Genomic DNA, 113,917 nt, shown 5'->3' on the forward strand with positions numbered 1-113,917 from the left:
ACCACCCTTTTGCGTACAGGTCGCTGTTGCGCAACGTCACGGAGTCGCTACGGCTCGTGGTGCCGCCCCCTCTCCGGATTAGACTTTGCGAGGCCTGCCAATGGTCCGAGTGGGTTAGGTTGGCTTAATGAATGAAAGCCAAGTGAGTGATGTATCAACTGTCTGTTTCCGTGCGCACCACGCTGCGCACCGCTTTGTTGCGCACCAGCCGTAGACCACGGCAATCACCAATCTGTCGGTAGGCCTTAAAAGATAATCGCTGCAGTTGGGAGGATGGTTTACCCAGAAGGGTGCGCTGTAGTGCGAGCGCATGTTCGAGGGGCGGGGAGAGTTTATTGTTGTAGTGCCGGTACCGTGCCTCATTCCCTTTCTGCTGTAGCGATAACCCGCCTCGCTAACGCCCTGCTACTCGATTGGCAAGCGACACTTCGTCCAAGGTGAGCTGACACATCGGCTACGACATGCCGATCAATACAGCGACTGGTCGGCCTGCATTAAGATGGGAATATTTGGTCGGCATGGGCTTGTCGTTTCGTAAAGGCATAGACAGAGGAGGTCGTGACGGCGCTGGCCGAGACTTAGGCCGACACGGATGAGCTGGATGAAGCGACATAGCTCGAGAGCGATTGTTTTGCGGAGGAGTGACGGTCACGTTAGTTGCCAGTTATCTCCTAGCTGCAGAAATCGACAGTCCACTCATCTACTGTTTGCTCTTGCGGCGGTTTACGTAGGAGGGGGGCTGGGCTAGGTTCCGTATCATCGCTCTTCCTGATTACCGCTTTACCGTAGTAAGGATCACCCGTAGTTGATTTTCGCTGGGAAGCCCCGTAGCTCATGGCCTGTAGCCGAATCCCTATCCGGAATTATTATCGGGCAGTTATCCGGTTCATATCCGGCTGTTGTCCGAGAGTTATCCGGCAAAAATGCTTCCTTCACCAGATCAGCAGAGACGAACAACGGCTTTATTGAACCTTTAACCATTCGGCCGCCGTCACGGTCTTCAGTGAGAATTGCTGTGTACAGCATGCCTTTAAGTTTGCCCATGTAGTCGTGAAACGATGTGAGGCTTTTGGGGATGGCGAGTGCTGTAGATTTCCAAAACTTATAGAATTCACCCCGTTCGGTAACAATGAAGTGCCCCTTCGGTAGTGGTGAACCTGCCTTTCCGCTGTTAGTGGTGCGAATGCGAGTAAGGCCAATGTTGAAAATGGTGTAAGTGCTTTCGTCCGCTATGACCGAGGTGAATTGCAGGGATATCCCTGCATGCTTTGACTTACCGTAATGACCTGTTTTGTAGCTGTGGTATTCGTATGCCTCTATCTCTAGCGCGGTTAGAATCTCGCGCCGGAGAATCAGCGAGTATTTTTTCAGAAAGTCCTGGCACACTTCTTCCCCGTTGGGCTGGCGTACAACGAGCCGGCCAAGCTCGATACTGACTTCGGCTTTGCGGCTAAGCAGCCGGCTAACACGAGAGGTCATAGTTATTCAGGCTCTGATCTGTAGACGCAACGCGGATTACTCCGCATCACGTTCCTTGATCTTGTCAGCGAGCCAGGCGTTCAGCTCGGCGATCACATAGTAGGCGGCAGCCTGACGGGTATCGCTGAATTTGATGGGTTTCGGGAAAGTCGGGTCTTTTTTGCGCAGCTTGTCCAGCCCGGAGCGGGTCTGGCCGATGACCTTGCAGACTTCAGGCTGGGGAATGAGAGCTTGGTCAATCGTGGGGTGGGTAGGGTGCATCTGAGCGCCTCCGTATGGGTTACGGGGCGTACTTTCGGATGACTGACTAGACCCGAATCTACTAGACCGCCAGACCTAATTTCTGGGTCTAGCGCGAAATCCTTTCTTTGCGAAATAGGTTCCACGCACTGATGAATACTTTGGTCTTGTCACTATTCTTCTGCAGAGCACCATGAAAGATTTGACCTGGGGTGGTCATGCCCAACTGCTTAAGCCACTGCCAGCACGCATCTCTAGCTCCAGGTAAACCCGTTTTTTGCTCTGATAACCGACCAGTTGTGTGCTCTTGCTGCTCTCTAAACCACTGACGAATAAATACCAGGCGGTCTTCGGATATAGAGCTTCTCGGCGCAGAAATTTTTTCTGTCTGAACCAGGCTTTGAGCTGCTTTTCCGCCCTGGTCAGGCTTGAGGAACGATGCCAATCTTTTTATATCGCCTGGCCTGAAAAGGAATGGTCTGCCCTCTTGGTTCGTTAGTGTCCAGGAGTGAACGTGTGATTGCTCTAATTCATCTCGTTTCGAAAGTAAGACAGCCATCCCTGTCACGTCGATCCCGCCGCTTCTATGGGGTTCAAAGGCCTCGAAGGCACAGACAGGGGAGTCGACTTGGCAATGCTCTATGCCAATGACCTGCTGCATAACGAATCTAGTTCCAATTCTCGGCGCGATGACGCCTTCGAGCGTAGCGCAGTCGATGTAAACAGGTGTCGAATAACGCTCGCACAACTCCATAAGTGCGCTGCCGGGCAGAGGAATCGGAGCCTCGGTCAGCTGGCATATCCACTGGCATGCCATACCGAGATCTATGTACTCCATGGAGTTGAAAAACCTTTCCATATCTTTGCTCTTCGGGTCTACCTGCTCTGAATACGTTGGCGGACAGGAGTGGGCTGCTTTAAGACACGGCCTAGACCAGCCGCTGAAACGTTACGCTCGCTTGAGCTCCACTACGTTGCCACTAGCTAGCTTGTCCATATGATCGGCATACCATTGCATCATCACCTTGCGCTGTTCCAGATAGGTGCTCTTGTCATAGACGCCGCGGACACCTTCCTTCACGTGGGAGAGCTGGGCCTCGATGTGCTGGGAGTCGAAGCCGTTTTCGTTGAGGATGGTGCTAGCCAGATGGCGAAAGCCATGACCGGTCTGGCGGCCTTCGTAGCCTAGGCGACGTAAAGCCATCAGGAACACGGTATTGCTGCGTGGCTTGGTTGTGTTGCCTCGGCCTGGAAACAGCAGCGAATAGTTGCCGGTGATGTTTTGCAGTTCGCGTAAGAGGGCGACCGCCTGAGTAGGCAGTGGCACTAGATGGTCGCGGCGGCGTTTCATGCGCTCGGCAGGGATCAGCCAGAGGCCCGAGTCAAGGTTGAGTTCCTCCCAGCGCGCCTCACGCAACTCGGATGGTCGGCAGGCGAGCATCGTCAACAATTGCAGGCCTATGCGCACATCGGGTGCATGGGGGTAGGAACGGATGGCCCTGAGCAGGGCGGGCAGTTCCTCAAGGGATACATGGGCAAAGTTCTCCACCGGTTTGGTCAGGAGGAATTTATGCAGCCCTTCGAGCGGGTTGTGTGTCGCTCTGCCAGTGACGCGAGCCAGGTCGTATATCTCCCGGCACATGCCGCGTACACGACTAGTCTGTTCAACGATCCCGCTTTGCTCCATGCCTCGCAGGAACTCCATCCACTCCATTGGCAGGATGCCGGTGTAGGGGCGTTTGCCGAACACGGGGAAGACATGTTTTTCCAAGGCACCGATGGTGCGAACTGCCGTGCCCTCCGTCCAAGTCTTGCACTTGACGGCATACCACTCGCGAGCCAGATGCTCGAAGGTATTGTTGGCCGCTTCGAGCTCAGCTGCCTTTTTGGCACGCTTGGTGGCCATGATGCTGCCATCCTTCGCAGTGTCATCGCGGAGTTCGCGGGCTTTTCGACGAGCCTGTTCACCAGTCAGCTGGTGATCTCCAGTACCGTAGCCACCTAGCCCCAGCCATGACCACTTGCCGTCGGCCTTCTTGTAGCGCAGCTGCCACGATTTCGAGCCGTCCGGCTTTACGCGGAAATACAGCCCGTCGCCATCCAGCTCCCGGTATTCCTTTGCGTCCGGTTCCAGGCTCGCCAGTACGGTATCAGCCAGGGGGCGGCGCTTGATCTGACTACGCTTCATTCCTTGTATCCCCTCGGTTCACTTTCTTGGTGAGGATACACAGAGGGATACACGGCAAGCAAGGTATATGGGAACGCTAGGGAGCGTGCAGAAACAAGAAAGCCCGCACAGGGCGGGCTTTTCAGGGGTGCTTCCAGTCATGTGGGAACATGTGGAAACTTGCATTTGGTGGAGCCGGGGGGATTTGAACCCCCGTCCGCCAGTTCTCCACTGTCGGTACTACATGCTTAGCCGTGTCTATTAAGTTAATCCGCAGCCGCCCGACGGGCAGGGTGCTTTGGACGAGTTGTGTAGGTTTTAGCCGCTTCGTCCACAACGTACTACGCGGCGATCCTGTTCTACGTGACAATCACTTTGGGTTTACAGGCATCCCCTAGTGACCGCTGGAGCCGAAGCTACCAGAAGGACTAGTCGCGCCGCTTACGCAGCGAGAGCGTAGCCCTCGTAGTTTTCGTCATTGGCAACTATAGAAAGTTGCAACAGTGGATTTACGAGTTCTGTTACCAACTCGGCATGCACCTAGAGCTTTGTTACCGGCGTCGAATCCTAATCGGCCCCATGAAGCGTGAAGCAGCCTCATGTGTTGCGCAGTGTACGCCACGGCATCGGCTGCGTCGAATGCTTGATCTGCTAGATAGGGGCAATCCGTCGGGTTTCAAGGGCGAATTGCAAGGCCGACTACTGAACGGCCTTGCCCTGGGGCTGTTAGTTACCGGTGCCCGAGCCTGAACCTGCCGTCCCGCCTGCACCCGAGCTGCCTGGACCTTTCAGTTCCTGCAGGGCTTTGGTGGAGTGGGCGATGCACTCTTCGGTGTTGCCGGCTTGCTGGGCCTGACGAGCCTGGTTGACCAGCTCTTCGATTTCGCTGCGAGCGGGCTCGCCGAGCGTGGCCTGGTTGGTGGTCATGTTGTCATCGATCTCTTGCATGTTGAGCTGGCAAAGATCTTTGTCTGCGGCAAATGCAGCGGGACTGGCAATCAGTGCGGCTGCAGCAAGTAGGGCAAATTTTTTCATGAGATCCTCCAGGGAGTTAACTTCCCGGCGGGCCTGCCTGTTCTGCTATTGCGCGGCGGCGCCGAGGCGAGTCGAGCCCCTCTTTACATTAGTGGGCTCATTACGTCGGACTGCGGCTGCGCTCGAGCGTTTCATCTTTTCTGGGTGGCCGCTTCGCTGCGCTTGCTCAGGCGGGAGCGGCGAGTGCTCTAGCTCGGCTGTTCCGGTTCACCAGATAGATCAGGCCGTGATAGTCGATACCGCCATGCTGTGAGAGGCCAATTTCGCAGGTGCGGCTGGTGGAGATCCCTTCCTCGCATGTCTGGACGGCGTCTTTCAGGCTGCGCAGCGAATGAGCGTTGAGCTCTGGCGTGGTAAAGCCCTTGTCGCCAGCGAACCCGCAGCAATGGATGCCCTCGGGGACCACCACGTTCGTCGCGCTGCGGCGGGCGATGTCGATCAACGCCTGGGCTTCACCGAGGTGCTGGGTGCTGCAGGTCACGTGGACGGCAATCGGCGCGAGCTGCGGCACGAAGTCCAGCTTGTCCAGCAAATGGGTGCGGATGAAGCGCACCGGATCGAATACCTGCAGACGATCATCGGCGAGGTCCTGTACCAGTCTCAAGGTGCAGGGGCTGGTGTCGCAGTAGATGGGGTCGAGTCCGCCGCGGCTGGCTTTTAGCAGGGCGTCGAGTGTTTCCTGACGCTTGCGCTCGGCCTGTTCAGCGTAGCCTTTGGAGGCGAACGGTTGGCCGCAACAGAGGTTGTTCAGGTTGTCCGGGAAGACCACTTGGTAGCCGGCTTTTTCCAACAGCGCACGCGTGGCATCCAGCAACGGTTCTTGTTCCTGATCGCGTGCTGCCGGGCCCATCGCGCGGGAGACACAGGCGGCCAGATAGACCACTCGAGGCTTGTCATTCTCGGCAACGGGTTTAGGTAGGTGCAGGCGCTGCAACGGTTGTGGCATGGCGGACGTCCACTGTGGCACGCGCCCCTTGCTCGCCTTGCTGAAGGCCGCTGAGGCCTTGCTCAGCAAGCGCGTGCCCATCATCAGATGCGCGCCATTGGCCACGTGCAACATGAAGCGCGTGCCCTGCACGGCGGTGCTGAAATGCTCAGTCAGCCAGTTAGCCGCACGGGTATTGTCAGCGTGACGGCCGCGCAGCTTGCGCACCAGGTCGCCGGTGTTGATCCCCACGGGACAGCGCTGGGCACAGAGACCGGTTGCGGCGCACGTCTCGACGCCGTGGTAATCGTAAAGGCGCTCCAGCTCGGCTGTGTCGACGCCTGCGCGCTTTTTTGCCTGGATATCACGCCAGACCACAATGCGCTGGCGTGGTGTCAGTGTCAGCCCATTGGACGGGCAGACCGGCTCGCAAAAACCGCATTCAATGCACTTGTCGACAATCTCATCGGCGGCCGGCATCGGCTTGAGGTGCTTCAGGTGGATCTGCGGATCTTCGCTGAGCACGACGTCCGGATTGAGGATGCCTTGCGGGTCGAGCAGTCGCTTGATCTGCCACATCAGCTGGTAGGCGTCGTGGCCCCACTCGAGCTCGACGAAAGGCGCCATGTTGCGACCGGTGCCGTGCTCGGCCTTCAACGCACCACCGAACTCCACGGCAACCAGCTGGGTGACGTCCTGCATGAAAGCTTCATAGCGGGCGATTTGCTGCGGGTCGTCAAATCCTTGGGTAAAGACAAAGTGCAGGTTGCCTTCCAGTGCATGGCCGAACAGGATCGCCTCGTTGTAGGCGTGCTTTTCGAAGAGCTGGATGAGGCGATTCACGCCGTCGGCGAGCCGTTCAATCGGGAAGGTCACGTCCTCGATGATGACGGTGGTGCCGGTCTGCCGCACTGCGCCTACGGCGGGGAAGGTGTCTTTGCGGATCTTCCACAGCTGGTTGTAGATCACCGGGTCTTCGCTGAAATCGACCTGTTTCTCCACCGGGAAGTGGGCGATGGCCGTCACGATCAGGTTGATCTGCTCATGCAGTAACGACTGGCTGGCCGCACGGGACTCGATCAGCAATGCGCAGGCGTTGGCGGACAGTGCTTTGACCCACTCCGGCATACCCGCTTTATTCTCCACCGAGCGCAGGCTGCGGCGGTCAAGCAGCTCGACGGCGGATACCGGTTGTTGCTTGAGCACCGGGACGGCGAGGCAGCAGGTTTCCACATCCGGAAACACGACGAGCGCGCTGGCCTTGTGCGGGTGGTCCGGCACGGTGTCGTAGGTGACTGCGCTGATGAACCCGAGCGCGCCCTCTGAACCGACCATGAGGTGATTGAGGATGTCGAGCGGTTCGTCGTAATCGACCAGGGCGTTGAGCGAGAACCCGGTGGTGTTCTTCAGGCGATACTTGTGGCGGATCTTGGTAGCCAGCTCGGTGTTTGCGCGAGTCGTTCGGCCGAGTTCGGCTAGCTGCTCCAGCATCGGCCCATGGCTCTGGCGGAAGGCATCGAGACTGGCTGCATCTTCACTGTCAACGACGGTGCCATCGGCCAGCACCAGACGCATCCCAGCAAGCGTCTTGTAACTGTTCTGAGCGGTGCCGCAGCACATACCGCTGGAGTTGTTGGCGACGATGCCGCCGATCTTCGCCGCGTTGATCGACGCCGGGTCCGGGCCGATCTTGCGCTGGAAGGGTGCCAGTACGGCGTTAGCGTTGGCGCCAATGACGCCGGGCTGCAGTCGGATCTGTTCGCCGCCGTTGCGAATCTCACGGCCGTTCCAGTTATCGCCGAGCACGATCAAGACCGAATCGGAGATCGCCTGGCCGGAGAGACTGGTGCCGGCTGCGCGGAAAGTCACTGGGACACGCTGTGCATGGGCCAGTTGCAGCAGTCCCACCACTTCAGTCTCCGACTCGACGCGCACGACCAGTTTGGGAATGAGCCGATAGAAGCTGGCATCGGTGCCAAACGCCAGCGTGGACAGCGGATCGTCGAAGCGACGGCCTGCCGGTATCAACCGTTCGACGGCAGTGAGAAAGTCGTTCGGTAGGGCGGCAGACGCATTCATACGGAGCTCCGAAAAGGAAGCGGGCCGCGTCGGGATGCGCGCGGCCGCGTGAGGCTTACTCGACGTGTTTGGTGGTCTGGTACTGGCCCAGCTCGCGAACCAGCGAGTCGGTGGTGATTTCGCTGATGGACTTGGCACCGGTCAGCACCATCGCCACGCGCATTTCCTTTTCGATGAGGTCGAGCAGGTTGGCGACGCCTGCTTCTCCATCTGCCGCCAGTGCGTAGGCGAAGGCGCGACCAAGCATCACGGTGTCGGCGCCCAGGGCGATCATGCGGACCACGTCCAGTCCGCTGCGAATGCCGGAGTCGGCGAGGATCTTCAGGTCGCCCTTGACCGCGTCGGCAATGGCCGGCATGGCGCGGGCGCTGGACAGCACGCCGTCGAGCTGGCGACCGCCATGGTTGGACACAATGATGCCGTCGGCACCAAAGGTGACGGCGTCACGCGCGTCTTCGGCATCGAGAATGCCCTTGATCACCATCGGGCCGTCCCAGAACTCGCGAATCCACTCCAAATCCTTCCACGAAATCGAAGGGTCGAAGTTAGCTGCGAGCCAGCCGATGTAGTCCTCGAGTCCCGTGGGATTTCCGCGGTACTTGGAGATATTGCCGAGATCGTGCGGCTTACCGTGCAGGCCAACATCCCAGGCCCAGAACGGGTGGGTCATGGCTTGCAGCATGCGGCGCATGTTGGCATTCGGGCCGCTCATGCCCGAATGGGCGTCACGGTAGCGGGCGCCGGGCGTGGGCATGTCGACGGTGAAGACCAGCGTCGTAACACCAGCGGCCTTGGCACGCTCCAAGGCGTTCTTCATGAAGCCGCGGTCTTTCAGCACATAAAGCTGGAACCACATCGGCCGCTTGATTGCAGGCGCGACTTCTTCGATCGGGCAGACCGATACGGTGGACAGCGTGAACGGGATGCCCTTCTTGTCGGCGGCGCGAGCAGCCTGGACTTCACCGCGACGGGCGAGCATGCCGGTCAGGCCGACCGGGGCTAGCGCGACCGGCATCGACAGGGTTTCGCCGAACAGCTGGGTTTCCAGGCTGAGTTCCGACATGTTGCGTAGCACGCGCTGGCGCAGGGCGATGCTGGCGAGGTCGTCAACGTTGCGCCGCAGCGTGTATTCAGCGTAGGCGCCGCCATCAACATAGTGGAACAGGAACGGCGGCAGCTTGCGTTTTGCGGCAGCGCGGTAATCCGTGGAGGCAGAGATAATCATCGTTGTTCTCACCGGTTGAACGAGGTAAGTCTCGGGATGCTTGGTTATCGGTCTGGCTTTGCCCAGCTCCGGCGTTGAAGGTAATGCCTGATGCCCGACGTATTTCCTAACGACCGTGCCCCGAGATCATCGGGGCACGGGTGGTGCAGTGTCAGACGCCGACCAGTGGGTCCGTCACGCCCAGCACGTAGATGGCGACCATGCCGATCACGCCGGTGAACAGCACGTAGTACAGAGTAGGCCAAACGGTCTTGCGCAGGGTGACGCCTTCGCGACCCAGCAGCCCAACCGTTGCGGAGGCGGCGACGACGTTGTGTATCGCGACCATGTTGCCCGCTGCGGCGCCGACAGCCTGAACCGCGACGATCATCGCGCCCGAGATGCCAAGCGACTGGGCAACGCCGAACTGGAACTGGCTGAACATCATGTTGCTGACAGTATTCGAGCCGGCGAGAAACGCGCCTAGCGCGCCGACCGAAGGGGCCAGCAGCGGATAGATGCCGCCAACGCTATCGGCGACATAGCGCGCCATGGCAATCGGCATGCTCGGCAGATCAGCGGCGTTGACGCCGGAGTTGATCAGGATGCGCACCATCGGCACGGTAAACAGCAGCACGAAGCCGGCGCTGAGCAGCACGCTGGAGGATTCCTTCACGGCCGCTTTAAGCTCGGCGGCACGCATTCCATGCAAGAAGAAGGTAAGCAGCACGACAGCGACGAGAATGCCACCAGGCAGGTACAGCGGCTCGACGCTGGCGCTGACGCCGGTCTCACCAAGGATGTTGGCGAATGCGATGGACACTGACTTCAGGGCAGCAGTAACCGGCGGAAAGACGCGGCTGATGACCAGGATTGCACCCACCAGTACATAGGGCATCCAGGCGCGAAATGCGCTCATTGGGCGTGCGGCAAGATCGTCGAGCTTCATCTCGATGGTGCCAATCCACTCGGCTGGCCAATCTTTCGCGTCGGCAAAATCCCAATGTGTTTTCGGTACCAGAAAGTTAAAGCGAGCGGCCGTTGTCACGATAGCCAGACCGACCAGACCTCCCAGCAGCGACGGGAACTCAGGGCCGAGAAACACGCCGGTGGCAACGTAGGGCAGGGTGAACGCGAGGCCGGCGAAGAGGGCGAATGGCAGCACTTCGAAACCCGCTTTCCAGCTTTTCTCCTTGCCGAAGAAACGCGTCAGCATCATCGCCATGATCAGCGGCATCACTGTGCCGACGATTGCATGGGTGATCGCAACGCTGCTGGTGATCTGTTGCAGGAACAGTTCCCAGCTCGAACCCTGCGCCGCCAGCTGTGCGCCGAGCGTTGCGGTGTCCAGACCGCTGTTCACGCCAACCACGATGGGAGTGCCGACCGCGCCGAACGACACCGGTGTGCTCTGTACCAGCATGCCCATCAGGACGGCGGCCATCGCGGGAAATCCGACCGCAACCAGCAGCGGGGCGGCGATAGCGGCGGGAGTGCCGAAGCCAGACGCACCCTCAATGAAGCAACCGAACAGCCAGGCGATGATGATCGCCTGAATGCGACGGTCGGGGCTGATGGTGGTGAAGCCGGCCCGGATGGCGGTGATGCCGCCGGAGTGTTTCAGGGTGTTCAGCAGCAGGATCGCGCCGAAGATAATCCACAGCAATCCAATCGTGATGACCAGACCTTGTAACGTCGAGGCGAGAATTCGGGTGACGCTCATGTCCCAAATGAACAGGCCGATGGCGGCTGTGAACAGAAATACGACCGGCATGGCGCGGCTGGCGGGCCAACGCAGGCCAATCAGCAGGACGGCAGCAAGCAGGATCGGGGTGAAGGCGAATAGAGCGAGCAGTCCGTTAGACATTTCGGGCTCCCAGGATCATTGGGTTCGGATGAGGGCCCGGCTGGACCTGTGACTGGCAGAACGCTGGAGACCGCATTAAGTAGTCCTCTTCTTGTTTGAGCTCAGGCTTTGTAAATTGGTAATACCAATTAAAGCTAGAGTCCGGCCAGCGTAAGAGGTCGTTCGCCGCTGCGTCAATTAGCTAGCTATAGACTTTCGTCGCAACGGCGTTAGTTGCGATGCGTCGGAGGCGTGGCTACGCTGACCGGCGTTCAGTGGTCAAACCAGTCGAGGCGGCTTATGGAAGTGGGTGTCGTGCGTCAGCGAAGGCTGGCCGATAACATCGTTGAGCAGCTCGAGACCATGATCCTTGAAGGGACGCTCAGGGCCGGCGAGCGCTTACCGGCGGAGCGGGTGTTGGCCGAGCAGTTCGGTGTGTCCCGCCCTTCGTTGCGAGAGGCGATCCAAAAGCTCGCTGCGAAGGGACTGCTGGTCAGTCGTCATGGTGGGGGCAATTTCGTGGCTGAATCCCTTGGCTCGACGTTCAGTGATCCGCTGTTGCACTTGCTGGAAAACAACGCCGATGCGCAGCGTGATCTTCTGGAGTTTCGCCATACGCTGGAAGGAAGCTGCGCCTATTACGCTGCACTGCGGGCGACTGATGTCGATCAGCAGCGGCTCGGTGAGGCCTTCGCAGATCTGCAGGACTGCTATCGGCGTGAGGGGGTTGTGACACGGGCCGAGGAGGGCGCCGCGGATGCGCGCTTCCATCTCGCCATCGCCGAAGCCAGCCACAACGCAGTGTTACTCCACACGATTCGTGGCCTGTTCGATCTGCTCAAGCGCAACGTCGTGACCAATATTGGTGGCATGTATGCGCTACGCGATGAGACCCGCAATATGCTCATGCGCCAGCATCAGGAGCTGTATGACGCGATCATTGCCCGCCGGGCCGATGACGCACGGGACGTGATCCATCGCCATATCAGCTATGTGCAGGAAGTGCTCGCCGAGGGGCAGCAAGAGGCGCAACGGCTGGCACGCGCGCAGCGGCGGCAGGGCAAGGCGGAAAAGTCAGCAGACGCGTGATTGGCGACGGGTCGGGGGTGGCGAGCGGGCCGGGTAGTGCGTCCGGCGCGCTCATGCGAAGGCAGGATCAGTCTTCCTTGCCTTTGGTGCGCATGGCGCGCTGGATTTCACGATCGGAGTCGCGCTCCTTCTCGGTGTGACGCTTGTCGAACTCTTTCTTGCCCTTGCCCAGCGCGATGTCGCACTTGATCAAATGCTTCTTCCAGTAAATCGACAGTGCGACGCAAGCGTATCCTTTCTGCTGCACGGCCCCGAACAGTTTGCCCAGCTCTCGCTTGTTCAGCAGCAGCTTGCGGGTCCGGGTCGGGTCGGCAATGACGTGGGTGCTGGCCGTAGTCAAAGGCGTGATATGACACCCCATCAACCAGGCTTCTCCGTCCTTGAGCAAAACGTAGCTGTCGACCAGTTGTGCCTTGCCGGCGCGCAGGCTTTTCACTTCCCAGCCGGCCAGAACGAGGCCGGCCTCGAATTTCTGTTCGATGAAGTAGTCGTGTAGCGCTTTCTTATTTAGCGCGATGGTCCCAGGGGACTGTTTCTTCTGTTTGGCCATAGGCTGCGCATTATAGGGAGTCGCGTTGCGGCTGGCGATAACCAGCACGCTGCGACAGTGCGAAACTTGAGAGGGCTGCGCTTATCCCCGACAATGTGCCATCTTGACGTCAGTTCAAGCCCGTGGCTCGCGTCACTGCTGAACTGGCTTTATTCCGCGTGCTCTCGGTGGCCTCCCGGCTGCGGTTGTGGTCTGCCGATTGTCGAATGACGAAGTAGAAGGACTGAATGACGACCCATATCCAACGCTCGGCACTGCTGCCCTATCCGGCGAAAGCGCTGTTTGACATGGTCAATGACGTGGCCAGCTATCCGCAGTTTCTGCCTTGGTGTTCGGCAACCGAAGTCCTGTCCAGCAGCGACACCCAGATGCAGGCGAGTATGACGGTGGCCAAAGCCGGCATGAGCCAACGCTTTCTTACGCGCAACGAGCTGCAGGACGGCAAGCGTATCGAGATGACGCTGGAGGAGGGCCCTTTCAGCCATTTGCACGGGGTCTGGGAGTTCAAGGCGCTGGGCGAAAAAGCCTGCAAGATCAGCCTCGATCTGACGTTCGACTACGCAGGGCCAATAGTCCGCGCCACCCTTGGACCTCTGTTCAACCAGGCCGCTAACACGCTGGTCGACGCGTTCTGCGACCGGGCCAAGCAGCTATATGGATAAGCCGGTTATCGCGGTGGAGGTCGTTTACGCCTTGGCCGACAAGCAGAAATTGTTGCGCCTGACGGTGCCGCAAGGCACGACCGTACGCGAGGCGGCGCTGCGTTCGGGAATGGATAATTTCTTTCCGGGGCTGAACCTCGGCACTTCGCCGCTTGGCATCTTCGGCAAGGCGATCCCCAAGCCGGACGAGCGCGTGCTGGAGGAGGGCGAACGCGTGGAGATCTACCGACCACTCATCGCAGATCCAAAGGAAGTGCGTAAGCAGCGTGCGGCCCGGGCGGCGCAAAACAAGGTAGGCGGATCGTCTGCTTAGTTAGTACAGAGTCAAAAAAAGCCCGGCATGCCGGGCTTTTGCTTGTCTGCGCGTACCTAGTTTGTTTCCAGGCGATCAGGCGTTGGGACCGGAACTGGCTCGGCGGCGTCGACGTCGCGCTGAATCTGCTCAAGCAACGAGCCGGGTTCAGGCGTCTCTGGCTCGGTACGGACAGGCGCTTCGGTCGTATGAGCCTCGGTGCCGAGAATGGCCTCGTCGCGGCTGACGCCGGGCTTGAAGTCGCCTGCCAGGCCTGCCAATTGGTCGTCGGCGTTAAAGATCAGGCTGACTCGTTCCTGCTGGCGCTGGCTCCCACCTGGCTGAATGCTGTACAGGTAATCCCAGCGATTTGCATGAAAGGTATCGGTGATCAGCGGGCTGCCCATGATAAACCTCACTTGCGAACGGGTCATTCCCGGGCGCAACTGGTCTATCATGTCCTGCGTAACGACATTGCCCTGTTGAATGTCGACCTTGTAAACCCCGGGGAATGAACAACCGGCGAGTGCGAACAGGCCCACAAGTGTGAGACTGGACAGCATGAGCTTGGTGTTTTGCATCGGTAGGTGACTTCCACTATCTTGGCTGGGCAAAGCCCGGATCATACCCGTATTGAAGGAGGCTGCGAAACAGCAGCAGCGAGAAAGCCAACCATGGTTGAAAATAGCGAACTACGCAAAGCTGGCCTCAAAGTTACCCTGCCTCGGGTCAAGATCCTGCAAATGCTGGATACAACCGACCAGCGTCACATGAGCGCTGAAGATGTCTACAAGGCGCTGATGGAAGCCGGCGAGGACGTCGGTCTGGCAACCGTGTATCGAGTGCTGACTCAGTTCGAGGCGGCCGGTCTCGTGGTCCGGCATAATTTCGATGGCGGCCATGCCGTATTCGAGCTGGCTGACGGCGGCCATCACGACCACATGGTCTGTGTCGACAGTGGTGATGTGATCGAGTTTTTCGATTCCGAGATCGAGAAGCTGCAGAAAGAGATCGTCAAGCGCCACGGTTACGAGCTGGTTGATCACAATCTAGTGCTGTATGTGCGCAAAAAGGCCGACTGATTGTCGATGCCGAAAAATGGAAGAGGCGACCTTGGGGTCGCCTTTTTTGTGCCGATCAGGCCTGCGCTGAACCGATCATCTGCCGCGCGTGGGCGAGCGCCTGCTCGGTCAGATCCACTCCGCCAAGCATTCGGGCGATTTCTTCAACGCGTTCGCTTCCTTCCAGGGCTGCCACCGCCGTGTGGGTCTCGTCACGTCCGCGAGCTTTGTGTACGAACAGATGATGGTGCCCCTGCGCTGCTACCTGAGGTAGGTGGGTCACGGTAAGCACCTGGCCACGTTCACCGAGCCGGCGTAGCAGCTGACCCACCACTTCGGCTGTCGGGCCGCCGATCCCGACATCCACTTCGTCGAATACCAGTGTCGGGGTGCGCGACGTCTGCGCCGTGATCACTTGGATCGCCAAGCTGATGCGCGACAGCTCGCCGCCAGATGCCACCTTTGCCAATGGCCGCAATGGCTGCCCCGGGTTGGCGCTGACGAGGAATTCCACTTGCTCCAGCCCGTGCGGCATCAGGTCACCTGCTGTCGTGGGTTTAAGTACAACGCTGAATCTGCCGCCAGGCATGCCCAGCCGTTGTATCTCGGTTTCAACGGCAACCGCCAGCGACTCGGCTGCCTGCTGTCGGGCACCGCTCAGTGCCTCGGCTTTTTCTTGATAATGATGAGCGTAAGCGGCGAGTTCTTCGCCTAACTGCTCCAGCGCGTCATCGTCAGCATTCAGGCCTTCCAGCTCTTCGAACAGGCTCTGTTGCAAGGCAGGAAGCTCCTGCGGCTGTACCCGATGCTTGCGTGCGAGGGTGTAGATGCTGTCGAGGCGTTCTTCCAGAGCCTGTTGGCGCTGCGGATCGGAGTCGAAGTGGTCGAGGAATCGATTCAGTTCGCCGACGGCTTCTTCCACCTGAATCTGTGCGCTGGACAGCAGGTTGACCGCCTCGCCGAGTGCGCCGGGCTGGTTCTGAAATCCCGTGAGCCGCTGCAAGCTTGAGGTCAGCGCGGACAGGACGTTACCGGCATCGCTCTCACTGCATAAGTCGATGACCTGGCGACAGGCGCCGAGCAGATGCTCAGCGTTAGCAAGGTTCTTATGCTCATGCTCCAGCTGTTCCAGCTCGTTTTCACCCAGCGCCAACGTTTCCAGTTCTTCGAGCTGGTAGCTGAGAAGCTGATGGCGGGCTCGCTGTTCATCGCTAGTGTTGCTCAGGCGCTCCAGCGTCTGTCGCGTTTGCCGCCAGCGCTGCGCTGCCAATTGCACCTGGCGGGCCAGATCCTGACTGCCGCCGTATTCATCTAGCAGGCGGCGGTGGGTGTCGAGTTTGAGCAACGATTGATGTTCATGCTGGCTGTGGATGTCGATCAATAGCTCGCCAAGCGCCTTCAGATCGCCTTGCGGACAGGGCGTGCCGTTGATGTAACCACGTGAGCGACCTTCCGCTGTGATCACGCGTCGCAGGATGCATGGCCCCTCGTTGTCCAGATCCCGCTCGGCCAGCCAGGCACGTGCATCCGGAATATCATCCAGATCGAAGCTGGCGAGAATATCCGCCTTATCCGCCCCGATGCGGACCACGCTACTGTCGGCGCGATCGCCAAGCGTTAATCCAAGAGCATCGAGCATGATTGATTTGCCGGCCCCTGTTTCGCCGCTGATTACGCTCATGCCGCGTTTCAGCTCCAAGTCGAGATGCTCAACGATGGCGTAGTTGTGAACGGACAGATGGATCAGCATGGCAGGGCTCCTACTCGGCGACTGGGTATTTATACAGTGCTTTCGCCTGGCGTCACAAGCGGCTCTATATGGCCGGTATGTAAACAAAGCGCGCTGCCCAATTAATGGCCTTCGAAAGGAATGCTGTTGTCGCGGTCACCCTTGAAGCCTGGATTGTCGCCCCCATATAGCCGCACAAGCGCGGGATGACTGCCCGCTGAAGTATTGACGAGGAGGATCGCATGGCCGACGAGCAGAACCTGGACACCCAGACCCCGGAAGAGAACGACAGCGCGCAAGCCGACGTTGCGGAAGATCTGGCCGCCCGTGTGCAATCGCTGGAAGAGCAGCTCGCGGCTGCGCAGGACCAGTCCCTGAGAGTGGCGGCGGAGTTGCAAAACATTCGTCGCCGTGCGGAGCAGGATGTTGAAAAGGCACACAAGTTTGCGTTGGAAAAGTTTGCGGGTGACCTGCTCGCAGTCGCTGACAGCCTGGAGCGCGGTCTGGAACTGTCCAGCGCTGATGACGAGGCCGTCAAGCCGATGCGTGACGGTGTTGAGCTGACGCTCAAACTGCTGCTCGACACGCTAGCGCGCCATCAGCTGACGCCGATCGACCCGCACGGCGAGCCGTTCAATCCCGAGCATCATCAGGCGATGGCCATGGAAGAAAGTACCCATGCCGAGCCCGGCAGCGTGCTCAAGGTGTTTCAGAAGGGCTATTTGCTCAACGGTCGTTTGCTGCGGCCGGCGATGGTGGTTGTCAGCAAGGCACCTGCAGAAACTCCGCCTTCGATTGATGAGAAGGCTTGAATTTCGGCTTCTGGCCCCCATCTGGTAGCCAAGCGTTTTTGTGTTACCCGCAGCCGGTAAACAGGCGCGGACCAATCAAAAGTTCGGAGAGAAATATATGGGCAAGATTATTGGTATCGACCTGGGAACGACCAACTCCTGTGTCTCCATCCTGGAAAACGGCAAGGCCAAGGTGATCGAGAACGCCGAAGGCGGCCGCACCACACCGTCGATCATCGCCTACGCGAATGATGGCGAAATCCTGGTCGGTCAGTCCGCCAAGCGTCAGGCGGTCACCAATCCGCACAACACCCTGTACGCGGTCAAACGACTCATCGGTCGTCGTTTCGATGAAGAAGTCGTGCAGAAAGACATCCAGATGGTCCCGTACAAGATCGTCAAGGCGGATAACAACGACGCTTGGGTGGAAGTCAGCGGTCAGAAGATGGCCCCGCCGCAGATCTCTGCCGAAATCTTGAAGAAGATGAAGAAGACTGCTGAAGACTATCTCGGCGAGCCAGTGACCGAGGCGGTTATTACCGTTCCTGCCTACTTCAACGACAGTCAGCGTCAGGCGACCAAGGACGCTGGCCGTATCGCCGGTCTGGACGTCAAGCGCATCATTAACGAGCCGACTGCGGCTGCGCTGGCCTATGGCATGGACAAGGCCCGGGGCGACCACACCGTCATCGTTTATGACCTGGGCGGCGGTACCTTCGACGTGTCGGTTATCGAAATTGCCGAAGTTGATGGTGAGCACCAGTTTGAAGTGTTAGCCACTAACGGTGACACTTTCCTCGGTGGTGAGGACTTCGACATCCGCTTGATCGACTACCTCGTCGACGAGTTCAAGAAAGAAACCGGCATGAATCTCAAGGGTGACCCGCTGGCGATGCAGCGCCTGAAGGAAGCTGCCGAGAAGGCGAAGATCGAGCTGTCCTCCAGCCAGCAGACCGACGTCAACCTGCCGTACATCACTGCCGACTCGACCGGTCCGAAGCACCTGAACGTGAAGATTTCACGCGCCAAGCTCGAAGCCCTGGTTGAGGATCTGGTGCAGCGCACCATCGAGCCGTGCCGCATGGCAATGAAGGATGCCGGTATCGATGTGTCGAAGATCGACGACGTCATCCTGGTGGGCGGCCAGACTCGTATGCCGCTGGTGCAGCAGAAGGTCGCCGAGTTCTTCGGCAAGGAAGCGCGCAAGGACGTGAACCCGGACGAAGCCGTTGCCATGGGCGCTGCCATCCAGGGCGCCGTTCTGGCTGGTGACGTCAAGGACGTGCTGTTGCTCGACGTCTCCCCGCTGACCCTGGGTATCGAAACCATGGGCGGTGTGATGACGGCGCTGATTGAGAAGAACACCACGATTCCGACCAAGAAGTCGCAGGTCTTCTCGACCGCTGATGACAACCAGGGCGCCGTGACCATTCACGTTCTGCAGGGTGAGCGCAAGCAGGCTGCGCAGAACAAGTCGCTGGGTCGTTTCGATCTGGCCGAGATTCCGCCGGCTCCACGCGGCGTGCCACAGATCGAAGTGACCTTCGACATCGACGCCAACGGCATCCTGCACGTATCAGCTAAGGACAAGGCCACCGGCAAGCATCAGTCCATCGTGATCAAGGCCAACTCCGGTCTGTCCGAGGAAGAAATCGAGCAAATGGTGCGTGACGCCGAGGCCAATGCGGACGAAGACCGCAAGTTCGAGGAGCTGGTTACGGCGCGTAACCAAGGCGATCAGCTGGTCCATGCGACCCGCAAGATGCTGACCGAAGCTGGCGACAAGGCTACCGAGGAAGACAAAACCAGCATCGAGAAAGCTATCGGCGAGTTGGAGGTCGCTATCAAGGGTGACGACAAGGCCGAGATCGAAGCCAAGATCGCTGCGGTATCCCAGGCCTCTACGCCGCTGGCGCAGAAGATGTACGCCGAGCAGCCTCAGGGCGGTGCGGGCGAGCAAGCTGCTGAGAACGGCCAGGCCGGCGACGACGTTGTCGATGCCGAGTTCGAAGAGGTCAAGGACAACAAGTAAGCTGCGGCTTATGCGCCCTAAGACCAGGGGGGAGGGAGCGGCCGCACGGCGGTGGCTCCCTTCGCTCCCACCCGCCGCGGCATTGCCGCAACGGGCTTGATCGCCGCGCGGGGGCTTGCTCCCGCGTTGGCGTGTCTGGAGGGTACGAATTTGAAGGTTCAGGAAAACTATGGCCAAACGTGACTATTACGAAGTGCTGGGTGTCGAACGCGGCGCCAGCGAGGCGGAGCTGAAGAAGGCTTATCGCCGCCTTGCGATGAAGCACCATCCGGACCGTAATCCCGGAGATAAAGCTGCAGAAGACGCGTTCAAGGAAGCCAACGAGGCTTACGAAGTGTTGTCCGACGCCGGTAAGCGTCAAGCCTATGACCAATACGGTCATGCTGGCGTCGACCCGCAGATGGGCGCGGGTGCAGGTGGTGCCTATGGCGGTGCCAACTTCTCCGACATCTTTGGCGACGTCTTCAGCGATTTCTTCGCCGGTGGGCGCGGCAGTTCCCGTGGTGGCGCTCAGCGCGGCAGTGATTTGCGATACACCCTTGAGCTGGATCTGGAAGAGGCCGTGCGCGGCACGACGGTGACGATCCGTGTGCCGACGCTGGCTGAGTGTAAGACCTGTGATGGCTCGGGCGCGAAAAAGGGCACCAGCCCTGTCACCTGTACCACCTGTGGCGGCATCGGCCAGGTGCGCATGCAGCAGGGGTTCTTCTCGGTACAGCAAACCTGCCCGCGCTGTCATGGCAGCGGCAAGATGATTTCGGACCCCTGTGGCAGCTGCCATGGGCAGGGTCGCGTCGAAGAGCAGAAAACGCTCTCGGTCAAGGTGCCGCCAGGTGTCGATTCCGGCGACCGCATTCGCCTGACCGGCGAGGGCGAGGCGGGTGCGCAGGGCGGTCCGGCGGGCGATCTCTATGTTGTGGTCAACGTACGCGAGCATCCGATCTTCCAGCGCGACGGCAAGCATTTGTACTGTGAAGTGCCGATCAGCTTCGCTGACGCAGCATTGGGCGGTGAGCTTGAAGTGCCCACGCTCGATGGTCGCGTAAAGCTGAAGATTCCCGAAGGAACCCAGACGGGCAAACAGTTCCGTCTACGCGGTAAGGGTGTGGCCCCTGTTCGCGGCGGTGCGGCAGGCGATCTGTTGTGTCGGGTTGCGGTCGAGACGCCGGTCAATCTCGGCAAGCGTCAGCGCGAGCTGCTCGACGAGTTCCGAAAGACGCTGCAGAGCGACAGCTCCCACTCGCCAAAGGCCAGCGGCTGGTTCGAGGGCATGAAGCGCTTTTTCGGCGATCTTTAACTCAGCAGCAGGCGCAGGCGGTTGGCTACCCGAAGCCGGCCGCTGCAGCTTGAGGCTTGCAGCGTGGAGCTGTTCGTATGCGACGTATAGCAGTGATGGGCGCCGCCGGGCGCATGGGTAAAACGTTAGTCGAAGCCGTCCAGCAGACAGGCGGTGCCGCCGGGCTTACTGCCGCGATTGATCGCCCCGACAGCACCTTGGTCGGGGCGGACGCGGGTGAGTTGGCAGGCATTGGAAGGCTTGGTGTTCCGCTGATCGGCGACGCGGCGAAAGTCGCGGAGGAGTTCGATGTACTGATCGACTTTACCCACCCCTCCGTGACGTTGAAGAATCTTGACGTCTGCCGTCGCGCGGGCAAAGCGATGGTGATCGGCACGACCGGCTTCACGGTTGAGGAGAAGGAAAAACTCGCTGCGGCGGCGAGGGATATCCCGATCGTCTTTGCCGCCAATTTCAGCGTCGGTGTGAACTTGTGTCTGAAGCTGCTCGACACCGCCGCGCGGGTTTTAGGTGACGAGGTCGATATCGAGATAGTCGAAGCGCACCACCGGCACAAAGTCGATGCGCCCTCGGGCACAGCGTTGCGCATGGGTGAAGTGGTCGCCGAAGCGCTCGGTCGGGATTTGCAGAAAGTAGCTGTCTACGGTCGCGAAGGCCAAACTGGCGCGCGTGCGCGCGATACGATCGGGTTTGCGACCATTCGTGCGGGTGACGTGGTCGGGGATCATACGGTGCTGTTTGCTGCCGAGGGCGAGCGGGTCGAGATCACGCACAAGGCTTCCAGTCGCATGACCTTCGCCAAAGGCGCCGTGCGCGCCGCGTTATGGTTGGAGCAGCAGCCGGCGGGTCTTTACGACATGCAGGACGTGCTCGGGTTGCGCTAACAGGCCACGGTGTTGCGTTCGGGCCGATTTCGGCTGGACCTCAAAAGGCGTTTTCTGTAAGCTTCCCGTTTTAGTGTGTCCACTAAAAGTTGCGCAGAATGACTCAAACAAAAAGCGGGATGACTTCACACGTCATCCCGCTTTTTTACAATCTGCGCCTGCTTCAGCCTTGATCTTTGGGAGGTCTCTTGACTAAGCCAGCCCTTACGCCAGCCATTTTGGCCCTTGCCGATGGCAGTATCTTTCACGGCGACTCCATCGGCGCCGATGGGCAAACCGTTGGTGAGGTGGTGTTCAATACCGCCATGACCGGCTATCAGGAAATCCTCACCGATCCTTCCTACGCCAAGCAAATCGTCACGCTCACGTATCCGCATGTCGGCAACACCGGCACCACGCCGGAAGATGCTGAATCGTGGAAGGTCTGGGCTGCAGGCTTGGTTATCCGCGACCTGCCGCTTACCTCGAGCAACTGGCGCGAAAAGCAATCCCTTCCTGACTACCTCAAAGCCAACGGTACCGTTGCCATCGCCGGTATCGATACCCGTCGATTGACCCGAATTCTTCGAGAAAAGGGCGCTCAGGACGGTTGTATTCTGGCGGGGGCAGACGCCACCGAAGAAAAGGCGCTGGAGCTGGCGCGGAGCTTTCCTGGGCTCAAGGGCATGGATCTGGCCAAGGAAGTCAGCGTCAAGGAGCGTTACGAGTGGCGCTCCAGCGTCTGGTGCCTGAAGGACGACACGCATGCCGAAATTCCGGCCAGCGAGCTGCCTTACCATGTCGTCGCTTTTGACTACGGCGTGAAGTACAACATCTTGCGCATGCTGGTCGCCCGCGGTTGCCGCGTCACGGTGCTCCCGGCGCAGTCAACTGCAAGCGAAGCGCTGGCGTTGAATCCGGATGGAATATTCCTGGCCAATGGTCCAGGGGACCCTGAGCCTTGCGACTACGCAATCAATGCGATCCAGGAAGTGCTTGAGACCGATATTCCGGTATTCGGTATCTGCCTTGGGCATCAACTGCTGGCACTGGCTTCAGGTGCCAAAACGGTGAAAATGCCGAACGGCCATCATGGTGCTAACCATCCGGTACAAGATCTGGATACCGGTGTGGTGATGATCACCAGCCAGAACCACGGCTTCGCTGTGGACGAAGCCACCCTCCCGAGCAATCTTCGCGCGACGCACAAGTCGCTGTTCGATGGCACGCTGCAGGGAATCGAGCGCACAGACAAAGTCGCTTTCAGCTTCCAGGGTCATCCTGAAGCGAGCCCCGGCCCGCACGATGTGGCGCCGTTGTTCGATCGCTTCATCGATGCTATGGCCAAGCGCCGCTAAGTTCGCCGAGCACAGAATTCGAGAGAGACCATGCCAAAACGTACAGACATCAAAAGCATCCTGATCCTCGGCGCTGGCCCGATCGTCATCGGCCAGGCGTGCGAGTTCGATTACTCCGGCGCTCAGGCGTGCAAGGCACTGCGCGAGGAAGGGTTCCGCGTCATTCTGGTCAACTCCAACCCGGCCACGATCATGACCGATCCGGCCATGGCTGACGCGACTTACATCGAGCCGATCAAGTGGGCCACCGTGGCCAAGATCATCGAGAAGGAGCGCCCTGACGCGCTGCTGCCGACCATGGGCGGACAGACCGCACTGAACTGTGCGTTGGATCTGGAAAAGCACGGCATTCTGGAAAAGTTTGGCGTCGAGATGATCGGTGCCAACGCCGACACGATCGACAAGGCTGAGGACCGTTCGCGCTTCGACAAGGCGATGAAAAACATTGGGCTGGCCTGCCCGGTATCCGGCATCGCCCATAATATGGACGAAGCCTACGGTGTGCTCGAGAAGGTCGGCTTCCCCTGCATCATTCGTCCCTCGTTCACCATGGGGGGCACCGGTGGCGGCATTGCTTACAACCGCGAAGAGTTCGAAGAGATCTGCGCTCGCGGCCTCGATCTGTCGCCGACCAGCGAGCTGCTGATCGACGAATCGCTGATCGGCTGGAAGGAATACGAGATGGAGGTGGTCCGTGACAAGAAGGACAACTGCATCATCGTCTGCGCCATCGAAAACTTCGACCCGATGGGCGTGCACACCGGTGACTCCATCACCGTAGCGCCGGCGCAAACCCTGACCGACAAGGAATACCAGATCCTGCGCAACGCCTCCCTGGCGGTACTGCGTGAGATCGGCGTTGAAACCGGCGGTTCCAACGTGCAATTTGGTATCTGTCCGGACACCGGCCGCATGGTCGTGATCGAGATGAACCCGCGCGTATCGCGTTCGTCGGCGCTGGCTTCCAAGGCCACCGGCTTTCCGATCGCCAAGATCGCCGCAAAACTTGCTGTGGGTTACACCCTCGACGAGCTGCAGAACGACATCACGGGTGGCCGCACTCCAGCATCCTTCGAGCCGGCAATCGACTATGTCGTCACCAAGATCCCGCGTTTTGCTTTCGAGAAATTCCCCAAGGCCGACGCGCGCCTGACAACGCAGATGAAGTCGGTCGGTGAAGTCATGGCGATCGGGCGTACCTTCCAGGAGTCGATGCAGAAAGCGCTGCGCGGGCTCGAAGTGGGTGTCTCCGGCTTCGATCCGAAGCTCGACCTGGCTGATCCGGAAAGCGAGAGCACGCTCAAGCGTGAACTCACTGTCCCCGGTGCGGACCGTATCTGGTATCTCGCTGATGCGTTCCGTGCAGGCAAGTCGGTCGAAGAAGTGTTCGAGCTGACGCGCATCGATGAGTGGTTTCTGGTTCAGATCGAAGACCTGATCAAGGAAGAAGAGCGGATCAAGACCATGGGTCTATCCAGCATTGATCGCGACGTCATGTACAAGCTCAAGCGCAAAGGCTTTTCCGATGCCCGGCTTGCCAAACTGCTCGGCGTTACTGAAAAGAACTTGCGGGCTCATCGTCACAAGCTCAAGGTCCTGCCGGTCTACAAGCGCGTCGATACCTGTGCTGCCGAATTTGCCACGGATACGGCGTACATGTACTCGACCTATGAGGAAGAGTGCGAGGCCAATCCGTCCAGCCGCGACAAGATCATGATTCTCGGCGGTGGTCCCAACCGAATCGGTCAAGGCATCGAGTTTGATTACTGCTGCGTACATGCTGCGTTGGCGATGCGTGCTGACGGTTATGAAACCATCATGGTCAACTGCAACCCTGAAACCGTCTCGACCGACTACGACACCTCGGATCGTCTGTATTTCGAGCCGGTCACGCTGGAGGACGTGCTGGAAATTGTGCGTGTCGAACAGCCCAAGGGCGTGATCGTCCAGTACGGTGGCCAGACGCCCCTGAAACTGGCGCGTGCGTTGGAAGAAGCTGGCGTGCCGATCATCGGTACCAGCCCGGACTCCATTGATCGTGCTGAGGACCGTGAACGCTTCCAGCAGATGGTCGAGCGGCTGAACCTGCGTCAGCCCCCGAACGCAACGGCGCGAAGCGAGGAAGAGGCGCTGGCTGCATCCAAGGTTATTGGATATCCGCTGGTGGTACGTCCGTCTTACGTGTTGGGCGGCCGGGCGATGGAAATCGTCTACCAGGAAGAAGAATTGCGCCGCTACATGCGTGAGGCGGTCAAAGTCTCGAATGACAGTCCTGTACTGCTTGATCACTTCCTCAACTGCGCCATCGAAGTCGATATCGACGCGGTGTGCGACGGCGAGCATGTGGTGATTGGCGCGATCATGCAGCACATTGAGCAGGCGGGCGTGCATTCCGGCGACTCCGCTTGTTCGCTGCCCCCGTACTCGCTCCCAGCGCATATCCAGGACGAGATTCGTGACCAGGTCAAGAAAATGGCCCTGGAGCTCGGCGTTGTCGGTTTGATGAACGTGCAGATGGCGGTGCAAGGCGAGGATATCTTCGTCATCGAAGTGAACCCGCGCGCTTCGCGTACCGTTCCATTCGTCTCCAAGTGCATTGGTGTGTCGCTGGCGATGATTGCTGCGCGAGTCATGGCGGGCAAGACGCTGGCCGAAGTCGGTTTGACCGAAGAAATCATCCCGAACTTCTACAGCGTGAAAGAAGCGGTCTTCCCGTTCGCCAAGTTCCCAGGCGTTGACCCAATCCTCGGTCCAGAGATGAAGTCGACCGGTGAAGTGATGGGTGTCGGTGACAGCTTCGCTGAAGCCTTTGCCAAGGCGCAGTTGGGCGCCAGTGAAATTCTGCCTAACAGCGGCTGTGCATTCATCAGCGTGCGTGACGATGACAAGCCTCACGTCGCTCAGGTCGCGCGTGATCTCATCGAACTCGGTTTCGAAGTGGTGGGCACTGCTGGCACCGCCAAGATCATCGAGGCAGCAGGCCTGCCAGTGCGCCGGGTGAACAAGGTTACCGAAGGTCGTCCGCACGTTGTTGACATGATCAAGAACGATGAAGTTACCCTGATCATCAACACCACCGAGGGGCGTCAGTCGATCGCTGATTCCTACTCGATCCGTCGTAACGCTCTGCAGCACAAGATTTGCTGCACCACCACGCTGGCGGGTGGGCAGGCCATCTGTGAGGCGCTGAAATTCGGTCCTGAGAAAACCGTGCGTCGTTTGCAGGATCTCCATGCAGGAATCAAGGCATGACTAAATACCCAATGACAGTCCAGGGTGCCCGCGCTCTGGAAGAAGAGCTCCATCACTTGACCAAGGTGCTTCGCCCAAAGCTCAGTCACGACATCGGCGTAGCGCGTGAATTGGGCGACTTGAAGGAAAATGCCGAGTATCACGCTGCGCGTGAACAGCAGGGCATGGTCGAGGCGCGGATTCGTGACATTGAAGGGCGTTTGCAGAACGCCCAGGTCATCGATGTCAGCAGCATCCCGCACACCGGCAAAGTGATATTCGGCACGACTGTTGAGATCGCCAACGTCGAGACCGATGAGCGTGTCACCTATCAGATCGTTGGTGAAGACGAAGCAGAGATCAAGCTAGGCAAGATTTCGGTAGGCTCGCCTATTGCACGCGCTCTAATTGGCAAGGAGGAGGGTGATGTCGCGGTGGTGAAGACCCCGGGTGGGCTGGTCGAATTTGAGATCGTCGAGGTTCGCCATCTCTGAACGTCAGCCGTTGCGTGCCGGAACCATAAGCTGGCAGCTGGCCCAGACGTTCTGGGTTGGCGGTCTTTGGCTGCTTCAGTTTGTCATGCTTCCGGCGCTCGCTAAAATCGGCCTTGCGCCGATGCTTATCGAGGAAATTGGGAGCAGCCTTCGTCCGCTATTGGTGGGCTTCGCTGCCTTCTGTGTCGTCCTTCAGGCCGTCGTGCTGATCCAGCTAGGCGGTTTGCGAAGCTTGTGGAAAGACTTTCGAGGTCAGCTTTTGCTCACCATATTGTTGCTCGCGACGAGTTTTTTTGCGGTGCGGGCAGGTGTCGTCCAGTCTCCGTACTGGCTGGTATTCAGCTATCTGGTTATCGGTATGTGCGGGCTGATTTTGGTGCTGCAGGCCGCTCCCGGACGGGAGCGGCTATGATTCGCGATGCTTGCGTCAGGCTTAGGCCTGAAAGCGATGTACGTTGGAGAGCTGCTTGTTGACCTTCGGATTCTTGCGATAGATCAGCGCCATCTTGCCGATGGCTTGGACCAGCTCGCAGCCTCCGATCTTGCACAACTCTTCCATTAACGCGCGTCGATCGTCACGCTCGGTGATCCGAAGCTGTACCTTGATCAGTTCATGATCAGTCAAGGCTCGCTCCAGTTCGGCCTGCACACCTTCGGTCAAGCCGTTCTCCGACACGATCAGCACCGGCTTCAAATGATGGCCGATGGATTTGTACTGTTTCTTCTGCTCGTTAGTGAGCGGCATAATTCGACCCTTGCGTCAGAACTTTTAGAACGGCGGCTAGTGTAACTGACACACCCTGAGCCGCACAGATGAGGTATCAGCTTGGCACGCTCCAAGACCAGCCCGCGTTGGCTGAAAGAACATTTCGACGATCCGTACGTGAAGATGGCGCAGCGCGACGGCTATCGATCCCGGGCTAGCTACAAGCTGCTCGAAATACAGGAAAAGGATCGAATCTTGCGCCCCGGCATGACCGTGGTTGATCTCGGGGCCGCTCCGGGCGGTTGGTCGCAGGTTACCAGTCGCGTCATTGGAGGTCGTGGGCGGCTGATTGCGTCGGATATCCTGCCCATGGACAGTATCGCGGATGTGACCTTCGTGCTCGGAGACTTCACCGAAGACCAAGTGTTCTCCGAGATCCTTCAGGCAATCGGCGACACCCAGGTGGACCTTGTGATTTCCGATATGGCCCCCAATATGAGTGGGGTAAAGGTAGCGGACCAAGCGCGCGCAATGTTTCTCTGCGAGCTGGCGCTGGATTTGGCCATGCGGGTACTGCGACCGGGCGGTGATTTTCTGATCAAGGTATTCCAGGGCGACGGATTCGACGCCTACCTCAAGGACGTGCGGCAGAACTTTGAGAAGGTACAGATGCGCAAGCCCTTGTCGTCACGGGACCGTTCACGCGAGCAATATCTTTTGGCGCGCGGCTATCGTGGCGATGGCAACGAGATAGATGGGCCGCGGTCGTAGTTGTAATGACCATTAGGATCGGCGGCACCCGCCGGGGTGATTGCGGTTAGATGTTTCATATGGGGTTACAGACCGAGCTGCCCGTTCAGCGGTGTTGTGTAGTAAGTTAGGCCGAGAGCGAACCATCGGCCGTCATGCAGGCTCCGGACAACGCGCCTGCTCTAGAGGGTAGTGAAATTGAATGACATGGCGAAAAACCTGATTCTGTGGTTGATCATTGCCGCTGTCCTGGTGACGGTGATGAACAACTTTTCCAGCCCGACCGAGCCGCAGACGCTCAACTACTCCGATTTTATCGAGCAGGTGAAAGAAGGTCGTGTCGAACGAGTAACCGTAGACGGCTTTGTCATCACGGGTAAGCGCAGTGACGGAGAAACCTTCAAGACGATACGGCCTGCGATTCAGGATAACGGTCTGATCGGCGACCTCATCAACAACGATGTCGTGATCGAGGGCAAGCAACCTGAACAGCAGAGCATCTGGACGCAGTTGCTTGTCGCGAGTTTCCCGATACTGGTGATCATCGCGGTCTTCATGTTTTTCATGCGCCAGATGCAGGGTGGCGCAGGCGGCAAAGGTGGACCGATGAGCTTTGGCAAAAGCAAGGCACGCTTGCTTTCCGAAGATCAGGTCAAAACCACGTTCGCCGATGTAGCTGGGTGTGATGAGGCAAAGGAAGAAGTAACCGAACTGGTCGAGTTCCTTCGCGACCCTGGTAAGTTTCAGCGCCTGGGTGGCCGCATCCCGCGCGGCGTGCTGATGGTCGGCTCGCCAGGTACCGGTAAGACACTGTTGGCGAAGGCCGTAGCTGGCGAGGCCAAGGTTCCCTTCTTCACTATTTCCGGTTCCGACTTCGTAGAAATGTTCGTGGGTGTCGGTGCGAGCCGCGTCCGCGACATGTTCGAACAGGCCAAGAAGCACGCGCCGTGCATTATCTTCATCGATGAAATCGACGCGGTCGGTCGTCATCGTGGCGCAGGCCTCGGCGGCGGTCATGATGAGCGTGAGCAGACCCTCAACCAGTTGCTGGTGGAGATGGATGGTTTCGAGATGAATGACGGGATTATCGTCATTGCGGCCACAAACCGGCCGGACGTGCTTGACCCCGCGCTGCTGCGTCCCGGGCGTTTCGACCGTCAGGTGGTGGTCGGATTGCCGGACATCCGCGGTCGCGAACAGATCCTAAAAGTCCACATGCGCAAGGTGCCGCTGGGAGACAGTGTCGAACCGGCACTCATCGCTCGTGGCACGCCTGGTTTCTCAGGCGCGGACTTGGCTAACCTGGTGAATGAAGCGTCCTTGTTCGCTGCGCGCGCTGGCAAGCGTGTGGTAGAGATGAAGGAGTTCGAACTGGCGAAAGACAAGATCATGATGGGCGCTGAGCGCAAATCGATGGTTATGTCGGAGAAAGAGCGCCTCAACACCGCCTATCACGAAGCGGGCCATGCCATTGTTGGTCGCGTCGTGCCGGAGCATGATCCCGTCTATAAGGTTTCGATCATCCCACGCGGTAGAGCGCTGGGCGTCACGATGTTCCTTCCCGAGGAAGATCGCTACAGCCTTTCCAAGCGTGCCCTGATTAGCCAGATTTGTTCATTGTTCGGTGGTCGAATCGCCGAGGAAATGACCTTGGGTTTCGAAGGGGTTACTACTGGCGCCTCGAACGACATCATGCGGGCCACTCAGCTGGCGCGAAACATGGTCACCAAATGGGGGCTCTCTGAAAAGCTTGGTCCACTGATGTACGCCGAAGAAGAGGGTGAGGTATTCCTCGGGCGTAGCGCGGGCAGTCAGCACACTAATGTGTCTGGTGACACGGCGAAGCTGATCGATCAAGAAGTTCGCAGCATCATTGATCAATGCTACGGCACCGCCAAACAAATTTTGGCCGACAACCGTGACAAGCTCGATCTGATGGCCGAGACGTTGATGAGGTACGAAACCATCGATGCGGATCAAATTGACGACATTATGGCCGGCCGCACGCCGCGGGAGCCTCGCGACTGGCAGGATGGGTCGGGACCGACCGGAACGCCCGTACAGCCAGAAGGCGGCCGCCCGCAGACGCCGATCGGTGGGCCTGCTGGCGAGCACTAAGCTAAGGCTTTTTTAATGATTGAAGCGTCACATCAAACCCGGCTGTCATGTGGCAGCCGGGTTCTTGATTTCTCCCGCCCACATGTCATGGGCATTCTGAATGTCACTCCTGACTCGTTCTCCGATGGTGGTCAGCATGTCGGTGTTGACGCAGCGCTGCGTCACGCGGAGGCGATGGTTACGGCGGGCGCGACGCTAGTCGATGTTGGAGGAGAGTCGACTCGCCCAGGTGCGCGCGTAGTGTCGCCGCTCGAGGAATTGGAGCGCGTTGCGCCAGTGGTCGAGGCGATTGCGCGTGAGCTCGACGTGGTTATCTCAGTCGATACATCGACACCTGCCGTGATTCGGGAAACCGCGCGCCTCGGTGCCGGCTTGATCAATGACGTACGATCGCTCACTCGGGATGGCGCACTTGACGCCGCGGCTGATACAGGCCTGCCGGTGTGTCTGATGCATATGCGGGGTGAGCCTGCTGACATGCAGAACGATCCGCGATATGACGATGTGACCGCTGAAGTGCTGATTTTCCTCAGGGGGCGCATGGATGCATGTGTTGCTGCGGGCATCCGTGCCGAGCGTATTGTGCTCGATCCGGGATTTGGCTTCGCGAAGACCCTTTCACATAACCTCAGTCTGTTCAAACATATGGAGCGCCTCCATGTGTTGGGGCGCCCTCTGCTGGTTGGGGTGTCGCGAAAAAGCATGATCGGTCAGGCGCTCGAGCGTGACGTGGGTCAGCGTTTGTATGGCGGGCTCGGGCTTGCTGCGCTAGCGGTTGTTCAGGGGGCTAAAATCCTCCGTGTACATGACGTGGCAGAGACGGTCGATGTGGTACGAATGATTGCCGCGGTACAAGCGGCGGAATAAGGATTTTTTTCATGGGTAGAAAGTATTTTGGCACCGACGGCATACGTGGGCATGTTGGGCAGTTTCCGATCACGCCGGACTTCATGCTCAAGCTTGGCTGGGCGGCCGGAATGGCTTTTCGCAAGCATGGTAAATGCCGCATTCTAATCGGCAAGGACACCCGAATATCGGGCTATATGTTTGAGTCTGCGCTACAGGCCGGTCTCTCTGCAGCGGGTGCAGATGTACTGCTGCTTGGGCCTATGCCTACCCCGGCTGTTGCTTATCTGACCCGTACCTTCCATGCGGAAGCTGGCATAGTGATCAGTGCGTCGCACAATCCGCATCACGACAATGGCATTAAGTTCTTTTCCGGGCGGGGCACAAAACTGCCAGACGAAGTCGAGTTAATGATCGAGGAATTGCTCGATACGCCAATGACTGTTGTCGAATCGGCGCAGCTCGGTAAGGCATCGCGGATCAACGACGCCGCCGGCCGTTATATCGAATTTTGTAAGAGCAGTGTGCCGACCAGTACGGACTTCTCTGGTATGAAGATTGTGCTGGACTGCGCCCATGGCGCTACGTACAAGGTTGCGCCCAGCGTCTTTCGTGAGCTCGGCGCTGACGTGACGGTCATCGCGGCTCAGCCAGACGGACTCAATATCAACGCGGGCGTCGGGTCTACTCATGTCGCACAGCTTCAAAAGGCCGTGGTGGAACAGGGTGCTGACCTGGGTATCGCGTTCGACGGGGATGGTGACCGCGTAATGATGGTCGACCATACGGGAGCTCAGGTAGACGGTGATGAGTTGCTCTACATTATCGCAACCGATCTTCAGGATCGTGATCGCCTGGCGGGTGGTGTGGTCGGCACGCTTATGAGTAACCTGGGGCTTGAGCTGGCGCTGAAGGCGCGAGACATTCCTTTCGTTCGGGCAAAAGTTGGCGACCGGTATGTGATGGCAGAGATGCTCGAGCGTGACTGGGTGCTTGGCGGGGAAAATTCAGGACACATTGTCTGCGCTCAGCACGTTTCCACCGGCGACGCCATCATTGCGGCGCTCCAAGTGGTGCTGGCCTTGAGGCGCCGCGGTCAGAATCTCGCACAAGAGCGTTTAGCCTGGAGCAAATGTCCTCAAGTTTTGATCAATGTGCGTTTCACTGGTGACAGGGATCCGATCTCCCACCCTCAGGTTCAGGCGGTCTGTGACAGTGTCACGGAGCGCATGGGGGGGCGAGGTCGGGTGCTGCTTCGCAAGTCTGGAACAGAGCCGCTAGTGCGCGTCATGGTTGAAGGTGACGACGAAAAACAGGTGAGAGGTTACGCCGAAGAGCTGGCGCACGCGGTTACGGAAGTTTGTGCATGATTGCCGCTTGCAAGAGGTGTTTTCGTTGAGTACCATCTGCGCCCACTTTGACCGACGAGGTAAAGCATGCGTCGCCCATTGGTAGCTGGTAACTGGAAGATGAACGGTACCCGCGCCAGCGTCGCAGAGCTGATCGAAGCGCTTTGCCAGCAGGAGTTGTCTCCAGGGGTCGAAGTTGTAGTTTTTCCATCCAGTCTTCATCTGACTCAGGTCGTTGAGGAATTGGAAGGTCGGAGTATCGCTGTCGGTGCTCAAGACTGCTCTTCGGAAGTTGGCTTTGGTGCCTTGACTGGAGAAGAATCAGCCTCTCAGCTGGTTGATGCTGGTTGTAAATGGGTATTGGTGGGCCACTCGGAGCGACGCTTGATTCTGGGTGAAAGCGACGATGTGGTTAGTAAGAAGTTTGTAGCGGCATTGGAGTGCGGAATGGCTCCAGTGCTCTGCCTAGGTGAGACGCTTGAACAGCGCCAGTCTGGGCAAACGCTGGAAGTGGTTGGGCGTCAGTTGGCTCGCGTCATAGCTGAGGCTGGAATAGCTGCTTTCAAAAAGGCGGTTGTGGCGTATGAGCCGGTCTGGGCCATTGGTTCCGGGCTTACGGCTACGCCGCAGCAGGCCCAGCAAGTACATGCGGCTATTCGCGAGCAACTCGCACGTGAGGATCAGCGTATCGCCGAGGGCGTACGAGTTCTTTATGGTGGCAGCGTCAAGGCGGAAAACGCCTCTGAGCTGTTCGGGATGTCGGATATCGATGGGGGGCTTATCGGTGGGGCCTCTCTGAAAGCGAATGATTTCGGTGCGATTTGTCGTGCCGCAGGGAACTGATCAGATGTTGCAGACTGTTGTGATTGTGGTGCATCTGCTGGTTGCTATTGGTGTGGTTGTGCTGGTGTTGCTGCAGCAGGGTAAGGGAGCGGATGCGGGTGCGTCTTTCGGCTCGGGTGCTTCGGCAACTGTTTTCGGAAGCCAAGGTTCTTCTACCTTTCTCAGTCGTTTTACTGCTATACTGGCGGGCGTTTTTTTCGTGACTAGTCTGGGGTTGGCGTTTTTTGCGACTCAGCAGGCTGATCAGATGTCACAGGCAGGCTTGCCGGACCCCGCAGTGTTGGAGGTTCCGGTTAGCAAGCCGGCTGTTGAAGATGTGCCTGTTTTGGAGTCCGCTCCGTCCGCGCCTACTGCAGACGATGTTCCACAGGTTCAGGATCAGCAGTAAAAAAGTTTTTGCCGAGGTGGTGGAATTGGTAGACACGCTACCTTGAGGTGGTAGTGGCCATAGGCTGTAGGGGTTCGAGTCCCCTCCTCGGTACCAAACAAGTAGGCCCGCAGATGCGGGCTTTCTTGTTTCTGCGTTTTGGTTGACCAATGTTTGATGCGGTCGTATAATTCGTGCCCAGTTTGACGCGGGGTGGAGCAGTCTGGTAGCTCGTCGGGCTCATAACCCGAAGGTCGTTGGTTCAAATCCAGCCCCCGCAACCAGTTGATGAAGAGCCCCTATCGAGGGGCTTTTTATTAGCTTCAAGCCAGGTCGCCGGCATCTACAGGCGATCATCAGGGATGGGCGTTTCGCCCATTTTTCATTTTCACGGCATGCACGAGGGACTTCGATGTCGAGCAAGCTAGAACAGTTGCAGGCCTTGTTGGCCCCTGTGGTCGAGGCGCTGGGCTATCAATGCTGGGGTGTCGAATTTATTTCGCAGGGTCGACATTCTTTGCTGAGGATCTATATCGATCATCCCAACGGGATTTTGGTTGATGACTGTGAAAAGGTCAGCCGTCAGCTCAGCGGAGTGCTAGATGTCGAGGATCCGATCAGCTCTGATTACACGCTTGAAGTGTCCTCGCCGGGTATGGATCGACCACTGTTCACTCTTGAACAGTACGCGGCGCACGTGGGCGAGCAAGTCAAAATAAAGCTGCGCTCGCCCTTCGACGGGCGGCGCAATTTCCAGGGTCTTCTCCGCGGGATCGAGGAACAGGATGTAGTGGTGCTGGTTGACGACCACGAGTATCTGTTGCCGATCGACATGATCGACAAGACCAACATAATTCCCCGTTTTGAGTGAATCGCGGATCCCGCGGACCCCAATGGATTGCGATAGGCGAGGCGTACGATGAGCAAAGAAGTACTGCTGGTTGTGGAGTCGGTATCCAATGAAAAAGGCGTACCGGCCGGTGTGATATTCGAGGCATTGGAGCTGGCGCTGGCCACCGCTACCAAAAAGCGCTTTGAGGATGAAGTGGACCTGAGGGTCGAGATCAATCGGCAGAATGGTAGCTACGAGACCTTCCGCCGCTGGACTGTTGTTGAAGAAGAGGATTTCGACGACCCGGCGCACCAGCTGACTACTGACATGAAGCAGGCTCAAGAAGCCAATGCCAAAGTCGGTGATGTCCTGGAAGAGAAGATCGAGTCGATTGAGTTTGGCCGTATTGCCGCGCAAACGGCTAAACAGGTCATTGTGCAGAAGGTCCGTGAGGCTGAGCGTGCGCAGGTGGTCGAGGCCTACCGTGACCGCCTGGGTGAAATCATCTCCGGAACGGTCAAGAAAGTAACCCGTGACAGCGTTATCGTCGACTTGGGTAACAACGCGGAGGCACTGCTTGCTCGCGAAGACATTATTGCTCGCGAGACATTTCGTGTCGGCGCGCGAGTACGCGCGCTTCTTAAGGATATCCGCACTGAAAACCGCGGGCCTCAGTTGATCCTGTCGCGCACTGCGCCGGAGATGCTGATTGAGCTGTTCCGCATCGAGGTGCCGGAAATTGCTGAAGGGCTGATTGAGGTGATGGGTGCTTCTCGTGACCCGGGCTCGCGCGCCAAGATTGCTGTTCGCTCGAAGGACAAGCGTATCGATCCACAGGGTGCATGCATCGGAATGCGTGGTTCGCGCGTCCAGGCGGTATCCGGAGAGATCGGCGGCGAGCGTGTCGATATCGTGTTATGGGATGAGAATCCAGCTCAGTTCGTCATCAACGCGATGGCACCTGCTGAAGTGGCCGCAATCATCGTTGATGAAGACGCTCATGCCATGGATATTGCGGTTGGTGAAGACAACCTGGCGCAAGCTATCGGTCGTGGCGGCCAGAACGTGCGTCTTGCCAGTCAACTGACTGGATGGACGCTGAACGTAATGACCGAGGCGGATATCCAGAGCAAGCAACAGGAAGAAACCGGCGACATCCTGCGCAATTTCATCGAAGAGCTGGACGTCGATGAGGAACTGGCACAAGTACTGGTCGAGGAAGGTTTTACCTCGCTCGAAGAGATCGCGTACGTCCCAATGGAGGAAATGCTCGGCATTGAAGGCTTCGACGAAGACATCGTCAATGAGCTGAGAACCCGCGCTAAAGATCGTTTACTGACTAAAGCGATCGCAACGGAAGAAAAACTGGCAGACGCCCAGCCAGCCGAGGATTTGCTCGCGCTGGAAGGCATGGACAAGGAACTGGCGGTCGAGTTGGCAATGCGAGGTGTCATCACCCGCGAAGACCTGGCCGAGCAGTCGATTGACGACCTGCTCGACATAGACGGCATTGATCAAGAGCGTGCCGGCAAGCTGATCATGGCCGCCCGAGCCCATTGGTTCGAGTAAGTAATTAGCGGCCTGAGGAGAGAGATGCATGACGCAAGTCACGGTGAAAGAACTGGCCCAGGTGGTCGACACACCGGTCGAGCGACTGCTGCAGCAGATGCGTGAGGCAGGACTGTCGCACACCAGCGCCGAGCAAGTAGTGACCGATAACGAAAAGCAGGCCCTGTTGGCGCACCTCAAGAGCAGCCACGGTGCCAAGGTGGATGAGCCGCGCAAGATTACCTTGCAGCGCAAGACCACCACCAAGCTGAAGGTCGGTGGCAGCAAGACCATCAGCGTGGAAGTACGCAAGAAGAAAACATTCGTTAAGCGTAGCCCTGACGAAATCGAAGCTGAGAAGCAACGCGAACTCGAAGAGCAACGCGCAGCAGAAGAAGCAGCGCGGCTGAAAGCGGCCGAAGAAGCGCGCGTGCGTGCCGAAGAAGAGGCTCGCCGTCAGGCTGAAGCGGCAGCCACTCAAACTGCAGTATCTGATGAGCCTAAAGAGCCGGTCGCAGCCGTTGCTGCGGAACCTGTTCCCGTTGCGCCTGCCGCTCCGGTCGAGGATCGCAAGAAGGACGAACCGCGTCGCCCTGATAAGGCCCGTAGTGACGACGACGAGCGACGTGATCGTAAGCAGGCGCAGCATCGTCCTTCGCTGAAGGCCAAAGCTCCGCTGTCGCGCACTGTTCGTAGTGGCGATGACGATGCTGATGGGTTCCGTCGCGGCGGACGTGGTAAGTCAAAGCTGAAGAAGCGTAATGCGCATGGCTTTCAGAGCCCGAGCGGTCCGATCGTTCGCGAAGTCGCTATTGGTGAGACGATCACCGTCGGCGATCTGGCGCAGCAGATGTCGGTCAAGGCAGCCGAAGTCATCAAGTTCATGTTCAAGATGGGCACTCCGGTGACCATCAACCAGGTACTTGATCAGGAAACCGCTCAGCTGATCGCCGAAGAGCTGGGCCACAAGGTCAAGCTGGTCAGCGACAACGCGCTTGAAGAGCAGCTGGCTGAGCTGTTGAAGTTCGAAGGCGAGGCGATTACACGTGCTCCAGTTGTGACTGTAATGGGTCACGTCGACCACGGTAAGACTTCGCTGCTCGACTACATTCGACGTGCCAAGGTGGCCGCAGGTGAAGCGGGTGGTATCACCCAGCACATCGGCGCCTACCATGTGGAAACAGATCGCGGCATGGTCACCTTCCTCGACACCCCTGGCCACGCCGCGTTTACCGCCATGCGTGCCCGTGGTGCGCAGGCGACTGATATCGTGATCCTTGTGGTAGCAGCCGATGACGGCGTGATGCCGCAGACCATCGAGGCGATTCAGCATGCTAAGGCTGCTGGCGTACCGCTGGTGGTTGCGGTGAACAAGATCGACAAGCCTGGCGCCGATCTCGATCGGATTCGTAGCGAGTTGTCTGTTCACGAAGTGACGTCGGAAGAATGGGGCGGTGATACGCCGTTCGTGTCGGTGTCCGCGAAGATGGGTACCGGTGTCGACGATTTGCTTGAGGCGGTGTTGCTTCAGGCCGAGATCCTTGAACTCACCGCAACGCCGTCGGCTCCCGGCCGTGGTGTTGTAGTCGAATCGCGTTTGGATAAAGGTCGCGGCCCGGTCGCTACCGTGCTGGTGCAGGATGGCACGTTGCGTCAGGGTGACATGGCACTGGTTGGCTCCAACTACGGCCGTATCCGCGCGATGCTCGACGAGAACGGCAAACCGATCAAGGAAGCTGGACCTTCGATTCCGGTCGAGATTCTTGGCCTCGACGGTACACCGGATGCAGGTGACGAGCTCAGCGTTCTGGCTGACGAGAAGAAGGCGCGTGAAGTGGCCTTGTTCCGTCAGGGCAAGTTCCGCGAAGTGAAGCTGGCCCGTGCACATGCCGGCAAGCTGGAAAATATCTTCGAGAACATGGGGCAGGAAGAGAAGAAGACGCTGAACATCGTCCTCAAATCCGACGTCCGCGGTTCGCTGGAAGCGCTACAGGGCTCGCTCAGTGGTTTGGGTAACGATGAGGTGCAAGTACGCGTCATCGGCGGCGGTGTCGGTGGTATCACCGAGAGCGATGCCAACCTCGCACTGGCATCCAACGCGGTGTTGTTTGGCTTCAACGTTCGTGCCGATGCTGGCGCACGTAAGATCGTCGAGCAGGAAGGTCTGGATTTGCGTTACTACAACGTGATCTACGACATCATCGAAGACGTCAAAAAGGCCCTGACCGGCATGTTGGGCAGCGATGTCCGGGAAAACATTCTCGGTATTGCGGAAGTGCGTGATGTGTTCCGCTCGCCGAAGTTCGGTGCCGTGGCCGGTTGCATGGTGCTAGAGGGCATGGTGCACCGCAATCGTCCGATTCGTGTTCTGCGCGATGACGTGGTCATCTTCGAAGGCGAGCTGGAGTCGCTCCGTCGCTTCAAGGACGACGTCGCGGAAGTGCGTGCCGGCATGGAGTGCGGTATCGCGGTGAAGAGTTACAACGACGTCAAAGCTGGCGACAAGATCGAAGTGTTCGAGAAAGTCGAAGTGGCGCGTTCGCTCTAACAGCAGCTGTTAGGCAAACCGGCGGCAAGCTTTCAGGAGAGATCCTGGAAGCTTGCCGTTTGCCTTTGCAGCACGACGTTTTTTCAGGTTTAGCAGCTTGCTGCTCAAGGCAGATTTTATGGCCAAAGAATTCAGCCGTACCCAACGTATTGGCGATCAGATGCAGCGCGAGTTGGCGCAGCTCATTCAACGTGAAGTGAAAGATCCCCGTTTGGGTCTGATCACCATCACGGCAGTCGAGGTCAGTCGCGATCTGTCCCATGCCAAGATCTTCATTACGGTCATGGGCAAGGATGATGACGAAGATGCGGTCAAGGGCAATCTTCGGATCCTCAACGATGCCAGCGGTTTCCTGCGGATGCAGCTGGGCAAAGCGATGAAGTTACGTACCGTGCCACAACTGCATTTCAACTATGACGCCAGTGTGCGTCGCGGGGTCGAGCTGACGTCGCTCATCGAGCGTGCGGTTGCTGAAGACCGCAAGCACAGCGACGATCTTGGAGAGTAAGGTTTGGCCCAGGTAAAACGCGTACGCCGTGCCGTCAGCGGCATCATTCTTCTCGACAAACCTCGCGGTTTCACTTCCAACGCCGCCTTGCAGAAAGTTCGCTGGTTGCTCAACGCCGAGAAGGCGGGCCACACCGGTAGCCTCGATCCGCTGGCAACTGGCGTGCTGCCGTTGTGTTTTGGGGAGGCGACCAAGTTTTCGCAGTATCTGCTTGATGCTGACAAGGGTTATGAAACCGTTGCCCAGCTTGGCGTCACGACAACTACGGCCGATGCCGAGGGCGAGGTGATCGAGCGAAAGGACGTCACCGTAACCCAGGCGCAGCTAGAGTCGCTATTGCCGCAGTTTCGGGGTGACCTGCAGCAGGTGCCGCCGATGTACTCGGCGCTCAAGCGTGACGGCCAGCCGTTATACAAGCTCGCGCGCGCAGGAGAGGTAGTGGAGCGTGAGCCTCGTTCTGTTACCATTGCCCGCCTGGATTTGCTGTCGTTCGAAGCGGACCGGGCGCGTCTGGCTGTCGCCTGTACCAAGGGCACCTATATCCGGACCTTGGTCGAAGACATAGGTCACGCTTTAGGCTGTGGGGCTCATGTGGCCGAGCTGAGGCGAACTCAGGCCGGGCCTTTCGACTTGACCCAGACCGTCAGTCTTGAAGAGCTGGAACGGGTACACGCCGAAGGCGGGGCAGAGGCGGTGGACGCTTTCCTCAAGCCGGTCGATAGCGGACTTGAGCACTGGCCACTTCTGCAGCTTTCTGAGCACAGCTCGTTCTATTGGCTGCATGGACAGCCGGTGCGTGCGCCGGAGGCACCGAAGTTCGGCATGCTGCGAGTGCAGGATCATAATGGTCGCTTCATTGGTATCGGTGAAGTGAGCGAAGACGGGCGCATCGCGCCGCGTCGACTGATTCGGTCGGAATGACCGATTCGTGATGCGCCCTAGGGTGTGTCGCGTTACGAGGTTGGCTGTTGGCAGGCACGGTCACACCTCTTTTAAAACACGGGACATGTCCCGGCCTGTTCATAGAAGGAGCCCATCATGGCACTTAGCGTTGAAGAAAAAGCTCAGATCGTTAGCGAGTACCAGCAAGCTGAAGGTGATACCGGTTCCCCGGAAGTGCAGGTTGCCCTGCTGACCACCAACATCAACAAGCTGCAAGGTCACTTCAAGGCCAACGGCAAAGATCACCACTCCCGTCGTGGTCTGATCCGTATGGTTAACCAGCGTCGTAAGCTGCTGGATTACCTGAAGGGCAAGGACACCACTCGCTACAGCACCCTGATCGGTCGTCTGGGTCTGCGTCGCTAAGCGATGCTGGTCCGAAGCTGAATGCTAAAGCTGGAAGTAGGGCTCGCCCTGCTTCCAGCTTTTGCCTTTCAGAGGTACACCTCTGGACAGCGTTCGGGTTCGATACCCTGGACTGCCCAAGAATTCGAATAAAGCGTTTCGCGCGTGGCATGGCCCGCGAGGCGTGAGAGACGTTTCCCCCAAGGCAACATAGAGAAGGAACCACCGTGAACCCGGTAATCAAGAAATTTCAATTCGGTCAGTCGACCGTAACCCTCGAAACGGGCCGTATCGCCCGTCAAGCCAGTGGCGCCGTGCTGGTCACCGTTGATGACGACGTGACCGTTCTGGTCGCTGTCACCGGTGCCAAAACTGCTGATCCGAGCAAGGGCTTCTTCCCGCTCTCGGTCCACTATCAGGAAAAAACCTACGCTGCCGGTAAGATTCCAGGCGGCTTTTTCAAGCGTGAAGCGCGTCCTTCCGAAAAGGAAACCCTGACCTCGCGCCTGATCGATCGTCCAATCCGTCCGCTGTTCCCGGAAGGCTTCCAGAACGAAGTCCAGGTGATCTGCACCGTCGTATCGACGAGCAAGAAGACCGATCCGGACATTGCGGCGATGATCGGTACTTCGGCTGCGCTGGCGATTTCCGGCATTCCGTTCAACGGTCCGATCGGCGCTGCTCGCGTCGCTTTCCACCCGGAAACCGGCTATCTGTTGAACCCGACCTACGAGCAGCTCAAGGCGTCGAGCCTGGACATGGTCGTCGCCGGTACCAAGGATGCCGTACTGATGGTCGAGTCGGAAGCCAAAGAGCTGACCGAAGACCAGATGTTGGGCGCGGTGCTCTTCGCTCACGACGAATTCCAGGCCGTGGTGCAGGCCGTTACCGAGTTGGCAGCCGAAGCGGGCAAGCCGACCTGGGACTGGCAGCCAAAGGCTGAAAACACCCAGCTGCTCAGCTCAATTCGTAGCGAATTCGGCGAGGCCATCTCTCAGGCGTACACCATCACCATCAAGCAGGACCGATATGCACGCCTGGGTGAGTTGAAAGACCAGGTTGTCGCCAAGTTCTCCGGTGAAGAAGGTCAGCCCTCTGCCGGTGAAGTCAAAGAAGCCTTCGGCGAAATCGAATACCGCACCGTTCGCGAGAACATCGTCAATGGCAAGCCGCGTATCGACGGTCGCGACACTCGCACTGTTCGTGGTCTGAACATCGAAGTCGGCGTACTCGACAAGACCCACGGCTCGGCGCTGTTCACCCGTGGCGAAACCCAGGCCCTGGTCGTTGCCACTCTCGGCACTGCCCGTGACGCGCAGCTGCTCGACACCCTGGAAGGCGAGAAGAAAGATCCCTTCATGCTGCACTACAACTTCCCGCCGTATTCGGTCGGCGAGTGTGGCCGCATGGGCGCTACCGGTCGCCGCGAAATCGGTCACGGCCGTCTGGCCCGTCGTTCGGTTGCTGCCATGCTGCCGAGCGCTGACGAATTTCCCTACACAATTCGAGTGGTTTCGGAAATCACCGAATCCAACGGTTCCAGCTCCATGGCCTCTGTCTGTGGTGCTTCGCTCGCGCTGATGGACGCGGGTGTGCCGATGAAGGCGCCGGTAGCCGGTATTGCCATGGGCCTGGTCAAGGAAGGCGAAAAGTTCGCTGTACTGACCGACATCCTGGGTGACGAAGATCACCTGGGTGACATGGACTTCAAGGTGGCCGGCACCTCCAAGGGCGTGACCGCGCTGCAGATGGATATCAAGATCCAGGGCATCACCGAAGAGATCATGGAGATCGCCCTGGGCCAGGCCCTGGAAGCTCGCCAGAATATCCTCGGCCAGATGAACCAGGTGATCGCACAGTCGCGTACCGAATTGTCGGCCAACGCGCCGACGATGATCGCGATGAAGATCGACCAGGACAAGATCCGTGACGTGATCGGCAAGGGCGGCGCCACCATCCGCAGCATCTGCGAAGAGACCAAGGCCTCGATTGATATCGAAGATGACGGCTCGATCAAGATCTTCGGTGAGACCAAGGAAGCTGCAGAAGCGGCGAAGCAGCGCGTTCTGGGCATTACCGCTGAGGCAGAGATCGGCAAGATCTACGTCGGCAAGGTTGAGCGTATCGTCGACTTCGGTGCCTTCGTTAACATCCTTCCGGGCAAGGACGGTCTTGTGCACATCTCCATGCTGAGCGATCAGCGCGTGGAGAAAGTGACCGACGTACTGAAGGAAGGCCAGGAAGTAAAAGTTCTGGTGTTGGACGTGGATAACCGCGGCCGCATCAAGCTTTCCATCAAAGACGTTGCAGCTGCAGAAGCGTCTGGCGCTTAAGCGTCAGAGTCAAAAGAAAAAGGACCCTTACGGGTCCTTTTTTCGTTTCTGTGCACGGGTTTGGGGTGGCACGACGACTTAGCGCTCTCGGGCATCGTTGAATTGATTGCAAGTTGCACGCCTCCCGAAGGCAAAACATGCACTGTGCACGTGGCTGTAAGCCACTATGCTATCGCAACTGATTGATCTGTAAGGATATTTATGTCGTCTGAAAGTGGCATGCCGCTTGCGATGTTATCTGTGCATCCGCGGTGGAAGAAATGCCGCGGAATCTATAGAAAACAGGAGTGCCATTATGAACACGATCCAGAATTCTTTGACCGCTGCTGCTGTCGCCGTTGCACTGAGCCTGCCGATGGCTAGCGCTGCTTTTGCCGACGCCACGCCAGCACTGGATAAGGTTGATACCGTCATGCTGGCCGCCAACGACACCATGAAAGAAGCTGGCGATGCTACCTCCGACACCTGGATCACTACCAAAGTGAAGTCTTCTCTGCTGGCTGAAGATGCTACTCCGGGTATGGATATCGAAGTTGAAACCAATGACGGCGTTGTTTCGCTGTCCGGCACCGTAGCGACTGAGGCCGAGCGTGAAGCGGCGATCAACAAGGCCAAGGCCATCGAGGGTGTTCGTGACGTATCTGCTGACGGTCTGAAAGCGGTCGATTAACTGATCGCTATTGTCGCCATCGCGGCATAGAAAAAACCCCGCCTTCGCGCGGGGTTTTTTGTAGTTCAACGACCACGCTGGCTTTCGATACGTCGCAGGCGATTCCCTTCAAAGCGCAGGAAGTGGTACATCCCATTCGTTGGGCCATAGGTCCATTCCTCCACAATGACCTCATGTCGGAAGCCATAGTCATCCAGAATCTCCTTATAACCCAACGGCAAAGCGTCAACGGGCTCTCCGCACTTGCTCCGGACTTCGCTGGTGAATGCATCGAGACTGACCAGTGCGCTGCCGCAGCGGTGGGTAGAAGAGGCATGGGCGCCGCCGCTAGCCAGCAGCAGGCTCAGCAGTACCAGTGATGATGCGAGAGTCGACATAACAGTCCTTATCAGTCAGCGATCGCGGCGGGACTCAATGCGTATCAGTCGATTGCCTTCGAATGTGAGGATGCTGAGCATCCCGTTGTTTGGCCCGTAGAGCCATTCTTCGAGTAGGAGCTCTTGTCTCGCGTGACGGCCCAGCGTGTAGCCAATCAGATCTCGTTGGATCGGGGTGCCACATTTGCGTTCAACTTCGAACGTCCTGTCACCGGTGCTGACTAACTGACTGCCACAGCGAAGCGTGTCAGCCTGCGACAGTGGGGCAGTGAACGTCAGCATCAGCAGCAAGACGCTTCGAGCGACGGTTGGCATGTCACTCGGTCCCCAAGTGCAGAGATGTCGGAATTCGGCCTTCTCCTGCGGTTTGCGTGATGCCGGTATCCAGCAGGTAAACGCGTGAGTCCTTCAGGCCCGCCTGGTCGACCAGATAGTCCTTGATGGAAGCGGCGCGGGCCCGGCTGAGCCGGCGCAGTAACGCGGTGCTGTCCGCTCGGTTGCTGATCACAGCGTCACGCATACGCTTGCTGCGTTCCTGCTCGTCGAGACTCTCCCACTCACTTGGGGGTTGTTGCCCAAGCCGACTGCGGTATATGCCTTCCAGCATGGCGGTTTTCTCCTCCTCACCGATTTCCAGCTGCGCGGCATCCGCAGGAACCTTGTCACCACGACGTTGTAGCACCTTGTACCAAGTTTCCTGATATTCGCGTTGTAGCCACTGCTCGGCTAATAGCGGGCCGTCTGCTTGCGGAGAACTCTGACCTTCAACTTCCAGGCGCAACACGGGACGCTCCTGCAGTGCGCGCGCCAGGGCATCGAGATTGCTGCGCGCCTGTTGTTCGAGTTCACTGCTGCCGGGTGCGAACAATATCTGGCTGAGGTCGGCTTGATCACCACCGGCCAAGCCCGCCAGGAATTTGAACGGCGCCTTTACTGCCCGTGTTATCAGATTTCGCAACGTTTGCCAGACGATGGGCATGACGTCGAATTGAGGGTTGTTGAGGTTGCCTTGAACCGGCAGTTCGAGCGAGATGGTTCCCTGGCTGTCTTTCAGCAGTGCGACGGCCAATCGTACCGGCAAGTCGACAGCTTCGGGGCTGTCCACCTTCTCGCCTAGCTGCAGTTGCTGCAGGACGACTTTGTTTTCTGCATTCAGCTGACCCTGCTGGATGCGGTAATGAAGATCGAGGTCGAGACGGCCTTTACGAATGCGATACCCGGCGAACTTGCCGGAATAGGGCGAGAGCGTGGTCAGCTCGACCTGCCTGAAGCGGGTGGTGATATCCAGGCTCTGCAGTGGATCGAACGGTGTGAGGCTGCCCTCTATGGTCACCGGTGCGTAGCGATCAACCTTACCTTCCACGTCGACCGTGGCGGGTCGTTGCGCGCGGTTGTCGATCGTGCCGATCTGGCCGTCTAGTTCCTGCACTGCGGTGATAAAGGGCGGTCGCAAGCTGAGGTCCGAGAAATTCGCCGAGCCGTCTTCAATGTCGATGCCTCCAATGCGGATGGCCAGCGGTTCCGCCTCCGCCGTTTCGCTAACAACGTCGTTCGAGGCCGTCTTGTCGACCAACAGATCATTGATGTTGGTGGTCAGATCCGGATTGATGATGAAACGCGCGTACGGCTGACTGAGCTCGATGCGCTCGATCTGAAGCAGCTCAGGGTGCCGGTATTCAAGCCCGCCGAGCTTCAGGCGTTGCCATTTGACGAAGTCGCGGTTGTTGATGGTGTCTAGCGTGTGCAGCTGGGTGACTTCCGCTGCCCCGCCGACAGTGAACGCCAGCGGCTCAGTGCCGGTCAGCTCAACCTCCAGCTCGCTGGCTAGCATGCCGCTGCGCAGTTCGAGGTGAACGAAGGGCGTCAGATAGGCCTGCGCGATGCGCAGGTCGATATCCTCAGTGGAAATGTCGAACTGCCCCGTCGGCGGTGCCAATTGCAGCTGCCCCGCTGCGCGCAGGTGGCCCTGATTGCCGACGCGGGTGTCCAGTTCCAGCTTGAAAGGGGTAGTGCCTCGACTGTCGAAATCGGCGATGTCCAGGTTCAGTGGGCCAAGCTCCAGTGCGACATCCTCTTCTGGCACACGGTCATACACGTGCAGGCGGTAGTCCCTAAGCTGTGCGTCCCGCAGTACGACCTGCCAGGCGCTTTCGCGCTCCGCCGCGCTGTCGGTTGTCGTCGAGTCAGGGGGCGACGCCGCGCTTGCCCGGCTAGGATCCTGCTGCTTCCCGGTCGGCGTGGAGGGGGTCAGCAATGTCTGCCAGTTCAGCGCGCCATCGCCCTCCCGGGTGACCCAGGTTTCCAGCGCATGACTGCGCAACTTGCCGATCACCACGCGCTGCTTGAGTAGATCCAGGGAGGTCTCGCTGATTTCAAGGGTCTCCAGGCGAACCAGTGGTTCGCCATCACGCGTATCGAGCTTCAGGGGTGCCAGTTGTGCGTTCAGGTTACTGAGCTGCAATTCGGTGCTGTCAGCAAGGTTGAGCTGATAGTCGGACGCGAAATTTAGGCGGCCTTCCTGCAAGCGCAGCGGTACGGCGTCTTGCGCATAGGCCCAGAAATCCTTCAATACGAGGTTGCTGACCTTAAGCTGACCGGACGAGCTCACTGGCGTCAGGTTCAATTGCCCTTTCCAGTCCACTCGTGCACCGCTTGGGCCGGTTGCGACGAGTACCGCATCGGCGGCGTCGTTCGAGCGGGTGGCGAAGTTGAGCAGTTCGAAATTGAGTGAGTCGAGGAGGAAATCGATGGGTTCCTCGGGGCGTTGATCGGCGAAACGCACGGACCCTTCAACCAGCTGTAGTCGCGCAATGCTTAGGGCAAAGGGTTCTGGCTCCGTCTCTTTCGGCTGCTCTTCGGACGGCGGGACGTCAAACAGTTGGGTCAGGTTGAGGTTGCCATCTTTGTCGACCACCACGTCGGTGTGCAGCTGAATCAGCTCGATGTCCTCAATCTGCAGAGCACGGCGCCAGAGGCTGCTCCATTGCAGGTCGAGGTACAGGCGCTCGAAGCCCAGTTGCGGCTGATCGGCTTCACCGAGGTGCAGGTTGAACAGCGTCAGTTCTAGGCTGAAGGGATTAAATTCAATTCGCTCGAGGCGTGCCGGAACCGTGGCGTACTGGACCAGCTGCTGATTGACGACCCGCTGAGCGACACCGGGCAGGATTAAAAAGCCGAGGAGGCCGTAGCAGACCAATGCGGTCATCAGGCCGATGAACGTGCGCTTCATTCCGTTGGGCATGCGGATCTACATTCCGGGCGGTGAACTGCCTTGGAGTATGGCATGACAGGCAGGTTCCTCTCAGGTCATGGTGCGGGCCCGCCTTCACAATTGCAGTGTGAGAATCTTCAGCGGCGCCCGGCCATCCGTTGTGGGAAAGTCCGATGCCGGGGACAGCACCTGGCAGTCGCGCACCGGCCGCCCGGCCTTGATCGCGCAGCGCAGAACCTGTTCGCGCCAATCATCCAGGCTGACTTTCGCGAGATTGTTGCAGCAGACGAGGACACCATTGTCCGCAGTCGCGAGCAGGGCGGGCTTGAGTAGGCTTTGGTAGTCGCGAAGCAGGTCGACCGTGCCGAATGCACTTTTCGACCACGCCGGCGGATCGAGCAGTACCAGGTCGAACTGTTTTGGTTCCAAGCGGGGGTAATCAGGGAGCGCTCGACCGCGCCGCTGCGAAACCGGTAAACCCGCCAGCTGACGGATAGCGGGAAAGTAGTCCGATTGGATGAACTGCATCGGCGGTAATTCTGGATTGAGCGCATTGTTTTCGCGCCCGACAGCAAGATTGCTCTCGGCGAAGTCCAGATTGCAGACCTCGCGTGCGCCACCGGCGGCTGCACATAGGCCTACGCCGCAGGTGTATGCGAACAGGTTGAGCACGGACTTGTTGGCACTGTGGCCCTTGACCCAGCCGCGCGCATTTCGCAGATCAAGAAACAGCAGCGGATCCTGTCCACTGTGTCGCGCGCGGACGCGGTAGTTAAGCCCCCATTCGCGGCCAATCTGATCCCCCCGAGCCGCTTCATCGGCACGGTACACCGGATCGGTGCGATCAATACGCGAGTTCGTCTGTGAGCGATCGTTGTAGACCAGCAACAGGGGCTTGCCAAGGCTCGCACAAAGCTGTGCATGCATTGTTAGCAGCGTGTCGCGCTCGAGTGGCTGATGGAAGCTTTGGACCAGTAACAGCGGACCATAACGATCGGCCGTCAGGCCTGGGGCGCCTTCCTGACTGCCATGAAACAGGCGGTAGCAGTCGGTGCCCTGGTCGTGCAGTTGGCTTAGCAGCGTTTCGCGGTGGCGGTACGCGGCGCGCAGCGCCTGTTCGAGAGATGACATGCGCGGCGACTCGGGACGTTGGCCGCGCAGTTTATCGGAAAAACCTGGCGCTGGGCCGGCGTGATACCGGCTCGCTAGCGTTCGATCGCCAGTGCCACACCTTGGCCGCCGCCAATACACAACGTGGCCAACCCTTTATGGGCGTCGCGGCGGAGCATTTCGTGCAGAAGGGTCACGAGGATGCGGCAACCCGACGCGCCGATCGGATGACCGATCGCAATGGCGCCACCGTTTACGTTGACCTTCTCCGCGTCCCAGCCGAGCTCCTTACCCACCGACAACGCCTGCGCGGCGAAAGCCTCGTTGGCTTCGATCAGGTCGACCGCCTCGAGCGTCCATCCAGCTTTCTCCAGACAACGACGGCTGGCGGATACCGGGCCGATGCCCATGATTGCCGGGTCGACCCCTGCATTGGCGTAGCTGGCGATGCGCGCCAGTACGGGCAGGCCTAACGTTTTTGCCTTGTCAGCGCTCATCAGCAGCACTGCGGCCGCCCCGTCATTGAGGCTGGAAGCGTTGCCGGCGGTGACGCTGCCATCGCTCTTGAATGCTGGTTTGAGTTTCGCCAGGCTTTCGGCCGTGGTGCCGGCGCGTGGCTGTTCATCGGTATCGAATAGCAGAGGTTCGCCCCTTCGCTGAGGGATCTCGATGGGTGTGATCTCATCGCGAAAACGTCCGGCCTCGATAGCGGCTACGGCCTTTTGCTGCGAAGCGGCGGCGAAGGCATCCTGATCCTCGCGGGAGATGCCGTACCTAGCGACGAGGTTTTCCGCTGTGATGCCCATGTGGTAATCATTGAAGGCGTCCCACAGGCCATCCTGAATCATGCTGTCGACCAGTTTGCCGTGACCCATGCGCAGGCCGGTGCGCGCGGCGGGCATGACGTAGGGCGCCTGGCTCATGTTCTCCATTCCTCCGGCGATGACTACGTCAGCATCGCCACAGCGAATTGCCTGAGCCGCGAGGTGTACGGCCTTCAGGCCGGAGCCGCAAACCTTGTTGAGCGTCATTGCCGGCACGGCATGAGGCAGCCCGGCCTTGATGGCCGCCTGGCGTGCCGGGTTCTGCCCGGCCCCGGCGGTAAGAACCTGGCCGAGGATGACTTCATCGACATCAGCGGCATCGATACCAGATTGCTGAAGCAAACGCCGAATGACCGTGGCGCCCAGCTCGACGGCCGGAATGTTAGCCAGCGCGCCTTGAAAACTGCCGACAGGGGTGCGAGTGGCGGCAACAATGACGACTTCTTGCATGGGCTTGAACCTTAATGAATTGCGGGCTCCCGCGGTGCGCTCATGGTGGCACAGGCTTCAGTACCGCTCCACTTGCGAAACCCGCCGGTCACGCTAGCGGATAGGGAGGCCCATCCGCCGGCGCGCGCGGTGCACCGAACCGCTGCGTACCGCCCAGCGCAGTATGGGTGCAGTACGCCTGACGCCGAGCTGGATCAGCTGGCGTTGACGTAGGGTCTGCCGCAAATCAAGCATGTCGCTCGCCCAATCCGGCAGCAATTCGACCCCGGCTTGCATCATCAACGCACCGAACGGACGAGCCAACGCGCTGGGTGCCGGTGCGTTAAAGAGCACGTGCATGATCTCCCGCGAGCGGTCGTCGCATCGCAATTGCGGCCGTATGCCCTGCAGATAGTCGGCTATCTGCGCTCGGGAGCGCGGTACGCCATGCGCACCGAGCGACTCGGCGATCAAGGCCACCTCCGCGTAGTAGCGATCCTGATCGCTGCTGCTGAGGGCCGGATTGAGATAGCGCAAATGCGCCTTGAGAAAGCTGCTGACCTCGGCGACGTGTACCCAGGTCAGCAGATCCGGATCGTAGGCAGCGTAAGGCCGACCGTCAGCGGCATGGCCCGTGACGTTCAAGTGAATCGCCCGGACACGCTCGATCAGGCGCTGGGCATCAGCCTGGCTGCCGAACGTTGTCCCGGAAATAAACTGTCCGGTGCGGCGGAGCCGGCCGAGCAGATCTTGACGAAAATTCGAATGATCCCATACCCCGGCGAGCGCAAGCGGATGCAGCGCCTGGAGCAGCAGCGCGGAGATGCCGCCGACCATCATTGAGGTGAAATCGCCGTGGACGCGCCAGCACACCGAGTCCGGCCCGAACAGGCCCGGATCGCCCGGCGGGTTTTCGTAGTCGACACCGCCTATTGCCAGTCCGGTAAGGCTCAGCACCTGCGATTCGATATGGTGTCGAATAATTTCCATGGGTAACGTCTTGGTGTGCCAGAAAGAGAATCTTACTCGCAGCGCGCGCTACCCCAGCTAGGCGGCCGCGAAGTGGCCGTGGGTGAGGACGAGGAGGGTGGGGATAAGCCGAACAGCGACGAGGTGCTGTCCGGCTTGAGTGGCGGATCAGCCGCGGTGACGACCCCGGAAGAAATCGATCAGTCCCTGCGTCGAGGCGTCTTCGGCGGGCGGCGCATCGAAGCTGGTCATCTGACCGTAGACTGCCTTGCCCAGGTCCTTGCCAAGCTCCACGCCCCACTGGTCAAACGAGTTGATTCCCCAGATCACACCCTGCACAAACACCTTGTGCTCGTAGAGTGCGATCAGTGCGCCCAAGCGGCCCGGGCTAATGGTTTCCATGACTACCGTGTTGCTTGGACGGTTGCCTGGAATGACCTTATGCGGCGCGAGACGCGCGATTTCCGCGTCGTTCAGGCCCTTTGAGCGCAGCTCTGCTTCTGCTTCTCCACGGGTCTTGCCGAGCATCAATGCCTGGCTCTGCGACAGGCAGTTGGCATACAACCACTCATGGTGATCCGCCACGGGGTTGTGGCTGACCACTGGCACGATAAAGTCGGCCGGAATCAGTGGCGTACCTTGGTGAAGCAGCTGGTGATACGCATGTTGACCGTTGGCACCAACTCCTCCCCAGATCACAGGTCCGGTGGTACAGGACACCGGCGTACCGTCTTGACGGACACTCTTGCCGTTGGACTCCATGTCCATCTGCTGAAGGTGTTTAACGAAGTTGCGCAGATAATGGTCGTACGGCAGGAAGGCATAGCTCTGCGCGCCCCAGAAGTTGTGGTACCAGACGCCGAGCATTGCCAGCAGCACTGGCATATTGCTTTCGAACGGCTCGTTCAGGAAATGCTGGTCCATGCTGTAGGCACCGGACAGCAGATCCTTGAAGTTGGACATGCCAATGGCCAATGCGATAGGCAAACCAATTGCCGACCATAGTGAATAGCGGCCCCCCACCCAGTCCCACATCGGGAAGATATTTTTTTCACGTATCCCGAACTCGACCGCTGCCTTTTTGTTGCTCGTAACGGCGATGAAGTGGCGGTAGAGCTTCTCTTCGGTGCCGCCTTTACCCAGGTACCAGGTCCGCGCGGCTTGGGCGTTCTTCAACGTCTCGAGGGTGCCGAAGGTCTTGCTGGAAATGATGAACAGTGTGGTTTCGACGTTCAGCTTGGCGGTCACTTCACGGAATTCACTGCCATCGATGTTGGCGAGGTAGTGGGTGCGTACGCCATGCTGGGTAAATGGCAGCAGTGCTTCGGAAACGAGCTGTGGCCCAAGGAACGAGCCACCGATGCCGATGTTCACCACGTCGGTGATGGTCTTATCGCTGAAACCGCGCCAGAGGTTGTTGTGAATGCGGGTGACGATGTCCGTCATCTGTGCGAGAGCCGTGTGCACGTCGCGCATGATGTTCTGTCCGTCCACCATGACCGAATCGCCCATTGGGCGGCGCAGTGCAGTGTGGAGCACGGGGCGGTTTTCAGAAGCATTGATCCGCTCGCCCTCAAACATCGCACGAGCGGCCTGCTCAACGCCGGCCTCCCGAGCGAGGTTCACCAGCAGCGTACGGGTTTCCGGGGTAATGAGGTTCTTCGAATAATCGAGAAAAAGGCCACAGCAGGAAACCGACAGGTCATTGAAGCGTGTCGGGTCGGCCTTGAACGCCTCGCGCATGCTGAAATGCTGCATGGACAGACGGTGTTCTTCCAAGGCCTTCCAGGACGACAGGCCAGTAGCATCGAGAGGGTGCTGATAGTAGCTCATGGTAGTGCGGCTTCCTTTGCTTGGCGGACTGTCTGCTCGGCTGAGCAACTCCATGCCAGGGATGGATCGGCTGCAGTGGTTGGACAGTCATTCGATCATGCTGACGCGCAGGCATTCATCCTGAATGCGCCGGGCGCGTACCGCTCCGGTTCGAGAAGCGGTGGCGGCGCATCCTGCACTGCCGAGACAGTCTGACTTGGAAAAACGCCCGGCGTTCCGAATACATGCTGCGGCAGTTTCAGTAGCCGCCCGGCGCACCAAGACGATTGCAGATTCGCGAGAGCGGGGAAAGCTCCAAGGCACAAAAAAACCTGCAGCGCCGGAGGCGTTGCAGGCTTTTTTGACAACCACTTCAGTATCAGGCGACCTGAACCGGTATGGCATTACTGGTATGGCTGAGGTTGCCATCGGCGCCCATGTAGAGCACGTGTGGCTTGAAGCTCGCCAGTTCGGCTTCGCTGTAATGGGCGTAAGCGCAAATGATCAGGCGATGCCCTACGCCGGCCTTGTGGGCGGCTGCGCCGTTAACCGAGATAATCTTCGAGCCTTCTTCACCACGGATAGCGTACGTCGTGAAGCGCTCGCCGTTATCGACGTTATAAATCTGGATCTGCTCGTATTCGCGGATTCCGGCCAGATCCAGCCAGTCGCCGTCGATGGCGCATGATCCTTCATAGTCCAGCACCGAGTGGGTCACCTGGGCGCGGTGCAGTTTGGCCTTGAGCATGATGGCGTGCATGGCGGGTTCCTCCGGGTGCGCAAGCGGCGCAGAGTGTGCCCGAACCCTCAGGTCGGATCAAGACCGAGGGGCGGGGATAACGATAGTCGACGGTTACAGCGGCGAGGGCTGGGTGGCATCCACGATCAGGTTGTCGATCAGGCGTGTCTTGCCGAGGAAAGCAGCGACAAGAATGACCAGCTCGTTGGTATCCGAGGCGGCAGGCTGGAGGTCCACAGCATTGCGGATCTCCAGATAATCGGGTCGTAGACCGGCAGTCAGCAATGCCTGATGGCCGTGCGCCAGCAGCGCTGGGAAATTGCGATCCCCATTGCGAATCGCCTCGGCCATTTCGCCCAAGATGCGATACAGCATCGGTGCAAGGGCGCGTTCCTCGGTGCTGAGGTAACCGTTGCGCGATGACAACGCCAAGCCGTCTTCGGCACGTACGATTGGCTCGCCGATGATCTGTACGGGCATGTTCAGGTCGCGGACCATGGTGCGGATCACAGCCAACTGCTGAAAGTCCTTCTGGCCAAACACTGCGAGATCGGGAAGCACCATGTTGAATAGCTTGGTCACGACCGTTGAGACCCCGTCGAAATGCCCCGGCCGGCTTCCGCCGCACAGGCCCTCGGATACGCCTGGCACCCGGACAATGGTCTGCATGGCCTGACCGTGGGGATACATCTCCTCGACGCTGGGCGCGAACAATAGATGGCAGCCAGCCTCGAAGAGCTTGTCCTGATCGGCGGTGAGCGTACGTGGGTAGTTGGCAAGGTCTTCGTTGGGGCCGAACTGCAGAGGATTCACAAAAATGCTGGCAACCACGAAGTCGGCGCGCTGGCCTGCCTTTTTCACCAGCGCGATATGGCCAGCGTGGAGATTGCCCATGGTCGGCACGAAGCCGATACGCTTGCCATCGTTACGCGCACGGGTCACCGCGGCGCGCAAGTCAGCTACGGTTCTAACCACGTTCATGCGGAAAACCCATGTTCGGCTGCGGGGAATTCAACTGCTTTCACCGCCCGGGCATAGGCGGCAATCGCAGTCGGGATATCGCCATGTTCGTGCATGAAGTTTTTGACGAACTTCGGTGCGCGGCCACTCAGCGATAAACCGAGCATGTCGTGCAGTACAAGCACCTGCCCATCTGTGGCATTGCCGGCGCCGATGCCGATGACGGGCACCGCTACGGCCTCGGTGATCCGAGCGGCCAGTTCGCTGGGGACGCACTCGAGCAGCAGCATCGCGGCCCCGGCCGCCTCCAGCGCCTTGGCGTCCGCAATCATCTGTTGCGCCTGTCCTACCTGGCGCCCCTGAACCTTGTAGCCGCCGAAAACGTTCACCGCCTGTGGGGTCAGGCCCATGTGGGCACAGACCGGAATGCCGCGTTCGGTCAGTAAACGAATGGAGTCAGCCAGCCATGCCGCGCCCTCGACCTTGACCATGTGCGCGCCGGCTTTCATCAGCGTTGCGGAGTTGTTCAGCGTCTGCTCAAGCGTCGCGTTGGCCATGAACGGTAGGTCCGCAACAATCATTGCGCCGCGGTTGCCACGTTTGACGCAGGCGGTGTGGTAGGCCATTTCTTCAATGGTCACCGGTAGGGTGCTGTCGTGCCCCTGCAGGACCATACCTAGCGAGTCGCCGATCAGTAGCATCTCGACCCCGGCTTCGCAGGCGGTTTTGGCGAAGGTCGCGTCATAGCAGGTGAGCATGACGATCTTTTCGCCTTTCTGCTTGAGGCCTTGCAGGGTGGTCAGAGTTACGTCTGGCATGAATGCCGTCCTCCTAGAGCCTCTGAGGGTTGCAGTGGAGCGTCATCATGGGGAACGGCCCCAAATCGATGCGTGCCGGTAGCGGGCGCTTATAGTCACGAGGGTGGCGTACTAAGTCAATCCGGTGTGTTACCCGTGTGTAACAACTGTTACCGATTGGTTACAGGGCGTGATCCGCGCGCTCAAGGCCGGTATAGGGACAGGCCGCGAGCAGATCGGCCAGGCGGCGTCCATCGGCCAGCTGCAAGCTTTCCGGCGCCACTTCTGCTAATGGATAAAGGACGAAGGCCCGGGCGTGGAGGTGGTAGTGAGGTACCGTCAGGCGGGGCTCGTCGAGTAGACGGTCGCCGTAAAGCAGAATATCCAGATCCAACGTCCGCGGGCCCCAGCGCTCAGCCTTGCGTGCCCGGCCGTGCGCCTGCTCGATCGCCTGCAGTGCATCGAGCAACTCCAGAGGGGGCAACGACGTATCCAGCGCGGCGACCGCATTGTTGTAGCGGGGCTGGTCAGGAGGGCCGAGCGGGTCACTGATATACAACGACGACACAGCGATCAGCTGCGATGAAGGAATGGCTGTCAACGCCTTGAGCGCGCCGCGCAGCTGCTCGCGTGGCTCGGCCAAGTTGCTGCCCAGACCAATGTAAACCCGTTCCATTTACTCGGCGGGAACCGGTGCGCTGTCGTTCGGGCCGCGCTTGCGACGTCCGCTGCGGCGACGTTTGCGGGGGGCGCCGCCATCATCCTTGGTACTAAGGCCGCGAATCATAGTGCGACGCTCGCTGTCGCTGGCTTCCTGATACTCGGTCCACCAGTCACCAAGGCCTTCGGTCTCCTCGCCGGCGCTTTCGCGAAGAAGGAGAAAGTCATACCCCGCGCGGAAACGCGGATTGTCCAGTAGCTGGTCGGCGCGACGGCCTTGGCGGCGTGGCAAGCGCTCCTGCATATCCCATATTTCGCGCATGGGCATCGTGAAACGCTTCGGTATTGCGGTGCGCTGGCATTGTTCCCAGATTAAATCGTGTGCGGCTTCCTGCATCGCCGGAATAGGCGGCAGCCCTCGCGCCTGGGCTTCGGCGACACGCGCCGGCAATGCCGGCCAGAGCAACGCCGCGAACAGGAACGCCGGCGTCACAGGTTTGCCTTGGGCAATGCGCTGGTCGGTATTGGCCAAGGCGTTGCGAATCAGTGTTTCGGTGTATTCCGGATTGTCGTCCAGGGCTTCGGCACTCGCCGGGAACAGCGGGGCGAACAGATCGTATTCCAGCAGCAGCTCGAAGGTTCGCTCGGCCTTGCCACTCAGGAACAGCTTGATGATTTCGTCGAACAGTCGCGCGGCAGGGACGTCATTCAGGAGGTCTGCGAGATCGGCGATGGGCTCAGCGCTGTGCTGTTCGATCTCGAAGTCAAGCTTCGCGGCGAAGCGGACTGCGCGAAGCATACGCACGGGGTCTTCCTGGTAGCGCTGCTCGGGATCGCCAATCAGGCGGATCAGCCGGTTGCGAATGTCACGAACGCCATGGGTATGGTCGAGGATGCGCTCGCTCGACGGATCGTAATACAGCGCGTTAATGGTGAAATCGCGGCGCTGAGCGTCGTCTTCCAGTGTGCCGTAGACGTTGTCACGCAATATTCGCCCGCTCTCGTTGCGGGACGCCAGGTGGCTGTCTTCGTCATCGTCCGCCTCCGGATGGTTCGCACGGAAAGTGGCCACTTCGATGATTTCGCGGCCGAAATGCACGTGGACCAGCTTGAAGCGTCGGCCGATCACGCGCGCATTGCGGAACTCGGCCCGGACCTGCTCGGGCGTCGCGCTGGTGGCGACGTCGTAATCTTTGGGGTCCAGGTCCAGCAACAGGTCGCGTACGCAGCCGCCTACTACATAGGCCTCGTAACCGGCGTGTTGGAGTCGCTCGACTACGCTGACGGCGTGTCGGCTCAGGTCATTGCGATGCAGCGAATGCTGCCGGCTGGACAGTATTTCGGGTGTGCGACGAGGATGCGGGAAGCGGCGCAAGGGAGAACGAAAAGACTGGAACAGCTTTTTCAGCATGAGAGGCACTGTGTGGCGGAATGACAAGGTGGCAAAAGGAATAGCCACGAAACGAGCGTGGATTCTAGCACCGGGAGCAAAGGATGGTGAACGAAGCGCGGGGAGGTGTCAAAACATCGGCCCGGAGCCGGAAAGCACAAGGGGAGCCGAAGCTCCCCTTTAAATGATGTCGCGTGCTTTGTTGTTATTAGTAATTCGGGCGTGTTGTTTTTGTTGGATCACCCGTTCCCTTCCGCTATCGCTTCCGGGAAGTGCTCCTACATTGGGAGCAAAGAGCAAACGGATTTCTTTGGTCGCTGACTTGCCATCGATCTCATTGATCCAACCAGTTCAGGCTCTGCTTGTGCAGTTTTTGTTGTTCTCAGCCTGGTTGCGGGGTCTAAACCCCATTTGGCACTTCCTCTCCAAAAGAATCAGTTAGCTACGCCTCCGCCTTCTTGTATTTATTCTGCTAGAGCCGGTACGTCTTGTTCTTATTGTGGGTCTGCTTGTTATTGTTGTTGTGCCAGATAGAAAGCATTTGCCGTGCCAGCTTTTATAAACCCTTTAAAATCAATCGTTTATGTTTTTTGGTGTTAGATTCAGGCTGAAAACTGAAGGGCGTCCGTTACCGTTGAACCCGCATTTTGTTACGTCTTCGTAGTGCCGGTAACACGTCACTACCCAGCTGCGGTCGATTTGCGCCGCGGGATGCCAAGCCGTTGACGGCGTTCCCACAAGCACTTGCGGCTGATACCCAGCTTGCGTGCGAGTTCGGTCTCGGTCATGTGATCCTGATGCTCGAGCACGAAGTGCTGGAAATAGTCCTCCAGTGACAGATCCTCGGTGGGCTCATTGCTGGTCGAGACGCCCGAACTCAACGGCGTGCAGGGCTCATCGAAATCATCATCGAGGCTATCGAGCTCGATATCGATACCCAGCAGTTCCGCGCTGATCTCCTCGCTCTCGCTGAGAATCGCGGCCCGTTCAATGGCATTCTCCAGTTCGCGCACGTTCCCCGGCCAGGTGTACAGCCGTACCGCCTGCTCGGCCTCCCGAGAGAAGTGCAACTCCTCTGCGCCCATGCGTTCACCTTGCCGTGCCAGGAAGGCCTTGGCGATTTCCAGCACGTCTGAGCCGCGATCACGCAAGGGCGGCAGCTTCAGCGCGATCACATGCAATCGGTAGTAGAGGTCTTCTCGAAACTGTCCGTTTTTGGCCAGGGTTTTCAGGTCACGGTGAGTTGCGGCGATCAAGCGAACGTCGACCTTCTGCGACTGGGTAGAGCCGACACGCCGGATTTCGCCTTCCTGTAACACACGTAACAGCCGCGCCTGGGCTTCCAGTGGCAATTCGCCGATCTCATCCAGGAACAAGGTGCCGCCATCCGCCGCCTCAACCAGGCCGGCGCGGCCGGCGCTGGCGCCGGTGAACGCGCCTTTCTCGTGGCCAAAGAGCTCAGACTCAATCAGGGTTTCTGGAATGGCGGCGCAGTTGACCGAGATCATCGGTGCTTTGGCGCGGCGGGAGAGATTGTGCAGGGCGCGAGCGACGAGCTCCTTGCCGGTGCCCGACTCACCCTGAATCAACACATTGGAATCGGTGGGTGCAACCTTGCGGATCTTGGTGAACAGATCCTGCATCGGGCCGCAGCGTCCAATAATGCCAATCTCGCCGTTCGCGGAATCGTTATCACCCGCCGCGGCCGGAGCCGAGGTGTTACGGGACGTGGTAGCGGGAGCCGTGGTGGCATGCTGCCGGTCGTGGAGAATGCGGGCGACGGTCTGCAGCATTTCATCGTGATCGAAGGGTTTGGCGATGTAGTCGACCGCGCCCATTTTCATCGAGTCCACGGCGGAGCGCAGGCTCGCGTAGCTGGTCATGATCAGCACCGGGGTGCCCTCGGCAAGCTTGATCAACTCGGTGCCGGGCGCGCCGGGCAGGCGCAGATCACTGACGATCAGATCGAAACCCGGAATGCTGAAGCGCTCTTGAGCTTCCTGAACCGAACCGGCTTCGCTGACCTCGTACTGGTTGCGTTCGAGAAGTCGGCGCAAGGCGGAGCGGATGATGGTTTCGTCTTCGACGATCAGAATATGTGACATCAGTACTCTCTCGACGGTCTTAAGGCGGCTACGGGCCTATGTGAAGGACGGCGCATGACGCACTTCAATGGCCCGTGCAAGCTGTCGCGATGCGGCGCGGGTTATTCCGCTCAGGGCTGCAGTGCCACGTTGACGCAAGCCCCGGCGTGATCCGTTGCACGCGGTGTTGCTTCCGGCCAATACGAGGCGAACTCCCCCGATCGCCTCGTCAGTCAATGGCATCTGTCGCCTCGACATGTCGCGGCAGGGTGATGCGGAAACGGGTGCCGCGTTGGGTTTCTGGGTCTGCCGGACTGTCGATATTGATCTGCCCATAATGCTCTTCAACGATCGAATAGACCAGCGCAAGCCCCAGCCCGGTCCCTTCGCCTGGGTCTTTGGTGGTGAAGAAGGGCTCGAACAGCCGGTCCTTAATCGATTGCGGAATCCCGCTGCCTTCGTCTTCGACGATGAGGTAAACAGTCTGCTCTGACTGCTCGCTGCGCACCCGTATCGCGCCGCCGGACTCCGACGCATCACGGGCATTGGAGAGCAGGTTGATCAGAACTTGAGCGAGACGCTGCGGATCGCCTTCGGCCAGATGGCTGGGGTCACAGAGGTTGAAAAAGTGCACATCGGTGCCGCTTCGGTTGAGCGAGAGGAGGGCGATCGCATCCTGCGCGACCTCTGCCAGGCTCACCGGGTACAGGTCTTGTTGCCGCCCGCCCGCGTGAGCGAAGCTCATCAGCGACTGGACGATGCGCGAAACCCGCTTGGTCTGTTCGACGATCTGGTTGCTGATTTCGATGATTTCGCCATCCGCTTCGCGCTCCTCGCGCAGGTTTTGCGCCAGGCAGGCGATGCCGGTGATTGGGTTGCCAATCTCGTGGGCGACACCGGCGGCCAGTCGTCCGATGCTGGCCAGCCGTTCGGAGTGCACCAGCCGGTCTTCCAGCTGCTGGGTTTCGGTGAGGTCTTCGATCAGCAGTACCAGGCCGCTGTTGCCGGGCGCCAGCGGCTCGGCGATTGCGGCCTTGTGCAGGTTCAGGCAGCGGCTGTGCCCGTCCAGTTGCAAGCGTTGTTTGTGCAGGTGTTCGTCGCGCTGCTGAATGAAGTCAGCGAGTAGGCTCTGCCAGGGTTCGGCAATGGTCGACAGGCGCGACCCCACCACTTGCAGCGCCGGGATTTCGGTGAGCTCCTCCAGCGCGCGATTCCACATCAGAATCTCCTGATCCTTGGCCAGCGAGCAGACGCCCATAGGCAATTCCTGCAGGGTCTGCCGATGGTAACGGCGCAGCGCATCGAGCTCCGCGGCCAGGCCGGTGAGGCGCGAGTGATAGTCCTCCAGGCGGCTCTCAATGAAATGGATATCTTCGGTGATGTAGCCCTCAGCCCCGTTCTTGTAGGAGAGAAAGTTCTCGACGATATCCTGCGCAACGCTCGGGCCCATCAAGCCTGACAAGTTCGCCTCGATGCGGTCGCGCAGCCGGCGCAAGGCATAGGGACGATGTTCGTCGAACGGCAGCTGCAGATCCCGCAGCGCCTGTTCCACCTCGCGCTGCGCGGTCTTGGCGCCCAGCGGCTTGGCCAGCTGGGTGGCGAATTCTTGCGGCGAGGCGGCTGCCAGCTCACGGCGCTGTGGTCGACGGACATTCTCCACGGCGCAGGCTTCGGCCGCGGCCTGTTCCTCTGCGCTGGTTTCGGTGAACAGCGAGAACAGCGAGAACGCCAACACGTTCACCGCCAGAGACGCGATCGCTGCCAGGTGCCAGCTGGTGTCGTCAAGCACGTAGACGACGTTGAACAACGGGATGTAGAAGCCATCGAGGTTGCCCACCAGCGGCAACAGCATGGTGACGACCCAGACCGCAATGCCAGCCAGCAGGCCGACGATGTAACCGCGACGGTTGGCGGTCGGCCAGTAGAGCACCGAGAGCACGCCGGGCAGGAACTGCAGCGTCGCGACGAAGGCGACAATGCCCAGATTCGATAGATCCTGTTCGGCACCTAGCATTAAATAGAAGCCGTAGCCGGCCATGATGATCGCCAGGATCAGGCTGCGGCGCGTCCATTTCAGCCATCGATAGATGTTGCCCTCGGTCGGCGGCTGGTAAAGCGGCAGTACCAAGTGGTTGAGGGCCATTCCCGACAGGGCCAGGGTGCTGACAATGATCAGGCCGCTCGAGGCCGATAGCCCACCCACAAAGGCCAACAGCGTGAGCGCCTCGCTCTGTGCCGTGATGCCCAGGCCAAGGGTGAAGTATTCCGGATTGGTGCTAACGCCGAGTTTCAGTCCGGCCCAGAGGATCAGCGGCACGGCGAGGCTCATCAACAGCAGATACAGCGGCAGACCCCAGCTCGCACTGACCAGGGCGCGTGGGTTGAGATTCTCAGTAAAGGTCATGTGGTACATGTGGGGCATGACAATGGCCGACGCAAAGAACACCAACAGCAGGGTCCGCCAGGGGCCTTCCTGGAGCGGCGTATGCAAGGCCTGCAAGGCTGACTGGTTTTGCAGCAACCAGATTTCCAGTTGATGTGGGCCGCCGAACACCACGAAAAGCGCGTAGAGGCCGATGGCGCCGAACGTCAGCAGCTTGACCACCGATTCGAAGGCGATGGCGAACACCAGGCCTTCGTGTTTCTCCCGTGTTGCGATATGGCGGGCGCCGAACAAAATGGTGAACAGCATGATCATCACGCAGTAGCCCAGCGCCACTCGCTCCTGCAGGGGCTCGAGCGTGAGGATGCCGATGGCATCGGCTACCGCCTGGATCTGCAAAGCCAGCAGCGGCAGCATGCCAATCAGCATGACGATCGTGGTCAGCGCGCCGCTCCAGGTGCTGCGGAAGCGGAAGGCAAACAGATCCGCCAGCGAGGCCAGCTGATAGGTTCGGGTGATGCGCAGGATTGGGTAGAGCAGCACCGGCGCAAGCAAGAAGGCGCCGCAGACACCCAGGTATGTCGCGAGGAAGCCGTAGCCATACTGATAGGCCAGGCCAACGGTTCCATAAAACGCCCAGGCACTGGCGTAGACGCCCAGAGACAGGGTGTAGGTCAAGGGGTGGCGAATGACCCAGCGTGGTATCAGGCCGCGCTCGCTGACCCAGGCCACTCCGAACAGCACCAGCAGGTAAGCGACGCTGATCAGAATCAGTTGGCTAAGGCTAAAGCTCGTCTGCATCGCGCTGACTCTGAAGAATGAAGGTCACCACGATAAGAATCAGCCACAACAGGTAAGGCCTGTACCAGGCACCGTTAGGGTCGATCCACCAGTCCATGATCGCGGGGGAAAACAGGTAGATCCCCACCACCAGGAGCAGCACCAGTCGGTAGATGTACATGCTGGAACTCGTGTCGGAAGTGCGGGGGATGGTAAAGCAGCAGCACGCTGCAGGCCACATACGTCAGTTGTCGAGCGGAGCGCTGGCACGAGCCACGGCGCTCTAGTGACTGCGTGCTGCGTCAGCGCAACTGCGCCTCGGCCAGGCTGCGGCAGCGCGGGACACGTGTGGCATCCCAGTGCGTGATCGCCCAAGCCAGTATCTCGCACGGCAGTGCGTCGTCCAGCGCGCTTTCGGTTGGCTGGCCGAGGGCACGCAGCGCGCGGAGTAACAGTGGGGTCGCCTCCTCTGGCTGCAGCGGCGGGGAGCGGTAGCGTTTGCCGAGCTTATGGCCGTCCGGCTGAATGATCAGGGGGACGTGAAGGTACCGCGGCTGCGGGAGACCGAGCAGCGCCTGCAGGTAAAGCTGACGCGGTGTGGAGTCGAGCAAGTCGGCCCCGCGGACGATATCGGTTACCCCTTGCCAGGCATCGTCAAGCACTACAGCGAGCTGGTATGCGATCAGTCCGTCGCGACGGCGAATGACGAAATCACCGACGTCCCGGGCGAGGTGCTGGCGGAACTCACCCTGCAGCCGATCTGTGAAGCCGTACTCGCCGTCAGGCACGCGCAGGCGGACGGCGGCATTCTCCATCTCCCGGCCGGCATCGCGGCAGAACCCCGGATAGTGGCCGCCGAAGGGCTCAAGTTGCTTGCGCGAGCAATTGCAGGCGTAGGCATGGCCGTCCTGTCTAAGACGATCAACCACGGCGTTGTAACTGTCCAGGCGTTCGCTCTGGCGCACCATCTGCCCATCCCACTCGAACCCGTAGGCTTCCAGTGCCTGAAGGATGGCGTGCTGTGCGCCGGTCATCTCCCGTGGCGGATCGATGTCTTCCATGCGCAGCAGCCAGCGGCCCCCGGCGGCGCGGGCGTCGAGATAAGAGGCGAGGGCAGCGGTCAGCGAGCCGAAATGCAGGTAGCCGCTAGGTGTCGGGGCGAAGCGACCGACATAGGCTGAAGAGGGCGTAACGGTTGGGGGCATGGCGGGCCGGCTCGGGTGAAGAATCAGCGAGGCGGGGTGCGGCGGGAGAAGATGCCTGAAATGAAGCGGGGCGCCGAAGCGCCCCGTTCGGGATCAGGAACCGATCTGCTTTTCCTTGATCTCCGCCAGCGTCTTGCAGTCGATGCACAGCGTGGCGGTGGGACGGGCTTCCAGACGGCGAATGCCGATCTCAACGCCGCAGGAATCGCACCAGCCGTATTCGTTGTCTTCGATCAGCTGCAGCGTCTCGTCGATCTTTTTGATCAGCTTGCGCTCGCGATCGCGGGCACGCAGCTCCAGACTGAACTCTTCTTCCTGGCTGGCGCGGTCCGCCGGGTCAGGGAAATTGGCCGCTTCGTCCTGCATGTGATGCACAGTGCGATCGACTTCTTCCATCAGCTCCAGCTTCCACTTGTTGAGGATGCCGGTGAAATGAGCGCGCATCTTGTCGCTCATGTACTCCTCGCCCTTGGACTCTTTGTAGGGCACGAAGGCGCGAATCAGTTGGTTGCTATTTGTCGTTTTGGTAATGGGCATGGATGAACGCCTCTCGCTATGTCCATTGCGCAGGATAGTGTAATCCCTCTGCCGGCCCGTGCCGGCCCTGCGGCTGCAAGCGGGCGAACTTACCAGATCGTATCGGGGTGCGCTACTCCCGAATATCACGGTGGCTGTGGTGTGAGAGGGACCTTCGGTAGAATTCACGTTTTGTACTCATCGGGACGGTCAAATGACCTCGTCATATAGCGCGCGTAGTCGTGCAATCGAACCCTTTCATGTCATGGCATTGCTGGCGCGTGCCAACGAACTTCAGGCATCGGGACGTGATGTGATTCACCTTGAAATCGGTGAGCCGGACTTCACTACTGCCGCGCCAATCGTCGCGGCCGGCCAGGCTGCCCTTGCAGCGGGTCACACCCGCTACACCGCAGCCCGCGGCCTGCCGCAACTCCGTGAAGCGATTGCCGGTTTCTACGCCACGCGATACCAACTGTCTATTGACCCCGAACGGGTGCTGATTACTCCCGGCGGATCCGGTGCGCTTCTTCTTACGAGCAGCTTGCTGGTCGACCCCGGCAAGCACTGGCTCCTGGCGGACCCTGGTTACCCGTGCAATCGGCACTTTCTGCGCCTGATCGAAGGCGCCGCGCAGCTGGTCCCGGTGGGCGCCGACGTTCGCTACCAATTGACGCCCGATCTGGTGGAGCGGTATTGGGACAAGGACAGCGTCGGTGCGCTGGTCGCTTCGCCGGCCAATCCCACGGGGACGTTGCTGTCACGGGATGAACTGGCGGCCCTGTCCGCGGCATTGAAAGGGCGCGGCGGCCATCTGGTGGTGGATGAGATTTACCATGGCCTCACCTACGGCACCGATGCGGCCAGCGTGCTGGAAGTGGACGATGCCGCCTTCGTACTGAACAGCTTCTCGAAGTATTTCGGCATGACGGGTTGGCGTCTCGGCTGGCTAGTCGCACCGCCGGAGGCTGTGAGCGAGCTGGAGAAGCTCGCGCAGAATCTCTACATCAGTGCACCGACCATGGCCCAGCATGCCGCGCTGGCCTGTTTCGAGCCGGCCACGCTGGAAATCTTGGAAGCGCGCCGGGCCGAGTTCGCGCGCCGTCGGGACTTCCTGTTGCCTGCCTTGCGCGAATTGGGGTTTGGAATTGCCGTGGAGCCTGAAGGTGCTTTCTATCTGTACGCCGATATCAGTGCGTTCGGGGGCGACGCCTATTCCTTTTGCCAGCACATGCTGGAAACCCAGTTCGTGGCGATTACCCCGGGGCTCGATTTCGGACGCCATCAGGCTGGGCACCATGTCCGGTTCGCCTATACCCAGGATCTGCCGAAGTTGCAGCAGGCCGTTGAGCGTATTGCTCATGGTCTGCGGAGCTGGAAAGGCTGATGCGGTTTACCACGCCGCTCGAGCAGGGCCGGCTCGTCCGGCGTTACAAGCGCTTTCTCGCCGACGTGGTCACAGATGCTGGCGAGCACCTGTGTATCCATTGTCCGAATACCGGCTCGATGCTCAACTGCATGGGGGAGGGCGCGCGGGTCTGGTTTCAGCGCAATAACGATCCCAAACGCAAGCTGCCCGGTACCTGGGAGATAGTGGAAACACCGCAGGGGCGCCTGGCGTGCGTCAATACGGCCCGCGCCAACCGATTGGTCGAGGAGGCATTGCTCGCCGGGGTGATCACGGAGCTGGCCGGTTTCACCGCGCTGAAGCGTGAGGTGGCGTATGGCGTTGAAAATAGCCGGGTGGATTTCCGTCTGGACTACCCCACTGGGCCGGCGTTCGTTGAAGTGAAAAGCGTGACGTTGGGCTTTGGTCATACCGCCGTTGCCGCCTTTCCGGATGCGGTAACCACCCGCGGCGCGCGTCACCTGCGCGAACTGGCGGCGCTGGCGCGGGACGGCGTGCGCGCGGTGCAGCTGTACTGTGTGAACCTGACCGGCGTCGAGGCGGTACGCCCAGCAAGTGAGATCGACCCGCAGTATGCCGCTGCGTTGCACGACGCACAGGCCTCGGGCGTCGAGGTGCTGGCGTATGGCGTTGTGCTGTCGCCGGACGAAATCCGGCTCGCGCACCCATTGCCTGTGGTGATGCGGGAGTGAGCGGTGGCGGGTCGTTTCGGCGGGTTAGCCGCGATGCGATCAGCTCAAGCTCACACGTCCATCAACGGCCGATGGGCGTCACTCGCCAGATGGTGTTCCCCACATCGTCGGCCACCAGAATTGCGCCGGTGCGGTCGATGGCAACGCCCACGGGGCGGCCCATGGCTTCTTCATCACTGCTGACGAAGCCGGTGAGTATGTCCTCGGCCTCGCCGCTCGGCTGGCCGGCCCGGAAGGGGACGAACACGACCTTGTAGCCGCTGCGGGGTTTGCGGTTCCAGGAGCCGTGCTGGCCAATGAATGCGCCGTTGCGATAGCGTTCGGGTAGCCGCGATCCCTCATAAAACGCCAGGCCAAGCGAAGCGGTATGGGCGCCCAGCGCGTAATCCGGTACCAACGCCTTCGCCACCAGATCCGGTCGCGGTGGCTCCACCCGCTCGTCGACATGTTGACCAAAATAGCTGTAAGGCCAGCCATAGAAGCCGCCATCCTGCACCGAGGTCATGTAGTCCGGCACCAGATCGCTGCCGATCAGGTCGCGTTCGTTTACCGTCGTCCAGAGTTCGCCGCTGTCTGGCTGCCACGCCAGCCCGTTGGGGTTGCGCAGCCCTGAGGCGAATAAGCGCAGCGTCTCCTGTTCGGGATCGATCTCCAATATTGCGGCTCGATTCACCTCCGCTTCCATGCCGTTCTCGGCGACGTTGCTGTTCGAGCCGCTGGTGACATACAGGCGCGTCCCGTCCTTGTTGGCGATTACGTTCTTGGTCCAGTGGTGATTGATCGGGCCGGCCGGCAGGTCGACGACCTTTTCACCTACGGCTTCGATGCGAGTGGTGCCCTCTTTATAGGGAAAGCGCAGCAGCGTATCGGTATTGGCGACATAGAACTGATCGCCAACCAGCGCCATGCCGAAGGGTGAATTCAGCCCTTCGAGGAAAACCGTCCGCTGTTCCGGTGTCCCGTCGCCGTCCTTGTCGCGTAGAAGGGTGATGCGGTTGGCGCTTTTGCCGCCCGAGCCGGCGCGAGCCATGACCTTTTTCATGATCCAGCCGCGAATACCGCCACTCTCAGGCTTGGGTGGCGCATCGCTTTCGGCCACCAGCACGTCGCCATTGGGCAGCACGTACAACCAGCGCGGGTGATCGAGGGCAGTCGCGAAGGCTTCGACACGAAAGCCCGGCGCTGCGTGTGGCTTCGCGCCCTCCGTCCAGCCGGTAGCCTTGGCGATATTGACGGTGGGTAGCAGTGTTTGGTGCGGCTCCGGAAGAGCTGGGTCGGGTCCGTAGCCTGATTGAACCGGCAGACTGGCGGTGTCGCCGCAGCCGGTCAGTGTGACCAGCACAGCGCCTAGTAGACAAACATAGCGGGGTGACATGGGCGACTCCTGTTGTGGCGGGCGGCGTTGCGCTGGATCAGGGGTTCTGGTCGCCGTCACGGCCCTGCTTTCGGTCTCGCCGCGCACTCACAGCGGCATGCTGTTCCAGTTTCGGCATCAGCAAGAACACCACCAGTGCGAAGCCTGTCGTGAGTACCGCGGTGGATTCATGGCCCAGGCCGGTCGCGACGCCAATGGCGGCGGTCAGCCAGATGCCCGCGGCGGTGGTCAGGCCTTTGACATCCTGTTGCGAGCTGCCTTTGAGGATAGTGCCGGCTCCAAGAAAACCGATCCCGGTGATGATGCCCTGCATCACTCGCGACAGATCCTCAAGCGGCATGCCGGCTTCCAGCGGCACCAGGACGAACAGTGCAGCGCCGAGGGCTACCAGCATGTGGGTACGCAGCCCAGCGGCTTTGCCTTTGTACTCCCGTTCATAGCCGAGCACGCCGCCAAGCGCGATGGCCAATAGCAGTCGGATCGACACGCGAATGCCGTGCTCCAGATCAGGGATGTCGGAAAACTCTGATGCAACGGTGTGGCCCAGCACCTCCCACCATTCCATGATTGCCCCCGCTAGCTCCGCGATTACGTGTGTCTGAGGTTCGATCCAAGTCGCGAGCGCCGGTTCACTGGGTGACTTCGAAGCGCAGCATGCCGATCATCTGACCGGCTTCGGTCATCACCCGCACACGCCAGCGACCTTCAGCCTTCTGCGGAAAATTACGCTTGTGCGTCCACGCGCGATAACCCGCTTCGCGCCCACCGCTTATCTCCAGCGGGATACGCTCAACGCGTCGGCCGTTGTGCTCCCACACGTGATAGATGCGTTCTTTCAACCCCCGCGGCGCGTTAATTGCCGTGAATGCATAAAGACCGTTTCCATGCAGTTCAGAACTGGTTAACTGCCGCAGGCGATTGCCGGGTTTTCGCGACGCATCGTCGATGCTCATCGTCACCGCGACATCATTGAGCCACAGCGTTGCAGGCGGGACCCAGGTGCGGCCCATCCAGCCAAGAAGGCCGACGACGAGCGCCAATAACGGAACAGCAACCAGGCTTTTCCAATTCCACTCAGGAAACAGACCTCGGAGGCTGGGTAACGCCAGCAGCACAGCGATAACCAGCGAGCAGAGGTAACTCTGCGGTGTCGACAGGTGGAAAATGATCGGCAGCGCCGTGAGCAGGACGGCAAACAAGGTCAGCGCATGAAACGCCAGGTAGACCCAGCGGCGCGGGGCCAGCCATTTGTAGTACAGCGGATCGACCAGGGAAATCAGCGCTGCGGCGCCCAATATGACAGTGAACACGGCCTGGCCACTGTTCCAGGTGGTGGTGATAAAGAAGAACGGGATGATAAAGAACAGACTTTCCTGGTGAACCATCTGGGTGATGTAGCGCAGCAGGGGAGGCGGCACTTTCCAGCCGAATCTTCGCTCCAGGCCGAGCCTCAGGCTGTTTTCCAGCATCAGCCAGAGCCAGCTGACCAGCATGATCGCCGCGATGACCTTTGCCAGCCCAGCATGTCGCTCGACCAGCACAAAACTGGCGAGGCCCGAGCAGAACCCGAATAGCGCCACGGTGCCCGGATAGCGGCGGATCAGCCGCGAGGCCAGATCGAAGAGCGCCGAAAGGCGGGTTTTCAACAGCATGTCGATCTCATGTTCGGGGCTTTCCGGTTGTCGGTCATGGCCAGGTGTGGGCAAGCGTGTCGTCCCATGCCTGCAAAAACGCTGGCTTATGGGGCGCCCCCGCGTTGCCGAAGAGCTCAGCGGGGTCGATCGTGCGGTGCCCTTGTTTGAATTTCATTTTTACCAAGACGCAGGCGCAGCGGGTCGTTCCGCTGAGAAAGACATGTTCGAGATACGAGACGCGTGCATCGTGATAAACCACCCGCGATTCGATCCTCATCCAGCTGAAGAGCGTGACCGGTGCCGAAAACCGGATCAACACTGAAGTGTTGACGAAGGCATACCTGAGTCGTACCAGCCGGCCGAACACACCGGTTCGAGCGAGAAAATCGATTTGTGCTGCTTCGGTCAGGCGCAGGTAGCGGTCGCTCTTGAGCTTGGCAATGCCAACATCCAGTGGGGTCACCAGGAATCCGGCGGTTAGCGTCTGGTCAGGCGACTTGCGCTCGCGACTCAACAGCGCCAAAAGCAGCGTCAATGCATTGCGCAGCAAACCACCCACTGGCGACTCCTTCTGTCTGGTGGCTTCCACACTGCTCATCGGTGTTGGCCGGAGCGAGGGGGTATGCCGCTGTGGCGATGTCGGTCCCAAGGCAGCTCGGCGGTATTCAGTCGCCGCCGGCGAGCGTCGATGTTGATCTGTTCCGGCTTGATGCTCGCTCGCGTGCTCACCGAGCGGGTACGGCTGATGTCGCCTGGTCGATCGCGGTACGAACTTCGCCATAGGCACGGGCCGTTTCTGGCGTCAGCCGCACCAGCGGCAACTCGATGGTTTGGCAAAGCTCATCGAGGAACGCATTGGTGTCGGAGGCTTGTTCCATCTCGACGGCGCAGCGGGGCTCGAGCGTTTGGCGATCGCATAGCAGAAAGTCAAAACGCGCCGCTGATATGCGATTGACGGCCTGATACCACGGGGCACGGCGGGGTATCGCGGTGACTTCAACCACGTCGGCCACGCGCACCTTGCACAGGATCAGATAGTCCTCGCCGACTGCCTGCTGGAGCATCGACAGCAGTTCGCCTTCGCTTGGCTCAAAGAAAGGACGCTTCAGCTGGTAGGGCATGCGCAAGGCGGGGTGGTTGTATTGCCGCTGCTTGATGAAAAAAACCAAAACGAAGCAAATGAACGCTACAAGAACCAGCCCCAGAAATGCGCTCATTCTGCACCTGCCCACAGGGTGCGACGGATGTCGGATAGAAACAGGTCAAGCATAAAGCGCTCCGGGCGATCGGTAGGTAATTGTTTGGAACCGGCTGAAGCATCGGAGTTCGTCCAGTTATCCCGTATATCTGTGCAGCGTTCTGTGGATAACCGTTGGGCTGACTGCTGCAGACCGCGCGGCACTAGTGATTAGACCGGCTGGTTACGCTTTGATCAGTGGTGCAGGCGATAGGTTAAATCACGGGTAGGCGTCTCGGTTCAGGTCATTGCATTCGATTTTGGAGCGAAGAAGTATGGGGTAAGCGGCGAAGGGGCGACTTATCCAGGATTGCTGTGGAAGGCTCTGTGGATAACGTTTGGCTAAGATGCCTTGACCGGCATGGTTGTTGGTCTGCGCGGGTACGTTCGTTTTTTGAGCAGCGGTCAAGGAAGCCGCTGAATGCTGTCGATCGCGGTGATATGGGCCGCTCCTTCGCCGCTCGCCAGTCATCCGGCAGCGGCGAGCGCGTAATTGGCGAACATCGTTTGGAACAGAACGAAGCTGGACATGAATTACCTCCGGTGTGGATTGCTGAATGGAAGGTATCGCTCAGGCAGGAGAGGTCGCTCTTAGTTTCTGGGTATAGCCACGATAGGCATATCGGTTGATTATCCCCAACGGCTGTGCAGTGTTCTGTGGATAAGCTGAGGGAAGTCAGCGCCAGGCCCCGCTGCGCATCGGCTCGCGCTTGCTGATCAAATCTTGATCAGATCGACCGCGTATCGAGTAACTCATTGAATAGAGGCTTATTTCAGAGACAGGTGCGCACTCAAAGCTTGGGCGCGCACGTGTCGAAGTTATCCCTTAAAGCTGTGGGGCGTTCTGTGGATAAGATGGGGAGATGAGTGCAACACGCCCGGTTCGCCTGGGCTGCAGTAAGTCGTATAAAAAATAGCCATCCGAGCGCTGGCGATGCATGGCGGCATGTGCAGGAGCCTGCATGCGACAGCCACTCGGCCGAGCATCGAGCGCATCATCCCTCGGCGTTATGCCGGGGCATTCATTTGCGGCTCTTTGATTGTGACCCGGGCATGGCCTCCCCGACACTCCAACGATCGTTGCAACGTCATCCAATAATAATGTTCTGGAGGAATGCTGAATGAGTGAAGCCATCCGCTTCGAAGACAAGGTCGTAATCGTGACCGGCGCAGGTGGTGGCCTTGGCCGCGCCCACGCGCTGCTGTTCGCCCGCCATGGCGCCAAGGTGGTGGTCAACGATCTTGGCGGCAGCGCTCAGGGAGAGGGCGCCAATAGTTCGGCCGCTGATCGCGTCGTGGACGAAATCCGCCAGGCCGGCGGTACTGCGGTAGCAAACCATGATTCGGTTACTGACGGTGACCGCATCGTGCAGCACGCCCTCGACACCTTCGGTCGCATCGACGTGGTGGTGAACAACGCGGGAATCTTGCGCGACAAGACGTTTCACAAGATGGACGATGCCGACTGGGATCTTGTCTACCGCGTTCACGTCGAAGGGGCTTACAAAGTCACGCGGGCCGCCTGGCCGCATATGCGCGAGCAAGGTTATGGCCGCGTAATCTTCACGGCCTCAACCTCCGGTATCTACGGCAACTTCGGCCAGTCCAACTACGGCATGGCGAAGCTGGGGCTGTATGGGCTGACCCGCACCCTGGCGCTCGAAGGCCGTAAAAACAACATTCTAGTCAACGCCATTGCACCAACTGGCGGTACCCGCATGACTGAAGGGCTGATCCCGCCGCAAGTCTTCGAGCAGCTCAAGCCCGAGCTGGTCAGTCCGCTTGTGGTGTACCTGGCGAGCGAGCAATGCCAGGAAACCTCTGGCCTGTTTGAGGTGGGCGGCGGCTGGATGGGCAAGGTGCGTTGGGAGCGCAGTCTGGGGGTCGGCTTCGATCCGAAGGCGGGCTTCGATGCCGAGGATGTCGCCGCGAGCTGGCAGCAAATCTGCGATTTCGAGAACGCCGCGCATCCCGCGGACAACATGGAAGCGCTAAAGGAAATGATGGCTAACCTGCAGAAGCATACTGGCTAGCCAATGCATGAGGGCGTGAGGGCCGCGCCCTCACCTCTGATTAGCGCAGCTTCAGCGTGTCACCTCGGTTGGAGCGTCTGGTAACAGGCGCAAGGCTTTCTCCCGCGCTTGCGAAAGAGTGCGCACGTGGTAAAGCTGCCCCTCAAGCTGGTGAATGCCGGCGCGGCGCAGCTTGAGCCTTAACCGCGCATTGCTGCCGGATAAGATCAGGGCGATGCCCTGCTTCCGGTAGTCCAGCAGGACGTTCTCAAGCGCGGCCAAGGCGGTCATGTCGAGCATCGGCACGCCGCTGATGTCGACGATGACGATTTTCACATCTGGATTGAACCGTCGCAGCACACTTAACGCTTTCTCGGCCGCGCCAAAAAAAAGCGGGCCGCGAATCGCGTAGGCGGCGACATGATCGGGCAGATCCTGCAGCAATTGACTCTGGCCGTGGCGCAGGCTGGTGGTGTCGGTCAGCTCGCTCATGCGCTTGATGAACAGCCCAGCAGCCAGCAACAGGCCGACGCCGACCGCCAGCACCATATCGAACAATACCGTCAGAATCAGACAGGTAAGCAGGACCAACACGTCGCTGCGTGGGGCGATGCGCAGCGTCTTGAGGACGTGAGGGGCTTCACTCATGTTCCAGGCCACCATGAGCAGCAATGCCGCCAGAGCGGCCATCGGCAGATAGCTGAACAGGGGTGCCAGCCACAGGATTGCGACCAGCACCACGGCGGCATGGATAATGGCTGCCAGCGGCGAGGAGGCCCCGGCTCGCACGTTGGTTGCGCTACGGGCGATGGCTGCGGTGGCGGTAATGCCGCCGAACAGCGGGGCCACCAGGTTGCCGATCCCTTGACCCAGTAGCTCGGCATTTGGATCGTGATTGCTGCCGGTCATACCGTCGGCGACCACGGCGCAGAGCAGCGATTCAATGGCACCGAGCATGGCAATGGCGAACGCCGGCGCTAACAGCTCATGAAGCAGGTCGAAGCTCAATGTCAGCGGTTGTCCGTCTGGGCCGGGCAATAGCCAAGGCCAGTCGAAGTCGGGCAGAAACGGTGGGATGCCCGGATGCGACACCCCATCGACCATGTAGCTGAAGCGCTCCCCTAGCGTCGCCACGGCGAGTCCGGAGGACTCCAGCGCCATGCCTGCCAGCGCGCCGACGACGAGCGCCACCAGATGGCCAGGCACCTTTGGCACCAGCCGTGGCCAGATGATCAGCACGGCCAAGCAGAGCGCTGCGACAAGGGCGTCACCCGCTTGTGCGCTGGGCAGTGCCCGGGTTAACAGGCCCAGCTGCTCAACATAGTGTTGGGGTTGCTCGGCGATCGTCAGCCCCAGTACATCCTTGAGCTGTAAGGTTGCGATGACAATGCCGATGCCGGCGGTGAATCCCAGTGTGACGGGATAGGGAACGAATGCAATCAACTTTCCGGCACGCAGCAGCCCCAGCGCAATCAGAATCAGCCCCGCCAGCATCGTGCAAAGAAGCAACCCGCCGATGCCGAACTGCTGAGTAATCGGCAGCAAAATCACCACGAACGCAGCGGTTGGGCCGGACACGTTGAACCGTGAGCCACCGGTCAGGGCGATCAGCGGGGCGGCAACGAGCACGGTGTACAGCCCATGTTGCGGCGCAACACCCACGGCGATGGCCAATGCCATGGCCAGCGGAATCGCGATGATCCCAACCGTCAGGCCCGCGACGATGTCGCCGCGCAGTTCGCGGCCACCGTAGCCCGATCGCAGAGTTTGGCGCCAGGCGGCGAACAGCGGCGGAACGTTCATGGCAGACACTCCTTGTGCGCAAAGCGCCAGTATAAGCACGCAGCTCGATGACGAGGCCTGCCCGAACGCAGCATCGGTGACGAATCGAGGATTTTCGCGTACGACCTTGGTCGCAACGGCGCATGTCGCGTTGAGTGCGCCCGCCTCGCGGAGTAAACTGCCGCCCCCGTAAGGCCCCGTCGGACCGGAGAAACCATGCGCAAAGACAAGAAGAAGGTGATCGGCGAAGAGATCAGCGACGAATCGATCAAGCTGTTTCTCGAGCCGGAACCGGCTGACGAGACCCCGCCATCGTTGCACAAGCTGATCAAGGCCTATCGTGGCTTGCGTGTCGATGACTTCGAGCGTTTTCTCGGGTTTTTTGTCGAAGCCGGATACGACCTGAATGCCAAAGACGCCAAAGGGCGGGATTTCGTCGCCCTGATCGCCGACCAGCGCCAAGCCGAACCTTATGTAGAGTTGATAAAGGCGGCTCGCGGCTGAGGCCAAACGCACTGGCTGAAGCGTGCCGCGGCGACGCGACATCGTATGACCCGGCTGAGTAAACGGCAGTCACACACTGGATTTTCTTGCTGCACGCATCCCGTTGAGCCTAGGCCCGTGGCCCTGCTCCGGGAGGCATCGGAGCGAGAGGGAGGAGGCCAAAAGCCTTTCTCCCGACAGCGGGTAGACGCCACAGGTGTCTACCTTCGGGCACAAGCCCGAGCAGCGGTTTGGAGACCCCTCCGTCTCCAGCCGCCTGGCTGGTGGTTCTACACGATCGCGTACTGCGGTCGTGACAGTTTAATGCTGTGATTCTGGAGAACGCGTTGATGACGCAACACGATAGCGAAGCCGTGGATTTGGTGTTGGTGGGAGCCGGCATCATGAGTGCGACTCTGGCCGTACTGCTTAAAGAGCTCGATCCCAACATCAGGCTGGAAATTGTAGAACTGCAGGAGTCTGGAGCTGTTGAGAGCTCGAACCCCTGGAACAATGCCGGCACTGGCCACGCTGGTCTGTGTGAGCTGAACTACACGCCGGACAGCAAAGACGGTTCGATCGACATCAAGAAAGCGGTCACGATCAACACGCAGTTTGAGGTCTCGAAGCAATTCTGGGCCTATCTGACCGGCCGTGAAGGCTTTGGCAGCCCGCGTGACTTCCTCAATGTCGTACCGCACCTGAGCTTCGTTCGTGGTACCAAGAACATTGATTACCTCAAGCGCCGTTTCAACGCGCTGAAGACGCACCACGCCTTCGAGAACATGGTCTACACCGAAGACCGCGCGACGATGGAAGAGTGGATGCCCCTGATGATGCCGGGCCGGCCTGTTGACGAGCCCATCGCGGCTACCCGTGCGCTGAATGGCACTGACGTCAACTTCGGCGAGCTGACCCGGCAGATGCTGGACTATCTCGCAGCCAAGCCTGGCGTGAAGATGTCCTATTACCAGAAGGTCACAGGCCTCGCGCGCCATGGCAAAGGCTGGCGCGTCGAGATCAAGAATACGCGTGACGGCAGCAATCGCGAGCTCGATGCCGGCTTCGTCTTCCTTGGCGCAGGTGGGGCGGCGTTGCCGCTACTGCAGATGTCCGATATCGAGGAAGGCAAGGGCTACGGCGGCTTCCCGGTCAGCGGTCAATGGCTGCGTTGCGACAATCCGGAGATCGTCAAACAACACCAGGCCAAGGTCTACAGTCTGGCCGCCGTTGGCGCACCGCCGATGTCCGTTCCGCATCTGGACACCCGTGTCGTGGACGGCAAGAAATCCCTCCTGTTCGGCCCCTACGCCGGCTTCACGACGAAATTTCTCAAGCACGGCTCGCCGCTCGATCTGCCCATGTCGATCCGCCCGGGCAACCTGAAACCAATGCTTGCCGTAGCCCGCGACAACATGGACTTGACGCGCTACCTGATCAAGGAAGTCCGGCAATCTATGGAGGATCGCCTGGAAACCTTGCGTGGTTTCTACCCAGAAGCCAAGGCTGAGGATTGGCGTCTGGAAGTGGCCGGGCAGCGCGTGCAGATCATCAAGAAAGACCCCAAAAAGGGCGGCATTCTGCAATTCGGCACCGAGCTGGTCTCGGCCAAGGATGGTTCCATCGCCGCGCTGTTGGGTGCCTCTCCGGGCGCCTCTGTCACAGTGCCCATCATGCTCGATCTGATCGAACGCTGCTTCCCTGAGCAGGCCAAGAGCGAAGGGTGGAGCCAAAAGCTCGACGAAATCTTCCCGGCCCGCGAAAAGGTGCTTGAAGCCGACCCGGTCGCGTATCGAGAGGTGGCTATGATGGTCGACAAGCGCCTGGGTCTCGCCGACTAAGCGTACCACTGGCCTACTGGGCCTACTGGGCCATCAAGAGCCGCGCTGCTTTCACAAGCTGCGCGGCTTTTTATTGGGTGGCTGAGCCATGGCTTATTAGGTGGCTGAGCCATGGCGTTGAAGCGCCTGCTGCGGTAGTACCTGCCCGATCCAGCTCAAGCGAATCTCGTTGATTTCAACCCAGCGTTCGCCGCGCGGCGACTGTGGAGCGGTCATCAGCATAAGGCAACGACGGTGCTCATCAAGCAACGCGTAGTGGCGTCTTGGAGGGCGCCGAAAGAACACGGTCAGCAGGCGCATGGACAGCTTCCGAATGTTTCGGGACGTTATCGCACGCTGGCGTTACCGTTCGATGACGGGCCCGCGTTCTGTCCGAGGCTGTTTTCCCTGGCCGCTGTCAGGTGAATGCAGCGCTGGTTATACTGCGGGCCATCATCCCTAACCTGGAGTAAGACAGCATGCTGAAACGCCTGTTGTTCAGTCTTGCCGCCGCATCGGCTCTGGCTCTGGCTGGTTGCGCCCATAGCCCGCAACAGCTCGACCCCAATCCAAAGATCACCGGTACCATCAACCCCGTCGGACAAGGGCAGCCCGTATCGGTGCGAGTGGTGGATGGACGGCCATCGCCCACGCTAGGAACCCGTGGCGGCTTGTATCCGGAAACCAGCGCTGTGATCGTGCCGAAGGATAAGGTAGTGCCCAAACTTCAGGCGCAGGCTGAAGCTGCAGTGCGATTGCTCGGCTTCACGCCGTCACCCAACGCATATAACGCGCCTCAGCTGACCCTGACGCTGGCTGAGCTGAAATACCAATCCCCCAAGGAAGGCCTCTATGTCACCGAGGCGACTATCGGCGCGACATTCCGCGTAGAAGTACAAAACGGCGGCCGCCGTTATACCGGTCGCTACGGCGCTTCGCTGAATCAGCGCTTCGGGATGGCGCCGAACGAGCAGACCAACACCAAGCTCGTGACTGAAGTGTTAAGCGATGCGCTAAGCCGTGCCTTCCGCGACCAGAACATCGGACAGGTATTGGCCCAGTAAGTCGATGCAACGAGCGAGCTTCGTTGCAATACAAACCCGCCGCGCTGGCGGGTTTTTTGTTTCAGTAGGCGGCCGGTTGCGGCCCGGCCATCCCCGGAGTGTTGAACAGATCGGCACCGCTGAGCGCGGAACTCACCGGTAGGGCTGTGCTGATGATGGAAGGCAATTTCTGAGGCGCTAACGGGGTGATAGCTGTGTGCGCCGTTGCCGTAATATAACCATGATATGCACGCCTTCAGGCTTTTCGTGCTGATGGCGCCCGTGAGTAATCCCGGCAGGCGCAGCAGAAAAGAAAACGCCCCGACGAGGCGGGGCGTTTTCATGGGTCGCAGCGTTAGGGATCAACGCACGCCGGAGTTGCGCAGGGCGGCCGGGGTGTACTGATTGGAGGTGGCTTCGTAGTTATAGGTGTAGGGGTTCTTTTCCTCGTTCTTCATGCCCATCACCAGGTAACGGCCGGAGACCAGGTCGTACAGCGTTTCCATTGAGTACAGCGGTACCTGAACATTGAAAAAGTATTGAGAGTGCGCTTCGGCGACACGCCACAGCGTGTTGCGGCCGTCGTAGTGGTCAATGACAGCAGCCTGCCAAGTGTCCTCATCGATGAAGAAATGGCGCTTGGCATAGATATGCCGCTCACCACTCTTCAGGGTCGCCTCGACTTCCCACACACGATGCAGCTCGTAGCGGGTCAGGTCCTGGTTGATGTGCCCGGCCTTGATGATGTCGTCATATTTGAGTGTCGGTGAGTCCAGACGATAGGAGTTATACGGGATGTACATCTCCTTCTTGCCGACCAGTTTCCAGTCGTAGCGATCCGGTGCACCGTTGAACATGTCCAGGTTGTCGGCGGTGCGAAGGCCATCGGCCGCGGTACCCGGGCCGTCATAGGCCACCTGGGGTGCACGACGAACGCGGCGCTGTCCGGCGTTGTAAATCCACGCCATGCGCGGCTCTTTCACCTGGTCCAGGGTCTCGTGAACGAGCAAGACGTTACCGGCGAGTCGAGATGGCTCAGTGACTTGCTGCTTGAAGTAGAACAGCACGTTGCCGTGTTTCTCCGGGTTGTAGTCGCGCAGCGTGTCGGTGTAGACCACTTCGTCGACGAACTTGACCAGGCTGTAACTACCGTTCACCTGCGGCGTGGCTTGGGCCACGACACGACGAGCGGAGCCACCGCGGTAGCGGGTGATGTGGTTCCAGGCTACTTCGAGGCCGTCCTGTGGGATCGGGAAGGCAATCGCCGTATCAAAGTTCGCCAGGCCGTTGCCGCCACGAACCAGCTCGGTCTGTGTTGCGTTCTTCTTCGCGGCGTCGAGGATGCGCTGCGGAACGGTCGCGCTGCGGCGGGTTTCGAAGACTGGTAAGCGATAGGTGTCGGGGTAGCGCTTGAGCATGGCGATCTGGCCAGGGCTCAGGTTGTCTTTGTATTGCTCGAAGTTCTGAGCAGTGATCGTGAACTTCGGTTTGTCATTCGGGAAAGGGTCGCCGACGAAGCCATCGCTGCTGACGGTCGCAGCATCTATCGCCAGGCCGCCGGTCCATGCCGGAATAGTGCCGGCGGCATTGCCTGCCATCTCAGCGCCAATGGGTGTCAGGCTGTCGCCCAGTTTGGACGCTTCCGACTCGGATACCGCTGCCATAGCCCCACCTGCCAGCATGGCGCTTGCTAGCAAAGAGAGTGTGAGGGCCCCCGTCTTCAATTTGTTCTTATTCATGGTTCGGTCCTGTGATCTTGGATAACTGGTTCCCTGCGAGCGATGCCGTAAGCGCGGCGTTCGCAGGTGGCAACTTCCACGAAAGCGATAGCGGGCCGTCGCAGCCCGGTAACCGGCGTCATCGACGCAACGATTACAAATTGCCATTTGCTCGACTCCGCGGCAGTCCCGCCCGGTTGCTCAAGACGGGCGCACGCTCTATTTCGGTTCTTCGAGGCAAGGTGAGGGTGTAGTCAGGCGCGACTATAAGTCAACAATCGAGACGGCACCTATCTGCATAAATGGCGCAAATACCCGGCAAATTGCCATCCCTCAGTCAGCTTCCGTTTGGTCGGGAAGTGGCAGAACCCATCGTCCCGCTTCGGTAGACTTCGGCGCCGTGATCGAGGCCTGAACAGGCCTGCTTTTTTACGTCTTGTGGAGGTTTGGTTGTTGTTTCAGTTCGAACTTACGCGGCTGGCAGCTTTGACGCCCCTGCTCAATTCAATGGCGCTGCTCATCGCGTTTGGAGGGGCCTGGTTGCTGCTGGCGACGCGCTGGCGCCGGCAGCTCGCGCGTCAGTCGGTGGGCTTGGCTCGCGGCGGCCACGCGGTATTCGGTGAGCATGCTGGTGCGGCCGCTACTCAGCGCATCGACCGATTCTTCTATGGTTTTGGCTTTAGCAGCCTCGGCCTGGCCTGGCTGCTGTCTTCACTTACCCGACTGGTTTGATTTCCGCCGGAGACTTGTTGCGATTAGAGACTTAAGCCCGCCCTCAGCCGGTGCTGATTGCGTACCGGCGTAGCGTACTGCTGGATGAGATAGGGCTGCTGCACGCTCGGGCAAGCTGCCAAGCGCTTGCTCCACTCCGCTTCAGCGCGTGCGATTTCGTCACGGTCGAAGAGCTCGACGAGTTCGGGGATTGTGAGTGCCGGGTCGCGCCCGTCCCAGATCCGGTACGCCAGATAATTGACCGGAAACAGACGGTAGTCGCCGAGAATCTGCTGATCGACAGCCGTTGCGAGCAGTTTAGGGTCGTCTGGGACGTCTGTGATCGGCGTGCCGAAACTGACGTGTACGCGACCTTTATAGCCAGTGATCCCTAACGCAATGCTGGTGTCATCCTCACCCGGCGCCTTGACGTAAGTGCCGGTGGTAGCGCGAATGTATAGCTCGCGGGCTTTGGCCTGATCGCAAGGGTCGTATTCATAACTGATCGAGACCGGCGTCGGCCGTAGCGCTGACAGGGTTTCAGCGAAGGGGTCGTCTTTGCGGCTCATGTGGAGCATTTTGAGGATGGCCGAGTCGGTGCGGTCGTCGCCGTCTTTGGCTCGCCCCTCGGCCTGGGCAATCCATATCGACTCGCCGTCATTGCGAATCGAGTGATTGATGTAGGCGGACAGGACCTGATAGGCCGCGAGCTTTTCGCGGCGACCGGTTACCGAGCGCCGCACGATAAAGCTCTTGTTCAACCGCATCAGGTCGCTGACGAAGGGCCGCTGCAGCAGGTTGTCGCCGATTGCGATCCGCGGCGTACGCATCTTCGCTTGATACAACGCGTAATTGACGAAGGCCGGGTCCATCACGATGTCGCGATGGTTGGCCAAAAACAGATAGGCGCAGCCGTGTTCGAGCTTTTCCAGACCGGAGTAGGTGATGCCGTCGGTAGCGCGCTCGATCGTGCGGTCCAGGTACATCTCGATTCGCGCTTGCAGCGTGTCGACCGAATGAATGCTGGCGAACTCTCGCCGCAGGCGTTGCGCTATCAGGGGTTTAAGCATCCAGCCCATTGGGCCCGCGAGCCGAGGAAAGCGGAAATGCGCCAGAATGTCGAGGAACTCTCGGTCGGCGAACAGTCTCGCCATCACGGCAGGGACTTCAGCGTCGGCGTAGGGTCGGATGGCTTCGAATTCGTCCATCATGCTCTCTGTAAGGGATACGACTGAATAACCCCCAATGTCAGGGGTCAATATTGGGTCTGTAGGCGTCCACGCGGTCGTACCGTTGATGCTGCCAAGACATGACCAGACGTGAGTCGTCTGGCCTGATTGGTCGCAACCTTTGGCGTGTCGCACCCTGCGGTAACCAAAAAGGGGCCCGCCCGGCGATTCAACGCGCCGCATGGCTCTCGTACTGGACGGCGATTATAGCGGCAAGTCACTCGGGAGACGCTGATGCTCGAATCACAGGATTATCAATGCCCCTATTGCGGCGAAGGGGTCGAGGCGCTGCTTGATCTCAGTGGCGGTGACCAGCGCTACATCGAAGACTGTCCGGTGTGTTGTAGGCCGATCGTTTTCGATCTGCGGACCGATGGCTCAGACTGGCAACTCGATGTGCTGCGGGAGGACGAATAAATGCAGCGGATATACGAGCCTCGGGATCTGCTTGAGGCCGAGATGCTCCGCGGGATGCTGGTCGCCGAGGGCATCGAAACGTATTTGACTGGTCGGCATTTGATCGGTGCGGTGGGCGAGCTTCCTGCCGCAGGACTGCTCGGGTTGATGGTCGCCGATGAACAGGCCGAGCGCGCACGACAGCTGATCGCTGAGTACAATGGCGCCGAGCCGCTGCCCGGCGACGAGCCGGAAAGCTACCCAGGCGAGCTCATCTGCTAGCCGGGCATCTGCCTGCCGGCCCTCGTTGCTGCCGATAGGCCGCCGTTTTCGATCCGCTTCCGATGAGTCCTGCCATGTGTGGCCGCTACGCCCTGTTTCGCTGGAGTTCGACCTTTGCTTCGTTGCCCGGCTTTCCTGCTGATCAACAGCCGCATTGGAGCCTGGCGCCCGGTGCTTCGGTGCTGCTGCTACGGCAGCTAGAGGACAAGCTGCAGCTGAGCAGTGTCCGTTGGGGGCTGACCCCGGCCTGGCTAACCGACCTGACTCGGACCCCGGCACAAGCGAGGGCGGAGACGGTGGCTGAGCAGCCGATGTTCCGCGATGCCTTCCGCTTGCGCCGGGGTGTGTTGCCCGCCAACGGTTTCTACGAATGGCGCGGCACCGCGCGCAAACGGCCCTATTGGATGACGGCGGAGGATTCGCTGGTCTATTTCGCGGCGATCTGGGAAGCCTATCCGGTGCCGGGCCACACGTACCTCAGCGCGGCGGTGGTCACCTTACCGGCCGCTAACCAGCGACGCCCATTGATGCTGGGCCAGGCTGCGATGACTGCCTGGCTCGATCCTGCCACCTCGCCCACAGAGTTGCAGGCACTGTTGGCCACGCCGCAGCCGACCCTACGCGAGCGAGCCTTGGCGACGTTCGTCAACGACCCCAAGCTGGATGCGCCGGAGTGCCTGACGCCCGTGAATTAGCGAAAGCGGCGCGCTATAGACCGCGCCGATTCCCGTCCTCACCGGTCTATATGTCCTGAGCGCCTCCTGCGCCTCTCCTACGCCCCGGCGATGGCGCTTGGCGTGACCGGGTTGTGGCTGGCGGCACGCCGCGGCGTGTTGCTCGGAGAACGGGCTCGCTCTAGCATACGGCGCAGAATCCATGGGAGACGCGACATGTTAAAGCCGCATTCATTAGCCGTATTTTTGGCAGCCTCCGCGCTGGCCGGTTGCCAGGCGGTCAATACCACCAGTAGCGGCGCGGTCGGGGTCGACCGCAAGCAGTACATGTTCAGCATGTTGTCGACCGAGCAAGTCAATCAGATGTACGCCCAGTCCTACCAGCAAACGCTGAGCGAGGCGTCGCAGAAGGGGATGCTCGAGAAAAGCAGCGCGATCACCAAGCGCGTCAACACCATCGCCCAGCGCCTGATTGCCGAAGTGCCCGCGTTTCGCCCGGATGCGGCGCAATGGAACTGGGAGGTTAATGTCATCGATAGCCCGGAGCTGAACGCCAATTGCGGCCCAGGCGGCAAGATCATTTTTTACACCGGTCTGATCGAGAAGCTGAACCTGACCGATGACGAGATCGCTGCGGTCATGGGGCATGAGATAGCGCACGCGCTGCGAGAGCACGGCCGGGAGGCGATGTCCAAAGCCTATGGGGTGCAGATGGCGACGCAGATCGGTTCCGCGTTTGGCGTTGGCGACGGCAGCTTGGGCCTGGCCAATATGGGCGTCCAATACCTGATGACGCTGCCCAACAGTCGCAGTAATGAGAACGAGGCTGACTTGATTGGGCTGGAGCTGGCTGCACGTGCTGGTTACAACCCCAACGCGGCGGTCAGTCTTTGGAAGAAGATGGGCGCTGCTGGCGGTTCGGCACCGCCGGAATTCCTTAGCACGCACCCCTCGTCGAGCAGCCGCACTCAGGCATTACAGGAAAACATTCCGAAGGTGATGCCGTTGTACAAGCAGGGCCGCTAGGGTCTGCTAGCCGCCACACGGCTCAGTGGGGCGGCAGTTGGACCGGAACGGGCGTCTCCATGCCCAGCTGCTTACGGGCACTTTCAAGATCAAAAAGCGTATTGATTTCCTCGATGTCACCGCCCGGGTTGAGTGTCCAGATGGACATCGCGGCGACGGTCAGGATCTTGCCACTCGGAGCATGCCCGAAGACTGTTTTTTCCAATGTGCCGAACAGGGTACTCGAGGTAACCACGCGGTTGCCTTCACTGAGGCATTCGTCGACCACCACCTCGAGATCCGGCATGGCCTGCCGGATTTCCCGCACAATCAGGCCGAAGCCGGCGCTATTGACTGGCTGCGCAATGAATGAGCTTTTATAGGTGAAGTAACGGCTCTGCAGCTGTTCGGCCAGCGCCAGTCGACCCTTGCTCCAGCTCAGGTCGATATGCTGTTGAACACGCCGTTTACGTTCATCCGGTGACATACCGCCTGCTCCCCTCAAATGCCGCCAGAACGCGGTGAAGCCGCACTCTACCAGCACCCGAGGCGCAGCAATATGCGCTGCGTATCAGACTGGGACCGTACCGTTCAGACTCAACGCCTGATAGACGGCATATAGCGCCAGCGCGGCGAAGCCTGCCGCAGCAATGCGACGGATAAGCGTAAGTGGCATGCGATCGGCCGCGAAATTTCCGGCCAGCACCACCGGCACGTTGGCGATCAGCATACCCAGCGTAGTGCCCACGATCACCAGAATGAAGTCGGGATATTGGGCAGCGAGCATGACGGTCGCGACTTGGGTCTTGTCGCCCATTTCGGCCAGGAAGAAGGCGATCAGCGTCGCCACGAACGGACCGAAACGGCGTCCGCGCGAGGCTTCATCTTCTTCCAGCTTGTCCGGCACCAGGGTCCACAACGCCACGGCGATAAAGGATGCCGCAAGCACCCAGCTGAGAACCGCGGGTGAAACCTGCGATGAGACCCAGTTGCCCACGGCGCCGGCGGCAGCGTGGTTGGCCAGCGTGGCAATGACGATGCCCCAGATAATCGGTAGCGGACGGCGGTAACGGGCGGCCAGCAGCAACGCGAGAAGCTGAGTCTTGTCGCCAATCTCGGCGAGCGCAACGATCAGGGTGGGGATGTAGAACGATTCCAACGGACTTCCTTGCGGGAGCGGGTCGACTAATCACCATGACACGCACCGCCTGCCCGCCCCAGGTCAGGTGTACGTGTCATGGGTCTTGTCAAACCGGACGCAAGCCGCCGAGGCAGGCTGCGCGGGTCGCATGCACCATGGTCTGTGGACCAAGTATGTTGACGCATGCCGGGCGAGCAGGGCGCTCACCGGAGACTACTCCCCCAGGACGGAGGCGAGTGTGCCCAAGCGTGGCGCGTTCTGCAAGCCGGCCCCCGGAACCGGTCAGCCGCGCTGGGCTCGGTAGATGCGAAAGCCGTCGGCACTGACGACTGTTTCGCAGTGGCCCAGGTGGGCCTGTATCAACGGTGGATACTTGAGGAATGCATTGGCCACCAGGCGTAGCTCGCCGCCGGCGCGTAGATGGCTGGCGGCACGTTGCAACAGCGTTTCGCTCGCTTCGTAGTGGGTGTGCACGCCCTGATGAAACGGGGGGTTGCTGATGATTGCCGCGCAGTCGTTCGGTGCGGCGTCAATGCCGTCGCCCGCAATGACCTGCGCTTCCAACTGGTTGGCTGCGAGGGTCATGCGGCTGCTTTCGACGGCGAACGCATCGACGTCCAGCAGCACCACCTCGCTTTCTGGATAGCGCCTCTTCAGTGATGCGCCAATGATCCCGGCGCCACAACCGAAATCCAACAGCCGGCCAGCCGGCAAGCGATCGAGCTGGTCCAGCAGTAAGGCCGTGCCGCGATCGAGCCGACCGTGGCTGAATACGCCGGGCAAGCTGACGACTCGCAGCGGCCCGTCCGCCAGCTCGAGTTCGAAGTGCTGCGCGAGTGCTTGCAATTCTGTGGGCGGTGGGCTGTTCGTTACGGTGACCCGCCACAACTGGCAGTGGCGGGCGCTGTCGAGTTTGCGCGCCTCGCCGAACGGCGCCAGTTGCCGCGCCGCTCGCTCGATGCCGGCACGTTTTTCCCCGACCAGATACAGCGGGCGGCCCGGAAGTCTGGCTGCCAACGCGTTAAGCAAGTAATCGGTCAATTCACGAGATTTGGGTAAGAACAACACAGCTGCATCGAAAGCTGCCGCAGGAGGCGCGACGCCGAACGTGCAGCGCCCGTCGAAGCGAGCCTGCAGCGTTTGATGTGCCCCGGCGTGCCAGCTCCAGCCAATGGCCGCAGGCAGTTGGCCCAGCAGGTCGTCGGCCGGCAAGCCGGCCAGCAACAGGTCACCGCGGAACAGGTCAGCCTGGCGTAGCAGTACTTCGCTTCGGGGATCCATCATGCCTCCAGCCAAAAGCTGGCGAGCTTAGCAGCCTCACCGCAGAGCGTCAGCCAACCGTCCGCTTCGGCGCGCCATTGAAAAACGCTTCGGCATTCTCACACAGCTGGCCGACGATCCGCTGACGCGCTTCGCGGCTGCCCCAGGCGCTATGCGGTGTCACGATCAGACGGGGCACGTCCGCGGCGAGCAGAGGATTGTCATTGCTCGGCGGCTCGCTGGTGAGCACGTCGGTGGCGGCGCCACCCAGGTGTCCGCTACGCAGCGTGTCGGCTAGCGCCTGCTCATCGATAAGACCGCCGCGCGCGGTGTTGATGACGAAGGCGGATGGTTTCATCATTTTCAGTTCCCGAGCGCCGATCAGGTTGCGCGTCTGCTCCGTAAGCGGGCAGTGCAACGTCAGTGCATCGACCTGCGGCAACAGGGCGTCAAGCTCCAGTCGGTCTTCGCGCGGAGGGCGCCCGGGCAGGTTGCCAGTGACCACACGCATGCCTAACGCCTCGGCCAGTTTCGCCACGGCGCTGCCCAGTTCCCCATGGCCGAGCACGCCTAGCGTTTTGCCAGCCAGCTCGACGATGGGGAAGTCCAGCAGACAGAATTGGCCACTCTCCTGCCAGCGGCCCCGAGCGACGGCGCCCTGGTAATCGGGTAGCCGCGTGGCCAGTGCGAGCAGTAGCATCACGGTGTGCTGGGCCACGGTGGCAGTGCCGTAGGCCTGGCAGTTGCAGACGGTGATACCGCGCTGTTGGGCGGCCTTGAGGTCGATATTGTTGACGCCCGTCGCGGCGACCAGGATCAGTTTGAGATCCGGGCACGCGGCGAATTCGGTATCGCCCAACGCGATCTTGTTCACGATCGCGACGTCTGCGTCTTTCAACCGGTCGATGATTTGCGTTTCGCTGGTCTGCTCATGGCAGGTCAGCTCCGAGAAAGCTGACCGCAGTGGAGACAGGTCTAGGTCGCCCTGGTCAAGCGGCGATATATCAAGGAATACGGCGCGGCGATTGCTCATGGACTTTACTCATATGAATCGGCGGGCGCTGACCCGCCCCGGAAATACGGAGTTGCTTGATGTACTGGACGGAGTTTCTGACCGTGGCGCTGGTGCATTTGCTTGCCGTCGCCAGCCCCGGGCCCGACTTTGCGGTGGTCGTACGGGAAAGTGTGATTCGCGGCCAGCGCAGCGGAAGCTGGACGGCCATTGGTGTAGGCAGCGGCATCCTGCTGCACGTGGGGTATTCGCTGCTCGGAATCGGCCTGATCGTCTCGCAGTCGATCGTGCTGTTCAACCTCTTCAAGTGGCTGGCAGCCGGTTATCTGTTCTATCTCGGGTTCCAGGCGCTACGTGCCAAGCCGGACGCGGTCGGAGAGCTTGCTCCTTCAACGTCGGGCGAAGCTCTTGCGCCGCGCCGTGCCTTTACGGTGGGTTTCGTCACCAATGGGCTGAATCCGAAAGCGACCTTGTTCTTTCTTTCGTTATTCACCGTTGTTATCGACCCCCATACCCCACTCGCGGTTCAGGCAGGCTATGGGGTATATCTGGCATTTGCGACCGGGCTCTGGTTCTGTCTGGTTGCCTGGCTGTTCAGCCGGGAACGCGTACGGGCCGGTTTCAGCCGCATGGGCCATTGGTTCGACCGGGTCACGGGCGCAGTACTCATTGGCCTCGGTCTTCGATTGGCGGCAAGCGAGATCGCCTGATGGTGTCGCACGCTGCGATGCGCGATGCCGCCCCGGCGTGTTGAATCGCTGATGCCGGTAGTCCTTGGCGAAGGTGGCATGGTTCGGCCCGTCTTGCGCGACCGGCAACAGCGCCTAGTGTGCATCTCATAACATCAATAACAGGAAGCCCTATGTTGCAGACACGAGTGATCAAGCCCGCAGCGAATGCCTACCAGTATCCGCTGCTGATAAAGAGCCTGTTGCTGTCGGGGCGGCGCTATGAGCGCACCCGCGAGATCGTCTACCGCGATCAGTTGCGTTTCGACTATCGGACGCTAAGCGAGCGTATCGCACGGCTCGCCAACGTATTAACCAAAGCGGGCGTGAAGGCGGGCGACACCGTGGCGGTCATGGACTGGGACAGCCATCGATACCTTGAATGCATGTTTGCGATTCCGATGATTGGAGCGGTGGTGCATACCATCAACGTACGGCTCTCGCCCGATCAGATTCTTTACACCATGAACCACGCCGAGGACCGTTTTGTGCTCGTCAACAGCGAGTTCGTGCCGCTCTATCAGGCGATTGCCGGGCAGCTCACGACTGTAGACAAGACCCTGCTGATCACCGATGCCGAGGAAAAGGACAGCGATCTGCCCAACTGCGTCGGCGAATACGAGAGCCTGCTTGCGGCTGCCGATCCGCGCTATGACTTCCCTGATTTCGATGAAAATTCGGTGGCGACGACGTTCTACACCACGGGGACTACCGGCGATCCCAAAGGCGTTTATTTCACCCATCGCCAGCTGGTTCTGCACACGCTTGCCGGTGCCGTCACGGTTGGATGTCGGGAAAATCCCCAGTTGATGGCGGCTGGGGATGTCTACATGCCGATCACGCCGATGTTTCATGTGCATGCGTGGGGCCTGCCGTATGTGGCGACGATGCTGGGCCTCAAACAGGTGTATCCAGGACGCTACGACCCTGAATTGCTTATCGAGCTGTGGCGCCGGGAAAAGGTAACGTTTTCTCACTGCGTGCCAACCATCGTGCAGATGCTGCTCAAAGCCAAGGCGGCGCAGGGCACCGATTTCACGGGCTGGAAGATCACCATTGGTGGCAGTGCGCTGACCCGCGGTCTGTACGAATCGGCCCGAGCCTGCGGCATGCAGCTGGTGGCGGCCTATGGTATGTCGGAAACCTGTCCGCTTATTTCCGGCGCGCATATTAATGAGGAGCTGCGTGCGGCGAGCGACGATGTGCAGGTCGACTATCGGCTCAAGGCCGGCATCCCAGTGGTATTGGTCGATGCTGCGATTCAGGCGCCGGATGGAAGTTTCTTACCGGAAGACGGCACGTCCCAAGGCGAACTGGTGCTGCGGGCGCCATGGCTGACGCAGGGTTACGCGGGCAATCCGGAAAAGAGCGAAGAGCTATGGGCTGGCGGCTGGCTGCATACCGGCGACGTCGCCACCATCGACGAGATGGGCAATATCGACATCCGTGACCGCATCAAGGATGTCATCAAGACAGGCGGCGAGTGGGTTTCTTCTCTGGCACTGGAGGGCTTGATCAGTCGCCATGAGGCGGTGCGTGACGTCGCGGTCGTTGGCGTGCCGGATGACCGATGGGGTGAACGGCCATTTGCCCTGGTGGTGCTCGGTGAGGGCAAGCAGCTCGATGCGAGCGCCCTGCAGCGCTTTCTTGAACCCGCGGTGGAACAAGGGCAAATCAATAAATGGGCGATCCCTCAGCAGATTGCCGTCGTCGCTGACATTCCCAAAACCAGCGTCGGCAAGCTGGACAAGAAGCGTATCCGGGTCGATATCGCGCGTTGGGTGGCGGAGGGCAACAGCGCAATTTCCTCAGTCTGATGCGCACCACGATGGCCTGGGCGCATCAACACGCCTGAGGTTCCGCTTCCTGGCCCGGCTCCAGCATCGTGCGGACCTTTTCCTCAAGGTCCGTGATGGTGAACGGTTTGGTCAGCACTTCATAGTCGTACCGGGCGGTGCTGCGCTGCAGCACCGAGCCCTCAGCGTATCCGGTGATGAATAGCACCTGCAGCGCGGCTCTTTTTGCCCGGGCGGCATCGGCGAGCTGCCGCCCATTCATGCCGCCTGGCAAACCGATATCCGAAATCAACAGGTCCAGATGCGCATCGCTTTCCAAGATTCGCAGAGCGCTGGGGCCCTCTGCGGCTTCGAGCGTATGGAGCCCCATCTCTTGCAGGACTTCCGTTACCAGCGCCCGCACGTTGGGTTCATCGTCCACGACCAGTACGGTCCGACCTTCAACCGAGGCGGGCGTTAGGTGGGTTTTGGCGGGCGCATGCGAGCTGGCAGACTGGCCATGGAAGCGGGGCAGGTAAATCCAGGCGCTGGTCCCTTCACCCACTGTGCTCTCGATTCGCACGCCGCCACCCGATTGTTTGGCGAAACCGTAGACCATGGACAAGCCAAGCCCCGTCCCTTCGCCCAGCGGCTTGGTGGTAAAGAACGGATCGAAGACGTAGCCGAGCTTTTCTGGCGGGATGCCGACGCCCGTATCCTGTACGCCCAGTGCGACGTACTCGCCGGGCTGCAATCCCAGCTCCTGGCCAAGGGACTCGTCCAGCCGCAGATTTTCGCTGACCAGTGTCAGCTTGCCGCCATCCGGCATGGCATCACGCGCATTGATGGTCAGGTTCAGCAGCGCATTCTCAAGCTGGTTGGTGTCGCAAAGCGTAAGCCATAGATCGCTGGACAGCTGCGTTGAATAACTCACCATTGGGCCAATGGTGCGCTGCAGAAGCTCCATCATGCCTTCGATCAGCGCATTCAATTCCGTGGGGCTCGGGTCGAGTGTCTGCCGCCTCGAAAACGCCAGCAGGCGATGGGTCAGCGCGGTCGCCCGAGTGGCAGATGTCAGCGCGCTGCGGATGTAGCGTTGCAGGTCCTCGCTTCGACCTTGTTGCAGACGCAGCGAAAGCAATTCCAACGAGCCGATCACGCCCGCCAGAAGATTGTTGAAATCATGCGCAAGGCCTCCGGTCAGCTGCCCGACCGCTTCCATCTTCTGCGACTGACGTAGTGCTGCCTCAGTCTTCGCGCGTGCGGCAACCTCGGCATTGACGCGCTGTTCCAGTGTCTCGTTGAGGCGATACAACGCGCGTTCGGTGCGCTTGTGTTGGGTGATATCCAGGCAGGCGCCGACCATATAGGACGGACGGCCGTGGGCGTCGGTAAAGGTCTGGCCCTTTTCGAAGATCCAGCGCTCAGTGCCGCCCGGCAGGGTGACCCGAAATTGCATCTCGAAGTCGTCACCATAGCGTGCGCACCGCCCGCATTGCTGTGCGATGGCTTCCCTGTCCTCCGAATGAATCCGGCCGAGAAAATCGTCGAGCCAGCCTGTCGTCAGACCCTCCAAGCCGAACAGGCGCTGCATGGGAAGATCCATGTCCAGGCGGTTATTGCGCAGGTCCCAGTAGAAGGTGCCGGTGCCGGAGGCCAGTAGGGCCGCGTTTAATCGCTCATCACTCTCACGTAGGCGCAGCGCGGCGGATTCCTGTTCGAGCAGGCTTTCCGTGACGTCTTCGGCCTGGTGAATGATGTAGGTGACCTGTCCCGCTTCATCCAGTACCGGCACATTGACCACGTCCCAGTAGCGATTCTCAAACGTGGCGTTTTTTTCTTCGGATGGGCGACGCAGGGGGTAGCCGACTGTCTTCATCGCATGAGGGCGGCCGGTGTTTGCGACTTCGGTCAGTGAGGCACGCAGCAACTTAACGCCCGGCACGCTGGCTCCTGAGGCGTCGCTGCCACTAAAAACCTCGAACAGCGGGTGGCCAATCACGTCTTCACGCTGCGTCATAGTCACCCGCAAGCGCTCCTCGCTGGCCGCCACCATGGTGTAGGCGGCATCATTAGCGACGACTAGAAAGTTTCCAGGCAAGGCATTAAAGATGCGTTGCAGATCCGCTATGTCGATGACTTGTCTCTCCAGCTGGAAGCGCACGCCTCGCGTGCCCTATGGGTTATTAGTAGTGGCTGGCTTGTAAAAATTCGTTTTTGAGGACCGAAGTTGAACTCAGGCTACTCGATGATCAGTGAAACCTTTCCGGTCGGCCCGCTCCAGTGCAACTGCACGATCGTTGGCGATCCGGTGACGCGCAAGGCAATCATGGTGGACCCGGGCGGTGATCCTGATGTAATTCTCGCGCGGATCGATGCGCTGGGATTGAGCGTCATCAGCATCATTCACACCCATGCGCACCTCGATCATTTCTTGGCGTCGGGCCAGATTAAGGAACGGACCGGTGCCACCCTGCATCTCCACAAAGAAGACCAATTTCTGTGGGACAGTCTGGAACAGCAATGCCGTCTTTTCGGCGTGCCCTACATGCCTGTGCCCGCCCCGGATTACTGGTTGGCCGACGATGAAGCGCTGGCTTGCGGCTGTGGCGTCGCGCTGCATACACCCGGGCATACGCCGGGCTCTATGAGCTTCTGGTTTGCCGATGCGAAGTTGCTGATCGCCGGAGACACGCTGTTTCGCCGAGGCATTGGCCGTACAGACCTATGGGGTGGCGATTATGCCACTCTCGAGCGATCGATCAGGCAGCGACTGTATTGTCTCGACGAGGATGCGACTGTGATCACAGGGCATGGCCCGCAAACCCGGTTGGGCGACGAAATACGAGAGAACCCTTTTGTTCGTGGCTGAGCCGCTCGGGTTTCGTCGGCAGGTTCCGGTTCGGCACCAAGTGCAGTGTTAACCTAGCGGCGCATTTCAACCTGCGAACGGACCGCCTACCTGCAGACAGGCGTCCGGACACTAAGGAAGTAACGATGAAAAAGCTCACTAACCTGACCGCACTTGCCGCCACAGCCGCTTTGTTAGCCGCCTGTACCACTAATCCGTATACCGGCGAGCGTGAAGCCGGCAAAGCAGGCATCTATGGTGGTATCGGTGCGGTCAGCGGCGCGGTGATTGGCGCTGCGACCTCCAGCAAAAAGGACCGTGCCAAAGGCGCGCTCATCGGAGCAAGCGTCGGCGGGGCGGCTGGCGGCGGCTATGGATACTACGTCGACACGCAGGAAGCCAAGCTGCGCCAGACGCTGCAAGGAACCGGTGTTCAGGTGCAGCGCGACGGCGACAACCTGACGCTGATCATGCCGGGCAACATCACCTTTCCAAGCAACTCGGCCGACATCTCCAGCAGCTTCTATCCGACCTTGAATTCTCTGGTTAAGGTGTTCAAGGAATTCAATAAAAACGGTATCGATATCGTTGGACATACCGACAGTACCGGTTCGCAGCAACTCAATCAGGACCTCTCCAACCGCCGTGCGCGCAGTGTTGCCGCGTATCTCGAAGGGAACGGTGTGCCTGCCTCGCGCATATCGTCGTACGGAGCCGGTTCAAGCCAGCCGATCGCCAGTAATGACAACGCGTCTGGCCGCGCCCAGAACCGCCGCGTAGAAATCAATCTGCGTCCGCTTTAAGCCAGTCGGGCAGGGCGAGGCCGCAATGGACTCGCCTTCGCCATTTTAGTGGCGTCATATTTACCTCTGCTGATTCTTCCCATTGAACCTCTCGGCAATCCATGACTCTGAAGCTGGTGACAGCGAGCCATGTAGTGGCACTGAGGAGGTCGAATGGATGATCGTTCCGCTCTCCATTCTCGTAAGCCTTGGCTGCCATTGGTCGTGACGTTGGCCTTGATGGCTGGGCTCGGAGGATGGGTCGTCTGGCAGTGGCAAGTTCAGGAAAGCCAGGTCCGTGCCGAGCAGGCGCAACGGTTCAATCTGGCGGTAAATGACGTCGAAAATACGCTTCGTGAGCGCATGCGCGCGTACGAGATGGTCATGCGTGGCTTGGCCGGGCTTTTTGTCGGAAGCGATTCGGTCAGTCTCGACGACTGGAATCGGGCCTCGGATCAGCTGCAGCTTCAGGATTTCTACCCGGGCATTCAGGCAATCGCTCTTGCGCGCTATGTGCGCGCGGAAAATCTGGAGACCGCGCTCAATCAGATCAGGGCCAACGGGCGCAGCGATTTTCGTATGTACCCGGCCGGGGAACGCGACGAGTACTTGATCACTGACTATATCCACCCGCTCGATTGGCGAAACCGCAGAGTGCTCGGCTTTGACATGCTAAGCGAGGAGGCGCGGAAGGAAGCGATTATGGCCGCGCGTAACATCGGCACGCCGATGCTGACGGGGCCTCTTCGGTTGAAGCAGGAAACTGAACAGAACGCGCAGGTTGGAATCCTGCTTTACCTTCCTCTGTATCGCACCGGTGCGCCGATCACAACGCTTGAAGAGCGCCAGAACGCGTTTGCCGGCACCCTGCACGGGGCGTTCCGGCTCACGGACCTGATGGAAGGCGTGCTGGGCTCGCGTAGCAAACTGTTTCAGCTTCAGTTGTTCGACGCAACGGCACCCAACGAGCCATTGTTGGTAGGGCGTGCGCCAGTGAGCAGCGACGCCAGCTTTCATCGCACCCGCAACATCTACATGTACGGCCGTAGCTGGCAGCTGGAAGTCGCCAGTACGCCCGAGTACGAGGCTATCCTGAACAGGGTGGGGCGCGTCTTCAATCTGGCTGCAGCATTGACCGCAGCGGTGTTGTTTTCACTGCTGATTGGCGGGTATTTATTTCTGCGCGAACGCACCTTGCGCAACAGTCAGGCACTTGGCGCAAAACTCCAGGAGCGCGAAGCGCGGTTCCGCCAGTTGATCGAGCAGCTACCCGTAGCGACGTTGCTGTGCAACGACCAGGGCCGCATCGAGTTGGCAAACCAAAGCGCCGCTGCACTGTTGGGTAACAGCGCGGACCTGCTCGCGGGCGAGCGCTTGAGCCGTTACGTTCCGGGTGTGCTTGATGTGCCTTCGGGTGGGCATCGGCTGGAGGCCAGTCAGGAGGAAAACCAAGCGTTACGGGAGGATGGGACGCCGATACCGGTGTCGCTGAGCCTTACCAGCTTCAGGCGCGACGACGGTGTTTTCCACCTGCTCAACCTCGTCGACCTGCAACAGCGTAAACGTGACGAAGAACGCTTTCGTAACGTAGTGGAAGCCTCTCCGAACGCGTTCCTTTTATTCGATCATGATGGTCGGATCGTCATGGTCAACCGGCAGACCGAGCTGCTGTTTGGCTACAGCCGGCAGGATTTGTTAGGGCAGCCCATCGAGCTGCTGATCCCTGAGTCGATGCGCAAGATCTACAACGAGGTGCGCTACCGTTTCACCCAAGAGCCCGAATCGCGGCGCCTGGGCGAGAACCGCGAATTGTTTGGTCGGCACCGCGACGGTCACCTGTTACCAGTGGAAGTCGGGCTGTCGCCGTTGCGCAGCGGTGACGAGCAACTCATCCAGGCAGTCGTGACGGATATCGGCCACCGCAAGGCCGCAGAGCGGCGCCTGCGAGATCAGGCGAACGAGCTGATGATCGCCAATCGATACAAATCCGAATTCCTGGCGAACATGTCCCATGAGTTGCGCACGCCTCTAAATAGCATTCTGATCCTGAGCGATCAGCTCAGGCAGAACGGGGCGAGCAACCTGACCGACAAGCAGGTTCGGCATGCCGATATCATCCATCGTGCCGGGCATGACCTGCTTCAATTGATCAATGACGTGCTCGATCTGGCCAAAATCGAGGCCGGCCACATGCAAATCCAGCCGGAGCCGATCGAACTGGCGGGCCTGCTGGCCGAGGTTGTGATGGCGCTGGAGCCAATGGCGGACCAGAACGGACTGTCGCTCGCGTCGCAAATCGACCCGGACGTGCCTGAATCGATCATCAGCGACCGTGCCCGCTTGCAGCAGATCCTGCGCAATCTCGTCACCAACGCACTGAAATTTACCGAGCAGGGGTCGGTCGACATCCATGTCTCGTGCAAGCCGGCCGAGCAAGCTGGCGATGATGACATGCTGCGGATCTGCGTGACCGACACGGGTATCGGCATCGCGGAGGACCAGCACGAACGGATCTTTCAGGCCTTCCAGCAGATCGACGGCTCAATCAGCCGGCAATACGGCGGCACCGGGCTGGGGCTCGCCATTGCGCGGCAGTTGGCTGAAGTGCTTGGTGGAGGGATCAACCTGCGAAGTGCGCCGGGTCAGGGCTCCAGTTTCACCGTTGAAATACCGTTAAAGATGGCGACGACTACCGAGGTCCGGACGCTGAGACCGTCGCAACGCAGGGGGGAGGGCGGCGGTTTGTTGATCGTCGAGGACGATGCGGATTTCGCGTCGGTGGTGGCTGAAGTCGGGCAGTCCCATGGCTTTCCTAGCGTTGTTTGCGGTACCGGGCAGGAGGGGTTGGAGGCGCTCGAGCGTGATCGTTTCGCAGCGGTGATCCTCGACATCCTGCTGCCTGATATCAGCGGCTGGCAGGTCCATCGGATGCTGCGCGCCGATTCCAGGCACCGCGACACGCCGGTGTACATTATTTCCTGCGTGCCTCAGCCCCAGGGCTGGGCGGACGATAACTCACGCTACCTGCTCAAGCCGGTGGCGCAGTCCGAGTTGGAGCGGCTGTTCGTTGACCTGGCTCGCCAGGAAGGCAGCTCGACGCGATTGCTGTTGGTCGAGACCGATTCGGAGCGGCGTCGGCAGCTGCGTGAGCATTTCGAGCGTCTGGGGTATCGCGTCACCGAGTGCCAGCGTAGCGAGGATGCCCGGTTGGCCTACGCGGAGCATGCCTTCACGGTTCTGGTCATCGACTTCGATCTGCCCGGTGAAAATGGATTGGATCTGCTAGAGGCGCTCGACCGCCTGCGCTCGGTGAAAAATGTAAGGGTCATACTGAACAGCCGTGAGCCGCTCTCCGAAAAGAATCTGCAGCGGCTTCGACGGTATTCGTCAGTTGCGTTGTCAAAAACAGAAGGAATGGAGCATATGGAAGATGCATTGAAGCCCCCTGCAGTAGAGTCTGCAGCGCTGGGTATAGACGAAATGGAACACCCTTTGCTGGGGCAGCGGGTGCTGCTGGTTGATCACGATGTGCGGACTATCTATGCCATCAGCGCCATGCTCGACGAACAAGGGCTTCAGGTGGTCCCGGCAACGACCGGTACGGAAGCGCTGGAACGCTTCGATGAGGATGCGTTCGATCTTGCGCTGGTCGACATGTCGCTGCCGAACAATGACGGCCCCGCCCTGATCCGCCAGCTCCGAAACGACTATGGTTGTCAGGTGCCGATCGTGGCATTGGCGGCAAATACCGACCCGGTCGATCGCCATGCAAGTATTGCTGCCGGCGCTGATGATTTTCTGCTCAAACCGGTCGAGAGCGCTAAGCTGGTCGAATTGCTGCGACGCTGCCTGGGGCGTGCTGATGGTCCTCACGAGAGTCCATAAGGAGAAGTATGTGACGCACCGTTCATACCGGACTGGCGTTCGTGTCGACGCCGTCGAAGTCGGAATCTGCCGTGCGGGCAGGGGAGTCGGGTAATGGCGTGGGCACAGGCCAAATCACAACCGCGCACCCGCACACTGCTGGTCGTAGATGATCGTGAAGCGAATCTCGTTGCGATGGAAGCCCTGCTGGGTGATGGCGACTGGCAGGTGCATACGGTCAATTCAGGAGAAGCTGCGCTACAGGCGTTGTTGGATCTGGACGTAGAGCTGGTGCTGTTGGATGTGCAGATGCCAGGTATGGATGGCTTCGAAGTGGCGCGCCTGATGCGTGGCAATCCACACACCCGCTATACCCCGATCATTTTCGTCTCGGCTATTGCGCATACGCGTGAGTCCGTGTTGCGGGGCTACGCGACGGGTGCGGTTGATTTCATCCTCAAACCCTTCGATCCCCAGGTGCTCAAGCACAAGATCAATACCTTGCTCAGTCATGAGCACAACCGGCGCGATCTGCAGCTCCTGACGCAGCAACTCGATAGCGCTCGGGCGTTCAATGCGTCGGTATTGAACAACGCTGCCGAGGGCATTCTGGTGGTGGGCGAGGATGGCTACATCAGTTTTGCCAATCCGGCTATCGCCCACATGCTGCACACCCATGTCGATGCGCTGCAAGGCACAGCGCTGGTAGATCACCTCGCTTCGCCACAAATGCCTGACGCCTGGCGCGACACCGATTTCTACAAGCAATGGCGTAGCGGCAATACCTACCGTTTACACGAAGCGCAGCTGTACACGGCCGATGGCGGAGTGCTTCCGGTCGCGTTGTCATCATCGCCACTGCCGAGGCAGCAGCGGTCGATGGTCGTGATCGCGCTGGATATGTCGGTGGTGCGCAACCTGCACGTTCAGCTGGAAACCCAGGCGGTTACGGATTCGCTCACGGGATTGCTGAATCGACGAGGTTTTCATCAGGCCTTGGATTCCGCACTGGCGCGGGTCGATCGGAACGGTAAGCGCATGGCCGTTCTCTACATCGATCTGGATGGCTTCAAGCGGATCAACGATTCGCTGGGGCACGACGCCGGTGACGAAATTCTCTGCCGCGTGGCGCGGGTGCTCGAGGCCTGCATGCGGCCGTACGACATCATCGCGCGGATGGGCGGAGACGAGTTCACTGCGCTGCTCGATTCCCTCGATCACCCGGAAGATGCCGCCAAGGTGGCGGAGAAGCTCATCGAGCTCATATCCGTTCGGCATACGATCGAAGGCACTGATGTGACCCTTGGCGCCAGTATCGGCATCGCGCATTTTCCGGATTGCGGGCAGAGCGTCGAGGAGCTGCTGCGCTCGGCGGATATGGCCATGTACGAAGCCAAGCGGAATGGGCGCCAGCAGTACCGCTTTTTCTCCAACGAAATGAACGGGCGCGCCCACGCACGCCTGATGATGGAAGAAAACCTTCGCAGCACCATTGAGCGCAATGGTTTTGCTCTGGCCTATCAGCCGCAGGTGGTGCTTGAAACCGGTGAGTTGCGTGGATTCGAAGCGTTGCTGCGTTGGGATTACGCCGGCCGGGGCGAGGTCGAACCTAACGTGTTCATCCCTTTGCTGGAAGAAACCCGCCTGATCGATCGCGTGGGCGAATGGGCGTTGCGTGAAGGACTGGCGCAGTGTCGTGACTGGCGCGAGCGCTTTGGCAATCAGCTGGTGCTGAGTTTCAACGTCAGCCCGGTGCAGTTCAATCGGGCCGGTCTGGTAGAAGAATTAAGGCAGCTCCTCGATGAATTCCAGCTCGATCCGCGACAGCTCGAGCTGGAAGTCACCGAAGGGGCCTTGATGCAGGATCTCGAACAGAGCTGCGACAAGCTTAGGCAATTGCGAGAACTGGGCGTGAGGGTGGCGGTGGACGACTTCGGGACTGGCTATTCTTCGCTCGCCTACCTGCGTCATTTCGATCTGGATACATTGAAAATAGATCGGCTGTTCATCGCCAACATGCTCGATTCGCCGCGTGATGCCGCTGTGGTGAGCACCATCATCGACCTGGGCCGAAACCTTGGGCTCGAAGTCATCGCCGAAGGCGTGGAGACGCTGGCCCAGCGCGATTGGCTGATCGCCCATGATTGCCAGATCATGCAGGGCTTTTTGGTAGCACCGGGATTGGCCGTCGAAGATGCCTTGGCCTTTCCACGGAAAGTCGACTGGATGCAGCTCGATCACCAGACGGCCGGATGACACCGGCCGTCTTCGCCACGCAATGCGCTAGCGACGCGGCGGATATTCGCGGTGCAGCACTTCCAGTTCCGCGTCCTTGTCGCTCCAGAGCTCATTGATCCATTCCTGGAAGCTCAGTCGATAGCGCTCGTCCTGGTCGTAGCTGCGATGTAGAAACTCGGCGGGGATGGGCTGTGAGTCGATGCGCATCATCACCCGGGTGATGCGCCCGCTGAGAAGATCCCAAAAACTGGGATTCCCGTCCGGGTAGTGAATGGTGACGTTGATCAATGAGGTCAGCTGCTCGCCCATTGCATCGATCACGAAGGCGACGCCACCGGCTCTCGGTTTGAGCAGGTATCGGTAAGGCGATGCCTGTTGAGTGTGTTTGTCCGACGTAAAACGCGTGCCTTCGAGAAAATTGAATACCGAGACGGGGTTGGTCCGGTAGCGCTCGCACGCCTTGCGGGTAGTGGCCAGATCCTGGCCGCGCTTTTCTGGATACTTGGTCAGGTACTCCTTGCTGAAGCGCTTCATGAAGGGAAACTCCAACGCCCACCAGCACAAGCCAATGACTGGCACCCAGATGAGCTCCTGCTTGAGAAAAAACTTCAGGATCGGCATACGTCGGTTCAGTTGATACTGGAGCATCAGGATGTCGGCCCAGCTCTGGTGATTGCTGGTGACAAGGTAAGAGTGGTGCATATCCACCTTGTCCAGCCCTTGCACATCCCATTCAGTTCGCCGTACCTGATCCATCCAGAAACTGTTGACCGCCATCCAGGACTCAGCGATCCAGTGCATTCCGAAACGCAATGCGCGCTGAACTCGCGGGATCGGCAGCGCCAGCTTGAGCAGCGAAAGGGTGAAAAGCGGCCAGCACCAGAACAGCGTGTTCAGTGCCAGAGTCAGGCCGGCCAGGACGCCCCGAAGGGGGGCGGGAAGGACGCTTAGCATCGATCGGCTCGTATATCCGTCAATAAAGGCGGCAAGCGTACCGATTGCGCGCGGAACTGCAAGGCAAAATAACGTTGCTCGACGTATCGAAAAAATGCCCGACCCTTGCGGTCGGGCGTGTTGCTAATCAGGCCTTCTGGTTATCCGCCTGCAACGCCGTCAACGCGATGGTGAAGACGATGTCATCTACCAGCGCACCGCGGGAGAGGTCGTTGACCGGCTTGCGCAGGCCTTGGAGCATCGGGCCGACGCTGATCACGTTGGCGCTACGCTGCACGGCTTTGTACGTCGTATTGCCGGTGTTCAGATCCGGGAAGATGAAGACGGTAGCTTGACCGGCAACCAGGCTGTTCGGCGCCTTCTGCTTGCCAACGCTGGCGACCGAGGCGGCGTCGTACTGAAGCGGACCGTCGATTGGCAGGTTGGGCGCCCGCTCCTGAGCGATGCGTGTGGCTTCGGCGACCTTCTCTACCTCCGCGCCGCTGCCGGAGCTTCCTGTGGAATAACTGATCATCGCGACGCGTGGATTGACACCCAATGCGACGGCCGATTCAGCGCTCTGCAGCGCGATCTCGGCCAGTTCGGAAGCGCTCGGGTTCGGGTTCACCGCGCAGTCGCCGTAGACCAGCACTTGGTCTGGTAGCAACATGAAGAACACCGACGAAACCAGGCTGTAGCCCGGCGCAGTCTTGATCAGCTGCAGGGCCGGCCGAATGGTATTTGCCGTGGTGTGAACGGCGCCAGAAACCAGGCCATCTACTTCATCCAAGGCGAGCATCATGGTCCCGAGTACCACGGTGTCCTTGAGCTGCTCGCGCGCATCGTCAGGCGTCAGCCCTTTAGCTTTGCGCATCTCGCACATTGGTTCGACGTACTGATTGATGATCAGCTCTGGATCGAGAATCTCCAGGCTGGCTGGCAGCTGAATGCCCTGTTCACGAGCGATCGTCTGCACCTCCTCCGGCTTGGCCAGCAACACGCAACGTGCTATTCCGCGGGCTTGGCAGATAGCCGCAGCCCGAATCGTGCGTGGCTCGTTGCCCTCAGGCAGGACGATACGTTTGTCGGCTTGCTGGGCGCGCTTGACCAATTGATATCGGAAAGCGGGGGGCGACAGGCGCAGCTCGCTGCGCGGGACGCTCAGGCGCGTGTGCAGCAGCTCGGGTTGCAGATGCTGGGCGATGTAATCGGTGACCTTGCTGGCGCGCTCGATGTCGTCGGCCGCGGTTTCCTTGTTCAGGGCGAACAGGTTGGTGGCGGTGTCATAGGACCCGGTCTGCACCGTCATCACCGGCAGACCACCGTCGAGGGCCGCCTTGCACAGTTCAAGGATGCGGGGGTCCGGCGCGAAATCGCTGCAGAGCAGCAGCCCAGCGAGTTCGACGCCGTTTAGCGAGGCCAGGCTGGCGGCCAGAATAATGTCGTCGCGGTCGCCCGGTGTAACGACCAACACGCCTGGCTGGAGCAGCTGTACGGTGTTGGGAACCGCTCGGGCGCATAAAACGATCTTGTTCACACGGCGACGTTCGGCCTCGCCAGCGTGGAGGACTTTCGCGTCCAGCAACTGAGCGATGTCACGGGTGCGCAGTGCGTTCAGTTCGTCGGAATAGGGGATGGCCCCGAGTAATTGAAAATCCGCGGTGCCCAGTAGCGGTAGCTGCTCCTTGAGGCGCTCGATGAACGCCGGTACGCCGTCGTCGCTTTTGACTTTGTTTAGAATCAGCCCAAGTACTTTCGGATCCTTGGCGCCACCGAACAGTTGGGCCTGGATCTCCACGCGCTCGGCGAAACGCTTGAGCGTATCGGTGCCCTGCGCTGCGATCAGAATAACTTCGGCATCCAGGCTTTTGGCCAGGTGCGTATTGATCCGGGAGGTGTGGTTGAACTCACGTGTCGGCACCATGCCTTCGACGATCACCACATCCTTGCCGGCGGCAACCTCTTGATAACGACTCACCACGTCCTCAAGCAGCAGATCGAGTTCGCCATCGGCCAGCTGACGCTCCACCTGTTCCAGCGGCAGCGGTTCGGGGGATTCGATATTCAGTGTCTTCTCGACCAGCACGCAGGAGCGCTCAAGACCTTGGTCGAGTGGGAAGGGTTGGGCGATGGGCTTGAAGAAGCCAACCTTCAGACCGGCATCTTCAAGCGCGCGAATCAGGCCAAGGCTGATCGAGTTTAGGCCGCCTCCAAAACCGCTTGGGGCGAGGAAAAGTGTATGCATGATGATCTCCTATCGAGCGAAGGACGATGGCGATGTCGAGACGACAATCCGACGCCTAAGCAGTCGCCGGATTGTGCAATTCGATCCGTGTCGGCGCGTTGTCAGGCGTCAAGCAGCGCCAGGGTGTCCAGCGCGATCTGACGCTCTTCGTTGGTAGGCACGACCAGCACGCGCGGGCTACCCGCTGCCTGGATTTCGCCGCCGACACCTCGGGTGCAGCGGGCATTGGCCTCTTCGTCGAGCTTGAAGTTGAACAGTTTGAGATGCTCAAGTGTACGGCTGCGCACGGCGACCGAGTTCTCGCCGATACCGCCGGTGAAGATCAGACCATCGAGTTTCGGCAGAGCACACGCCATGCTCGCCAGCGATTTTGCCAGGCGGTAGCAGAACACATCGAAAGCGAGTACGGCGCCTGGATGGCCAGCCACGCGTGCTTCGTAGAGGGTGCGCATGTCATTGGAAAGACCCGACAAACCCTTCAGGCCGCTGTCGTGATTGAGCACCCGATCGATCTGCTCGAGGCTCCAGCCCAGCGTGCGGTTCAGATAGCTGTGCAGGTTCGGATCGACATCGCCGCTGCGGGTGCCCATCACCAGACCTTCCAGTGGTGTCAGGCCCATGCTGGTGTCGCGGCTTTCACCGTTGACGATGGCACAGGTCGAGCACCCGTTACCGAGGTGCGCGGTCAGCCAGCAGCTGTCATCCACTGCAAGCCCGGTCATTTCAGCGGCACGTTTGCTCACATAGTTGTGGCTGGTGCCATGGAAACCGTAGCGGCGAACGCTGTGCTCCTTGTAGAGAAACTCCGGCACGGCGTAGCGGAACGCATGCTCGGGCATGGTCTGGTGAAACGCCGTGTCGAATACGCTCACCTGGGGCAAGCCGGGAAATAACGCGATGGCAGCATTGATGCCGACGAGGTTGGCCGGATTGTGCAGCGGTGCCAACTGGGCACTGTCGCGAATCGCTTTAAGTACGCTTTCGTCAATCAGGCTTGAGCCCGTGAAATGCTCACCGCCATGTACGACTCGATGACCAATGCCGTCGAGCTTGCCGCCTGCGGCGTCCTGAGCAAGCGGGAGCAGCCGCTCCAGCGCGGCAAGATGGTCGGCACCGGGAATGTCCAGGCTCTGCTTGGCGTCTCCCAACTGCCAGTGAAGGACGGCTTCAGGGCTGCCGAGGCGTTCGGCCAGGCCTTGTAGAGGGAAGTCCGCTTGCGCTTCGTTGACCAGGGCGAACTTGATCGACGAGCTGCCGCAGTTGATCACCAGGATATTTCGAGCCGACATCAGTGCTCCTCGGTATGCATAGTAATTATTGAAGTACATCAATTAGCTTTAGCCGTGGATTCTGGCATAGGCAATGATCAACCGATGTTCTCCAAAGGTTGTATGCAACCCGATCTGCGGCGGCGGCCACGTCAGTACGTCAAGCCTTGGCGGGTCCCGTTTATCCGGGCTCGGTTCGCAATCGGCGTGGCTCACGGTTAAACTTTGGCATCACATTCCCCAGCAAAGGTTTTGCCTCATGCAGATTGCCGCGAACAAGGCTGTGTCAATCGACTACACACTCACCAACGATGCCGGTGAAGTGATCGACAGCTCGGCCGGCGGCGCGCCGCTGGTCTACCTACACGGTGCAGGTAACATTATCTCCGGTCTGGAGAAAGCGCTCGAAGGCAAGCAGGGCGGTGACGAAGTGAAAGTAGCCATCGAACCACAAGATGCCTACGGCGAATACAGCCCTGAGCTGGTCGCAACACTGAATCGCGCAATGTTCGAAGGCGTCGACGAGCTGGAAGTTGGCATGCAGTTCCATGCCTCGGGTCCAGACGGCGGCATGCAGATCGTCACGATCCGCGATGTCGAAGGCGATGATGTGATTGTTGACGGCAACCATCCGCTGGCCGGTCAGCGCCTGAACTTCGACGTCAAGATTGTCGATGTGCGTGATGCCAGCGAAGAGGAAGTCGCCCATGGTCATGTCCATGGCGAAGGTGGCCACCACCACTGATCTCGCGGCAACGCGGATGGCGGCAAGGCTCGGTCGGAACGGCCGGGTGATGGAAGCGCTTCGGTACCGCCGGAGCGCTTTTTTACCTTCTGGAGAAGAGAGAATGAGCGCGTTCCACGAGTTGGTTCTACCCGGCCTCGCTGGCAAGGAGCTATCCCTTGCTCTGCTGAAAAACCAGCTCACATTGGTGGTCAATGTGGCGTCTGAATGCGGGCTGACCCCCCAGTATGCGGGACTGCAGGCGTTGCACCAGCGCTATCAGGACCGTGGTTTTGGCGTGCTTGGTATCCCCTGCAACCAGTTCGCAGCCCAGGAGCCTGGCAGCGATGCGGAAATACTGCAGTTTTGCAGCGAAAACTACGGCATTACATTCCCGCTAAGCAGCAAACTCGAGGTCAACGGCCCACAGCGCCACCCTTTGTACCGTTTGCTGGCGGGCGAAGGGGCGGACTTCCCCGGAGATATCAGCTGGAATTTTGAGAAGTTCTTGGTCGGCAAAGATGGCCGTGTACTGGCGCGTTTTTCGCCTCGTACCGCTCCTGATGACCCTGCCCTTATTCAAGCGATCGAAAGCGCACTCGCCTGACGCCATCGACCCGGTGCAACAATATTGAATGCTGCATCGGCTCGCCGACTTGTCACGCGCGTGATGCCAGCGCAATAAGCGCCATGGATGATGCTGTTCTCGGCGAGACGACCGGTCATATGCTCGGTGCATGAACAATCGAGCTCGAATCGACAAGCATGAACTGATTTTGACCAAGGGCGCGCAAGTGATGACCCGCCGTGGCTATCACGGTACCGGCGTGCTGGAAATCGTCCAGGCCGCCGGAATCCCCAAGGGATCCTTTTATCACTACTTCGCCAGCAAGGAAGATTTCGCGCTGCAGGCACTGGACCACCTGTATACGCCCAGGCTTGAGCGCTATCAGGCTGCCCTCTCCGTCGCTGGACTGACCCCCCGGGAGCGGATCCTTTGCTACTACGCAGAACTAGTCGCTCATTTCGCTCGTCAGGAATGCCCCGAATATCACTGCTTTATCGGCAGCCTGAGCTTTGAGATGGCGGAGCTGTCGCAGCCGATAGGGCGTCAGGTCGAAATCATCCTGCAGCGTTCGGTAGAGACGTTGGCCGCATGCCTAGAGCAGGCACAGCTGATCAACGAGATCGATTCGGAAACCGATTGCCAAGCGCTCGCCGAATTCATCGGCAACGCCTGGGAAGGTGCCCTGCTGCGCATGAAGGTCGGCCGGAGCGTTGGCCCGCTGAAAGTTTTTTTGACCCAATTGGAGCGATTGTTGGCGCTTCGCTAGTTGTTTTTACCGAACGCCGAGACGACCGGCCGCTTCGAATTCTGATCAAACAAGGAGAACACAATGAATGCAGCGGTAAATGCCCTCTTCGAACCTTTCCAGCTTGGCAATCTACAGCTGCCGACGCGTGTGGTCATGGCACCAATGACGCGCTCCTTCTCGCCGAATGGCGTACCGACCGCTGACGTTGTCGAGTATTACCGCCGGCGCGCTGCCTCGGGCGTTGGGCTGATCATCACCGAAGGCACTACGGTGGGTCACAAGGCTGCCAATGGCTATCCGCATGTGCCGCGCTTTTACGGCGAGGACGCGCTGGCTGGCTGGAAAACGGTGGTTGAAGCCGTACATGCGGCGGGTGGCAAGATCGTTCCGCAGCTGTGGCATGTCGGTAACGTGCGTCGCAAGGGCACCGAACCAGAGCCAGAGGTGCCAGCTTATGGACCGATGGAAAAGCTCAAGGACGGTGAGGTTGTCGTGCATGGCATGACCAAACAGGACATTCAAGATGTAATCGCCGCGTTCGCTCAGGCGGCGGTCGATGCCAAGGCGATTGGCATGGATGGCGTCGAAATCCATGGTGCCCATGGCTACCTGGTCGATCAGTTCTTCTGGGAAGGTAGCAATCAGCGAACCGACGAATACGGCGGGAGCCTGGCTAACCGCTCGCGTTTCGCGATTGAGCTGGTGGAAGCGGTACGTGCCGCCGTTGGCGCGGATTTCCCCATCATCTTGCGCTTCTCACAATGGAAGCAGCAGGACTACACCGCACGCCTGGTCACTACTCCTGAAGCGCTGGGTGAGTTTCTCGAGCCGCTGTCGGCGGCGGGCGTGGATATCTTCCATTGCTCGACTCGGCGTTTCTGGGAGCCGGAATTCGACGGTTCGGACCTCAATCTTGCTGGCTGGACACGTCAGCTGACAGGCAAGCCTACCATCACCGTCGGCAGCGTCGGCCTGGATGGCGAGTTCCTGCAGTTCATGGTCAAGACCGATAAAGTGGCCCAGCCGGCCAATATCGAAGGCCTTCTCGAGCGGCTCAATAAGCAGGAGTTCGATCTGGTTGCGGTGGGGCGCGCCCTGATCTGCGATCCCGATTGGGCTTTGAAAGTACGCGATGGGCGTATGCAGGACATTCTGCCGTTCAGCCGCGAGGCGCTGAAAACGCTGGCCTGACGCGCATGTGGTGGCTCGGGCGGCGCTGTCTGCCGCTCGAGTCCCGATTCAGAGTCGGGTCGGCGCTTGAAGTATTGGCGCGTTCGAATCGAGGTCGCCGGCAGTCGCGAACTCAATCTCCGCTGACATGGACGGGATGTTTCTTGCCGCCTTCGCGCACCCAGAACAACGTCGCGCCAGCTACAGCCGCCGGCATGATCAGCAGGTTCAGCACCGGTACGAGTAGTCCGGCATAGGTCACCGCACCAAAACTCAAGCTCTTCCAGCGCCGCTGGCGCAGCCAGACCATCATCTCAGCCCAACTCATCTTGTTGTTGTCGGCGGGATAGTCGATGTATTGCACCGCCATCATCCAGACCCCGAACAGCAACCACAATGGGGCGGCGACGAGGTTGACCACCGGTATGAACGACAGAATCAGCAACGCCAGCGCACGCGGGGCGAAATAGGCGAGTTTACGAGCCTCGCGGGCCAGGGTGCGCGGCAGCATGGCCAGCAATTCCGCCCAGCTGAACGGCGGCGAACTGTCTTCACCTCGCGCGACCGTTTCCACCTTCTCGGCCAAAAAACCATTGAACGGAGCGGCGATAATATTGGCGAGCATGGTGAAGGTGAAGAACACCATTAACACCACCAGAATCACGAATAGCGGCCAGAGGATGTATTCCAGAAACATCAGCCACTCGGGCAGGCTCGGCATGAAGGCATCGACCCAGCCACCGAATTGATGCAGGGCGAGATAAATGAGCCCGCCAAACAACAGCAGATTGACGGTCAGCGGCAGGATGACGAACAGCCGTAGCCCTGGGCTCAAGATCAGCGCCAGACCTTCACGCAGGTATTGTGGGCCGGTAAGCGCGGCGATTGGCATGGGGTGCTACTCCGGATGGACCGCACCGGACCTTACCGATTTTGTTGGAGAGAGGATAGCCTGGGCGGCTCGATAGCCTCGGCCTATGCCATCGATGGAGATTGAATAATGGTTGGCGTTGCGCATGGGCGTCAGAATTGGCCCTGAAAACGCCTCTTTGGTTTCAGGGCCGTCCGCTCAAGCCTTCCCCAAGTGTCTGGCCGGCCCTTTTTTAGTTTCCGTCGAAATTGACCGGCTTGCGCCGCAACGGCTGCTGATCAAAGCGCACACCCGGTAGCCCCGTTTCCATCAGCGCACGGATATTGCGATGATCGGTTCCGCTGGGGTTTTCAAGGACCGATTGATAGTGCTCCCCAAACGCCAGCAACGCTTCTTCGGTGGTGAATCCTTCAAGCACCGCCAAGCCGAGCGTCTTGCAGGCGCCTTCGTTCTCTCCGGCGGCATTTTCTACGTCGCCATTGAAAAAACGGCTCGGCTGATAGTCGTAGGCGTTGCTGATGAAGGCCAGCGTCTCGCTGAACGGGTGGTTCCGGTTGCGCAGGCTGGCACGAAAGTCCCGAAGATCGCTCATGGCTTCTGGCCTTTGTCAAAAGCGGCCTGCTGCTCTGGTGTCGCTTCCTTTTGGTAACGCTTTTTCCATTCGGCGTACGGCATGCCGTAGACCTCCTCGCGCGCCTCGTCGATGCTGACGTCGATATCGAGGTCATCGGCTGCGGCCTTGTACCACTTCGACAGGCAGTTCCGGCAGAAGCCCGCTAGGTTCATCAAGTCGATATTCTGAGCGTCCGGGCGGCTGCGCAGGTGTTGGACCAGTCGCCGAAAAGCAGCGGCTTCGAGTTCGGTGCGTTCTTGATCGTTCATTTTATGGGTCTCGGTATTGCAGACGTGGCGGGATCATAACCTTGACGGATGCCCTGGGCCAGACACCGGTAGGGAACTTTAGCAGAGGGTGCGTCTTGGCTCTCAGGGACTGCCGGCCGGCGATCCAGCCGATGAAGGTACGGGTGTGTTTGAAAACCGACAGTGGGTCATTGTGGGAAGGTTACCTGCCGGCGATGGGGCCGAAGCCTGATGAGCCGGCGCAGCGCAGCCATGAGAGGGGTGCATTACAACACCGGCCCGCTGGAGGCCGTGATCGATTTGACGCTGTACTTCGCCGATCGTGACCCGGTTGCCCGTACGACATTGGGATGCTCGCTCGGAGAATGCATCCCACGCGTTTCGATGACTGGCATGCGCCTGCAGCCGTGCCGCTTGAGCCTGATTAGGCGAGCGTGTTCTTTTCCACTGTTCCGGTTGTTATTCGCCACACCCGGATAGACGCTCTCAGCGCCGATCAGCGCTAATGATCGTCATGGCTACAGCAGCGACTGACGCAGCGGTCAGTCGCGATGAGAGGCCAGCGTAATGGATACCGATTCAGCGAAGCGCAAGGCGTGGGGTTTATCCACTTCGACTTCAGCGTAACGGACCTGCGGGTGGGCCATGATGAGGTCGAGGATCTCTTGGGTGAGCCGTTCGAGCAGTGCAAAGCGGTTGTCTTCGACGTGCCGAATGATCGCCTTGGTAATCGTGCGGTAGTTCAGCGCGTGCTCGATGACGTTGTCACGCACCGCGTCGGCTGCTGGATAGAGCATCGTCAGGTTAATCAGTACGTCCTGCTTGTTCAGGATTTCCTCTTCCTTGATGCCGATGAACGTGCGTAGTTGCAGGTCTTTGACGCGGATGCGCGCCATCGCGGGTTCCAGTCGGGGCATGGTGTTCCTTCGCGTATCAGATCAAGTGGCGGCCACCATTGATGGCCAGTGTGGTGCCGGTGACATAAGGATTATCGAGCAGGTAGCGCACGCCCTGGTAAATTACCTCGGCGCCGGGTTCGATTCCCAATGCTGATTTTGCCAGCGCCTTACGTCGATACTCAGCGTCATCGCTTTCGTTGAACTGTATCAGCGCTGGCGCGATGCCGTTGACCTTGATAGTTGGCGCCAGGCTGGCTGCAAACGAAAGGGTGAGATTGTCCAGCCCAGCTTTGCTGGCGGCATAGGCGATGCGCTTCTTGCTGCCGACACGGGTGACATCATCGCTGACGTGGATGATGTCCGCTGGCCCACCGTGTCGCAGCAGTTCAGCGCAGTGCAGGTTGATCAGATAGGGCGCGCGCATGTGCACTTCGAACATCCGTTGGAATACCTCGGCTTCCGTGCCCGGTTTCTCTAGCTGCCAGTCCGATGCGTTGTGGATGATTGCACGCAACGCCTGGGTCTGTTGCTTCAAGGCCGCGATGAAGGCTTGAATGCTAGCTGCGTCGGAAAAATCTGCATGCAGGGTAACGGCGCCGCGTTCGCGCAAGCGATCGAGACTGGCTCGCTGTGTCCGGTACGTGATGATTACCGGTTGCCCCTCATCAAGCAGGCGCTCCGCGCAGTGCAATCCGATGCGCTGGGTGGCGCCAGTAATCAAAATCGGGGGTGTTGGTTGCGTCATGGTCGTTACGGGATCGATTAACAGAGGTGCGATGGCCTCGGATGTGGATGAAGCGGTCGCGTCACGCAGGGGTTGCCAGCTTACACCACGGCGTCCGACCGCTGCAGTGACGCTGACTCCAGGCGAGCCGCTGGAGCGGGTTGGAAGGCGCTGCTAGCGATGGTCTGGTTCTGGCGCGAGCATTTCGTCAGGGAGTTCTGGCTGAAGCTCTGGATGCAGCCGTTGATGCTGCTCATACAGGTAGGAGCGGATGCGCTCGGCATCCCTGTCTTGTGGGTATTCGACTTCGTAAGCGGTCATTCCGCCGTCCGCGTCGCGGATCCGGTGCGCGTCGATTTCGAGCGACTCCTCACCCGGCAATGCCAAGCGTAGATGAAGGTGCTTGGGCGCCTTCCGCTTTTGCCCGGTGTCCACCAGCAAGCCGTTAGGTGAAAGCTCATGGACGCTTAGCGCGGTCTCGTTGCCATCGTTCGAGAGTAGCGGCAGCGGTTTGTCCAGGTGCAGACGCCAAGCACGCAGTACGGGCCCGCGTTCGTAAATCGTTGGCGGCGCAAGTTGCAACTGGATCGTATGGAACTCGTCCTGATTTAGCTGCAGCGGAAACGACATGCAATAGTCTTCAAGTTCAGCTTCGAGCGTCAGGTTGGCCTTCGCGGCAAGCTGCAAAAGAAGGCCGTTGGCCCTCTCGCCGCCATCGACGCGAAAGCCGGTCCGCGTTTCACCTGGCTCGGCTTTGGAGCTGTTGACGAGCTCGTTGATATAAGCCAGCTCGGCGCTGGTAAGAACGGTCTTGTCCGGCATCCCGATTTCCCTCTCAAGAGCAGAAGGCCTGCCCGTGCCTATGTCGCTCCGGTGCACTTATTCTGGAGCTGTGCTGGCGGATCCACTGCCAGGTCGGCTTGCGACAATGCTTGCGCCGGTTAATTCCCTTCGCGGCAAAAGCGTGCACCGTTAGTGTCAGTGTACAGCTGCCTGGGCGGGCGACATGTGCTAGATCCGGCATAATGCTCAGCTTCAATTCGCAACGGAGCCCATCATGAAAGTTGCCATCCTCTCCGGTACGGTCTACGGCACCGCCGAAGACGTTGCCCGCCATGCCGCCAACCTGCTAAAAGCCGCGGGTTTTGAACCCTGGCACGACCCACGGGCGCAGCTCGATCAAATCCTTGCATTCGAGCCGGACGCGCTACTGATCGTGACGGCCACGACCGGGATGGGTGAGCTACCGGACAACTTCGTTCCGCTGTATTCGGCGATTCGCGATAAATTTCCCGCCTGGCAGGGGTTGCCTGGCGGCGTCATTGCATTGGGCGACGCGAGCTATGGCGATACCTTCTGCGGGGCAGGTGAGCTCGTTCGAGAGATGTTCGCCGAATTAGGTGTTCGCGAGGTACAAGACATGCTGCGGCTCGACGCCAGCGAAACGGTTACGCCGGAAACGGATGCGGAGCCCTGGCTAGAAGGGTTCGTTGCGGCGCTACGCGGCTGAACAGGACGTCGGTGGTCCCGTCACGCAAGCGAATCGGCAATCGTGGTGTCGATGTTTTGCCGGGCAAAAATCTGAAGCTGCGGATAAAACGCTTGGAAATCCTGCTGGAGCGGCACGTAAAGGCGTTCCAATTCGGCAGCCCCTCCGATGAGGCCTTCCGGACGTGACAGCCGTCGACTCATGCCCGTTACCACGCGCTCCATCACGGCGAACTCCTGATAGCTGCCTAGCCAATCCTGGACGGCCATGTGTGGCGCGATCAACGCCAATTCGCCGGGTAGCGCGGGCTCCTCGCGTAGCACACGATAGACGCGTGCCGTGAAATCACTGAGGGGTTCGTCAGCATAGTCGGTCCAGCTTGCGGCCAGGCAATGGTCAAAAAACAGGTCGACCAGAATCCCCGCATAGCGCCGCCGCTCGCTGGGAAACCGCTGCTTCGCTTGCAGCACCAGCGGGTGGCTGTCGGTAAAGGCGTCGATCTGCCTGTGCAGGCGTATGCCTGCTTCGATGTCAGCGGGCCAACGGCCTTGCAGTGGGCCTTTGACGAAATCCCCGTAAAGGCTGCCAAGCAGCGCGCCGGGTTGTGAGCCGCCGAGGTGGAGGTGTGCGAGGTAGTTCATGAGAAGAGTCTAGCAGCGCTTTCTTACGCTCGGCTTGCATCAGACCCTTTCATTCCGTCCTCGAATACGTGAGTGACTGCCGGGTGCAGCAGATTGGACAAGCGTCGAACGATGAGCGTCTGCGCCTGCCTAACGCTGCAGGCACACCTGCGAGGATTCCTTCATGCCCAGCATTGCCCTGCCAAACGAAACAACACCCGTCTACCCCTGGCTGGCGGATGAGTCGCCCTTGAACGATCTCGACGATGCCGAAAGCGACACCGAACTCGACGACGGCGATACGCTTCCAGATGAGGTGCTCGAGCAGCTTGAGAAAGCGCCGCCGCCCCCAGATCCAATGCCTGATCCCGGCGTGATGTAGGCTGCTGTGGCTCGCGGTGCGGGGCGGTCGCCGCGAGCGAGCAATCGAGACGGGGCTTTCACTGGCTCATCCCAACGTGTGCTAACCCGAGCGGCCTGAGACTCGCGTGCAGCGTTCGGATGCCGGGCCACGGGGTGTTCGCTGTATGCCTATCCCGATTGGCGTTCCTGCTTTTTAGAGATCGTTTGCATGTACCGGCGATTATTAGTTGTTGTCTTGCTGATCGGCCTGCATGCGTTCGTCGGAATTACTCTGATTCCCGACCTGGATGTTGGAGCTGTTGGCAGCGTACTAGCATGGCTTTACCTAGTGTTTTCCGCGGTATTGATGCGCTATGGCGTGCTGTCTCGAGGATCGGGCAGCACGCTGCTGGCGTGGTCTGGGCTGTTGGCGATGGGGATCTTCTCTAGCCTGGCAGTGTTCTCTTTATTGCGAGCCTTCGTGCTGGTGCTGGCATCACTGTCGGGAGCGGCTACTGAAGGCCTTGCACAAAAATCAGCACAGGCCCTCATTGTGGTCGTCGTCGCGCTGACACTGTTCGGCCTATTCAACGCGCGGCGCACCGCTCGGGTGGTGCGGCGGGATATTGCGTTGAGGAATTTGCCACCGGCATTGCAGGGCTTCACCATCGTTCAGCTCAGTGACATTCATGTCGGGCCGACAATCAAGCATGGCTATATCGATGCGATCGTCAGACGGGTCAATGGGCTCTCGCCTGATGTAATCGCGATCACCGGTGATCTGGTGGATGGCAGCGTGGCTGACCTTTCGGACGACATCGCGCCGCTGGCGCAGCTGCGAGCGCGTCATGGCGTGTACGTGGTCACGGGCAACCATGAGTACTACTCGGGCGTGGACAGCTGGATCGCCGAGTTCGAGCGGCTGGGCATGCGCGTGCTGCTCAACCGTCATGTTCAGCTCCAGCATGGCGACGCGCGACTGGTGCTGGCGGGCATCGCTGACTATTCGGCTGAACTGTTCCGGCCCAGTCACAAGAGTGATCCGGTCGCGGCATTTGCCGGTGCGCCCGGAGACGTCCCGCGCATCCTACTGGCGCACCAGCCGCGCTCGGCGAAAGCGGCAACAGAGGCGGGCTGCGATCTGCAATTGTCCGGGCACACGCACGGGGGCCAGTTCTGGCCTTGGATGCACCTCGTGCGCTGGCAGCAGCCTTGGGTAGCCGGTCTTCAGTGGGCTGACGATATGCAGATCTACATCAGTCGCGGCACGGGTTACTGGGGGCCGCCGCTGCGTTTCGGAGCGCCCTCGGAAATTACCCTCATACGTCTGGTGAGCACGGCAACATAGTTGCGCGGGTCAGCTCGCCAGCTGTTGTCGACGTAACAGGACGTAATCTTCACCTTCCACCTGCCCGCGTCGCAGCGGATTCCGCGTGCAATGACCCGCGAACCCTGCGTCTACGAAGCGATAGGGCAGATGCTCATCACGGCCAGTCGGGATACCCAGGCGAGTCGTCTGGACGATATCTGGGCGTGCGCCGATGTCGTCGACCCGTAGCCGCCTGGGGTCCATGCGTTGAGCATTCCATTCGGTGACGGTAAGGCCCAGCGCCTTGCACAGCAGCGTTTGCCCGGAACACAGTCGGGTGAGTGGGCGTGGCCCACCGGCAGCGGCTGGGCTGTTGGTGCGCATGCGCTCTATGGATTCTTCGCAGGACAGCGAATCGACCCAGGGGTAGCCGGCCTTGATACAAACGGCGTTGCCGTCGCCCTGCACGCTGAAATTCAGCGAATCCCCCCCGCGCGAGTAATAGAGATACAGATGGCCTGCCGGCATGAACATTGCCCGTCTCGACGGGCTGAAGCCCAGCGATGAATGACTGGCTTTTTCGTCGACGTAGTACGCCTCGGTTTCGATGATACGAGCC

At 59.7% G+C, this 113,917-nt stretch carries 104 protein-coding genes, 2 tRNA genes, 1 other RNA gene and 1 riboswitch (1 of these 108 running past the window's edge); of the genes, 52 read left to right on the forward strand and 55 right to left on the reverse strand.

The window, feature by feature from the left end; all coding sequences use genetic code 11:
• Nucleotides 1–795 precede the first annotated feature (795 nt).
• The 9 genes from K4O48_RS04325 to K4O48_RS04365 form a co-directional block, all read right to left on the reverse strand.
• Nucleotides 796–1,479, reverse strand: coding sequence for a hypothetical protein (locus K4O48_RS04325; RefSeq protein ID WP_222910853.1), 684 nt, complete (start codon nt 1,477–1,479; stop codon nt 796–798).
• 36 nt (nt 1,480–1,515) lie between these two features.
• On the reverse strand, nt 1,516–1,740 hold the full coding sequence (locus K4O48_RS04330) for a helix-turn-helix transcriptional regulator (RefSeq protein WP_014819208.1): 225 nt from the start codon (nt 1,738–1,740) through the stop codon (nt 1,516–1,518).
• An 88-nt stretch (nt 1,741–1,828) separates the two neighbouring features.
• Nucleotides 1,829–2,578: a hypothetical protein gene (locus K4O48_RS04335; RefSeq protein ID WP_222910854.1), complete on the reverse strand. Its 750-nt coding sequence runs from the start codon at nt 2,576–2,578 to the stop codon at nt 1,829–1,831.
• Between the two features lie 90 nt (nt 2,579–2,668).
• The gene (locus tag K4O48_RS04340) at nt 2,669–3,907 is read right to left on the reverse strand and encodes a tyrosine-type recombinase/integrase (protein WP_222910855.1); all 1,239 of its coding nucleotides are present in this window, start codon (nt 3,905–3,907) and stop codon (nt 2,669–2,671) included.
• Between the two features lie 166 nt (nt 3,908–4,073).
• Nucleotides 4,074–4,465, reverse strand: a transfer-messenger RNA (tmRNA) gene (ssrA, locus tag K4O48_RS04345).
• A gap of 147 nt (nt 4,466–4,612) precedes the next feature.
• Nucleotides 4,613–4,921: a hypothetical protein gene (locus K4O48_RS04350; RefSeq protein ID WP_222910856.1), complete on the reverse strand. Its 309-nt coding sequence runs from the start codon at nt 4,919–4,921 to the stop codon at nt 4,613–4,615.
• A gap of 166 nt (nt 4,922–5,087) precedes the next feature.
• The gene (locus K4O48_RS04355) at nt 5,088–7,925 is read right to left on the reverse strand and encodes an FAD-binding and (Fe-S)-binding domain-containing protein (RefSeq protein WP_222910857.1); all 2,838 of its coding nucleotides are present in this window, start codon (nt 7,923–7,925) and stop codon (nt 5,088–5,090) included.
• A gap of 55 nt (nt 7,926–7,980) precedes the next feature.
• The gene (gene lldD, locus K4O48_RS04360) at nt 7,981–9,150 is read right to left on the reverse strand and encodes an FMN-dependent L-lactate dehydrogenase LldD (protein WP_222910858.1); all 1,170 of its coding nucleotides are present in this window, start codon (nt 9,148–9,150) and stop codon (nt 7,981–7,983) included.
• Nucleotides 9,151–9,301: 151 nt separating this feature from the next.
• On the reverse strand, nt 9,302–10,996 hold the full coding sequence (locus tag K4O48_RS04365; RefSeq protein WP_222910859.1) for an L-lactate permease: 1,695 nt from the start codon (nt 10,994–10,996) through the stop codon (nt 9,302–9,304).
• A gap of 279 nt (nt 10,997–11,275) precedes the next feature.
• Here K4O48_RS04365 and K4O48_RS04370 point away from each other — a divergent pair, with 279 nt between their 5' ends.
• Nucleotides 11,276–12,064, forward strand: a complete 789-nt coding sequence (locus K4O48_RS04370; RefSeq protein WP_222910860.1) for a GntR family transcriptional regulator — start codon at nt 11,276–11,278, stop codon at nt 12,062–12,064.
• A 67-nt stretch (nt 12,065–12,131) separates the two neighbouring features.
• Here the strand turns inward: K4O48_RS04370 and smpB are convergent, their stop codons facing one another.
• Entirely contained in the window at nt 12,132–12,614 is a 483-nt protein-coding gene (smpB, locus tag K4O48_RS04375) for an SsrA-binding protein SmpB (RefSeq protein ID WP_019340344.1), read from the reverse strand.
• Nucleotides 12,615–12,841: 227 nt separating this feature from the next.
• Here smpB and K4O48_RS04380 point away from each other — a divergent pair, with 227 nt between their 5' ends.
• Nucleotides 12,842–13,276 carry a type II toxin-antitoxin system RatA family toxin gene (locus K4O48_RS04380; RefSeq protein ID WP_222910861.1) on the forward strand — a complete coding sequence of 145 codons (435 nt, stop codon included), beginning with the start codon at nt 12,842–12,844 and terminating at the stop codon, nt 13,274–13,276.
• Nucleotides 13,269–13,589: an RnfH family protein gene (locus K4O48_RS04385; RefSeq protein WP_222910862.1), complete on the forward strand. Its 321-nt coding sequence runs from the start codon at nt 13,269–13,271 to the stop codon at nt 13,587–13,589. Before K4O48_RS04380 ends, K4O48_RS04385 begins: the two co-directional genes overlap by 8 nt.
• A gap of 56 nt (nt 13,590–13,645) precedes the next feature.
• Here the strand turns inward: K4O48_RS04385 and K4O48_RS04390 are convergent, their stop codons facing one another.
• Complete coding sequence (locus K4O48_RS04390; RefSeq protein ID WP_222910863.1) at nt 13,646–14,149, reverse strand: outer membrane protein assembly factor BamE; 504 nt, start codon at nt 14,147–14,149, stop codon at nt 13,646–13,648.
• Nucleotides 14,150–14,242: 93 nt separating this feature from the next.
• On the opposite strand from K4O48_RS04390, the gene fur reads away from it, so the two are divergent.
• On the forward strand, nt 14,243–14,650 hold the full coding sequence (gene fur, locus K4O48_RS04395; protein WP_222910864.1) for a ferric iron uptake transcriptional regulator: 408 nt from the start codon (nt 14,243–14,245) through the stop codon (nt 14,648–14,650).
• A 55-nt stretch (nt 14,651–14,705) separates the two neighbouring features.
• On the opposite strand, the gene recN is transcribed toward fur, so the two are convergent.
• The gene (recN, locus tag K4O48_RS04400; protein WP_222910865.1) at nt 14,706–16,379 is read right to left on the reverse strand and encodes a DNA repair protein RecN; all 1,674 of its coding nucleotides are present in this window, start codon (nt 16,377–16,379) and stop codon (nt 14,706–14,708) included.
• 221 nt (nt 16,380–16,600) lie between these two features.
• Here recN and grpE point away from each other — a divergent pair, with 221 nt between their 5' ends.
• From grpE to K4O48_RS04440, 8 genes are all read left to right on the forward strand, one after another.
• Nucleotides 16,601–17,170: a nucleotide exchange factor GrpE gene (gene grpE / locus K4O48_RS04405; protein ID WP_222910866.1), complete on the forward strand. Its 570-nt coding sequence runs from the start codon at nt 16,601–16,603 to the stop codon at nt 17,168–17,170.
• Nucleotides 17,171–17,267: 97 nt separating this feature from the next.
• Entirely contained in the window at nt 17,268–19,181 is a 1,914-nt protein-coding gene (gene dnaK, locus K4O48_RS04410) for a molecular chaperone DnaK (protein ID WP_222910867.1), read from the forward strand.
• A 169-nt stretch (nt 19,182–19,350) separates the two neighbouring features.
• Complete coding sequence (dnaJ, locus tag K4O48_RS04415) at nt 19,351–20,478, forward strand: molecular chaperone DnaJ (RefSeq protein WP_222910868.1); 1,128 nt, start codon at nt 19,351–19,353, stop codon at nt 20,476–20,478.
• Nucleotides 20,479–20,555: 77 nt separating this feature from the next.
• Nucleotides 20,556–21,362, forward strand: a complete 807-nt coding sequence (dapB, locus tag K4O48_RS04420; RefSeq protein ID WP_222910869.1) for a 4-hydroxy-tetrahydrodipicolinate reductase — start codon at nt 20,556–20,558, stop codon at nt 21,360–21,362.
• A 188-nt stretch (nt 21,363–21,550) separates the two neighbouring features.
• Nucleotides 21,551–22,699: a glutamine-hydrolyzing carbamoyl-phosphate synthase small subunit gene (carA, locus tag K4O48_RS04425; RefSeq protein ID WP_222910870.1), complete on the forward strand. Its 1,149-nt coding sequence runs from the start codon at nt 21,551–21,553 to the stop codon at nt 22,697–22,699.
• Nucleotides 22,700–22,729: 30 nt separating this feature from the next.
• Nucleotides 22,730–25,951: a carbamoyl-phosphate synthase large subunit gene (gene carB / locus K4O48_RS04430; RefSeq protein ID WP_222910871.1), complete on the forward strand. Its 3,222-nt coding sequence runs from the start codon at nt 22,730–22,732 to the stop codon at nt 25,949–25,951.
• Nucleotides 25,948–26,424, forward strand: a complete 477-nt coding sequence (greA, locus tag K4O48_RS04435; RefSeq protein ID WP_222910872.1) for a transcription elongation factor GreA — start codon at nt 25,948–25,950, stop codon at nt 26,422–26,424. The genes carB and greA overlap by 4 nt, the downstream gene beginning before the upstream one ends.
• Before the next feature lie 10 nt (nt 26,425–26,434).
• On the forward strand, nt 26,435–26,836 hold the full coding sequence (locus K4O48_RS04440; RefSeq protein ID WP_222910873.1) for a DUF4149 domain-containing protein: 402 nt from the start codon (nt 26,435–26,437) through the stop codon (nt 26,834–26,836).
• 21 nt (nt 26,837–26,857) lie between these two features.
• Here the strand turns inward: K4O48_RS04440 and K4O48_RS04445 are convergent, their stop codons facing one another.
• Nucleotides 26,858–27,169 carry a YhbY family RNA-binding protein gene (locus tag K4O48_RS04445; protein ID WP_222910874.1) on the reverse strand — a complete coding sequence of 104 codons (312 nt, stop codon included), beginning with the start codon at nt 27,167–27,169 and terminating at the stop codon, nt 26,858–26,860.
• Nucleotides 27,170–27,250: 81 nt separating this feature from the next.
• Here K4O48_RS04445 and rlmE point away from each other — a divergent pair, with 81 nt between their 5' ends.
• The 16 genes from rlmE to K4O48_RS04525 all read left to right on the forward strand — a co-directional run bounded on the left by rlmE (nt 27,251) and on the right by K4O48_RS04525 (nt 43,129).
• Nucleotides 27,251–27,901 carry a 23S rRNA (uridine(2552)-2'-O)-methyltransferase RlmE gene (rlmE, locus tag K4O48_RS04450; RefSeq protein ID WP_222910875.1) on the forward strand — a complete coding sequence of 217 codons (651 nt, stop codon included), beginning with the start codon at nt 27,251–27,253 and terminating at the stop codon, nt 27,899–27,901.
• A gap of 186 nt (nt 27,902–28,087) precedes the next feature.
• Nucleotides 28,088–29,998: an ATP-dependent zinc metalloprotease FtsH gene (gene ftsH, locus K4O48_RS04455; RefSeq protein WP_222911990.1), complete on the forward strand. Its 1,911-nt coding sequence runs from the start codon at nt 28,088–28,090 to the stop codon at nt 29,996–29,998.
• Nucleotides 29,999–30,013: 15 nt separating this feature from the next.
• Nucleotides 30,014–30,865 carry a dihydropteroate synthase gene (folP, locus tag K4O48_RS04460; RefSeq protein ID WP_222910876.1) on the forward strand — a complete coding sequence of 284 codons (852 nt, stop codon included), beginning with the start codon at nt 30,014–30,016 and terminating at the stop codon, nt 30,863–30,865.
• A gap of 11 nt (nt 30,866–30,876) precedes the next feature.
• The gene (glmM, locus tag K4O48_RS04465) at nt 30,877–32,214 is read left to right on the forward strand and encodes a phosphoglucosamine mutase (protein ID WP_222910877.1); all 1,338 of its coding nucleotides are present in this window, start codon (nt 30,877–30,879) and stop codon (nt 32,212–32,214) included.
• Nucleotides 32,215–32,280: 66 nt separating this feature from the next.
• The gene (tpiA, locus tag K4O48_RS04470; protein ID WP_222910878.1) at nt 32,281–33,036 is read left to right on the forward strand and encodes a triose-phosphate isomerase; all 756 of its coding nucleotides are present in this window, start codon (nt 32,281–32,283) and stop codon (nt 33,034–33,036) included.
• 4 nt (nt 33,037–33,040) lie between these two features.
• The gene (gene secG / locus K4O48_RS04475; protein WP_222910879.1) at nt 33,041–33,424 is read left to right on the forward strand and encodes a preprotein translocase subunit SecG; all 384 of its coding nucleotides are present in this window, start codon (nt 33,041–33,043) and stop codon (nt 33,422–33,424) included.
• 10 nt (nt 33,425–33,434) lie between these two features.
• A tRNA-Leu gene (locus tag K4O48_RS04480) sits at nt 33,435–33,520 on the forward strand.
• A gap of 90 nt (nt 33,521–33,610) precedes the next feature.
• Nucleotides 33,611–33,687: transfer RNA gene (locus tag K4O48_RS04485), tRNA-Met, on the forward strand.
• 128 nt (nt 33,688–33,815) lie between these two features.
• A complete protein-coding gene (gene rimP / locus K4O48_RS04490) occupies nt 33,816–34,274 on the forward strand; it encodes a ribosome maturation factor RimP (protein ID WP_222910880.1) in 459 nt (152 codons plus the stop codon).
• A 48-nt stretch (nt 34,275–34,322) separates the two neighbouring features.
• Nucleotides 34,323–35,804, forward strand: a complete 1,482-nt coding sequence (gene nusA / locus K4O48_RS04495) for a transcription termination factor NusA (RefSeq protein ID WP_222910881.1) — start codon at nt 34,323–34,325, stop codon at nt 35,802–35,804.
• 28 nt (nt 35,805–35,832) lie between these two features.
• Nucleotides 35,833–38,331 (forward strand): translation initiation factor IF-2, encoded by a 2,499-nt coding sequence (gene infB, locus K4O48_RS04500; protein ID WP_222910882.1) that lies wholly within the window; start codon nt 35,833–35,835, stop codon nt 38,329–38,331.
• Nucleotides 38,332–38,449: 118 nt separating this feature from the next.
• Nucleotides 38,450–38,839, forward strand: a complete 390-nt coding sequence (gene rbfA, locus K4O48_RS04505; protein ID WP_019342081.1) for a 30S ribosome-binding factor RbfA — start codon at nt 38,450–38,452, stop codon at nt 38,837–38,839.
• Between the two features lie 3 nt (nt 38,840–38,842).
• Nucleotides 38,843–39,760 carry a tRNA pseudouridine(55) synthase TruB gene (gene truB / locus K4O48_RS04510; RefSeq protein ID WP_073301301.1) on the forward strand — a complete coding sequence of 306 codons (918 nt, stop codon included), beginning with the start codon at nt 38,843–38,845 and terminating at the stop codon, nt 39,758–39,760.
• A 117-nt stretch (nt 39,761–39,877) separates the two neighbouring features.
• Complete coding sequence (rpsO, locus tag K4O48_RS04515; RefSeq protein ID WP_045429687.1) at nt 39,878–40,147, forward strand: 30S ribosomal protein S15; 270 nt, start codon at nt 39,878–39,880, stop codon at nt 40,145–40,147.
• Nucleotides 40,148–40,353: 206 nt separating this feature from the next.
• A complete protein-coding gene (gene pnp / locus K4O48_RS04520) occupies nt 40,354–42,459 on the forward strand; it encodes a polyribonucleotide nucleotidyltransferase (RefSeq protein ID WP_222910883.1) in 2,106 nt (701 codons plus the stop codon).
• 295 nt (nt 42,460–42,754) lie between these two features.
• Nucleotides 42,755–43,129, forward strand: a complete 375-nt coding sequence (locus tag K4O48_RS04525; protein ID WP_222910884.1) for a BON domain-containing protein — start codon at nt 42,755–42,757, stop codon at nt 43,127–43,129.
• A 65-nt stretch (nt 43,130–43,194) separates the two neighbouring features.
• Here the strand turns inward: K4O48_RS04525 and K4O48_RS04530 are convergent, their stop codons facing one another.
• The 17 genes from K4O48_RS04530 to dksA form a co-directional block, all read right to left on the reverse strand.
• Nucleotides 43,195–43,506, reverse strand: coding sequence for a DUF2845 domain-containing protein (locus K4O48_RS04530; protein ID WP_222910885.1), 312 nt, complete (start codon nt 43,504–43,506; stop codon nt 43,195–43,197).
• Between the two features lie 15 nt (nt 43,507–43,521).
• Nucleotides 43,522–43,821: a DUF2845 domain-containing protein gene (locus K4O48_RS04535; protein WP_260523695.1), complete on the reverse strand. Its 300-nt coding sequence runs from the start codon at nt 43,819–43,821 to the stop codon at nt 43,522–43,524.
• A 1-nt stretch (nt 43,822) separates the two neighbouring features.
• Nucleotides 43,823–46,747 carry a DUF748 domain-containing protein gene (locus K4O48_RS04540; protein ID WP_222910886.1) on the reverse strand — a complete coding sequence of 975 codons (2,925 nt, stop codon included), beginning with the start codon at nt 46,745–46,747 and terminating at the stop codon, nt 43,823–43,825.
• 84 nt (nt 46,748–46,831) lie between these two features.
• Nucleotides 46,832–47,848: a class I SAM-dependent rRNA methyltransferase gene (locus K4O48_RS04545; protein ID WP_222910887.1), complete on the reverse strand. Its 1,017-nt coding sequence runs from the start codon at nt 47,846–47,848 to the stop codon at nt 46,832–46,834.
• 74 nt (nt 47,849–47,922) lie between these two features.
• On the reverse strand, nt 47,923–49,101 hold the full coding sequence (locus K4O48_RS04550) for an acetyl-CoA C-acetyltransferase (RefSeq protein WP_222910888.1): 1,179 nt from the start codon (nt 49,099–49,101) through the stop codon (nt 47,923–47,925).
• Nucleotides 49,102–49,194: 93 nt separating this feature from the next.
• Nucleotides 49,195–50,070 carry an oxygenase MpaB family protein gene (locus K4O48_RS04555; RefSeq protein WP_222910889.1) on the reverse strand — a complete coding sequence of 292 codons (876 nt, stop codon included), beginning with the start codon at nt 50,068–50,070 and terminating at the stop codon, nt 49,195–49,197.
• Nucleotides 50,071–50,217: 147 nt separating this feature from the next.
• Nucleotides 50,218–51,882, reverse strand: coding sequence for a glucose-6-phosphate isomerase (gene pgi, locus K4O48_RS04560; protein WP_222910890.1), 1,665 nt, complete (start codon nt 51,880–51,882; stop codon nt 50,218–50,220).
• 358 nt (nt 51,883–52,240) lie between these two features.
• On the reverse strand, nt 52,241–52,621 hold the full coding sequence (panD, locus tag K4O48_RS04565) for an aspartate 1-decarboxylase (protein WP_222910891.1): 381 nt from the start codon (nt 52,619–52,621) through the stop codon (nt 52,241–52,243).
• Between the two features lie 93 nt (nt 52,622–52,714).
• Nucleotides 52,715–53,581: a pantoate--beta-alanine ligase gene (panC, locus tag K4O48_RS04570; protein WP_222910892.1), complete on the reverse strand. Its 867-nt coding sequence runs from the start codon at nt 53,579–53,581 to the stop codon at nt 52,715–52,717.
• A complete protein-coding gene (gene panB / locus K4O48_RS04575) occupies nt 53,578–54,378 on the reverse strand; it encodes a 3-methyl-2-oxobutanoate hydroxymethyltransferase (protein ID WP_222910893.1) in 801 nt (266 codons plus the stop codon). Before panB ends, panC begins: the two co-directional genes overlap by 4 nt.
• A gap of 160 nt (nt 54,379–54,538) precedes the next feature.
• A complete protein-coding gene (folK, locus tag K4O48_RS04580) occupies nt 54,539–55,033 on the reverse strand; it encodes a 2-amino-4-hydroxy-6-hydroxymethyldihydropteridine diphosphokinase (RefSeq protein ID WP_222910894.1) in 495 nt (164 codons plus the stop codon).
• The gene (locus K4O48_RS04585; RefSeq protein ID WP_222910895.1) at nt 55,034–56,428 is read right to left on the reverse strand and encodes a polynucleotide adenylyltransferase PcnB; all 1,395 of its coding nucleotides are present in this window, start codon (nt 56,426–56,428) and stop codon (nt 55,034–55,036) included.
• A gap of 659 nt (nt 56,429–57,087) precedes the next feature.
• Nucleotides 57,088–58,512, reverse strand: a complete 1,425-nt coding sequence (locus K4O48_RS04590) for a sigma-54-dependent transcriptional regulator (RefSeq protein ID WP_222910896.1) — start codon at nt 58,510–58,512, stop codon at nt 57,088–57,090.
• Between the two features lie 208 nt (nt 58,513–58,720).
• Nucleotides 58,721–61,675, reverse strand: a complete 2,955-nt coding sequence (locus K4O48_RS04595; RefSeq protein ID WP_222910897.1) for a sensor histidine kinase — start codon at nt 61,673–61,675, stop codon at nt 58,721–58,723.
• On the reverse strand, nt 61,659–61,835 hold the full coding sequence (locus tag K4O48_RS04600) for a hypothetical protein (RefSeq protein WP_003095129.1): 177 nt from the start codon (nt 61,833–61,835) through the stop codon (nt 61,659–61,661). The genes K4O48_RS04595 and K4O48_RS04600 overlap by 17 nt, the downstream gene beginning before the upstream one ends.
• A gap of 121 nt (nt 61,836–61,956) precedes the next feature.
• On the reverse strand, nt 61,957–62,859 hold the full coding sequence (gene gluQRS, locus K4O48_RS04605) for a tRNA glutamyl-Q(34) synthetase GluQRS (protein ID WP_222910898.1): 903 nt from the start codon (nt 62,857–62,859) through the stop codon (nt 61,957–61,959).
• 93 nt (nt 62,860–62,952) lie between these two features.
• Nucleotides 62,953–63,396, reverse strand: a complete 444-nt coding sequence (gene dksA / locus K4O48_RS04610; RefSeq protein WP_222910899.1) for an RNA polymerase-binding protein DksA — start codon at nt 63,394–63,396, stop codon at nt 62,953–62,955.
• 193 nt (nt 63,397–63,589) lie between these two features.
• Between dksA and K4O48_RS04615 the strand changes: the two genes are divergently transcribed.
• Together K4O48_RS04615 and sfsA are read left to right on the forward strand one after the other, a co-directional pair.
• On the forward strand, nt 63,590–64,762 hold the full coding sequence (locus tag K4O48_RS04615) for a pyridoxal phosphate-dependent aminotransferase (protein ID WP_222910900.1): 1,173 nt from the start codon (nt 63,590–63,592) through the stop codon (nt 64,760–64,762).
• Nucleotides 64,762–65,475: a DNA/RNA nuclease SfsA gene (sfsA, locus tag K4O48_RS04620; RefSeq protein WP_222910901.1), complete on the forward strand. Its 714-nt coding sequence runs from the start codon at nt 64,762–64,764 to the stop codon at nt 65,473–65,475. Before K4O48_RS04615 ends, sfsA begins: the two co-directional genes overlap by 1 nt.
• A 61-nt stretch (nt 65,476–65,536) precedes the next feature.
• Here the strand turns inward: sfsA and K4O48_RS04625 are convergent, their stop codons facing one another.
• From K4O48_RS04625 to K4O48_RS04645, 5 genes are all read right to left on the reverse strand, one after another.
• Complete coding sequence (locus K4O48_RS04625) at nt 65,537–66,850, reverse strand: sorbosone dehydrogenase family protein (protein WP_222910902.1); 1,314 nt, start codon at nt 66,848–66,850, stop codon at nt 65,537–65,539.
• A gap of 37 nt (nt 66,851–66,887) precedes the next feature.
• A complete protein-coding gene (locus K4O48_RS04630; protein ID WP_222910903.1) occupies nt 66,888–67,415 on the reverse strand; it encodes an MgtC/SapB family protein in 528 nt (175 codons plus the stop codon).
• Between the two features lie 64 nt (nt 67,416–67,479).
• The gene (locus tag K4O48_RS04635) at nt 67,480–68,502 is read right to left on the reverse strand and encodes a DUF5924 family protein (protein ID WP_222910904.1); all 1,023 of its coding nucleotides are present in this window, start codon (nt 68,500–68,502) and stop codon (nt 67,480–67,482) included.
• Between the two features lie 34 nt (nt 68,503–68,536).
• On the reverse strand, nt 68,537–69,043 hold the full coding sequence (locus K4O48_RS04640) for a thioesterase family protein (RefSeq protein ID WP_222910905.1): 507 nt from the start codon (nt 69,041–69,043) through the stop codon (nt 68,537–68,539).
• Between the two features lie 166 nt (nt 69,044–69,209).
• Nucleotides 69,210–69,701: a DUF2726 domain-containing protein gene (locus tag K4O48_RS04645; protein WP_222910906.1), complete on the reverse strand. Its 492-nt coding sequence runs from the start codon at nt 69,699–69,701 to the stop codon at nt 69,210–69,212.
• Nucleotides 69,702–70,842: 1,141 nt separating this feature from the next.
• Between K4O48_RS04645 and K4O48_RS04650 the strand changes: the two genes are divergently transcribed.
• Entirely contained in the window at nt 70,843–71,754 is a 912-nt protein-coding gene (locus K4O48_RS04650) for an SDR family oxidoreductase (protein ID WP_222910907.1), read from the forward strand.
• A 51-nt stretch (nt 71,755–71,805) separates the two neighbouring features.
• Here K4O48_RS04650 and dauA read toward each other — a convergent pair whose 3' ends face one another.
• Nucleotides 71,806–73,536 (reverse strand): C4-dicarboxylic acid transporter DauA, encoded by a 1,731-nt coding sequence (dauA, locus tag K4O48_RS04655; protein WP_222910908.1) that lies wholly within the window; start codon nt 73,534–73,536, stop codon nt 71,806–71,808.
• A 195-nt stretch (nt 73,537–73,731) separates the two neighbouring features.
• Between dauA and K4O48_RS04660 the strand changes: the two genes are divergently transcribed.
• Both K4O48_RS04660 and mqo read left to right on the forward strand, forming a co-directional pair.
• The gene (locus K4O48_RS04660) at nt 73,732–74,019 is read left to right on the forward strand and encodes a PA4642 family protein (protein ID WP_222910909.1); all 288 of its coding nucleotides are present in this window, start codon (nt 73,732–73,734) and stop codon (nt 74,017–74,019) included.
• Nucleotides 74,020–74,348: 329 nt separating this feature from the next.
• A complete protein-coding gene (mqo, locus tag K4O48_RS04665; protein ID WP_260523696.1) occupies nt 74,349–75,839 on the forward strand; it encodes a malate dehydrogenase (quinone) in 1,491 nt (496 codons plus the stop codon).
• A 96-nt stretch (nt 75,840–75,935) separates the two neighbouring features.
• Here the strand turns inward: mqo and K4O48_RS04670 are convergent, their stop codons facing one another.
• Nucleotides 75,936–76,139, reverse strand: a complete 204-nt coding sequence (locus K4O48_RS04670) for a hypothetical protein (protein WP_222910911.1) — start codon at nt 76,137–76,139, stop codon at nt 75,936–75,938.
• Nucleotides 76,140–76,297: 158 nt separating this feature from the next.
• Between K4O48_RS04670 and K4O48_RS04675 the strand changes: the two genes are divergently transcribed.
• On the forward strand, nt 76,298–76,882 hold the full coding sequence (locus K4O48_RS04675) for a YajG family lipoprotein (RefSeq protein WP_222910912.1): 585 nt from the start codon (nt 76,298–76,300) through the stop codon (nt 76,880–76,882).
• Between the two features lie 341 nt (nt 76,883–77,223).
• Here K4O48_RS04675 and K4O48_RS04680 read toward each other — a convergent pair whose 3' ends face one another.
• Nucleotides 77,224–78,600, reverse strand: coding sequence for a DUF1329 domain-containing protein (locus K4O48_RS04680; RefSeq protein ID WP_222910913.1), 1,377 nt, complete (start codon nt 78,598–78,600; stop codon nt 77,224–77,226).
• 429 nt (nt 78,601–79,029) lie between these two features.
• Here K4O48_RS04680 and K4O48_RS04685 point away from each other — a divergent pair, with 429 nt between their 5' ends.
• A complete protein-coding gene (locus tag K4O48_RS04685; RefSeq protein ID WP_312846496.1) occupies nt 79,030–79,311 on the forward strand; it encodes a hypothetical protein in 282 nt (93 codons plus the stop codon).
• Between the two features lie 23 nt (nt 79,312–79,334).
• Here K4O48_RS04685 and K4O48_RS04690 read toward each other — a convergent pair whose 3' ends face one another.
• Nucleotides 79,335–80,498 (reverse strand): 1-acyl-sn-glycerol-3-phosphate acyltransferase, encoded by a 1,164-nt coding sequence (locus tag K4O48_RS04690; RefSeq protein WP_222910914.1) that lies wholly within the window; start codon nt 80,496–80,498, stop codon nt 79,335–79,337.
• 255 nt (nt 80,499–80,753) lie between these two features.
• On the opposite strand from K4O48_RS04690, the gene K4O48_RS04695 reads away from it, so the two are divergent.
• The 4 genes from K4O48_RS04695 to K4O48_RS04710 all read left to right on the forward strand — a co-directional run bounded on the left by K4O48_RS04695 (nt 80,754) and on the right by K4O48_RS04710 (nt 82,897).
• A complete protein-coding gene (locus tag K4O48_RS04695) occupies nt 80,754–80,936 on the forward strand; it encodes a CPXCG motif-containing cysteine-rich protein (RefSeq protein WP_222910915.1) in 183 nt (60 codons plus the stop codon).
• Complete coding sequence (locus K4O48_RS04700; protein WP_222910916.1) at nt 80,937–81,197, forward strand: DUF2007 domain-containing protein; 261 nt, start codon at nt 80,937–80,939, stop codon at nt 81,195–81,197.
• Between the two features lie 74 nt (nt 81,198–81,271).
• The gene (locus K4O48_RS04705; RefSeq protein WP_222910917.1) at nt 81,272–81,892 is read left to right on the forward strand and encodes an SOS response-associated peptidase; all 621 of its coding nucleotides are present in this window, start codon (nt 81,272–81,274) and stop codon (nt 81,890–81,892) included.
• Nucleotides 81,893–82,087: 195 nt separating this feature from the next.
• Nucleotides 82,088–82,897, forward strand: coding sequence for a M48 family metallopeptidase (locus K4O48_RS04710; protein ID WP_222910918.1), 810 nt, complete (start codon nt 82,088–82,090; stop codon nt 82,895–82,897).
• A gap of 22 nt (nt 82,898–82,919) precedes the next feature.
• Here the strand turns inward: K4O48_RS04710 and K4O48_RS04715 are convergent, their stop codons facing one another.
• The 4 genes from K4O48_RS04715 to K4O48_RS04730 all read right to left on the reverse strand — a co-directional run bounded on the left by K4O48_RS04715 (nt 82,920) and on the right by K4O48_RS04730 (nt 86,310).
• On the reverse strand, nt 82,920–83,363 hold the full coding sequence (locus K4O48_RS04715; protein ID WP_222910919.1) for an ester cyclase: 444 nt from the start codon (nt 83,361–83,363) through the stop codon (nt 82,920–82,922).
• Between the two features lie 84 nt (nt 83,364–83,447).
• Nucleotides 83,448–84,035, reverse strand: coding sequence for a TMEM165/GDT1 family protein (locus K4O48_RS04720; RefSeq protein WP_222910920.1), 588 nt, complete (start codon nt 84,033–84,035; stop codon nt 83,448–83,450).
• 101 nt (nt 84,036–84,136) lie between these two features.
• Nucleotides 84,137–84,251, reverse strand: a riboswitch (yybP-ykoY riboswitch).
• A 48-nt stretch (nt 84,252–84,299) separates the two neighbouring features.
• Entirely contained in the window at nt 84,300–85,298 is a 999-nt protein-coding gene (locus tag K4O48_RS04725; protein ID WP_222910921.1) for a class I SAM-dependent methyltransferase, read from the reverse strand.
• A 49-nt stretch (nt 85,299–85,347) separates the two neighbouring features.
• Complete coding sequence (locus K4O48_RS04730; RefSeq protein WP_222910922.1) at nt 85,348–86,310, reverse strand: 2-hydroxyacid dehydrogenase; 963 nt, start codon at nt 86,308–86,310, stop codon at nt 85,348–85,350.
• Nucleotides 86,311–86,369: 59 nt separating this feature from the next.
• On the opposite strand from K4O48_RS04730, the gene K4O48_RS04735 reads away from it, so the two are divergent.
• The gene (locus tag K4O48_RS04735; protein WP_222910923.1) at nt 86,370–86,999 is read left to right on the forward strand and encodes a LysE family translocator; all 630 of its coding nucleotides are present in this window, start codon (nt 86,370–86,372) and stop codon (nt 86,997–86,999) included.
• A gap of 152 nt (nt 87,000–87,151) precedes the next feature.
• A complete protein-coding gene (locus K4O48_RS04740) occupies nt 87,152–88,834 on the forward strand; it encodes a fatty acid--CoA ligase (protein ID WP_222910924.1) in 1,683 nt (560 codons plus the stop codon).
• A 25-nt stretch (nt 88,835–88,859) separates the two neighbouring features.
• Here K4O48_RS04740 and K4O48_RS04745 read toward each other — a convergent pair whose 3' ends face one another.
• On the reverse strand, nt 88,860–90,956 hold the full coding sequence (locus K4O48_RS04745) for an ATP-binding protein (protein WP_260523697.1): 2,097 nt from the start codon (nt 90,954–90,956) through the stop codon (nt 88,860–88,862).
• An 84-nt stretch (nt 90,957–91,040) separates the two neighbouring features.
• On the opposite strand from K4O48_RS04745, the gene K4O48_RS04750 reads away from it, so the two are divergent.
• The 4 genes from K4O48_RS04750 to K4O48_RS04765 all read left to right on the forward strand — a co-directional run bounded on the left by K4O48_RS04750 (nt 91,041) and on the right by K4O48_RS04765 (nt 98,545).
• Nucleotides 91,041–91,664, forward strand: a complete 624-nt coding sequence (locus K4O48_RS04750) for an MBL fold metallo-hydrolase (protein ID WP_409518919.1) — start codon at nt 91,041–91,043, stop codon at nt 91,662–91,664.
• A 125-nt stretch (nt 91,665–91,789) separates the two neighbouring features.
• Nucleotides 91,790–92,446: an OmpA family protein gene (locus K4O48_RS04755; RefSeq protein ID WP_222910926.1), complete on the forward strand. Its 657-nt coding sequence runs from the start codon at nt 91,790–91,792 to the stop codon at nt 92,444–92,446.
• 153 nt (nt 92,447–92,599) lie between these two features.
• A complete protein-coding gene (locus K4O48_RS04760; protein ID WP_222910927.1) occupies nt 92,600–96,310 on the forward strand; it encodes a CHASE domain-containing protein in 3,711 nt (1,236 codons plus the stop codon).
• A gap of 93 nt (nt 96,311–96,403) precedes the next feature.
• On the forward strand, nt 96,404–98,545 hold the full coding sequence (locus tag K4O48_RS04765; protein WP_222910928.1) for a putative bifunctional diguanylate cyclase/phosphodiesterase: 2,142 nt from the start codon (nt 96,404–96,406) through the stop codon (nt 98,543–98,545).
• Between the two features lie 27 nt (nt 98,546–98,572).
• Here the strand turns inward: K4O48_RS04765 and K4O48_RS04770 are convergent, their stop codons facing one another.
• From K4O48_RS04770 to K4O48_RS04780, 3 genes are all read right to left on the reverse strand, one after another.
• The gene (locus K4O48_RS04770; protein ID WP_222910929.1) at nt 98,573–99,481 is read right to left on the reverse strand and encodes an acyltransferase; all 909 of its coding nucleotides are present in this window, start codon (nt 99,479–99,481) and stop codon (nt 98,573–98,575) included.
• A 127-nt stretch (nt 99,482–99,608) separates the two neighbouring features.
• Nucleotides 99,609–101,705, reverse strand: a complete 2,097-nt coding sequence (gene pta / locus K4O48_RS04775) for a phosphate acetyltransferase (protein WP_222910930.1) — start codon at nt 101,703–101,705, stop codon at nt 99,609–99,611.
• Between the two features lie 101 nt (nt 101,706–101,806).
• A complete protein-coding gene (locus tag K4O48_RS04780; protein ID WP_222910931.1) occupies nt 101,807–102,994 on the reverse strand; it encodes an acetate kinase in 1,188 nt (395 codons plus the stop codon).
• Nucleotides 102,995–103,232: 238 nt separating this feature from the next.
• Here K4O48_RS04780 and K4O48_RS04785 point away from each other — a divergent pair, with 238 nt between their 5' ends.
• From K4O48_RS04785 to K4O48_RS04800, 4 genes are all read left to right on the forward strand, one after another.
• On the forward strand, nt 103,233–103,718 hold the full coding sequence (locus K4O48_RS04785) for a peptidylprolyl isomerase (RefSeq protein ID WP_222910932.1): 486 nt from the start codon (nt 103,233–103,235) through the stop codon (nt 103,716–103,718).
• A gap of 103 nt (nt 103,719–103,821) precedes the next feature.
• Nucleotides 103,822–104,304 carry a glutathione peroxidase gene (locus K4O48_RS04790; RefSeq protein WP_222911994.1) on the forward strand — a complete coding sequence of 161 codons (483 nt, stop codon included), beginning with the start codon at nt 103,822–103,824 and terminating at the stop codon, nt 104,302–104,304.
• 130 nt (nt 104,305–104,434) lie between these two features.
• Nucleotides 104,435–105,031, forward strand: coding sequence for a TetR/AcrR family transcriptional regulator (locus K4O48_RS04795; protein WP_222910933.1), 597 nt, complete (start codon nt 104,435–104,437; stop codon nt 105,029–105,031).
• Nucleotides 105,032–105,094: 63 nt separating this feature from the next.
• Complete coding sequence (locus K4O48_RS04800; RefSeq protein ID WP_222910934.1) at nt 105,095–106,204, forward strand: NADH:flavin oxidoreductase; 1,110 nt, start codon at nt 105,095–105,097, stop codon at nt 106,202–106,204.
• Between the two features lie 112 nt (nt 106,205–106,316).
• Here K4O48_RS04800 and cysZ read toward each other — a convergent pair whose 3' ends face one another.
• The 6 genes from cysZ to K4O48_RS04830 form a co-directional block, all read right to left on the reverse strand.
• Entirely contained in the window at nt 106,317–107,075 is a 759-nt protein-coding gene (cysZ, locus tag K4O48_RS04805) for a sulfate transporter CysZ (RefSeq protein ID WP_222910935.1), read from the reverse strand.
• Between the two features lie 211 nt (nt 107,076–107,286).
• Nucleotides 107,287–107,646: a HopJ type III effector protein gene (locus K4O48_RS04810; RefSeq protein WP_222910936.1), complete on the reverse strand. Its 360-nt coding sequence runs from the start codon at nt 107,644–107,646 to the stop codon at nt 107,287–107,289.
• Nucleotides 107,643–107,936: a DUF1244 domain-containing protein gene (locus tag K4O48_RS04815; protein WP_222910937.1), complete on the reverse strand. Its 294-nt coding sequence runs from the start codon at nt 107,934–107,936 to the stop codon at nt 107,643–107,645. The genes K4O48_RS04810 and K4O48_RS04815 overlap by 4 nt, the downstream gene beginning before the upstream one ends.
• 521 nt (nt 107,937–108,457) lie before the next feature.
• Entirely contained in the window at nt 108,458–108,832 is a 375-nt protein-coding gene (folX, locus tag K4O48_RS04820; RefSeq protein WP_222910938.1) for a dihydroneopterin triphosphate 2'-epimerase, read from the reverse strand.
• 16 nt (nt 108,833–108,848) lie between these two features.
• A complete protein-coding gene (folM, locus tag K4O48_RS04825; RefSeq protein ID WP_222910939.1) occupies nt 108,849–109,559 on the reverse strand; it encodes a dihydromonapterin reductase in 711 nt (236 codons plus the stop codon).
• A gap of 153 nt (nt 109,560–109,712) precedes the next feature.
• Nucleotides 109,713–110,360: a PilZ domain-containing protein gene (locus K4O48_RS04830; protein ID WP_222910940.1), complete on the reverse strand. Its 648-nt coding sequence runs from the start codon at nt 110,358–110,360 to the stop codon at nt 109,713–109,715.
• A gap of 235 nt (nt 110,361–110,595) precedes the next feature.
• Between K4O48_RS04830 and K4O48_RS04835 the strand changes: the two genes are divergently transcribed.
• Complete coding sequence (locus tag K4O48_RS04835; protein ID WP_222910941.1) at nt 110,596–111,048, forward strand: flavodoxin; 453 nt, start codon at nt 110,596–110,598, stop codon at nt 111,046–111,048.
• A 20-nt stretch (nt 111,049–111,068) separates the two neighbouring features.
• Here K4O48_RS04835 and K4O48_RS04840 read toward each other — a convergent pair whose 3' ends face one another.
• On the reverse strand, nt 111,069–111,668 hold the full coding sequence (locus K4O48_RS04840) for an ACP phosphodiesterase (protein WP_222910942.1): 600 nt from the start codon (nt 111,666–111,668) through the stop codon (nt 111,069–111,071).
• Between the two features lie 163 nt (nt 111,669–111,831).
• Here K4O48_RS04840 and K4O48_RS04845 point away from each other — a divergent pair, with 163 nt between their 5' ends.
• Nucleotides 111,832–112,029 (forward strand): hypothetical protein, encoded by a 198-nt coding sequence (locus tag K4O48_RS04845; RefSeq protein WP_222910943.1) that lies wholly within the window; start codon nt 111,832–111,834, stop codon nt 112,027–112,029.
• A 189-nt stretch (nt 112,030–112,218) separates the two neighbouring features.
• The gene (locus tag K4O48_RS04850; RefSeq protein ID WP_222910944.1) at nt 112,219–113,337 is read left to right on the forward strand and encodes a metallophosphoesterase; all 1,119 of its coding nucleotides are present in this window, start codon (nt 112,219–112,221) and stop codon (nt 113,335–113,337) included.
• A 9-nt stretch (nt 113,338–113,346) separates the two neighbouring features.
• On the opposite strand, the gene K4O48_RS04855 is transcribed toward K4O48_RS04850, so the two are convergent.
• Nucleotides 113,347–113,917: the 3' portion of a DNA-3-methyladenine glycosylase gene (locus K4O48_RS04855; protein ID WP_222910945.1), read on the reverse strand. Its footprint extends 128 nt past the window's final position; the window shows 571 of its 699 coding nt (coding positions 129–699); the start codon falls outside the window, past its right edge; its stop codon occupies nt 113,347–113,349.

The organism is Pseudomonas sp. DNDY-54 (assembly GCF_019880365.1).
Lineage (GTDB): Bacteria > Pseudomonadota > Gammaproteobacteria > Pseudomonadales > Pseudomonadaceae > Stutzerimonas > Stutzerimonas stutzeri_P.

Excerpts from the sequence above, each read along its gene's own strand:
- K4O48_RS04535 (WP_260523695.1), bottom strand. The coding sequence starts at position 43,821 with ATGCCAACCGTCGCTCGAAGCGTCTTGCTGCTGATGCTGACGTTCACT.
- panC (WP_222910892.1), bottom strand. The coding sequence starts at position 53,581 with ATGAACGTGGTTAGAACCGTAGCTGACTTGCGCGCCGCGGTGACCCGT.
- pta (WP_222910930.1), bottom strand. The coding sequence starts at position 101,705 with ATGCATACACTTTTCCTCGCCCCAAGCGGTTTTGGAGGCGGCCTAAAC.
- folP (WP_222910876.1), top strand. The coding sequence starts at position 30,014 with ATGATTGAAGCGTCACATCAAACCCGGCTGTCATGTGGCAGCCGGGTT.
- K4O48_RS04725 (WP_222910921.1), bottom strand. The coding sequence starts at position 85,298 with ATGGATCCCCGAAGCGAAGTACTGCTACGCCAGGCTGACCTGTTCCGC.
- K4O48_RS04530 (WP_222910885.1), bottom strand. The coding sequence starts at position 43,506 with ATGTCGACTCTCGCATCATCACTGGTACTGCTGAGCCTGCTGCTGGCT.
- dapB (WP_222910869.1), top strand. The coding sequence starts at position 20,556 with ATGCGACGTATAGCAGTGATGGGCGCCGCCGGGCGCATGGGTAAAACG.
- K4O48_RS04790 (WP_222911994.1), top strand. The coding sequence starts at position 103,822 with ATGAGCGCGTTCCACGAGTTGGTTCTACCCGGCCTCGCTGGCAAGGAG.
- K4O48_RS04590 (WP_222910896.1), bottom strand. The coding sequence starts at position 58,512 with ATGTCACATATTCTGATCGTCGAAGACGAAACCATCATCCGCTCCGCC.
- K4O48_RS04445 (WP_222910874.1), bottom strand. The coding sequence starts at position 27,169 with ATGCCGCTCACTAACGAGCAGAAGAAACAGTACAAATCCATCGGCCAT.
- folX (WP_222910938.1), bottom strand. The coding sequence starts at position 108,832 with ATGCCCCGACTGGAACCCGCGATGGCGCGCATCCGCGTCAAAGACCTG.
- K4O48_RS04390 (WP_222910863.1), bottom strand. The coding sequence starts at position 14,149 with ATGCAAAACACCAAGCTCATGCTGTCCAGTCTCACACTTGTGGGCCTG.
- K4O48_RS04615 (WP_222910900.1), top strand. The coding sequence starts at position 63,590 with ATGACCTCGTCATATAGCGCGCGTAGTCGTGCAATCGAACCCTTTCAT.
- nusA (WP_222910881.1), top strand. The coding sequence starts at position 34,323 with ATGAGCAAAGAAGTACTGCTGGTTGTGGAGTCGGTATCCAATGAAAAA.
- K4O48_RS04840 (WP_222910942.1), bottom strand. The coding sequence starts at position 111,668 with ATGAACTACCTCGCACACCTCCACCTCGGCGGCTCACAACCCGGCGCG.
- K4O48_RS04835 (WP_222910941.1), top strand. The coding sequence starts at position 110,596 with ATGAAAGTTGCCATCCTCTCCGGTACGGTCTACGGCACCGCCGAAGAC.
- K4O48_RS04795 (WP_222910933.1), top strand. The coding sequence starts at position 104,435 with ATGAACAATCGAGCTCGAATCGACAAGCATGAACTGATTTTGACCAAG.
- K4O48_RS04770 (WP_222910929.1), bottom strand. The coding sequence starts at position 99,481 with ATGCTAAGCGTCCTTCCCGCCCCCCTTCGGGGCGTCCTGGCCGGCCTG.
- K4O48_RS04715 (WP_222910919.1), bottom strand. The coding sequence starts at position 83,363 with ATGTCACCGGATGAACGTAAACGGCGTGTTCAACAGCATATCGACCTG.
- recN (WP_222910865.1), bottom strand. The coding sequence starts at position 16,379 with ATGCTGATCCATCTGTCCGTTCACAACTACGCCATCGTTGAGCATCTC.
- grpE (WP_222910866.1), top strand. The coding sequence starts at position 16,601 with ATGGCCGACGAGCAGAACCTGGACACCCAGACCCCGGAAGAGAACGAC.
- panD (WP_222910891.1), bottom strand. The coding sequence starts at position 52,621 with ATGCACGCCATCATGCTCAAGGCCAAACTGCACCGCGCCCAGGTGACC.
- dauA (WP_222910908.1), bottom strand. The coding sequence starts at position 73,536 with ATGAACGTTCCGCCGCTGTTCGCCGCCTGGCGCCAAACTCTGCGATCG.
- K4O48_RS04735 (WP_222910923.1), top strand. The coding sequence starts at position 86,370 with ATGTACTGGACGGAGTTTCTGACCGTGGCGCTGGTGCATTTGCTTGCC.
- K4O48_RS04365 (WP_222910859.1), bottom strand. The coding sequence starts at position 10,996 with ATGTCTAACGGACTGCTCGCTCTATTCGCCTTCACCCCGATCCTGCTT.
- sfsA (WP_222910901.1), top strand. The coding sequence starts at position 64,762 with ATGCGGTTTACCACGCCGCTCGAGCAGGGCCGGCTCGTCCGGCGTTAC.
- dnaK (WP_222910867.1), top strand. The coding sequence starts at position 17,268 with ATGGGCAAGATTATTGGTATCGACCTGGGAACGACCAACTCCTGTGTC.
- K4O48_RS04355 (WP_222910857.1), bottom strand. The coding sequence starts at position 7,925 with ATGAATGCGTCTGCCGCCCTACCGAACGACTTTCTCACTGCCGTCGAA.
- folM (WP_222910939.1), bottom strand. The coding sequence starts at position 109,559 with ATGACGCAACCAACACCCCCGATTTTGATTACTGGCGCCACCCAGCGC.
- K4O48_RS04750 (WP_409518919.1), top strand. The coding sequence starts at position 91,041 with ATGATCAGTGAAACCTTTCCGGTCGGCCCGCTCCAGTGCAACTGCACG.
- K4O48_RS04595 (WP_222910897.1), bottom strand. The coding sequence starts at position 61,675 with ATGCAGACGAGCTTTAGCCTTAGCCAACTGATTCTGATCAGCGTCGCT.
- K4O48_RS04340 (WP_222910855.1), bottom strand. The coding sequence starts at position 3,907 with ATGAAGCGTAGTCAGATCAAGCGCCGCCCCCTGGCTGATACCGTACTG.
- K4O48_RS04700 (WP_222910916.1), top strand. The coding sequence starts at position 80,937 with ATGCAGCGGATATACGAGCCTCGGGATCTGCTTGAGGCCGAGATGCTC.
- rpsO (WP_045429687.1), top strand. The coding sequence starts at position 39,878 with ATGGCACTTAGCGTTGAAGAAAAAGCTCAGATCGTTAGCGAGTACCAG.
- K4O48_RS04815 (WP_222910937.1), bottom strand. The coding sequence starts at position 107,936 with ATGAACGATCAAGAACGCACCGAACTCGAAGCCGCTGCTTTTCGGCGA.
- K4O48_RS04785 (WP_222910932.1), top strand. The coding sequence starts at position 103,233 with ATGCAGATTGCCGCGAACAAGGCTGTGTCAATCGACTACACACTCACC.
- K4O48_RS04555 (WP_222910889.1), bottom strand. The coding sequence starts at position 50,070 with ATGGAAATTATTCGACACCATATCGAATCGCAGGTGCTGAGCCTTACC.
- K4O48_RS04850 (WP_222910944.1), top strand. The coding sequence starts at position 112,219 with ATGTACCGGCGATTATTAGTTGTTGTCTTGCTGATCGGCCTGCATGCG.
- K4O48_RS04335 (WP_222910854.1), bottom strand. The coding sequence starts at position 2,578 with ATGGAAAGGTTTTTCAACTCCATGGAGTACATAGATCTCGGTATGGCA.
- fur (WP_222910864.1), top strand. The coding sequence starts at position 14,243 with ATGGTTGAAAATAGCGAACTACGCAAAGCTGGCCTCAAAGTTACCCTG.
- pgi (WP_222910890.1), bottom strand. The coding sequence starts at position 51,882 with ATGAGCTACTATCAGCACCCTCTCGATGCTACTGGCCTGTCGTCCTGG.
- K4O48_RS04350 (WP_222910856.1), bottom strand. The coding sequence starts at position 4,921 with ATGAAAAAATTTGCCCTACTTGCTGCAGCCGCACTGATTGCCAGTCCC.
- K4O48_RS04525 (WP_222910884.1), top strand. The coding sequence starts at position 42,755 with ATGAACACGATCCAGAATTCTTTGACCGCTGCTGCTGTCGCCGTTGCA.
- K4O48_RS04325 (WP_222910853.1), bottom strand. The coding sequence starts at position 1,479 with ATGACCTCTCGTGTTAGCCGGCTGCTTAGCCGCAAAGCCGAAGTCAGT.
- K4O48_RS04635 (WP_222910904.1), bottom strand. The coding sequence starts at position 68,502 with ATGCTGTTGAAAACCCGCCTTTCGGCGCTCTTCGATCTGGCCTCGCGG.
- K4O48_RS04545 (WP_222910887.1), bottom strand. The coding sequence starts at position 47,848 with ATGTCATCTCTCGAACAGGCGCTGCGCGCCGCGTACCGCCACCGCGAA.
- dnaJ (WP_222910868.1), top strand. The coding sequence starts at position 19,351 with ATGGCCAAACGTGACTATTACGAAGTGCTGGGTGTCGAACGCGGCGCC.
- smpB (WP_019340344.1), bottom strand. The coding sequence starts at position 12,614 with ATGGCCAAACAGAAGAAACAGTCCCCTGGGACCATCGCGCTAAATAAG.
- infB (WP_222910882.1), top strand. The coding sequence starts at position 35,833 with ATGACGCAAGTCACGGTGAAAGAACTGGCCCAGGTGGTCGACACACCG.
- K4O48_RS04680 (WP_222910913.1), bottom strand. The coding sequence starts at position 78,600 with ATGAATAAGAACAAATTGAAGACGGGGGCCCTCACACTCTCTTTGCTA.
- K4O48_RS04385 (WP_222910862.1), top strand. The coding sequence starts at position 13,269 with ATGGATAAGCCGGTTATCGCGGTGGAGGTCGTTTACGCCTTGGCCGAC.
- K4O48_RS04540 (WP_222910886.1), bottom strand. The coding sequence starts at position 46,747 with ATGCCCAACGGAATGAAGCGCACGTTCATCGGCCTGATGACCGCATTG.
- carB (WP_222910871.1), top strand. The coding sequence starts at position 22,730 with ATGCCAAAACGTACAGACATCAAAAGCATCCTGATCCTCGGCGCTGGC.
- K4O48_RS04755 (WP_222910926.1), top strand. The coding sequence starts at position 91,790 with ATGAAAAAGCTCACTAACCTGACCGCACTTGCCGCCACAGCCGCTTTG.
- tpiA (WP_222910878.1), top strand. The coding sequence starts at position 32,281 with ATGCGTCGCCCATTGGTAGCTGGTAACTGGAAGATGAACGGTACCCGC.
- K4O48_RS04630 (WP_222910903.1), bottom strand. The coding sequence starts at position 67,415 with ATGGAATGGTGGGAGGTGCTGGGCCACACCGTTGCATCAGAGTTTTCC.
- K4O48_RS04830 (WP_222910940.1), bottom strand. The coding sequence starts at position 110,360 with ATGCCGGACAAGACCGTTCTTACCAGCGCCGAGCTGGCTTATATCAAC.
- K4O48_RS04740 (WP_222910924.1), top strand. The coding sequence starts at position 87,152 with ATGTTGCAGACACGAGTGATCAAGCCCGCAGCGAATGCCTACCAGTAT.
- glmM (WP_222910877.1), top strand. The coding sequence starts at position 30,877 with ATGGGTAGAAAGTATTTTGGCACCGACGGCATACGTGGGCATGTTGGG.
- rbfA (WP_019342081.1), top strand. The coding sequence starts at position 38,450 with ATGGCCAAAGAATTCAGCCGTACCCAACGTATTGGCGATCAGATGCAG.
- rimP (WP_222910880.1), top strand. The coding sequence starts at position 33,816 with ATGTCGAGCAAGCTAGAACAGTTGCAGGCCTTGTTGGCCCCTGTGGTC.
- panB (WP_222910893.1), bottom strand. The coding sequence starts at position 54,378 with ATGCCAGACGTAACTCTGACCACCCTGCAAGGCCTCAAGCAGAAAGGC.
- K4O48_RS04330 (WP_014819208.1), bottom strand. The coding sequence starts at position 1,740 with ATGCACCCTACCCACCCCACGATTGACCAAGCTCTCATTCCCCAGCCT.
- secG (WP_222910879.1), top strand. The coding sequence starts at position 33,041 with ATGTTGCAGACTGTTGTGATTGTGGTGCATCTGCTGGTTGCTATTGGT.
- K4O48_RS04705 (WP_222910917.1), top strand. The coding sequence starts at position 81,272 with ATGTGTGGCCGCTACGCCCTGTTTCGCTGGAGTTCGACCTTTGCTTCG.
- K4O48_RS04650 (WP_222910907.1), top strand. The coding sequence starts at position 70,843 with ATGAGTGAAGCCATCCGCTTCGAAGACAAGGTCGTAATCGTGACCGGC.
- K4O48_RS04625 (WP_222910902.1), bottom strand. The coding sequence starts at position 66,850 with ATGTCACCCCGCTATGTTTGTCTACTAGGCGCTGTGCTGGTCACACTG.
- K4O48_RS04800 (WP_222910934.1), top strand. The coding sequence starts at position 105,095 with ATGAATGCAGCGGTAAATGCCCTCTTCGAACCTTTCCAGCTTGGCAAT.
- K4O48_RS04550 (WP_222910888.1), bottom strand. The coding sequence starts at position 49,101 with ATGCAAGAAGTCGTCATTGTTGCCGCCACTCGCACCCCTGTCGGCAGT.
- cysZ (WP_222910935.1), bottom strand. The coding sequence starts at position 107,075 with ATGCCAATCGCCGCGCTTACCGGCCCACAATACCTGCGTGAAGGTCTG.
- K4O48_RS04600 (WP_003095129.1), bottom strand. The coding sequence starts at position 61,835 with ATGTACATCTACCGACTGGTGCTGCTCCTGGTGGTGGGGATCTACCTG.
- mqo (WP_260523696.1), top strand. The coding sequence starts at position 74,349 with ATGACGCAACACGATAGCGAAGCCGTGGATTTGGTGTTGGTGGGAGCC.
- K4O48_RS04710 (WP_222910918.1), top strand. The coding sequence starts at position 82,088 with ATGTTAAAGCCGCATTCATTAGCCGTATTTTTGGCAGCCTCCGCGCTG.
- K4O48_RS04765 (WP_222910928.1), top strand. The coding sequence starts at position 96,404 with ATGGCGTGGGCACAGGCCAAATCACAACCGCGCACCCGCACACTGCTG.
- K4O48_RS04810 (WP_222910936.1), bottom strand. The coding sequence starts at position 107,646 with ATGAGCGATCTTCGGGACTTTCGTGCCAGCCTGCGCAACCGGAACCAC.
- K4O48_RS04370 (WP_222910860.1), top strand. The coding sequence starts at position 11,276 with ATGGAAGTGGGTGTCGTGCGTCAGCGAAGGCTGGCCGATAACATCGTT.
- K4O48_RS04585 (WP_222910895.1), bottom strand. The coding sequence starts at position 56,428 with ATGCTGAAAAAGCTGTTCCAGTCTTTTCGTTCTCCCTTGCGCCGCTTC.
- lldD (WP_222910858.1), bottom strand. The coding sequence starts at position 9,150 with ATGATTATCTCTGCCTCCACGGATTACCGCGCTGCCGCAAAACGCAAG.
- gluQRS (WP_222910898.1), bottom strand. The coding sequence starts at position 62,859 with ATGCCCCCAACCGTTACGCCCTCTTCAGCCTATGTCGGTCGCTTCGCC.
- ftsH (WP_222911990.1), top strand. The coding sequence starts at position 28,088 with ATGGCGAAAAACCTGATTCTGTGGTTGATCATTGCCGCTGTCCTGGTG.
- K4O48_RS04760 (WP_222910927.1), top strand. The coding sequence starts at position 92,600 with ATGGATGATCGTTCCGCTCTCCATTCTCGTAAGCCTTGGCTGCCATTG.
- K4O48_RS04690 (WP_222910914.1), bottom strand. The coding sequence starts at position 80,498 with ATGGACGAATTCGAAGCCATCCGACCCTACGCCGACGCTGAAGTCCCT.
- K4O48_RS04670 (WP_222910911.1), bottom strand. The coding sequence starts at position 76,139 with ATGCGCCTGCTGACCGTGTTCTTTCGGCGCCCTCCAAGACGCCACTAC.
- K4O48_RS04660 (WP_222910909.1), top strand. The coding sequence starts at position 73,732 with ATGCGCAAAGACAAGAAGAAGGTGATCGGCGAAGAGATCAGCGACGAA.
- K4O48_RS04780 (WP_222910931.1), bottom strand. The coding sequence starts at position 102,994 with ATGTCGGCTCGAAATATCCTGGTGATCAACTGCGGCAGCTCGTCGATC.
- folK (WP_222910894.1), bottom strand. The coding sequence starts at position 55,033 with ATGGAACGGGTTTACATTGGTCTGGGCAGCAACTTGGCCGAGCCACGC.
- K4O48_RS04675 (WP_222910912.1), top strand. The coding sequence starts at position 76,298 with ATGCTGAAACGCCTGTTGTTCAGTCTTGCCGCCGCATCGGCTCTGGCT.
- K4O48_RS04695 (WP_222910915.1), top strand. The coding sequence starts at position 80,754 with ATGCTCGAATCACAGGATTATCAATGCCCCTATTGCGGCGAAGGGGTC.
- K4O48_RS04845 (WP_222910943.1), top strand. The coding sequence starts at position 111,832 with ATGCCCAGCATTGCCCTGCCAAACGAAACAACACCCGTCTACCCCTGG.
- greA (WP_222910872.1), top strand. The coding sequence starts at position 25,948 with ATGACTAAATACCCAATGACAGTCCAGGGTGCCCGCGCTCTGGAAGAA.
- K4O48_RS04380 (WP_222910861.1), top strand. The coding sequence starts at position 12,842 with ATGACGACCCATATCCAACGCTCGGCACTGCTGCCCTATCCGGCGAAA.
- dksA (WP_222910899.1), bottom strand. The coding sequence starts at position 63,396 with ATGCCCATTACCAAAACGACAAATAGCAACCAACTGATTCGCGCCTTC.
- K4O48_RS04730 (WP_222910922.1), bottom strand. The coding sequence starts at position 86,310 with ATGAGCAATCGCCGCGCCGTATTCCTTGATATATCGCCGCTTGACCAG.
- K4O48_RS04645 (WP_222910906.1), bottom strand. The coding sequence starts at position 69,701 with ATGAGCGCATTTCTGGGGCTGGTTCTTGTAGCGTTCATTTGCTTCGTT.